Here is a 112,906-nt window from a genome sequence, read left to right as displayed (position 1 = left end):
GCACCGCCGAGATCGTCAGCCGCAGGGTGACCGCCCCGGCCACTCCGGTACGCGGAAAGAGCAGCGCGGCCAGGGCGGAGCCGAACTGCACCGACAGCGCCCCACCGAGCACGAGCCCCACGGCGACGACGCCACCACGCCGCTCCGGTGGCGCGGCAGCGGGGCGTGAGCTGGGCACCAGCGTCTCCGTCACGCGCAAGACGCTAGGCGGTCGCCTCAGGCAACTCTCCGGCGGTGCCCACCCAAGCTGCCCACCACGCACGCGGCCCGCCGCCGCAAGTCCTTGCAATCTTGGACAGTTTCCGTTAGGCCGAACGGAACCTGTCCAAGATTGCGAGAGGCCGGCCCGCGAGCGGCGCGACGCGCCGCCGCGGGGGAGACCCGTTCGGGACGTGTTGATCTTTTTGTCCGTGCGGACGTCGGAGCGCCGACATGGGCGTACGTGTTCGCCATCGCGGTGCTACCGGCGTACGGTCTCGGGTATGACCAGCGCCATGCGGAAACTGTCGATCTCCGTGCCACCCGACGTGGCGGAGCGCTTGGAGCACGAGTCCAACGCCAGCGCGTACATCACCCAGGCTGTCCGGGACCGGATGCGCCTGGACGCACTGGACGCCGAGCTGGCCCACCAGGGCATCCAGATCACCGACCAGGGCGTGGCCGAGGCGCGTGCCCGCCGTGCCGCCGTCGAGGCCGAGTGGTCGCCGGAGCGCCGGGAGGCCCTTCGCGAGCGGGCACGTCGCCAGGCGCTGAACGCCGCCACCGGCACCGTCGAGCAGCCGGCCGCGTGACCCCGGAGGACGACCGGCCGATCCGGCTCGTGCTGGACCGCTCGGCGCTGCTGGCGTACCTGGCGGGATCGGTGCATGTCGGGGAGCCGCTGCACGAGGTCATCCAGGACCGCAACCGGTTCGGCGTCACCGCCGTGACCGCAGCGGAGACGCTGGCGATCGTCAGCGATCCGAAGGAGCGGGCGACCCTGCACCGACTGCTGAACCTGGACGCCTGCGAGGTGCTCCCGACCGAGGGGCACTCCTGGCACGAACTCAGCTTCTGGCGTACGGTGACCGGCCGTGCCGATCTGGCCACCACGGCGCTGGCCGTCCTCGAACACGACGCCTCCATCCTCACGGGGGAGGACAGGTACGGCGACGGTGACCTGCCGGTGATTCACATCCCCGACTGACGGCACGGGAGCCCGGAAGTCAGGTCGGCAGCGCCAGGTCCAGGACGGCGCCGAGGCCGTTCTCCCGGCCCGGGTCGGCGGCCGGGAGCACCAGCACCGCGCAGCCGGCCGCGACGGCGCCCGCGTCGGCAGGTGTGTCGCCGACCATCAGCGTCTGCTCGGGGTCGACGCCGAGCATCCCGCAGGCCCGCCAGAAGATCGCCGGGTCGGGCTTGCAGCGTCCCACCTCGTACGAGAGCACGAACGCGTCGACGAGGTCGGTCAACCCCCAGGCGTCGAAGTGCGGTCGCAGGTCGAAGCCGATGTTGCTGACCACCGCCACCCGCACCCCGGCGTCGCGCAGCGCGGCGAGGGTGGGGGCGGTGTCCGGGTACGGCAGCCAGCCCTCGGCGACGAGCAGCCGCTCGTAGAGCGCGTCGGCGAAGCCCTCGATGCCCGCGTCCACGGTCTCGGCGAGCCCCGTGTACGCCCCCCGGTGCGCGTGCGCGTAGAGGTCCCGGTCGGCCCACAGCTCGGCCAGCCGGGGCGGCACCCGGGCCGGCAGCGGGCCGCCTGCGCGCCCGGCGGTCAGCAGCCGGTCGGCCAGCGAGGTCGCCCGGACCCGATCGAGGGTGACCCCGCAGGCGGCGGCCGCTTCCATGACCCACTGCCGGGGCTCCTCCACCTGGGCCAGGGTGCCGTGGAAGTCGAAGAGCACCGCCTTGACGGGCCGTCGGGACGCCCGGGGTGCGCTGGCATCGGCGACGCTGCCCGGCGGACTGGTCTGGGGCGGTTCGGCATGGTCCGGCACGCCGTGCACCCTACCGACCGCCCCCGACGGCCCCTCCGCACGGCCTTGTCGGGTGTCCTGTCCCGGCACGCACTAATCTTGGTGCCATGTCGAGCCCCGCCGAGCGGTTTGCAGCGGCGCGCCGCCGGGCCGCGCAGGCCGCACAGTTTCCGGCGCTGGACGAGTTCGCCCTTGACCTGGGGTTCGATCTCGACGACTTCCAGCGGGAGGCGTGTCAGTCGCTGGAGCGGGGCAGTGGTGTGCTGGTCTGCGCCCCCACCGGCGCCGGCAAGACAGCGGTCGGCGAGTTCGCCGTACACCTGGCGCTGCGAGGGCGGCCGGACGACCCGGCGGCGGCCGACGACGCCGCGACGCCACCGACCCGGCGCAAGTGCTTCTACACCACGCCGATCAAGGCGCTGTCCAACCAGAAGTACCACGATCTGGTCGCCCGGTACGGCGCCGAGCAGGTCGGCCTGCTCACCGGCGACAACGCGATAAACGGCGACGCGCCCGTGGTGGTGATGACCACCGAGGTGCTGCGCAACATGCTGTACGCGGGCTCCAGCACCCTGAACGGGCTGGCGTACGTGGTGATGGACGAGGTGCACTACCTCGCCGACCGGTTCCGCGGTGGTGTGTGGGAAGAGGTGATCATCCACCTGCCCGCCTCGGTCACCCTGGTCTCGCTGTCGGCGACCGTGTCCAACGCCGAGGAGTTCGCCGACTGGCTGGTCACCGTGCGCGGCGAGACCGCGGTGGTGGTCAGCGAGCACCGGCCGGTGCCGCTGTGGCAGCACATGCTTGTCGGCAAGCGGATGTTCGACCTGTTCCACGACGCCGACGCGGCCCGCAAGCACGATGTGCACCCGGAGCTGCTGCGCTACACCCGCGACCAGATGCGCCGCCTGGAGCTGGGGGAGGGGCGCAGCGCCGGGCCGGGCTCCGGTCGGCGCGGCCCCCGTTGGCGTGGGCCGATGCGTCCGGACATCGTCGACCGGCTGGACCGCGAGGGGCTGCTGCCGGCGATCCTGTTCATCTTCAGCCGGGCGGGCTGCGCCGCCGCCGTGCAGCAGTGCCTGGCCGCCGGGCTGCGGCTCACCTCGCCGGAGGAGCGGGCCGAGATCCGCCGCGTCGTCGAGTCCCGGGTCACCGCCATCCCCGGCGAGGACCTGACGGTGCTCGGCTACTGGGAGTGGCTCGACGGCCTCGAACGGGGCCTCGCGGCCCACCACGCAGGCATGCTGCCGGTGTTCAAGGAGATCGTCGAGGAGCTGTTCGTCAGGGGTCTGGTCAAGGCGGTCTTCGCCACCGAGACCCTGGCGTTGGGCATCAACATGCCGGCCCGCTGCGTGGTCCTGGAACGCCTGGTCAAGTACAACGGCGAGGCGCACGTCGACCTGACCCCGGGGGAGTACACCCAGCTCACCGGGCGGGCCGGCCGGCGCGGCATCGACGTCGAGGGGCACGCCGTCGTGGTGTGGTCCCCGGAGACCGACCCGCGGCACGTGGCCGGGCTGGCCTCCACCCGCACCTATCCGCTGCGGTCCAGCTTCCGGCCCTCGTACAACATGGCGGTGAACCTCGTCGGCACGGTCGGCGCGGAGCCCGCCCGGGCGTTGCTGGAGTCCTCGTTCGCCCAGTTCCAGGCCGACCGGTCGGTGGTCGGCCTGGCACGGCAGGTGCAGCGCAACACCGAAACCATCGAGGCGTACGGCGCGGAGGCAGCCTGCCACCACGGCGACTTCGACGAGTACTTCGCGCTGCGGGTGGCGATCGCCGACCGGGAGAAGGCCATCGCCCGGCAGGGGCAGACCCAGCGCAAGGCCGCCGCCGTGGCGTCGCTGGAGCGCCTGCGGATCGGTGACGTGATCCGCGTGCCGTCGGGCCGGCGGGCCGGCCTGGCGGTCGTGCTCGATCCGGCGACAGGCGGTTTCGGCGAACCCCGTCCGCTGGTGCTCACGCAGGACCGCTGGGCGGGGCGGGTCAGCCCCGGCGACTTCACCACCCCGGCCGAGGTGCTGGCCCGCATCCGGGTGCCCAAGCACTTCAACCACCGCTCGCCGGGTGCCCGGCGGGATCTGGCCGCCGAGGTCAGCGGCACCGGCCTGGACCGGCACGGCGGCCGCCGCGGTGGCCGTTCCCGGCAGACGCCCGGCGAGGACCACCAGCTCTCCCAGCTCCGCACCGAGCTGCGCAACCACCCCTGCCACGCCTGCCCGGAGCGCGAGGAGCACGCCCGCTGGGCGGAGCGGCGTCGACGGCTGGAGCGGGACACCGAGGAACTGCGCGAGCGGGTGTCCGGACGCACCGGGTCCCTCGCGCGGACCTTCGACCGGATCGTCGCCCTGCTGACCGACCGTGGCTACCTCGCCCGCGACGGCGCGGTCACCGACGCCGGTCGGATGCTCGGCCGGATCTGGACCGAGGCGGACCTGCTGGTCGCCGAGTGTCTGCGCCGACGCGTGTGGGACGGGCTGTCCCCGGCCGAGCTGGCCGCCGCGGTGTCCGTGGTGGTCTTCGAGGCGCGTCGCGACGTCGACGAGCGGGCGTCGCTGCCACGTGGCCCGGTGGCCGACGCGGTGGACGAGACGCTGAAGCTGTGGGGTGAGATCGAGGCCGACGAGGCGGCGCGCGGTCTGACCGCGACCCGGGAGCCGGATCTGGGCTTCGCCTGGCCGGTCTTCCGGTGGGCGCGGGGCGAGGCCCTGGCCAAGGTGCTCGGCAGCGGGCACGAGATCGACGGGGAGATGCCCGCCGGTGACTTCGTCCGCTGGGCGCGGCAGGTGGTCGACCTGCTCGGTCAACTTGCCGACTCCGGCGGCGCCTCGCCGGAGCTGCGCTCCACAGCCCGACAGGCGATAGCGGCCATCAACCGGGGCGTCCTGGCGTACCACACCTCCGCCTGATCATCATTTTCGGTCAGCGCTGCCCCCACACCGACGCAGCGGACGGTCACCGCCACGCCACCCGCCGCATCGCCCGGGGGGCGCTGTTGCGCCTGTTCGGGGCAGCCCTGATCATTGCCCGAGCGCCGTGTATACGCGCCGGTAACGAATGGGGAGAGAACCGCCGTGGCGGACATCAATCACTTTGAGTACGGGTGGATCACACCCGCGCTGAGCTACGCGCTGTCCGTGCTCGGCTCGGTTCTCGGGCTCGTCTGCGCCGGCCGCATCCGGACGGCCCGCACCGCCGGTCAGCGCGCCTGGTGGGGCCTGCTGGCCGCCTGGGCGTTGGGCGCCACCGCCATCTGGGCGATGCACTTCATGGCCATGCTCGGCTTCGCCGTCGACGGCGCCCGCATCCGCTACGACGTGCCCCTCACTGCCGCCAGCACCGCCATCGCGGTGGTCGCGGTCGGCATCGGCCTGGCCATCGTGGGCACCGGTCGGCTGAATCCGGTACGCCTCGTCGCCGGCGGCGTCTTCACCGGCCTCGGCGTCGCCGCCATGCACTACACAGGCATGGCGGCGATGCGCCTCAACGGCAGCCTCGCCTACGACAGCACCCGCGTCATCCTCTCGGTGGTCATCGCGGTCGTCGCCGCGACCGTCGCGCTGTGGCTCGCGATGACCGTCCGGCGCGGCCTGGCGATCTTCGCGTCCGCGCTGGTGATGGGCGTCGCCGTGAACGGCATGCACTTCACCGGCATGAGCGCGCTGTCGGTGCACCTGCACGAACGCGCCGGCGGGGTGAGTGGCGCCGGGGTGAGTGCCCTGCTCGTGCCGATCGTCGTGGCGGTGATCTTCGGGGTGGTGGGCCTGCTCTACGCGCTGCTCGCCGCGCCCACCGACGACGACGTGGCCGCCGCCGCGTACCTGGACGCGCGCCGGGCACCGGAGCCGGCCCCGGCCGCGCCGGTGGCCGCTCCGGACCCGGTCGGGCTGCGCGCCCGGTCCACCCTCGGGCAGCCCGGAACCCCGTTCCCGTCCCGCCGGGACACCCCTACCCGTCGGGACACCCCGTCGCGCTGACGCCGCGCAGCCGGGGGCCGATCAGGCCCCCGGAACCCGGTCCAGCCAGCCGAGCACCTGGCTCAACCGCCCGTCGCCGTCCACCACGGCGACGTCGAAGCCCACGATCGGCGCCTCGACGCCGTCGGGCCCCAACTCCCAGGTGAACCGGACCTGATCGTGGTGGCCGTCGACGGGTCCGGCCAGCCGGAACGTCATGCCGGGAAAGAATCGGTCCTGTACGGCCGCGATCATCGCGTCGATCGCCTCCCGACCCTCGGCGACGCTCAGCGGGTCGACGTAGCGGGCGTCGGCAGCCCACACGTCGGCGATCTCCGTACGGCGACGGGCCGGGTCGGTCTCGTTCCAGATCGCGATGTACCGCTCGGCCAGCGTGTCGAAGCTGGTAGCCATGGCTCTCTCCTCATCGTCGGACGACGGCGGCGGTGGTCGCCGCTCTGGAGAGAGATGCTCGCGGCCGGCGCGGGGCGCTGTCGATTACGTCGGAGGTAATGGCCGCTGCGCCGCCGCGGTCACTAGGGTCGGTCGCGTGACGACGACGACCAGGCCGGTGCGACGGGTCGGCGAGCTGCTGCGCGACTGGCGGCAGAGCCGGCGGATGAGCCAACTGGACCTGTCGATCGAGACGGGAATCTCCGCCCGACATCTGAGCTTCGTGGAGACCGGGCGGTCCCGGCCGAGTCCCGAGCTGATCCTGCGGCTGGCCGAGCAGCTCGACGTGCCGCTGGCGGACCGCAACACGATCCTGCTCGCCGGCGGGTACGCGCCCGCCTACCCCCGCCACGAGCTGGACGACCCGGAGTTGGCGCCGGTGCGTGCCGCCGTCCGACGGATCCTCGACGGCCACGGCCCGTACCCGGCGGTGCTCATCGACAGGCACTGGCAGCTCGTCGAGGCCAACCCCGCGGTGGCGTTGTTCACCGACGGCGCGGCGGCGCACCTGCTCGCCCCTCCGGTAAACGTGCTGCGGCTCAGTCTGCACCCCGACGGCATGGCCCCGCGGATCGGCAACCTGCCCGAGTGGCGTACGCACCTGCTCGCCCGGCTGCGCCAGACGGCAGTCGGCACCGGCGACGCGGCCCTGCACGACCTGCACGAGGAACTGCGCGGCTATCCCGGCGACAACTGCCACTCCCCGGCAACGGACGACCCCGTCTCGCGGATCGCCGTCGGGCTCCGTTACCGCCACCAGGGCCGGGAACTGTCCTTTCTCAGCACCACCACCGTGTTCGGCACCCCTCTCGACGTCACAGTCGCCGGGCTGGCCGTCGAGTCGTTCTTCCCCGCCGACGCGGCGACGCTGCGCGCCCTCGGCGTACCGGGCGGCGACGAGGTCCCAGGGAGCTGACCGAGGTGATCCCGCCGTGCCGGGCGCGGGGCGTGTCGGTGTTGAATGCGGGGGTGTCCGCCACCGCCCGGTCAGCCCGGACACGGAGGAGAGTGAGATGAACTTCCAGCGCCTCGGCCCGAGCGGCCAGGAGATCCCTGTCGTCCAGCGCGACGGTACGACCTTCGACCTGCGGCCGCTCACCGCCGACCTGGACGGGGCGTTCTGGGCGTCGGACGGGATCGCGCGGACACGGGTCGCGCTCGAGCGTGGCGAGCTGACCGAGCTGCCCGACGCGGACAGCCTGCGGGTGGGCGCCCCCATCGCCCGACCCCACAAGATTGTCTGCATCGGACTCAACTACCGCGACCACGCGGCGGAGACGGGTGCGGCGCTGCCCGCCGAGCCGGTGGTCTTCATGAAGGACCCGATGACAATCGTCGGCCCGTACGACGACGTTCTCGTCCCGCGTGGCTCGACGCAGACCGACTGGGAGGTCGAACTCGCGGTCGTCGTCGGCACGACCGTCCGCTACGCCGACTCCCCGGAGGAGGCCATGCGGCACATCGCGGGGTACGCGGTGTCGCACGACGTCTCCGAGCGCGGGTTCCAGTTGGAGCGCGGAGGGCAGTGGGACAAGGGCAAGAGCTGCGAGACCTTCAACCCGCTGGGACCGAGCCTCGTGCCGGCCGACGAGGTCGACGACCCGCAGTCGCTGGCGCTGCGGTTGTGGGTCAACGGGGTCCTGCGCCAGGACGGGTCCACCAAGGACATGATCTTCCCGGTCGCCCACGTCGTCTGGTACCTCAGCCAGTTCATGGTCCTGTACCCCGGTGACGTCATCAACACCGGCACCCCGGCCGGGGTGGCGCTCGGCCTTCCGGACCACCCGTACCTGCGCGCGGGCGACGTCGTGGAGTTGGAGGTCGCCGGCCTGGGCCGGGCACGCCAGACGTTGGTGGCGGCGTGAGCGCGGAGTTCGCCGGCCTGGCCGCCCTCGTCACCGGCGGCTCCTCCGGGATCGGCCGCGCCACCGCCGTGGAGCTGCGCGAGCGCGGCGCGCGGGTGGCAGTCCTCGACCTCGACCCGAGCGACCTGCCGGAGGGCGTCGCCGGCTTCGCCACCGACGTGTCGAGCCGCCCGTCGGTGCAGAAGTCGGTCGCCGCAGCAGCCGACACGCTCGGCGGCATCGACGTGGTGGTGAACAACGCCGGAATCGGCGCGACCGGGACCGTCGCCGACCAGAGCGACGACGAGTGGCACCGCGTGCTCGACGTCAACGTGGTCGGCATGGCGCGCGTCGTCAGCGCGGCCCTGCCCTGGCTGCGCCGCTCGGCGCACGCGTCGGTCGTCAACATCTCGTCCATCGCCGCCCTCAACGGCCTGCCCGGCCGGGCGCTCTACTCGGCCAGCAAGGGCGCGGTGCTGTCGCTGACCCTCGCCATGGCCACCGACCACGTCCGCGAGGGCATCCGGTTCAACTGCGTCTGCCCCGGCACGGCCGACACGCCCTGGGTGGGACGGCTGCTGGCGCAGGCCGACGACCCGGCCGCCGAACGCGTGGCGTTGCAGGCCCGCCAGCCCATCGGACGACTTGTCACCCCGAAGGAGGTCGCGAACGCGATCGTCTACCTCGCGTCGCCGCTCTCGGCGTCGACCACCGGTACGGTGTTGGACGTCGACGGTGGGGTCACCCATCTGCGGGTCCGGCCGTGACGGCGGCCCGCCGGCGACGGTCGGTGGGGGGAGGCGGGCCGTGCGGATCGCGCTGTTCGTGACCTGCCTGGCCGACACCATGTTCCCGCAGGCGGCCACGGCGACCGTGCGGCTGTTGGAGCGGCTCGGCCACGAGGTGGTCTTCCCGCAGGAGCAGACCTGCTGCGGGCAGATGCACGTCAACACCGGCTACCAGCGCGAGGCCGTCCCCCTGGTCCGCCGGCACGTGCGGGTCTTCGACCCGTACGACGTGATCGTCGCGCCGTCGGGCTCCTGCGTCGGGTCGGTGCGGCACCAGCACGCGACGGTGGCCCGACGGGCGGGCGACGTGCGGCTGGCCAGCCGGGCCGAGTCGGTGGCGCAGCGCACGTACGAGCTGTCCGAGCTGCTTGTCGACGTGCTCGGGGTGACAGACGTGGGCGCGTACTACCCGCACCGGGTCACCTACCACCCGACCTGCCACTCGCTGCGGATGCTGCGGGTGGGGGACCGGCCGCGACAGTTGCTGGACGCGGTGCGTGGGCTCGACCTGGTCGAGTTGCCGGCGGCGGAGCAGTGCTGCGGGTTCGGCGGCACGTTCGCCGTGAAGAACCCGGAGACGTCCACGGCGATGCTTGCGGACAAGATGCGTCACGTGCTCTCCACCGGCGCCGACGTGTGCGCCGCCGGGGACGTCTCGTGTCTCATGCACATCGGCGGTGGGCTGTCGCGGCTGCGGACCGGGGTACGCACCGTGCACCTGGCCGAGATCCTGGCCTCGACCGAGCAGAGCGGCGCGGTAGGCGTCGGGTCGGCGGTGCGGCCGTGACCCGCCGGACGTTCCTCGGCATGCCGGCGGCCACGCCACCGGTGACCGCGCCGGCAGGCGTGGGGCACCTGCGCGGCGACGAGTCGTTTCCGACCGCCGCGCGGCGCAGCCTGGCCGACCCGCAACTGCGGCGCAACCTCCGCCACGCCACGACGACGATCCGGGCCAAGTCGGCGAGTGTGATCGCCGAACAGTCGGACTGGGAGCAGTTGCGCGCGGCGGGCGCGGCCATCAAGGCCGACACCCTGCGTCGTCTGCCCGACCTGCTGGAACAGCTCGAAGAGAGGGTCACCGGAACCGGCGGCGTGGTGCACTGGGCGGCGGACGCCGTCGAGGCCAACCGCATCGTCACCGACCTCGTCCGGGCGACCGGCGCGGACCGGGTCATCAAGGTCAAGTCCATGGCGACCCAGGAGATCGGCCTCAACGAGGCCCTCGAGGCGGCCGGGATCACCGCCGTCGAGACCGACCTCGCGGAGCTGATCGTGCAGCTCGGCGACGACCGGCCGAGCCACATCCTGGTGCCCGCGATCCACCGCAACCGGGCCGAGATCCGGGAGATCTTCCTCCGCGAGATGCCCGGCGTCGACCCCGCGCTCACCGACGACCCGACGGCCCTCGCGGCCGCCGCGCGCCGGTTCCTGCGCGAAACCTTCCTGAGTACGCCGGTGGCGGTGTCCGGCGCGAACTTCGCCGTCGCCGAGACGGGCACCCTGGCCGTGGTGGAGTCCGAGGGCAACGGCCGGATGTGCCTGACCCTGCCGGAGACCCTCATCACCGTCATGGGCGTGGAGAAGGTGGTGCCGACCTGGCGTGATCTGGAGGTCTTCCTCCAACTGCTGCCGCGGGCGTCGACCGGGGAACGGATGAACCCGTACACCTCGATGTGGACGGGCGTGACCCCGGGCGACGGGCCGCAGACGTTCCACCTCGTGCTGCTCGACAACGGGCGCAGCGCGGTGCTCGCCGACGAGGTCGGCCGGCAGGCGCTGCGGTGCATCCGCTGCTCGGCGTGCCTCAACGTGTGCCCGGTCTACGAGCGCGCCGGCGGCCACGCCTACGGCTCGGTGTACCCGGGGCCCATCGGGGCGGTGCTGTCGCCCCAGCTCACCGGCATCGAGGACAACGCGTCCCTGCCGTACGCGTCGACGCTCTGCGGCGCCTGCTACGACGCCTGCCCCGTCAAAATCAACATCCCGGAGCTGCTCGTGTACCTGCGTGCCGAGGCCGTCGAGTCGCGACAGCGGCCCACCGCCGAGTCGATCGCGATGGCCGCGGCCGCGTACACGATGGACCGACCCCGGCTGTACGCGGCCGGACAGCGCGCCGCCCGGCTGAGCCGGCTCGCCGGCCGGCGTGGTCGAGGGCTGCCCCCACCGCTGAACGGCTGGACCGCCAGCCGGGACCTGCCGGACCCGCCGGCGCAGACGTTCCGCGAATGGTGGGCCGGGCGGTGAGCTCCCGGGACCTCGTCCTCGGCCGGCTGCGTGCCGCGCTCGCCGCCGACACCGCCGCGCCTGTCGACGTGCCCCGCGACTACCGGCAGGCCGCCGCCGTGGACCTCGACCAGTTGGCGCAGCGGCTCACCGACTACCGGGCACACGTGCACCGGATCGCCGAGGCCGCCGTCGCCGACACGATCGCCGACCTCCTGCCGGCGGGCGGCACCGTCGTCGTACCGCCGGGTCTGCCGCGCGCCTGGCTGCCGCCGACGGTGACCGCGCTGCCCGACGACGGCCTCGACCACGCGCGGATCGGCGCCGCCGACGCCGTCGTCACCGCCGCCGCCGTCGCCATCGCCCAGACCGGAACCGTCGTCCTCGACGCCTCGCCCGACCAGGGACGCCGGGTGCTCAGCCTCCTGCCGGACCGGCACGTGTGCGTCGTCCGCGCCGACCAGGTGGTGGCCACCGTGCCGGAGGCCCTCGCCCGCCTGACGCCACACCGCCCACTGACCTGGATCAGCGGCCCGTCGGCGACAAGCGACATCGAGCTGATCCGCGTCGAGGGGGTGCACGGCCCGCGCCAGTTGTACGTCATCCTGCTGCCCTGACGATTCGGTCCACAAGCGACCTTTACGCGCGCTGCCCTAGCCGGACCCCATGATCATGTGATGAAAAGTAGGCCAGGAACGCCCCCGGCACCTACTTTCCATTACATGATCAAGCTTGCCCCGTCGCTCCACCGCGCCGCAACTGGGCGAGCACCGTGGTGTCGGTGATCTTGTCGTCGGCGGCGAGCATGATCGCCTTGGACAGGATCGTGGACAGCAGGGGGTCGTCGTCGAACGGCAGGTGCAGGCGGCCGGTCCGTTCACGCGCCGCGACGATGCACAGGTACGCGTCGTCGGGCTCCATCATGACGTTGCCCGAACCGAGGTGGATCCGGTACGCGCGCAGGTTTCCGCATACCCGCAGATGCCGGTCCGACAGGTCCACCCGGTCGGCGATGGCCATCCGGGGCAGCAGCCGGGCGAGGGCGTCCCGGCGTACCTGCGCCGACGGGGTCAGCTCCGCGACGACGGCACGTCGCCAGTAGGCGGAGAACCGGTCCTCGCCGCGATCGGCCCACTCCGGGTCGGTGGCGATCGAGGTGACGCCGACGAACAGGTCCACGTCACGCATGGCCTCGCTGAACACCAGCGGTGGCACGTCGACGATCGGCGCGGGCTGCCAGGCCGTGCCGTCGCGGCGGGCGAAGCGCACCTGGTCGGTGGAGCAGTGCTCGACGTCGTAGCGGTCGGGATCCGGGTTGTCGACAAGCGCGTGGTCGAAGGACGCCCGCCACTCGCCGCCGCCGAAAGCCTTGGTGGCCTCGCTCTCGTACCCGCCGTCCCAGGTGCCGAGGTAACCGGCCTGCCAGCCGCGGCCACGCAGCAGGGCGTTGGCCTGCCGGTAGCGCAGGATGTGCCCGGCGAACCGGTTGGAGTAGGTGTGCGTCTTCTCCTCGGCAGGCGTGCGCAGGTAGATCTCCCGGAAGACCTGCTTGAACGGCTGCGTCAGGCCGGCGGCGAGGAGGTGCTCGCGCCAGGCCAGCACCTCGGCCGTGTCCGCGCGGACGGGATGCCACAGTCTGACCTGACCGTGCGGAAGGGCCCGGCCGGCCCGGTCCACGAGCGTCCACCCGTCCGGGTCCCGTCGCGGTAGGCCGGCCGTCCAGCGTTGGCCGTCGCCGCTGGTCTCCCACAGCAGCCGCCGCCCGAAGGTCGCGGTGACCGGGTGGTCGAGGAACCTCGACGACCAGTCCGGGTACGACCAGGTGCGCTCCTCCGACAGCAGCCCCTCCACCCGCTGGCGCTCGCTCACCAGCGTCGCGCCGACCCGTTTGACCGCGTCCCGTAGCCAGGCGAGCTCGTCGCCATGAGCCTGCTTCACCTGAGCCGGAACGCCCTTGAGCGGGACGCCGTCGCGGGCGAAGATCAGGCGCGCCCGGTCGCCCGCGATCTCGACAGTCGCCTCGTACGAGCCGACAGGTGTGGGCAGGCGCCCATCCGGCCCGAGCCCGTGGTCGTCGACGGCCAGCTCCATGACCTCGCTGAGCGACCACCCGCGGCGCGCGCCGAGGCTGGTCAACGCGGCCTCCACCCGGCTCCGCACGGCCCTGTTCCGGACCGTCCCGGCCAGCCGCGCCAGCGTGCGCACGGGCGCGTCGCCGTCGCGGTCGGCCAGCAGCCGTACCGCCGTGATCGCCGTGCGCTGCGCGTGGGGAAAGCCGGACGCCTGCCGTGGCGCCGCCGCCGCGGTGGCGGTGACCCGCGCCAGCAGGTCGGTCGCCTCCTCGTCGCGCTCCCGCGACAACGCCCAGACCAGCCCGCGCAGAAGGCGGTCGGAGTCGTCGTGGACGGACCGGCCGTGGGCCGCGAACGCGTCGAGGAGCCGGCGTACCACCTGCGGACCGCCGTTCGCGGCGGCGAGCAGGTCGTCGAGGTGGCGCAGCCAGGTCTTGGACGCCGCCGGTTTGTCCAACGTGGCGCAGTGTTCCAGCAGCTCCGGCACGCCCGGCGCGACGAGGGCGTCGCCGAGTTCGGCACGCACGGCCGGCCCGAAGGTGTCCCCGTCGTGCAGGAGCGACGACGGCAGAGGGCTGCCGGTGGCGCGGTCGATGGCCCGGCCGAACAGCATGACGGTCCGCCGCCGGGTCGCTGCCGCGATGAAGTAGTCGTCGACCACCTCGCTGCTCAGGGCGGACAGCGCCGGCACCAGATCGGCCAGCTCGGCGGCCGTCAGGCGGGGCGCGATCAGGGCGGGCAGCTCCAATTCAGTGCCGTTGTCGACGCCGCCCCTGCAAGCGACGACGTCCAGGCACCACACCAGGTCCGCCCGCGTGAAGGTGACGTCTGCGGTGGCGAGGTTGCGTACCACGTCGCTCATCGCGGACGCCGACTCCCGGTGCATGGCCAGGGCCGCGCGGCGGCGCTCCTCGACCGGCCACGACCGCACGGTGGCCCACTCCGGCACGCTGGTCACCGAGGACTCCCAGTGGTACGTGCTCGCCGTCCGCAGCACCGCCCGGATCCGTTCGTCGGCCTCGGCGAGACCAACCTCCACCTGCCGCCGGTCCGTCTCGCTCAGGCGGGGGAGCAGCGCCGCCCAGTCACCCATGTCAGCCACCCACCAGCGCGACGAGCCGGACGAACGCCACGGCCGGGTCGGTGCGCAGGTCGATCTCCTCGTCGAGGTCCTCGATCTGGCGGTCGCCGACCAGCAGCAGGAAGCCGTTGCGGGCGAACGCGGCGCAGGCCCGATCCGCCTGCGCCTCCCAGTCGAGCCGCCGACCCGGGGCGACCCGGTAGCCGTTCAGCGTGGCCTCCGTGTCGGTCGGCTGCACCAGGCCCCGGAAGTGCCGTGGCTGGTCGGCGTTGAACCGGGCTACCTCCTCGCGCACCCGCAGCCGCACCAGCTCCCGCGCCGAGATGCGCTCCGGCAGCCCCGCCAACGGCCAGCTCTCGAGGGCCCTGCCCGTCGCTGTCTCATCCCGAACGATCACCGAGACCATGCCCTGTGCTCCTTGCCCTGAGGTGAGCGGCAGCATGGCACGACCGTCCGACGAAACGGGGCCCGAGAACGGCGCCCCCGACGCGGAGTTGCGTGTGCTGCCCAAGAGCCTCGCCCGGCTCCCCATTGGCCCCCGGACCCGGGTCAGCGACGCGTCGGACGCCTGTGGTGGATGGTGAGGGTGGCCAGCAGCGCGGGGTGGTCGGTCGCGCCGCGCATGCCCACCGACCTGGTGCAGCAGAGCGTGATGTCGGCGGTCGCCAGGACGTGTTGCAGCGCCCCGTCGCCGACCCGCTGGTAACCGGGTCGTTGGCAGGACCGCACGGCCGGGTCGTCGTGGCGCAGGTTGAGATCGCCGCTGAGCACTGTGGGTGCGTACCCGGTGCTCCTGCGGATGGCCGGCACGATCTCGTCGAACAGGTCGTGGCACTGGGTGAGCGCGACGCGGTAGCTGGTGGCCGCGAGGTGGGTGGTGCAGGCCAGCAGCAGGCCGTCGACGTGGACGCACAGCCAGGGTCGTTCCTCGGGATCGGTGAGATCCTGCGTCGGGTGCAGGCCACTGTGCACGGTGTGGCCGCCGGCGGGCTCGTGCAGGCGGGTCAGCAACCCGATGCCGTACGGCTGGCCGTCGCGGCAGCGCGTGTCGGCACCGCTGGGACGATCACCGGCGGCCTGGAAGGCGGATACGACGCCAGCGCCATCGTGGACGGCGGCGAGCGTGCGTTGCAGAGCGGGTATGTCGTCCCGGCAGATCTCGTTGAGGGTGACCAGGTCGGGCCGCTCGGCGCTGATCACCTCGGCGGCCCTGGTCATCGATCGGCCGGTGTAGCAGTCGGCGCGGCCGCTGTTGCACAGGTTCATCTGCAGCACCCGCAGGGTCGTGGGTGCGGGAGCGTCGGCCACCGACGAGCCGGCGGACAGCCCGGCGGCGGCGATTAGGAAGCCGACGGCGAGGGCCTTGCGGAGCCACCGGTACGACTGACCGGTCGCGCGGCGACCGCAGGGCTCGGCCGCAGCGCGGGTGACGCCGCTGGGCCGTCGTCGCCGTCCTATTCCGGCTCCCAGGCGATCAGCTGGTCGAAGACGCGCCGGTCGCCGTCGAGTTCCAGCGAGTCCATCGCGATGCGGCCGTAGCAGAACATGACCAGCTCGTTGGCCGTGCCCCGGGCGGAGACATAGGCCGTCTCCGGGCGCTCGCCGGCGACCGGCGTCGGGAGGCGGGCGGCCCGGGCGCCGTCGGCGGAGAACCAGAGCCGCCAGGTTCGGCCCTCGGTGGCGTGGTAGTCGACGACCGCGGGCTCGTGCGGCCACGCGCTCGTCGTCGCGACGCAGGTGGTCACGAACTCGTCGACACCGTCGAGGGCCACCTCGTCCGGCAGCGGCTGCGGGGCGCCCACGGCGACCTGGGCGTCGTAGGTGTGCACGGCAACCTGCTGGAGCTGGTGCCGGGCGACGGCCTCGGCCGTCTGCGGCGACTGCGAATCACCCCACCACGTCCAGCAACCACGATCCGGGCCGGCCTCCCGCAGCGCGTCCAGCAGCTCCCTCGTCGCCGCGGCGAACCAGGCCAGCAGGGCCTCGCGCTCCCGGGGGACCTCCGGGGCGGTCATCTCCGGCGGAGCGTCGGCGGGCCCCGCGGCCACGATGGCGGCCCACCTGCGGCGCCCCTCGCCCAGGTGCTGCACCAGGTCGAACAACGTCCACTCGGGACAGGTCGGCACCCGCACGTCGAGGCTGGGTGCCGTGGCGACCGCCGCCCGGAAAGCGGTCGATCGTTCGTCCATCAGCCGCAACAGGTCGGCGAACTCCAGAGTCTTGTCCACCGCGGCTTTGTACCACCTTCCCTTCGACAACCGACAGCGCAATTCCCCACCGCCGGTGGCGGGGCCACCGAGCACACGCGCCACGCTGAACACGGGCCGTGCGAGGGAGGGTGGACCCCGCACGACCCGTGCCCGTTCAGCGGTGCGGCCTGGGTGCGACGCGCGGCAGGACGTACGGCGGGCCAGCGAAGATCAGGTCGGACTTCAACTCCTGGTACGCCCGCTTGGGCTGGTAGTTCTCGTCGTAGATGGTGGCCAGGCCCTCGGGCGGGTCGTTGAACCACTCCGGCACCCACGAGTACTTGTCGCTGAAACCCCACACGGTGTACGACAGGCAGGTCCGCACGGCGAGGCACGCCTTCATCAGCACGCTGAAGTTGGCTGCCGACGCCTGCAACCGGGGGTTGATCTCGGCGGAGTTGCCGGCCCGGACCGCCTCGGTCATCTCGCTGCGCACGTCGACCTCGGTGAACGCGGTGGCCAGACCGAGCCCGGCGAACCGCTTGAGGGCGGCGGTCACCTGGAGGGTGTCGAAGTTGCCGTACTGGGTGCCCAGGTGACCCTGCGAGCCGACGCCGTCGATCGGGACCCCCTGCGCGCGCAGCCCCTTGGCCATGTCGTAGACGAACTGCGTCTTGTCGTCGGCCGGGTTGCCGGAGCCGAACGCCTCGATGTTGTAGTCGTTGTAGAACAGCAGCGCCTTGGGATCGGCGGCGCGGGCCCAGCGGAACGCGTCGGCGATGTAGTCGGGGCCGAGGTTCTGCGCCCAGAACCCCTTGTAGTGCAGCGTCGACGGGGTGTCCCAGGGGTCGCTCACCGCCTCGTTGACCACGTCCCACTGCCAGATCCTGCCCTGGTAGCGCTTGACGACTGTGGTGATGTGCTTGCGCAGCAGCTCGCGCAGCTCCTGCTTGCTGATGCTGCCGTCGGCGACGCCGCTGGTCAGCCAGGCGGGGAGTTGGCTGTGCCAGACGAGCACGTGGCCGCGGACGGCCTGGCGGTTGCGCTTGGCGAACTCGACGAGCTGGTCGGCGGCCGCCCAGTCGTAGGTGCCGCGGGTGGGTTCCAGGCTCTCCCACTTCATCGCGTTCTCCGCGGTGACCGAGGAGAACTCGGAGGCGGCCAGCCGGCGGTACTGCGGGTCGCTGGCGTCGTTGAGGGCTGTCGCGTTCACCGCAGTGCCGATCTTCAGCCCGTGGCGCTGGCCGAGAGCGGCGAGGGTCTGCGCGGTCGGGTCGTACGGCCGGCTCGCGGTGGCCGGCATCGCGTTCAACGCCGCAGCGGTCGCGACGGCGACGACGCCGGCGCTGATCCACCGTCGTGGCTTCATCTGCCTTCCTTTCGGAATTGATCGACAAATGTCGATCTTCAAAGGGAGGGTGCGGGGCGGGGCGAGGACCGGAACTCGCTCGAAACATTATGGCCGTCGATGGGCCCCGTCAACTCCGAAAACTTCCGGAAAAGAGTCGGGTGAGCTGCCCGGCTGTGGCTAGTCATCGGATGAAAGTTTCGGTGCGGCAGCTTACGACAGTGGGGACGGCACCGACCGTGTTGAGTCGGTGCCGTCCCCACTGCTGGGAAGAAGCGCCCTACCGCAGACGCGCCTCGATGGCCTCGATGACGCGTGGACGCAGCTCGGCGGCGCGGATGACGGCGTCCACGGAACCGACCTCGACGGCACGTTGGATGTTGTGCACCCGGTCGAACTCCGTGGCCACCTCACCGAGCTTCTCCGCCCGCACCGACGAGCGCAGCTCGTCGAGCTCGGCGGCCAGCGCGGCGCGCTCGGTGCCGGCAGCGGCGGCGACACGGGCCTCCAGGGCGCGCACCCGCTCGTCGGCGGCCGTACGAGCGTTGACGTCGGCGGAGAACACCACCGCCGCGGCCGGAGCGCCGCCGAGCACCGAGGCGAACGACCCCTCCAGCGCGAGGACGGTCATGCTCGGGTTCAGCGCCTTCGAGAACACCACGAACGCGCCGCCGTGGTAGCGGGAGATCACACAGAAGACGATCGGGCCACGGAAGTTCACGATCGCCCGGCCGATCTCCGCGCCGTACTCCAGTTGCAGCTTGCGCATCGACTCGGGCGAGCCGTCGAAGCCGGACAGGTTCGCCAGCACGACCAGGGGCCGGTTGCCGCTGGCCGCGTTGATGGCCCGCGCGGCCTTCTTCGACGAGCGGGGGAACAACGTGCCCGCCGTGTACGTGTCCGGACCGTCGGTGGGCGGGAAGCCCCGCCGCGGCACCGACCGGGACTCGATGCCGAGCAGGCACACCGGGATGCCGCCGAGGTGGGCGTCCTGCACGACGGCGGTGTCGGCGTCGGCCATGCCCGCCCACCGCTCCAGCACCGGGTGGTCCTGGTCGGCGAGGGCCCGCAGCACCGTCCGGATGTCGAACGGCTTCTTGCGGTCCGGGTTGGCCTCGGCGGAGAAGATCTCACCGACCGTCCGGAAGGGGCTGCCCGCCACGTCGTGCGGGAACTCCGAGACGTCGCGGTCCACCGGGTCGGTGGTGGTCGCCCGCCGCGGCGCGTCCTCGCCGGGCGCGACGTACGTGTGCTCGTAGTGGGCCATCAGCACGTCCCGCGCGGCGGTCAGGTTCGGCGCCCAGTACTGCGCCTGCCCGTTGGGCCCCATCACCCGGTCGTAGCCGCCGATGCCGAAGTTGTCCTCGGCGGACACCCCGCCGGAGAAGTCCAGCGACTGCTTGCCGGTCAGCACCATCGCCGAGTCCGGAGTCATCACCAGGACGCCCTTGGTGTGCATGAGCATCGTGGCCTCGGCGTTCCAGTACGGCTGCGCGCCCACGTTGATGCCCGCCACGACGATGTTGATCTCGCCGCCGGCCTGGGTGAACTCGACGATCCGCTTGAGCGCGGCGGCCACCCAGTCCATGTTCTCCGTACCGGAGGTCATCGAGATCCGAGCCCCGGCGGACAGCGCCCACCACTCCAGCGGCACCGCCATCCGCTCCGCCAGGTCCAGCGCGGCGATCACCCGCCGGCACTCCGGCTCGGACAGGGCGCCCAACGACTTCGTCGGGTCGCCGAGCAGCACGACCCGGGTGACACCCTCCGGGTGCAGGGTTGCCGGCGTGGTGACGACACCGGCGACGATCGCGGCCCGGTTGCGCCCCTTCGGCCGGTCCACCGGCACCAGCGCGTGGGCGTCGTCCAGGTCGTGCTCGACGAACTCACCGAGCCGGTTGGTCAACTCGTACGGGTACACCGTGTTGCGGCTGCTGGCCCGCAGCACCTTCAGCCGGTACTCGTCGAGCGGCTCGACGGGCTCGACCGGCGGCGTGCCGACGGCCAGTTCGGCGCCGCCCGCGGCGTCGAACGAGATCCGTACCGCGATCTTGGTCAGCTCGCCGGTGCGACGGTCGCGCTGCCGCGCGATGAACAGGATCTCCTCCAGGCCGGCGCCCACCGTCGTCGGGCGCACGCGCCCGGCGATCATCTCCATCTCCTCGCGGGTCAGCTCGCTCGGCGGCCAGACGTAGACCACGATCCGGTTGGTGGTGAAGCGCGTCTTCGACGGACGCCGCGACTGCGCCCGGCGGATCGAGTCGAGGCACGCCGCGACCGCGTCCTCGGCGGTCGGCAACGCCACCAGCCGGCCGTCCTGCTCGCGCAGTTCGGTCAGGTCACGCACCTGGGCGAACGCCACGAGACGCTCGTCGGCCGGGTTCTCCCGCGCCACGCACTGGAAGAGGTAGACCTCCTCGTCGGACGACGGCAGCCGGGTCAGGTCGAACTTGTGCAGCCGCTCCAACTGCATCCGCTGCGCGATGTACGGGTGCAGCCCGCGGATCAGCCGGTCCTCCACCATCGCGCCGTCGGACGGGCGGAAGGTGAAGTGGTGGTGCATGACCGCACCGCCGCGACCGGCGACGGTGGCGGTGAGCCGACGGACCTGCGCCGGCAGCGGATGTGCGGCGATCACCTGGAGCAGCGCGGCGGCCATGGCGTCGAAGTCCTCCGGCTGGTTCTCCCAGCCGAGGTAGATGTCGGCGTCGACGGAGTCCTCGTCGCCGGCCAGCTCGGCGAGCCCACGCAGCGCGCCACCCAGCGCGTCGAAGCTCACCGCCGCGGAGACCACACTGGAGTCCGCGCGTTCGGCGACCACGAAGGCGCAGTCGGCGACCTCGCGGGTTCGCACCCGGGTGAGGGCCTTGTTGCCGTAGTAGCGGCGGGTGAGCACCTCCAGCATGACCGTGTTGTCCAGGTGGTCACGGACGAGGCGCTGGCCGAGCAGACGCACCAGCGGCTCGGTGCTGCGGACCATCTCGGCGATGCGCTCGCCGCGGTCGGGGGCGTCCGGATGCGCGTCCAGGTGTCGCAGGTGCGCCCGGATCTGGGCGTAGACGCGGGCGCGGTTGCGGCGCAGCAGCGGCTGCGCGAACCACGCGAACACCACGCCCCGGGCCAGGTCGGCGATGGCGGGGAAGCGGACCTGCGTCGCGGCGATCAACCGCTCGAGCGCCAGACCGGCGGGCTCGCGCAGCGACTCGTCCGGCGGGGTCTCCCGCAGCCATTCGCGCAGCAGCGCCGCCACGACCGTGGCGTCGGCGGACGCGCGCTGCTGGGCCAGGAAGATCCGGAACACGGCGGCTTCCAGGCCGGGGGAGCGCTCCAGGTCGGTGACGCCGTAGTGGCCGAGCGCCTTGGCGAGCCTGGCCTGGAAGGCGTCGGGCAGGCCGGCCCGCTCGACGTCGAGGCTCTGCAGGTAGGTGTGGAAGTACTCCCGGGCGCTGCGGACGTGGGCGCCACCGTCCTCGCCGGTCGGCCGGTTGCGGCTCAGCTCGGCCAGGTCGGCGAACACGTCGACGAGGTCCACCTCGGCGGCCAGTTGCCGGTGCCCGTCCTCGGCGGCCAACCGTCGCACGACGAGGTAGTCGTCGAGCACGCGGCGGTCGTCGTGCGGGTCGACGTCGAAACCGAGCAGCAGGCCGCGCAGGTCCTCCTGACCGCGCCTGCTGCGCTCGTACGCCCCCGCGTTGTCGTCGGCGGCGGGCAGGTCCAGCTCGACGGTGGCGGCGCTCGGGGCGGCGGCGGCCTCGGTGGCCTCGTCGGCGAGCGGCTCCAGCCGCAGCAGCGGTGCGCCGGCCTCCACCTGGCTGCCCACCGCGACGGCGCACTCCTTGAGCCGGGCCCGGAACGGCGCGCGCAGCACCGTCTCCATCTTCATGGCCTCCAGCACCAGCACCGGGGCGCCCGCCTCGACCTCGGCGCCCACCTCCAGCGGCGTGGCGACGACAAGCGCGGGCATGGGGGAGCGCACGACGCCGCCCTCGTCGCGGCTGACCCGGTGCGTCACACCGTCGACCTCGACGAGGTGGGTCGGCCCGTGCGTGCCGGTGAGCAGGCGGTACCGGATGCCGTTGACGACGATCTGGCCGGTGTGCCTGTCGAAGCGGTCCAGCTCGACGTCGGCCGTGTGCACCGTGCCACCCGCCTCGATGCCGACGCGGAACCGGTGTGCCCCGATCCGCGCCACCCGCATCCGGTAGGTGGCGCCGCGCAGCTTGAGGTCCAGCGGCCGGCCGCTGGCGTGCTGCACCTGCGGGCGGCCACCGGCGGCGGTCGACAGCAGCCGCTGCCGCTCGGCGCGCTCCTCCTCCTCGTACGACTCGATGGCGGCGGCGGCCAGGGCGACCGCGGAGTGCCGGTGCGTCACGAGCCGGCCCTCGCCCCGGACCCGGTCGATCCAGCCGGTGTCGGCGCTGGCGTCGATGATCTCGGGCTGGTCGAGCAGGTCGAGCACGAAGCTCTTGTTCGTCGCGCCGCCCTCGATGATCACCGTGGTGTTGGCCATCGCCCGCCGCAGCTTGCCGAGCGCCTCGTCGCGGTCGCGCCCGTACGCGATGATCTTCGCGATCATCGAGTCGAAGTCGGCAGGGATGGTGTCGCCCTCGCTGACGCCGGTGTCCACCCGGATGCCCGGGCCGGCGGGCAGGTCCAGCCGCGCGATGCGTCCCGGCGACGGCGCGAAGTCGCGGTCCGGGTCCTCGGCGTTGAGCCGGGCCTCGATGGCGTGCCCGCGCTCCGCCGGCGGCGTGCCGACCAGCCGACCGCCGGAGGCGACGTGCAGCTGCGCCTTGACCAGGTCGAATCCGGTGGTCAGCTCGGTGATCGGGTGCTCGACCTGCAGGCGGGTGTTGACCTCCAGGAACGCGAACAGCCGATCGCCGGGGTGGTAGAGGAACTCGACAGTCGCCGCTCCCCGGTAGCCGACCGCCACGGCGAGCCGCTCCGCCGAGGTCTTCAGCTCGGCCGCCTGGGACGCGTCGAGCACCGGTGAGGCCGACTCCTCGATGACCTTCTGGTTGCGCCGCTGCACCGAGCAGTCGCGTACGCCGAGCGCCCACGCGGTGCCCTGGCCGTCGGCGATCACCTGGACCTCGACGTGCCGGGCGCCGGTGACCAGGCGCTCGAGGAACACGATCCCGCTGCCGAACGCCCGCGCCGCCTCCTGGCTGGTGCGCTCGTACGCGTCGGCGAGCTCGGTCTCGTTCGTGATCACGCGGATACCGCGTCCGCCGCCGCCGGCCGTCGCCTTGAGCATGAGCGGGTAGCCGATCTCGGCCGCCGCCGTGCGGGCGGCGTCCAGCGTCTCGACGGCGCCGCGGCTCCACGGCGCGACAGGCACGCCTACCTCCTCGGCGATCAGCTTCGCGCCGATCTTGTCGCCGAGCTGGCGCATGGCCTCGGGACTCGGCCCGACGAACGTGACGCCGATCTTCTCGCACAGCTCCGCGAACGCCGGATCCTCGGCGACGAAGCCCCAGCCGACCCACGCGGCGTCGGCGCCGGTCTCGATCAGGGCGCGCTCCAGCGCCGCCAGGTTCAGGTACGGGCGGGCGGACGCCGGACCGAGGTCGTACGCGATGTCCGCCTCGCGCACGAAGGTGGCCGTGCGGTCGACGTCGGTGTGGAGGGCGACCGTCTCGATCCGGCTGCCCGTCTCCGCGGCCAGCTCCCGGACCGCGTGGATGAGCCGCATGGCGGCTTCACCACGGTTGACGATGGCGACACGGTTGAACACCCGACTGACCCCTTTGGTAGACCATATGTGCGTGCCGGGAGTCGACGGCTCCCGGCAGTGGTCACTTTTCCGGCTCTCGGCGGACAGCGCCATGGTGCAACCGCCGAACCGACAGTCGCTCTGTTGTAGGAACCCCACAAAACTTTTTGGCTGTCGGGCCGTCGGTGTCGGATCTGCGCCCGATCCTCGCCACGGATGCCCAGACGTCGCTTTCCACCCCTTTTTCCCGGTGCCGGGTGAAGAGTGGCCCCGCCACCGGTATGAAGAGGTCAGCTCCGGTATGCGAGCTGTCCGTCAGGTATTCACATGTCTCGTACCGATCGTCCCTACGCTGTCGCATGCCCAGCTCAACGGGCCTGCGACGTCGAGAGGATGAGCGGTGGCTTTCAGAGGATCCAGATCCGTGTTCGTCGGGATGGTCGTGGCGACGGTGGTCGCGGCGGGGGGAGCGTTCGCCGCCGGTACGGCCAGCGCCGCCGAGCCCTCCCCGTTCACTGTCGTCGACGGCGCGATCCGCACGGCGACCGGCACCCCGACACCCCCCTCCGGCACGCACGCCTCGCTCTGGGGCAACTCCAGCTACGCGCAGACCAGCGTCACCGGCTCCGGGCGGGTGCTGATCGGCGCGATCGGTGACAACTGCCAGGGGTGGCCGACCGTACGGGTGACAGTCGACGGCGTCAGCGTCGGCCAGACCACAATCGTCAGCGCGACCGCCTACGGCACCTACCCCGTCGGCGCGGCGGTCGGCGCCGGTCAGCACACCGTACGGATCCAGTTCGTCAACGACTTCCGCGACGGGTCCTGCGACCGCAACGTCCACATCGGGTACGCGCGGATGGAGACCCCGGACGCCACCGACACGACGTTCAGCTTCGCGGTCCTGCCGGACACCCAGCAGGAGGTGCTCAACAGCAGCGACACGCGGTTCCGCAACCGCACCGACTGGCTGGCGCGCAACAGGTCCGCGTTGGACCTGCGCTTCGTGGCCTCGTCCGGTGACGTCGTCAACTGGGACACTCCCGACCACTCGCAGTACGTCATCGCCCGCGACGCGATGCGACCGGTCGAAACCGCCGGCATCCCGTACGCCCTGGCGATCGGCAACCACGACACCCAGGCGACAGGTGTCGGCGGCTCGGCCCGCGACCCCGCACACACCCGGGAACTCGTCCGGGACACGACCGTGTTCAACCAGTTCTTCACCGCCGGCCAGTACGGCGCGGTGCAGGGGCAGTTCGAGAGCGGCAAGGTCGACAACTCGTACTCGACCTTCGCGGCCGGCGGCACGCAGTGGCTGGTGCTGACCCTCGAACTCTGGCCCCGGGCCGAGGCCGTCGCCTGGGCCCGCAGCGTCGTCGCCGCCCATCCCCGGCACACCGTCATCGTCGTCACCCACGACTACATCGACGGCAACGGGGCCATCGAGCAGAGCGCCTCGTACGGGGCGACCAGCCCGCAGTACCTCTTCGACAACCTGGTCAAGCAGTACGCCAACATCCGGTTCGTCTTCTCCGGCCACGTCGGCGTCGCCGCCAACCGGGTCGACACAGGCGTCAACGGGAACAAGATCTACTCGTTCCTCCAGACGTTCCACTCGAACACCACGAACCCGGTACGCCTCGTCGAGATCGACACGGCCGCCAACTCGCTGCGTACCTGGATCCACGCGCCGTACACCAACCAGTCGTTCCCCGAGTACGACAGGTCGTTCACAGGCATCGGCGTGGTCCGCTGACCCGGACACCGCCCGCCCGGGGGTGGCCCGCGACAACTGTCGCGGGCCACTCCCGTCCTCGTCGTACGCCCGAACCGACAGTTGATCAAGAAGGTGCGGGCGGTTCACGTCGCACGTCTTCGGCGTTCACCCCCGGGTGATCGGCTGGCCCGGAAACCGCACACGACGAAAGGATCGGCGATGAGGGCAGCACACCTCGTACGCCCCAGTCTGGCGCTGCTGCTCGCCGCGGGGCTGAGCACGCTCGCGACCCCGGCCGGCGCCGCCCAGGCCGCCTCCGCGACGACGTCCGCGTCGACGGCGGACTCCGCGATCAAAGTCACCTCGACCGAGCAGCTCGCCCCCGGCGTCACGTACGACTCGTTTGAGGTGGGCACCCCACGCGGCGTCACCGTCGGCTACCTGCTCACCGCCGACCTGCGCAGGAACAAGGTCTCGCTGGACCTCCTGCACCCGGACTCCGTCGCACAGCGCCAGGTCGTCTCGACGATGACGAACGCGCAGGGCGCCATCGCCGGCGTCAACGGCGACTTCTTCAACATCAGCGAGACGCACGCCGGGGTCGCACCGACCGGCTCGTCCTCCGGCCCGGAGATCGCCGACGGCGAGCAGCTCAAGTTCGCCGTGCCCACCGCGCAGCGCTTCGGCCCCGGGCTCGCCCCCGGCACCTCGACCCGGGACGTGTTCGGCGTGGGCGCGAACGGCAGGGCCCGCGTCGACACCCTGAGCCTGGCCGGCGAGGTCCGCAGCCGCAAGGGCACGGTCACCCTCAGCGGCCTCAACCAGTACGCGCTTCCCCTCGACGGCGTCGGCCTGTTCACCTCCGCGTGGGGCGCGGCCTCCCGGGTACGTTCGACCTGCGGCAGCGACACCAACCGCAACGACCCGTGCAGCACCCACACCTACGAGGTGACCATTCGCCACGGTGTGGTGACCGCGGTGGGCCAGACGCCCGGCGCGGGCGCGATCCCCGCCGACACCGAGGTGCTCGTCGGCCGCGAGGGCGGCGCGGACGCGCTCGACGACCTGGCCGTCGGCGACCGGGTGCAGGTGCACGAGAAGCTCACCTCCGCCGGTGCGCCCAAGCTGACGTTCGCGGTCGGTGGCGCTCCGATCCTGCGTGACGGCGCGCCACTGGCCGGCCTCGACACCAGGACCGCCGCCGTGCGCAGCGCGGCCGGCGCCAGCCCGGACGGCCGGACCGTGTACCTCGTCGCGCTGGCCGGCCGTGCTCCCGCCAGCGCCGGCCTCACCATCGCCGAACTCGCCGATCTGATGCGGACGCTCGGCGCGCACGCCGCCGTCAACCTCGACGGCGGTGGCTCGACGACGGTCGCCGTCCGTGAGCCGGGCCAGGCCGCGGCCACCGCCCGCAACAGCCCCTCCGACGGTACGGAACGCGCGGTCGCCAACGGCATAGGCATCTTCGTCGGCCGCCACTGACGGCCCCCCACCTCCCCGTCGATCATGAAGTTATCGCCGCGACACGCCGAGGAGGCGCACAATAACTTCATGATCGACGCGGGACGGTGGGGGCGGGGCGGCGGCCCCGCGTCGACACGAAGTGGTACGACATGACGGCGAACGAAGGGTCACGCAGCAGTCGGCGGAAGGCGGTGAGCTGCTGGGGCGACAGCCCCGCCGCCAGCAGGTCCGGTTCCAGCTGACGGGAGTTGGTCTCGTAGAGCGACGCTCCGGTCGACCCGCCGGCCCAGCTCTGCGAGTGGGTGCTGGTGTCCACCTCGGTCAGGCCGGCGAGGATCATCTCGGTGTGCACGTCCTGCGCCCACCCCAGGTCGGCGCCGTGCTCCTGCAACACCTCCATCATGGCGTCCATCACCTGCGTGAACAGCTTCGCCGCGTCGTCGCTCGGCGCGTTCAGCACCCGCACCGGCGTGGTGCAGTCGAACTCCTCCACGAGCAGCCAGCCACCGGGCGTCAGCGCACCGGCGAGGGTACGCAGGACCCGTCGGCGCTCGGGTAGGTGCAGCAGCACGAGACGGGCGTGGACCAGGTCGAACGCGTCCCCGGGTGGAAGGTCCATGCGAACGTCGTGCCGCCGTACGGTCAGGTTGCCGTCGGCACGCAGGTGCGTGGGGTCGATGTCGGTGGCCAGCACGCCGCCGTCCGGGCCGACCGCGCGGGCGATCCGCCGGGCCATCGAGCCGCCACCGGCCCCGACCTCCCAGCAGTGCGACCCGAGGCGCAGCACCGGGCGGGCCAGGCGACGCATCGTGATCGGGTCCAGGAAGGACTCCAGCGCCCGCATCTGCGGGACCGCGTCCGGTGCGCCGTTGTCGAAGGTGTACGCGCCATCGCTGGTGGGAGTCGCCATCGTCTTCTGCCTCTCCGAGAGGAAACGGGTGACCTACGGGGTGTCGGCCCAGAGTCGTGGGGTCGATCGGTTGGTCGGGGGCGGCGGCGGGGTGGCGGCGACGCTCACGAGCGCCTCCAGGGGGCCCGGGTCGCTGCGCGCCTCGACTGTCGGCCGGTCGTAGACGACCCGGCCGTACTCCAGCACCGCCACCCGGTCGGCGACCTCGATCGCGTGGCGGAGCTGCTGTTCGACGAGCAGCACTGTCAACCCGCCGGCGGCCAGGTGGCCGATGAGGTCGCGGACCCGTGCTGCCAGGTCGGGGGAGAGCCCCTCACAGGGCTCGTCGAGCAGCAGCACCCGTGGTTGACCGAGCAGCGCGCGGGCGATGGCGAGCATCTGCTGCTCACCGCCGGAGAGCTCGCAGCCGCGGTGGCGCAGCCGTGCCGCGAGCCGGGGCAGCAGTTCGAGGATCCGGGGCACCGTCCAGCCCTCACCGCCGGGTGTCGCGGCACGCCACGGCGACGCCGCCAGGACGAGGTGCTCGGCCACCGTCAACCGGGAGAAGACCCGCCGGCCCTGCGGGACGAGGCCGACGCCGGACTGGGCGACCCGGTGGGGTTGCCGCCCGGCCACATGGACGCCGCCGATCTCGATGCGGCCGCTGGAGGCGCGTACCAGCCCGGCGATGGTGTGCACGAGGGTGCTCTTGCCGGCCCCGTTGCGGCCCACCACGGCCTGGATGCTGCCCGGGTGCACCCGCAGGTCCACCTCGTGCAGCACGATCCCTCCGGCGTAGCCGGCGCAGAGCCGCTCCACGTACAGCATCAGGACACCCCGTCGGCGTAGGCCTGCCGCACCGGCGGCGAGGTACGGATCTCGTCAGGTGTGCCGGCGGCCACTGTCCGGCCGTCGCGCAGCACGGTGACGGTGTCGCAGAGGGCGTACACCAGGTCCAGGTGGTGCTCGACAAGCAGCACGGCTACCTGCCGGGGCAGCGCCACCAGCAGCTCGGCCAGCCGGGCCACCTCGGTGGCCGACAGGCCGGCCGCCGGTTCGTCGAGCAGCAGCAGGCGGGGACGGCCGGCGAGGGCCATCGCGATCTCCAACTGCCGACGCTGCCCGTGGGCGAGGTGACCGGCCGGCACCGCCGCGTGGTCGGCCAGGCCCAGTTGGTCGAGCAGCCCGGCAGCGACCAGGCGGGCCGCGCTCCGGGTCCCACCGGGTGACCACCTGTGGCGTCGCATCGTTCGGGGCAGGGCGGCGACCTCGACGTTCTCGATCGCGGTGAGGGTCGCGAAGACCGCGGGTCGCTGGTGGGTCCGGTTGATGCCACGCCGCGCCCGCGCCGCCGGGCCGAGCCGGCTGACGTCGCGTCCGGCGAAGCGCACCGTGCCGCGCTGCGGCCGTGTCGTCGCGCCGAGCACATTGAGCAGTGTCGTCTTGCCGGCCCCGTTGGGCCCGATCACGGCGTGCCGCTGACCGTCGTGCACGCACAGGTCGACGTCGGTGAGCGCGGCGAGCGAGCCGTACCGCACGCTGATCCTCTCGGCGCTCAGTAGGCAGGTCATACGCGCAGCTCCGGCGTCATGTCGCGGTCGCGGGTCGGGGCGGCGTCCGGTGGGCGCGGCGCGGGGACCGGACGCGGGCGGCGGGCTCGGGTGACGCCGGTGGGCAGCAGGTAGACAGTCGCCACGAACAGGACGCCCAGCACCAGCGGCGCGTGCCCGGGCAGCACCCCGAACAACCAGTCGCGGACGGCGATGACGAGGACCGCCCCGACCAGCGCGCCGCCGACCGACGCGGTGCCGCCGATGACGACGCCGAGCAGGAGCAGGGCGGAGGTGTCGAAGCCGAAGTCGGCGGGGGAGACGTACTGCTGGGCGACGACGAGCAGCGAGCCGGCGGCGCCGGCGATCGCCCCGGCGGCGACGTGCGCGCCGGACAGGTACAGCGGCACGCGGTGTCCGCTGGCCCGCAGCCGCATCTCGTCGTCCCGGCCGGCGCGCAGCAGCACCCCCGCGCGGGTCCGTAGCAGCAGCAGGACCGCGCCGACGAGTGCCGCCACGACGACGAGCGTGTAGAGGTAGCGGGCCCGGTCGGTGGCCAGGACCGGCAGTCCCCAGAAGGGACGGACCCCGGCGATGCCGGCCAGGCCGTCCGTGCCGCCGGTCACCGACCGCCAGCGCCCGAGGACCGTCACGACGAGTTCGCCGATCGCCAGGGTGATCATCAGGACGATGACGCCCCGGGCCGGGACGACCAGCGGCAGGGTCACGGCGGCGAGCGTCGCCCCGGCGAGCGCCGCCACGGCGACCTGCACGACGCCGACGTCGGAGACCTGGCTGCCGAGCACCGCGCTGGCGTACGCGCCGGCGGCGTACGGCGCGGTCTGGCCCAGGGTGGGCATGCCGGCGACACCGGTGAGCAGCGCCACGCTCACCCCGACCAGGCCCAGCGCCAGCGTGCGGGCGAGGATCGCCGAGGTGTAGTCGTCCACCACCCACGGCGCCACGAGCAGGCCGGCCAGGACGAGCGTCGCGACGGCGGCGCGTACCCGGCGCAGCACCTCGTCCCTCACGTCGCCGCCCACCGCAGGGCCAGGCCCCGCGCCCGCACGGCGAGCACGGCGGCCATGGCGGCGAACAGCAGGAACGGGGCGGCGGACGGCAGCAGCGCCACGCCCAGGGTCTGGATCTCGCCGATCGCCAGCGCCGCGAGCAGGGTGCCCACCATGGACCCGAGGCCGCCGAGGACGACGACCACAAGCGAGAGCAGCAGCACCGTGTCGGCGGTGTCCGCGCCGGGGCCGATGATGGGCGCGCCCAGAACGCCGGCCGCGCCGGCCAGCGCGCCACCGGCGGCGAGCACACCCACCCTGATCCGCGCCGGGCTCACGCCCAGGCAGGAGACCATCTCCGGGTCGTCCACGGCGGCACGGACCAGCATCCCGGCCCGCGTCCGCCGCACCGTCAGGTAGAGCCCGGCGGCGAGCGCCGCCGCCACCACGATGAACACCAGCCGGTACGCGGCGTAGCGGTGCCCGGCGACCTGTACCGACCCGTCGAGGGCGGCGGGCACCAGTACCTGCGGATCGTCGGGGCCGAAGCCGGCGACGAGCAGGCTGCCGCCGGCCAGCGCCACCCCGAAGGTCAGCAGCGCCTGGGTGAGGTGGTTGCCGCTGGCGACAGGTGTGAGCAGGCCGGCGAGCAGCGCACCCGCCGCGGCGGCGGCCAGCACGCCGACCCCCAGCGCCAGGGCCAGGCTCACCCAGCCGCCGTCGAACACCGCCGCCGCGGTGTAGCCGCCGATCGCGTAGAGCATGCCGTGCGCCAGGTTGAGGATGTTGGCGACGCCGAAACAGAAGACCAGGCCCGCCGCCGCCACGAAGACGAGCAGCCCGTAGGCGACACCGTCCAGCGCCGGGATGACGTACGGGTCGATCCGGTTCGGGCCGGCCGCCACCGCGATCACCGGCCGATGGTCGCGAGGTCACCCACGACGGTGTTGGACAGCGCCCGGCCGTCCTGGCGGACCTGACGCAGATACCACTTCTGCACGGGCGAGTGCGTGACTCCGGAGAACTGCCACGCGCCGCGCGGGCTGGCGATCTGCCCGAGCTTGCCGATCTGCGCGTTGATCGCCTCCGGCGTCGGGTCGTCCCCGGCGGCGCCGATGGCCCGGTCGAGCACCGCCGCCGCGTCGTACGACGCGAGGGCGTACGTGGTCGGCGACCCGTCGTGCTTGGCCTTCCACGCCGCGACGAAGCCCCGGTTCTCGGCGTTGTCGAGGTCGGGGGAGTAGTTGAGCACCGAGAAGATGTCCCGGGCCGCCTCGCCCTGCGCGTTGAGCACGCCGCCCTCGGTGAGGAACCCCGCCGCGTACAGGGGAATGTCCTTGATCTCGGACTGCGCGTACTGCTTGACGAAGTCGACGGCGGCGCTGCCGGCGTAGAAGGTGTACACCGCCTGCGCGCCGGACGCCTTGATCCGGGCGAAGTACGGCGTGAAGTTGGTGGTGGCCGGGAACGGGGTGAAGGTGGTCTTGCCGTCGGGGTTGGCGAGCGTCCCGCCGGCCTTGGCGAACGCCTCGGTGAAGCCGCGCAGCTCGTCCCAGCCGCCCTGGTAGTCGGGGCCGATGGCGTACACCGAGCCCTTGACGTTGTCGCGGACGTGCTGGGCGATCGCGGCGCCCGGCTCGTCGGAGAGGTACGAGGTGTGCCAGACCCGGGAGACGTCCTTGATCTCCGGCCGGCCGTTGGAGCCGACGAGCGGGACCTTGGTCTCCTGCAGCAGGGGGTAGACGCCGGCGACCGACCCGCCGCCGACGATGCCGGTGAGCGCGGCCACCCGGTCCTGCTTGAGCAGCTTGGTCGCCGCCGGCACGGCGGTCGCGGCGCCGTTGCCCTCGTCGGCGACGACCAGGTCGACCTGCCGGCCGCCGAGCTTGCCGTCGTGCGTGTCCAGGTACAGCTCGAAGCCGTCGCGGATCTCCTTGCCGACGGACTGGTACGTCCCGGACAGCGAGGCGAGCAGACCGATCTTGATGGATCCGCCGCCGGTCGTGCCGGGGTCGTCGGCGGCGCAGGCGGTGCTCGCGGTCAACACGAGGGCGAGCAGCCCGGCGGCGAGAACCCGGCCGCGCGCGGGGGTGGTGAGGGACATGTCGTCTCCAGGGGAAGGGGAGGGGTCGGTCGGTGGGGTCAGCGGCTGCGGGCGAGCGCCGCACGGGCCGCGGGGGTCAACGCGTCGCCGATCCGGTTGGCCAGCTCCGTCATCTCGTAGGAGACCTTGCCCACGTCGCACTCGGGCGCGGCGAGCACCAGCAGCGACGCCCCGTCGTTGAAGGCCATGGAGAACATGAAGCCGCCTTCGAGCTGGGTGACGTTGGAGATCACCGCCCCGGCGTCGAAGAACGCCGCAGCGCCGCGCAGCAGGCTGACCAGGCCGCTGCCGGTCGCGGCGAGCTGATCGGCCCGGTCCGGCGGGAGGTCGCGGGTGGCGGCCACCATCAGGCCGTCACTGGAGATGGCGATCGCATGGCTGACCTCGGTCGCGCGCTCGGCGAAGCTGTCCAGCAGCCAGCCGAGGTCCTGGTGGTCGGTCACGTGCTCTCCCTGTCGGTCATGAGTTGCCGAGGTTGATCGGGGTCCGCCGGCGGGCCGCCACGCCGCGCGCGTACGCGGCCATCGCGGTGGCGACCTGGGCCGGGTCCCGGTATTCGGAGCGTTGCTGCGGCGGGGGCGCGGTGACGCCGCCGGGCACCAGGTGCCGCTGCGGCTGTCGTTTGGGCAGGCCGGCGTTGGTGGTCGCGGCCACGTCGGGGGTGTGCGCCGCAGCGGCGGTACGCCAGGCGTCGTCGGCGGGGCTGGACCACTGCCTGTCGTCGGAGGCGTCGACGCCATCGGCGTGGAACCAGTGGTTGACCTCTTCGAAGATGAGCAGCTCCTCGGTCGGCGCGTCACCGGTGCTGGCGCGGGGCGTCGGGCGGAACACGGGCGCCGCCGGCAGGGGCCTGGCCGCGGGGGCGTGCCCGGCGGTCGGCCCCGGCCGGTACGGCGGGGGTGCGGACGTGCGGGCGGCCCGCCGCGACAGCCGACCGGGCGCGAGCAGGTACTCCTCCGGCGGCAACGACCGGATGATCGCCGCGGGCAGCGTCGCCTCGGCGAGGGTGCCGCGGCGGGGGCCGCGGCGCAGTTGGACGCTGGCGCCCAGGCGGGCCGCGAGCTGACCCACGACGACCAGCCCCATGGCCCGCACGGCGGCGACGTCGATGGCGGGTGGCCGGGCCAGCAGGTCGTTGAGCTGCTGCAGCCGCTGTGCGGGCAGACCCACGCCCTCGTCGCTGATCTGGATGATGACCCGGTCGCCGAGGCTGCGGCCGCTCACCCAGGTCTCGCTGCCCGGCGGCGAGTACGCGGTCGCGTTGTCCATGAGTTCGGCGAGCAGGTGCACGACCTCGTCGACGGACTTGGCGGCCACGGCGACGTCGCCGTCGACCATGCCGAGCCGGATCCGCGCGTAGTGCTCGATCTGGGACAGGGCCGCCTGGAGCACCTGTTGCAGCGGTACGTCGTGTTGGCGTACCCGGCCCACGCCGACGCCGCCGAGCACGAGCAGGCTGGCGTTGATCCGGCCCATCCGGGTCGCCAGGTTGTCCAGGGTGTAGAGCTGGTGCAGGCGGTCGGGGTCGGTCTCGTCGCGTTCGACCCGGTCGACCTGCGCGAGAACGGCGTCGACCAGTCGCTGTTCACGCCGGCTGAGGTGGATGAAGATGTCGGCGGTGTTGGCGCGCATGACCGCCTGTTCGGCGGCGGTCCGCACGGCGGCCTGGTGCACGGCGCTGAACGCCTGGCCCAGCTCGCCGATCTCGTCGTCGCTGGAGGGTTCGAGGGCGGCGGTGGACTGTTGGCGGGCCAGCTCGTCGGGGTCGACGCTCGCGCTGTCGGGGCGTTGCAGCCGAGCCACCACGGCGGGGAGTTGTTCGAACGCGACGGCGTTGGCGGCGTCGCGCAGGCGTCGCAGCCGGCGGGTGATCTGCCGGGCGACGGCCCAGGTCACCAGAGCGGTCAGCAGCAGCGCCAGCAGCACACCTACCGCCTCAGCCACGGCCCTGCGGCGCTGGTCGGCGTGGGCGGCCCGGACGTCGTCGAGCACCGCGACGTCGACGCGGCCCCGCAGGTCGGCGAGGCGGGCGACGCGTTGCTGTGTGGTGGACACCCAGTCGACGGTCGCCAGGCGCAGCGGCGTGCCCGGCTGGGCGCGGGACACCTCGTCCTGCATTCGTTGCAGGGCGAGCGCCTCCTTGCCGGTGCCGGCCTGCTCCCACCAGATGCTCCACTCGACCGGGGCGAGGGCCAGGAACGACAGGCTCGACTCGGTGTAGCTGGTGCGGGCCGCGGTGATGTCCTGCTGCGTGGCGGGGGTCAACTCGCCGGCCGCGGTGGCGCGCAGCACGGCGACCTGCTGCTGGCCGATCGCCTCGGCGGTCTTCGACAGCGCGGCCGAGGCCCGGATCCCGTCGGCGAGCCGGGCGTTGACGACGCCGTGCGAGACGTTCTCCCGGAAGGTGATCAGGTCGGCGATCGCGATGCGGTAGCTGAAGGTCATCGCGGACACCGAGGCGTGCTCGGCCGTACGGACCTGGGTGCGCAGCGGGGACAGGCCGGCCAACGCCGCGTCGATGCGGCGCAGGAGCGCCGCGTTGGCGTCGGTGGGCACCCGGTCGCGCTGTCGGCGGTATCGCACGACGGCGGCATCGGTGGCGGCCAACTCGACTCCGAAGGCGTCCTGCTGCTGCCCGTCGGGGTGGGTGAGCAGGTCGGCGGCGGCGACGCGTTCGCGTTGCAGCCGGTACGCCAGGTCGCCGGCCTCGGCGCCGAGGCGTGCCACCACCTCCAGGTCGCTGGCACGGGTCGTCTGGCGCGCGCTCTCGGTCAGCGCGAGGCCGGCGAACACGATGACGGCCACCAGGGGCGCCGCCACGATGAGGCGCATCCGCCCGGCGATCTTCCAGGCGCGACGACCCCTCGGGTAGGGTCGGGCCGCGTGGGACCTCGTGCTCGACGCCAAGATTGACTCCCACGACTCGTCGATGACGGTCTATACGCACCTTGCCGAATGCAAGTCCCATTCCGCCGGAACCCGCGCTCGGAGGCCAGACCTGACGGTGGTACAAACTGGCCGTACCAGCATCTGTACCCACAGTCAGCGGCCGGTGGCGCCCCGGCGGCCGGTCGCGGGCGCTCCCGCTCAGCGCTTGTCGTCGAGGTGCTCGGGCGCGCGATGCGGCCCCGGGTCGTCCGCCTCCGGCTGGCTGCTGAGCACCTGGCCGATCAGCTCGCGCAGCTCGTCGATGGCGTCCACCACGGCGCCCGGGTCACGCGCGTCGCGTCGACCCCGCTGGCGCGGCACGGGCGGATCGAGTCGTGCCTGCTCCGCCGATCGTGGACCCCGCCGGCCGTCGGCCGCCAACTGCTCGGCCGCGACCTGCGGCCACAGCGACGCCAGCACGCCGCCGGTGTCGAGCACGTCGTCGCAGCGCACCGCGAACTCGTGGCTGCCGAAGCGGCGGCCCGACTCCACCGCCGCGACCGTCTCCCGGCTGAACCGCACCAGGTCCGCCAGGGCCCGCTGGGTCAGTCCCCGTCGGACCCGGCAGTCGCGCAGCGCCCAGCGGAACTGTTGGCTGGCCGCGGAGTGAGCGGCGCTCGGCGGGGGAGTGTGCTCCATGCGCTCACCTTCGTGGCACCCGCGAATCAGCAGCAGGTTCCAGATCGAGATTGGCCGATGGGCTGAACATTCATAGGGGGCAATTCTTAACCCTGGACACGATGGGTGTGAAGACGTGCGCCGAGACGAATCGCCGCGCAAAGCGCACGAGGCCACCTGCCCGACGCGTCCGACGGCACCGGGGGGCGCGTCGCGCCGAGCCCAACCGGCCGCGTCGGTTGGCCCGCAGGTCAGCGCCGCTGGCGTCCTCGTCGTCAGGCGGCCCGCGCCTCGGTGGCGGCGGCCGGGGCCGCCGTCGGGCCGTCGGCGGGCGCGAGAATATCGATTGTCGCGACGAGTGTGTGATGTGCGCGAAACGAAACATTGGGCTGAAACGAACGGCGGTGCTCGGGTGTCAGACGGAGGCCGGGAATGGCCTCGGCGAGTCGGGTGAGAGCCACACCGGCCTCCAGTCGCGCCAATGCGGCGCCGATGCAGAAATGCGGGCCGTGGCCGAACGACAGGTGGTCGGTGGCGTCGAGGCGGTGCGGGTCGAACCGGTCCGGGTGAGCGAACACCGCAGGGTCCCGGTTCGCCGCACCGATCATCAACAGACAGCGCGCGCCCGCCGGAATGGTGACCCCACCCACTGTGGCGTCGCGTCGCGTGACCCGTAGCCAACCGTCGATGGCGGGCGCGAACCGGAGGGTCTCGGTCACGAAGTCGGGCACGGATCGCGGGTCGGCGACGAGCGCGCGCCACCGCTGCGGTCGGGACAGGGCCTCGTCGAGCGCGTGGGCGAGCAGGCCGGCGGTCGTCTCGTGCCCGGCGACCAGGAGGTTGAAGGCGAGGCTCGCCACCTCCGGCACGGTCAGCACCGCGTCGTCGTCGTCGCGGTAGGCCAGCGCCCGGCTGATGAAGTCGGCCTCGTCGTGTGCGCCGTCGAGCCGCTGCCGCACCAGGTCCTGGCAGTAGTGCCAGAACTCCAGCAGACCCCGGGCCAGGCGTACCTGCTCGTTCGGGTCGGGCTGCCCCCAGATCAGGGCGACCTGACCGTCCGCCCACCGGCGGATCTGGCCGACGTCGGCGTCGGGCACCCCGAGGATGTCCAGGATGACCAGCAGCGGAAGCTCGGTGGTGAACTCGCCGACGAGATCCACCCGCCGGCCCGCTCGGGCGACGAGCCGGGACACCAGGTCGTCGACGCGGCGGCGGACGATCGCGCCGTACTCGGCCTCGGCCCGGTCCGCCGTGTTGGCGAAGGTCGCGCGCAGCGCGCGCCGGGTGCGGGGGTGTGTCGGCGGATCGGCGGCGGCCGTCGTGGGTGGCGCGTCGATCTGGGTTATGACGCTCATCGCCTCCGCGCAGACCTCGTAGATCGGGGCGAGGGTGAGGGCGTTGCCGAACGTCGCGGCGTCGGCGAGGGCGTGCCGGACGTCCGCGTGCCGACTGATCAACCACAGGCCCAGATCCTCGGCGTAGGTCACCCGGTCGGGATCGTCGAGAATGCGTCGCCAGGCGCTGGCGGGATCGGTGAGATAGACCCCGGAGAACGGATTCAACTGCATAGAACGCCTCCTGTAACACCGCGCGAAACCAGCGGCGCTCGCATTCCGTACGTCGCCGAAGGCGGGCCGACAATGGCGCACATCTGCCGGGTTCTCCTCACGGTGCGCCGCCCCGATGCTCAAGTCAAGATTGGTGGGTGTCTATTTGCTGGCCGCGCCAATTGTCTATTGCAGACCCGTTCCGGCCCTGGCCGGCTGCACCTTGCACCCGGGTGCTTGCCGGATCCGTCGCACTCGGGCAAGGCCGATCGCCTGACTCGCGATCCCGGTCGGACGGTGGGATTGCCCGATTGCGCACTTCTCATTCCTGGGCAACGATTCCGTGGAACGCAGGTGATGCCGCAGCACCAGTCACGCCGCCGGCGCCGGCTCAGGCGCCGGCGCGGCGGCCTCCGTTGCTACGGTGACCACATGGGACCGGAGGCACAGCTGACCCTCGACGCGATGGCCGCTGATTTCGTGGTCGACCTGTCCAACGTCATGCGCGACGACCGACTCTGTGGTTCCCGCCCGGTGGATCTGCGTCGATTTCTCGACCTGCTCGCCGCGCTCGTCGCGTACACGGGCGACGAGGCGGTCCAGGTGTACGCCGTGGCGGACCGGTCGCTGCTGCGCCAGCCGGGTCTGACCGCGGACGAGAAGGCGACGCTGCGCAGGTGGTACGAGCGCGGCCGGATCGAGGTCAGACCGGGCGCCGACGACCGGCTCATCGAGCTGGCCGAGACCGCCGAACTGCGGGTGATCAGCCGGGACAACTTCGAGGACGCCTACCGCGAACACCCGTGGATTCCCGGCAACCGCGACCGTTTCCTGCGTTTCGAGCCCGGTCCGGGCGGCGCGGGCGTCGTGGTCGTGCCCCGCATCATGCCGACCCCGCCGGAGTGGCACATCTCCCGCAAGGAGGAGGAGAGTCGCCTGCTGCGGGCGGGGATGTACGACAGGCGTCACGCCACGGGCGCGCGGCGCGACCTGCTGACCCGGCAGTGGCGCTGCCCGCGGCACGACTGCCCGATGTTCGGCGGCGACGCCGCCGTCGACCAGCCGGTTCCCGTCTACCGTCAGGGAGTCGTGCGCTGTCCCACTCATCACGAGCCGATGGCCGACATCGGGCCAAGCACTCCCCGGGTCCAGCTGAAGGTGCGCATCGACGGCGTGTCGCTGGCCCGCTTCATGGTCCGCGCGGACGCGGCGGTCGTGGTGGGTCGGGCCCCGGTCGAGCCGGGTGGGGTGGCTCTCGCCCCCTGGCTGACGCCGTCGGCGCGCAACTGGATCAGCCGCAGACACGTGGAGTTGAGCTGGGACGGGACCGCGCTCGCGGTCCGCGATCTGAGCGCCAACGGCACCCGGATCCGTCGTGAGGACACCTCGGAGACGGGTCGGCGGATCGGGGCGGGGCGTCCGTGGCGCCTGCGCAAGGGCGAGGTCATCGTGTTGCACGAGGGCGTGGAGTTGGTGCTCAGCGGGCGCGCATTCGTGTTCGAGAACCCGGCGCAGCCGCCCGTACCGCGCGGGGCGCTGGCCGAGGAGGCGGCGACACCCACCATGATCCGGCGGCCGAGACCGCGATGAGCATCGAGGGAACCAGGCTCGCCGGCCGATATCGGGTCACCGCACGGCTCGGCGCGGGCGGCCACGGGACGGTGTACGCGGCCCAGGACGAACGGTTGCGCCGGCTGGTCGCGGTCAAGCTGCTGATCGAGGACGCCGATCCCGAGTTGCTGGCCCGGTTCCAGCGTGAGGCCGAGATCCTCGCCATGATCAAACACCCGAACGTCGTGGCGATCTTCGACGTGGGGCGGCACGACGACGGCGCGGCGTTCGTGGTCATGGAACACCTGGCCGGGCCGAACCTCGCACACGTCCAGTACGACGCCGGCTGCCTGAGCGTCGCACAGACACTGCGATACGCCGTCCCGGTCGCCGACGCGCTGGTCTGTCTGCACGAGCATCCGACGCCGGTCATCCACCGTGACCTCAAACCGCAGAACCTCGTGCTCGACGCCGACGGGACGATCAAAATCTGCGACTTCGGTGTCTCCACAGTGCCGGAGGCGATGCTGACCCGGCTCACCCGACCGGGCATGGTGCTGGGCACCGCCGCGTACATGTCGCCTGAGCAGTGGCGGGGCGACGCTCCGGACCGCGCCACGGACATCTACTCCCTCGGCGCCGTGCTGTACGCGCTGCTCGCCGGCGGGCCACCGCTGCGCATGCAGGGCGGCCACGTCACCTGCGCGCGGCGCGTCGAGCGGGAGACCCCGGAATCCATCGTCGACCGTTGCCCCTCGGTGCCGCCGGCACTGGCCGACCTGATCCACGCGATGCTCGCCAAGTCAGCCGCCGCTCGGCCCACCGCGCGAGCCGTGCGCGACGCCCTGCGTGCGACCGCGACCGCCGACGCGGCCCGGTCTCCGGCCGGCGACGTCGACCCCGCCGTGCAGGAGGGTGACCTGCTGCTCGCCGAGGGCCGGTACGCGGAGGCCGCCCGGCACTTCACCGACCTGGCCCACCGGCTGCGCGACGTCGGCGACGTCGATCCGGTGGCGCGTGTCGCCGCCGAGTTCGGTCGGGTACGCAGCAGGTTCGGCCTCGGCGAGGAGGCCGTCGCGTCGCTGCGGCTGGTCCGGCTCGAGGCCCGCGCCCGGGCCGCGCTGGGCGACGACCATCCGTTGGTCCGGCAGATCCACGCCTACCTGGACGTCAAGAGTCGCTAGCGCGGTCCCACACGGTCGCCGTGGCCCCGATCCCGACCGCTCCGTCGCTGGTGATCGAGTCGATGACGAGCAGCACCATCCGGGCCTGGTCGGTCTTGAGGCAGACGACGTCCTTCCTGGCCACTCGCAGCTCGGTCGTGCCCTGGGTCGAGACCAGCTCCCGGCACTGCTGGAAGGTGGGCGTCGCCCCGCCGGTCCACATCGCCATGGTGCTCGCGTCGCCGTAGCGGATCACCGGACCGGGCAGCGGCATCCCGGCGTCCATCTCGGCCACTTCCGGATCGACCGCCGGCGGCACCGGATCCAGGTCGATACCACGTCCACCGATCCGGATGGGGCCCGTCCACTGGACCGCAGGCGTTCGCGGTGTGGCGGCCACCGAGGCGGTCGGTGTCGGCGAGGCCGGGGCGCTGGCCGACGGACCAGCGGCCGCGGCGGTGCTGGACCCGCCGGTGTCCGCCGAGCCGGTGCGGTCCCCGGTCGAGTCGGGCCGCATCGCGATGCCGATCCCCACTCCGCCGGCGAGCAGGACGACGCCGAGCGTCGCGGCGAGCAGGACGCGCCGTGCGTTTCGTGGCCGGGACGGGCCGGGCACGGCGGCCGACGGCGGGGCGGTGGTCACCTCCGGGCGGCTGCCCGCGGGCTCGGCGATGATCGAGGCCAGCGCCGCGCCGTGGGCCGCGACCGTCGCGGCGACAGGCTTCGGCAGCCAGTCCGCGCCGAAACGGGGGACACCGCCGCACGCCTCGATGATGTGGGCCGTGGTCGGCCGGGCCGCGGCGTCTCGCACCAGGCAGGCCTCGAACAGCGCCCGCAGCTCCGGCGGGCAGCCGGTCAGGTCCGCCTCGGCCTCGGCGACGCGCCGTAGCACGCTGAGATAGTTGCCGTCGCCGAAGGCGGTCCGCCCGGTGGCGGCGAAGAAGCCGACCGCGGCGAGCGTGAAGACGTCGGAGGCCGGCGTCACCGGCGTGCCGTTCGCCTGCTCGGGTGACATGAAGGAGGGCGTGCCGATGGGCGTCTGACTCACCGTGAGGTGGGTCGCGTCGACGGCGCGGGCGATACCGAAATCGATGACCCGTGGCCCGTCGGCGGCGAGCAGGATGTTGCGGGGGGACAGGTCCCGGTGCACCACGTCGGCGGCGTGGATCGCCTGCAGTGACTGCGCCACGCCGGCGAGCATCACCCGCACCGTGCCGACCGGCAGCGGACCGTCGTCCCGGACGGCCGCGAGCAGCGTGGGCCCGGGCACGTACGCGGTGGCCAGCCAGGGTGTCCCGGCGTCGGTGCCGGCATCGACCACCTGGGCGGTGTGGACACCGTGAACACGCTGCGCGGCCTGGACCTCCTGGGCGAAGCGCTGCCGGAAGGCGGCGTCCTCGGCGTATTCCCGACGCACGACCTTCAGCGCGACGGCCCGGCCTCCGGGGGTGAACGACAGGTACACCTGGCCCATCCCGCCGGCGCCCAGTCGCGCGCGCAGCGGATAGCCACTGATCTGGCGGGGATCGTCGCTGGTCAGAGGTGTGAACACGGACGATCCCCTCCTCGCGTGGGTGCGGCGGGGTCACCGCTATGAGCGCCGCACCGAGCGGGCCCATGGTAGCGCCGACGGGGCGCCGCGAGGGGGCGCGACCCTGGGGGCGTTCATCCGTCGGCGCGCTGGCCCGCCGGCGTGGTCAGGTGGGCCACCCAGTCGCATAGGCGGCCCAGCGTGCCCGCCGATTCGAGCAACGACAGCCCGCCGCCCACCATCGCCACGCCGGCCGTGGCGGCGACCATTCCGATCGGGTACTCCCGCGCCCGGAACGCCAGCAGGCCCAGCACGGTGACCGCCGCCCCGCTGAGCGCCAGCAGCGCCCCGGCGAGGGCGTCCCGCCGCTCGGCGAACACGAAGACGAGCGTCACACCCGACCAGCACAGGCCGGCCACCGCGACCACGACGGCGGTCACCACGGACCCCTCGCGGGCCAGGCTGACGCTGGCCGGAACGCTGAGCACGCCCAGCACGCCGGCCCGGGACCACGACACGCGGGCCTGGCGCAGCAGCTCGAGGCCGGCGCTGTCCGCGCCGAAGAGCTGCCGGCGGTGAAGCAGGACGAGGAGGCCCACCAGCACGGCGAAGGTCCCCAGGGTCACCCCGACGAAGCGGGCGCCGGCCCGCTCGACGTGCCCGGCGTCGGCGACGACGAACAGCCCGGCGGTGCAGACGCTGATGCCCGCCAGCGAGGTCAGGGCTGTTGCCCGCTCTCGGGCGACAAGCGCGGCGCAGGCGATCGCCACGACCGCCACCACTGTGAGCGGTCCGGCCCACGACGCCGGCGTCGTCACGGCCAGCGCGACACCGGCGACCGCGACGGCGAGCAGGATCCGGGGCAGCGCCTCGGCCAGCGGGGCGCGCTCGTCGAGTCGATGGTGGCCGTACACCACCGCCACCACGAGCAGCACCGCGCCGACGGCGACCGGTGGGAGGACGGTGGCCAGCTGGTTCAGGGCCACGGCCGAGCCCGCCGGGCCCAGCCACCCGACCAGCCGCAGCCGCCACCGCCCGGTTCCGCCCCGCGGCGGGGAGGGCTGCGGTTCGCGTACGGACGACATGCCGCCAGCCTCGCACCCGCGCACCAGTCCGTACGAGTGCTCGCCGCCGGCCGAGGTGCGGCCGGCGGCGAGCGAGGGGGTACGGATCAGGAGTACGGCAGGCGCAGCACGGACTGGTTGCCCACGCCCACTGTGGTGGGGTTGTTGCCGATGGCCGACCAGACCTCCACCCGTACCGTGCCGTTGCTCAGCGTGCCCAACGAACCGGTCGCCGAGGCCAGGCCGGCGGCCTGCGTGTAGTGCTCGTAGCCGGCGACCGGATCGGTGGCGAAGTAGCGCCACGTCTCCGTCCGGTCCCAGCTGCCGTTGCCGGTCAGGTCGTAGGACACGCGCACCTGCACGCCGTTTCCGACGGCCGTGCCGGCGTCGAGGAACAGGTCGAACGCGGTCTGTGCCCCGGAGTAGGCGAGGTTGAGGCCTGTCGCCGTGAAGACCTGCGGGTTGGTCGGCGTACCGTCGTGATTTCCGTTGGCGGCCGCGACGGTGGTCGTGGCCGCGCTGCCGGCGGCGCCCAGCCCGCCACCGGGCAGCAGATAGCGCGTCGGCGAGCCCGAGCTCGGTGGCGGCGTGGTCGGTGCGGCCGTGGTGGGTGGCGCGGTCGTCGGCGGGGCGGTGGTGGGCGGCGCGGTCGTCGGCGGGGTCGTGCTCGGCGGCACGCCGCCGGAGGCGTTGCCACCGCTCCAGGTGTACGCCCCGGTGGTGGCCGTCCGTCCGGCCGCCACGGTGAGCCGGGTGCCGGTGGAGAACGTGACGGTGATCGGGTTCGCCGTCGGGTTCGACGCCACGTAGGTGCGTGCCCCGTTGCGGGAGAAGACCGCGCTCAGCGGGTGGTTGGCGGTGACAGTCGTGTCGACGGTGCCCAGCGCCGCCAGGTTGCGGATCCAGTGGAAGGTGTGCGCGCGGCTCTCCCCCTCCTCGGGCGTGTAGCCGGGGTTGGCACGCAGGTTCGCCAGGGCCGCGTCCGGGTCGCCGAGGGCCTGGAACTGCCAGAGGATGTCCTGCCACACGGTCGGCGGCCCGCCGTTGTTGCGGACCAGTTCGGCGTAGTTGGTGCGTACGTACGCCGGGTTGTTGCCCAGGTAGAGGTGCCCGCCGGTGACCGGCAGCAGGTTGATGCCCTGGATCATCTCCGGCTCGCCACTGAACCAGGTGGCGTACGCGCCGCCGTCGCCCCAGACCATGCCGACGGTCGAGTGCCCGAAGCCGGCGGGGAAGTTCTGGTCGCTGGCGTCGAACCAGTACTCCTGAATGGCGGCGGCCTGCGTCGTGTAGAGGAAGACGCCGGCGTCGCGCACTGCGGTGTCGCCGGTGACCTGCCCCCACTGGATGAGGGCGTTGGCGAAGTTCATCCCCTCCGACGACGACTCCTGGTTGTTGCCGGAGCCGAACGAGCCGTGCCCGGACGCCCAGTCGTGGCCGGCGTAGATGTCGAAGTCCCGCAGGTACGGAAAGCGGGTGTCGTCGCGGCGGTAGTTGTTGGCGTCGCGGATCAGCAGGTCCACCATGCCGCCGTAGCGGCTGGTCGCGGCCCACGCCCTGTCGAACTTGGCGAGCGTCGCGGCGGCGGCGATGAAGTAGCCGTAGTGGAAGTGGTGGTCGTTGAGTTCCTGGTCGGAGCCGTACGACGCCGGGTAGCCGATCAGGGTGCCCCAGTTCGCGTCGTAGTAGAACAGCCTCTGGGTCTTGCCGCTGGACGCGGTGAACCAGTCGGTGAGGGTGCTGCGGATCGCGTTCAGCGCGCTGTCGCGGGTGGCCGTGTCGTTGACCAGGTCGGCGACCTCGGCGAGCCGGGCGGCCAGGCCCAGCCCCTTGCCGGTCCAGTACGTGTCGTTGCCCCGCTGGTCCATCGGGTTGCCCTGGGCGGCGGCCAGCTGGCCGGTGAGCGTGGCCAGGTCCGCGCCGCTGCCGTCGCCGACGGCAGGCAGTTCGGGCAGGACCCCCTGGAACGCCATGGAGGTCCGGAACTGGGTGACGCCGGTGAGGACCTTCATCCGGCCCCGCGCCGACGGGTAGGTGGGCGTGATCGGCGTCGAGCCGGCCAGCGACTTCCACTGGTGCGGGTAGAGGCTGACCACCGTCTGCGTGGCGGTCCCCTCCCGGGCGGTGGTGGTGAACGCGTACGTCGTGCTCAGGCCGTTTGTCGTCGGGTCGTAGGTGTAGGAGACCCGGGTGCCGGTGACGTGGGCGTGCGCGTACCGGCCGTAGGTGGTGGCCAGGTCGGCGCGCTCGGTGGCGTTCGCCGTCGGGGGCAGCAGGGCGACGGAGAAGTAGCCGCGACCGGCGAGGGTGGAGGAGATGCGGCCGCCGCTGACCGTCCAGGTCGCGCCGCTGGGCGCGTACGCCGCGTAGTCGTGGCCGTTGACCCGGAAGCCGACGGTGGCGCCGCTGGTGGACCAGACGTCGGCGGTACCGGACGTGTTGATCACCGCGTCGCCGCCGCTGGCCTGGAAGTACGCGAACGGCAGGCCGTGGCCGATGGTGGCGCGAAGGGTGCGGGTCCCGTCGCTCCAGTACGGGCTGACCGTCCAGTCGGTCCAGCCGTCCACAGTGACCCGGGGCGCGGCCAGCCCGGCCACGCCGACGCGGATGTCCTGCACGTACGGGTAGTGGTACTCGCCGACGCCTGTCGCCGTGCCGCTGATGGCGGGCGTCGAGTTGGCCGAGAAACCGAGACCGTCGGTGAACGTGTCGTACGAGGTCGGGTGGGCGTGCAGGGGCTCGCTGAAGGCGCAGTCGGTGCGCTTCCACAGCAGCGAGGACCACCAGTCGTTGGTGGGCACGGCACCGGTGGGCGCGTTGGCGGTGGCGTACTGCCGGGGGTTGGCCGACATCGCGCCGCAGCCGGTGGGGAGCGCGCCGACTCCGGTGGTGGTGTAGCTGCCGGCGCCCACGGGCGCGGCCTCGGCGGCGCGGGTGACGGGGATCGTGAGGCCACCGACGACCAGGGCCAGGGCGGTGGCGGCTGCCAGGGCCCAGCGGCGGTGGGGGACGGGAGGTTTCATGGTGCCTCCATCGCGCGTCCCGGTACGGACCGTGTCGACCCGGGCGCTTAGCGTCTGAATTGCGGAAAACGTCGATCGAGAGAGCGCTCTCTCAGTCGGCACGGTAATCGATCGTCGAGATGCCCGTCAATGTGTCGGTCCGGTTGCGTGCTGATGTCGCAAACTGATCGCCCGCCGTGCGGCTAACTTTCCGCCGCGCCGGCCCCGTCCAGCTCGGTGTGCAGCGCGTCCGGCGCGCGCATCCGCCACGCGTCGGTCACGAGCTCGTTCAGGCGGTCGACGTCGACGGCCGCCAGGCGCAGCATCACCAGCGGCAGTCCGTCGTACCCGGAGGTCGTGAAGAAGACCTCGGGCTCGCCGAGCAGGAGGGCCTGCTTCTCGGCCTCGTCCCCGACGAACAGCACCGCGATGTCACGCCGGATCACCCGCGGCCTGCCCGGCCGGCGCTCCGGATAGGACCAGACGAAACCCTTGTCGGCCACCCGGAAGTCGAAGCCGTCGCTGTCGATCTCGACCGTGTGGGGCAGGGCCAGGGCCAGGCGGCGTACGTCGTCGGCGTCAGCCACCCAGACCCCGCACCGCGCGTGCCATCAGCATGTGCCGAGGTTACGCACCGGGACCGACAGCCGGCGGGCGGGCCGCCGACGGCGGTGTCAGCCGGCCGCTACGGCCAGGTCGACGGCCGTCGCGCCGAGGACCGCCTGGTCGCCCTCGCGCTGGACGTAGCCGATCACCGTGGCCCGGCGAGGGTCGAGATCCGGCGGTGTGGCCAGCTCCACCCGGCCCTGCTCGGCGTCCAGGGGCAGCGACGCGAAGGCGCGCACCACGTTGTCCTGCCGCAGCGTCCGGCCGGCGTTCTCGCCGCGGGCGATCTCGCTGTCCAGCCCGCGCTGCACGACCGCCACGTTCACCACGGCACGCTGCGGCGGCCTTTGCACGCGATAGTCCAGCGTCATCGGCTGTCCGCCGTCCGCGACGTCCGACACGGACAGCGCGAGGGGCGCGGTGACGGCCGACGTCAGGGCGGACGCGATGGCGCTCGCCGCCCGGCGACGGTCGGAGCCGACGAACTCCACGGTGCCGTTGACGATCATCTGCGGGGTGTAGAGCCCGCCGGTGCCGAAGCCGCGCGCGTACGCCTCCTGCCGCGCGGTGTACGCCGCGTCCGCGAACTGGTCGGGCCAGCCCAGGTCGTCCCAGTAGTCGACGTGGAAGCCGAGGGCGAAGACCTGGTCACCCCGCGTCCGGGCGTCGTGGTCGATCTCGGTCAGCAGCTCCTCGGCCGGAGGGCAGCTGTTGCAGCCCTGCGAGGTGAACAGCTCCACGACGGCGACGCCTCCCGTCGCCGGGGACGGCGGATCCGACGAACGGGCGGGGTCCGACCCGTGGGGCGACGGGTTCGTCATGGCGTCTCCTCCCAGAGCTGCTGGCGACCCCTGCGATTCCCGTTACCGCACCGACAACGCCTGGTCACCGGGGCCGCGAGGGCCGATGGGTGCGTCCATGGCCGGCGGGTGCCGCACTACCACGAATCCGCCGTTGCACCCAGCAGTGCCACTTACGGGTAAACACCGTCGAAGCGGCGTCATCCTCCGATAGCTTGCTAATGAGAGGAAACCTCGTATTTCCTTCCCAAAGCGGCTAAGGAGTCAGTAATGAAGCGCAGCGTAGCGCTAGCGGCGGCCCTCCTGGTGGGTCTGACCAGTGCCGGAACGCTCCCCGGAGCTGCCTTCGCCGACGGCGGCGGCCCGGCGGGCAACCACGACGAGCGCGGGGGAGGTGGAAACCACCACGACAGCGAGGGCGCGGTCTTCGTCCAGACCAACAAGGCCGAGGGCAACACCATCAAGGTGTACGACCGGGACGAGGACGGTCGCCTCAGCAAGGCGGGCGAGTACGAGACCGGCGGGCTGGGCGGCTTCACCATCGGCGCGCCGCTGGACGCGCTGGCCTCGCAGGGCTCCCTCGTCTACCACAGGGGGCTGCTCTTCGCCGTCAACGCCGGCAGCAACACCGTGACCGTCTTCCGCGTCGACGGCACCCGGCTGCACAAGCTCCAGGTCATCTGGTCCGGCGGCCTGCTGCCGGTCAGCATCGCGGCCCGCGGTGACCTCGTCTACGTCCTCAACGCCGGCGGCGAGGGCTCGGTGCAGGGCTTCGAGCTGCACAAGGGTCGCCTGTCGCGGGTCGAGGACGCCAACCGGTCGCTCGGCCTGCACAACGGCAACCCGCCCGCGTTCGGGACCGCCCCGGCCCAGGTCAAGATCGACCCGGACAGCGAGTTCGTCCTGGTGTCGACGAAGATGGCCAACGTCATGTTCAGCTTCGAGATCGGTCGCGACGGCGAGTTGGCCCGCCACCCCGTCGTCAGCGACGCGGGCAACACGCCGTTCGGCTTCACCTTCGACACCGAGGACTCGGTGCTGGTCACCGAGTCGGGTGCGAACGCGGTCAGTCGGTTCGAGCTCGACGACGACGGCGCGCTCGACCAGGTCGGGCCGTCGGTGCCCAACGGCCAGCAGGCGCCCTGCTGGATCCAGCGCGTCGGCGACTACTTCTTCGTCGCCAACGCCGGCAGCTCCACCATCAGCTCCTACCGTGTCGACGACGACGGCAAACTGCAACTCGTCAAGGAGGTGGCCGCCGACACCGGTGGCGGGTCGATCGACATGACCACCAGCGACGGCTTCCTCTACGTGCAGAACGCCACCGCCGGCAACGTGCAGGGCTACGAGGTGCACGACGACGGCTCCCTGAGCCTCGTCACCACCGTCGAGGGACTGCCGAAGTTCACCGACGGCATCGGCATGGAGGGCATCGCCGCCTCCTGACGGTCGACACACCGCTGGTCCCGGTCGCCTCCGACCGGGACCAGCGCGCGTCCCAGCCGGTGATTTCGGCGGTGTCCGCCGCGGGGCAGAAGAGCATCGCCTGCAGGTCGTGTTCGCCGCGATCGGCGTGGCCGTCACCGCCGCCGCGTACGGCCGCCGACGCCTCTGACGTCCCCGGGCCGGTCCGCTCCGCCCGGCGCGCGGGCGGACCCGCCCGCGCACCGTGGCGACGACCGCAGGTGGTCGCCACGGGCGCTGTGCTTGGATGGTCCGGTGCAGTTCACCGTGACAGAGGCGCCGACGCGGGAGCGGTTCGAGGCGCGCGACGAGACGGGCGCGGTCGCCGGGGTGGTCACCTACCAGCTGACCGGCGCCATCATCGCCTACACCCACACCGAGGTCGATCCCGCGTACGAGGGCCACGGCGTCGGATCGACCCTGGCCCGCGCGGTCATGGACGACGCCCGGGCCAGGGGACGCACAGTGGTGCCGATCTGCCCGTTCCTCGCCGAGTGGCTGGTCAAGCACCCGGAGTACGAGAACATCGTCGTGCGGTCCACCCGAAAGGTGAAGTAGCGCCGGGCTCAGTCCCCCGCAACTCCTTGCGGCTCAGTTGTCGGTGCGGTGGCGTTCGATCGTCTCGGCGATCCGCTTGATCCGGCGGAGTCGGGCGTCCCAGGCGTCGCCGACGGCGGCCAGTTGGGCGACCGCGCGGGCGAGCTGCGCCTCGTCGACCCGGAAGTGACGCTCACGGCCGACCGGCGCGGAGTGGATCAGGCCGACCCGGTCCAGGACGGCCAGGTGCTTCGAGACGGCCTGGCGGGTGACGGGCAGCCGCTCGCTCAGCGACGTGGCGGTGCCGGGCCCGCCGGCGAGCAGCAGGTCGATCATGCTGCGCCGGATCGGGTCGCCGATCGCCGACCACAGGGCGTCGTCGACTGCCGTGGTCATGACGCGGCGACCAGCTTCGCGACGTACACGCCGAGGGCGGGGACGTAGTGGTCCCACCCGCTGACATGGTCCTGGTACTGCTTCTCCAGGACGGCGACCTCCCAGCCCATCTCGCGGAAACCGGTCTCCGTCATGCGGATGCGGGTCCCCGCTCCGACCGGGACCAGGTCGAACGTGACGAACAGCGACTGCCCGCCCCGGTCGGGCCCGGTGAAGCACCACCGGAAGGAGAACCGCTTCGGCGGGTCGACGTCCACGACGGCGAGGTCGACCGTCGTCGTCTCGCCGGTCCGCGCGTCGCGCCACACCAACTCGCCGGGTGCGCCCTCGACCGGTTCGAACCGTGCGTCGTCGGGCCACCACTCCCGCACGTGCTCGGGCTGGCTGATCACCTCGAAGACCACCTCGGGTGACGCGTCCACGTCGATGTCGCGTTCGATGACTCCGTACTCCATGGGTACCACCCTTTCGCAACCTTTGGTTGCGTAAGGCTATGGCACCCCGGCCGCTCGCGCAACCCTTTGTTGCGCTTCGGGGAACGGCGCACAGGGAGTGCGATCACGGTACGGTCCATGCTGGGTAGCCTGTCCGGCCCACCATTTCCCCGGGAGATTCGAACGATGACAGCCTCCTCCTTCCGCGCCCTGCACCACGACCGCACCCCCGGTGACCCGCTCGTCCTGCCGGGGCCCTGGGACGCGGGCAGCGCCCAGGTCTTCGCCGACGCCGGCTTCCCGGCGCTCGCCACGCCGAGCGCCGGCATCGCCGCCTCCCTCGGCTACCAGGACGGCGCCACCCCGCCCGCCGAGATGTTCGCCGCGGTGGCACGGATCGTCCGGGCCGTCTCCGTGCCGGTGTCCGCCGACGTGGAGGACGGCTACGGGCTCGCACCCAGCGAGCTGGTCGAACGGCTCCTGGAAGCCGGCGTCGTCGGCTGCAACCTGGAGGACTCCGAGGGGCAGGCCACGCTCAAGGACCCGCAGCGGCACGCGGACTGGCTGGCCGAGGTGCGAGCGGCGGCGGGTGACGCGCTGGTCATCAACGCGCGCGTCGACACCTTCCTGTTCGGGTCGGGTGACCCGGCCGACGCCATCGCCCGGGCGACGCTGTACGTCGCGGCGGGCGCCGACTGCGTGTACCCACTCCGAGCGCCGGCCGAGGTCCTCCCGACGCTGCGCGAGGGCATCACCGGCCCCCTCAACATGGCCGCCGGCCCGAGCCGGGAGTCCGTGGCCGACCTGGCCCGCCACGGCGCCACCCGCATCACGTTCGGTCCGGGCATGCAGCGGTACGCGATGGGCGCGATCGGCGACCTCGCGGCCAACCTGCGCGCCTGACCTCGCGGCCAACCTGCGTGTCTGAGGCTGCGGTCGACCTGCGCGTCTGCCCTCGCGGTCGCCGCTCCCGAGGTGTTGTCGGCCGCGCCTGAGGCGTGCGTGCCGCGCCGCGCGCGCGTTACACGCCCGCGCTGCGGTCCACGCCGGTGCGCCGCGCGCCGGCGGTCAGGCGTCGGCGCGGGCGGCAAGGGCGTCGACGAGGCGGCGGGCCGAGCCGGCCAGGTTCCACCTGCCGGCCAGCTCGAGCAGCCGTTCCGGGTCGGCGGGGGCGGTCGGCAGGGCGGTGGGCAGCTCCGGCAGCGCCACGTCCAGGGCGACCCGGACCACCGTCGGCGCGACGGCCAGGTAGTCGCGAGCGCCGGCCAGCTTGGTGCGCAGCCCCGGCGCGAAGGACGAGTCGGAGTCGTCAAGCGCGGCGAGGATGCCGTCGATGCTGCCGTACCGCTCGATGAGCCGCGCGGCGGTCTTCTCGCCGACCCCCGGCACTCCGGGCAGGCCGTCGCTGGGGTCGCCGCGCAGCGCGGCGAAGTCGGCGTACCGGTCGGCCGGCACGCCGTAGCGGGCGCGCACCGCCGCGTCGTCGCAGTCGTCGAGCTTGGCCACGCCGCGCCCGACGTAGAGCAGCCGGACGTCCCGGGTGTCGTCGATGAGCTGGAACAGGTCCCGGTCGCCGGAGACCACCTCGACCGGGCCGGGCTGGGTCACCGAGAGCGTGCCGAGCACGTCGTCGGCCTCGTAACCGGTCGCGCCGACGGCGGGGATGCCGACGGCGTCGAGAACCTCCAGGATCATCGGCACCTGCGGGGAGAGCGTGTCGGGCACGACCTCGCCCCCCTGCGGGGCGACCCGGTGTGCCTTGTACGACGGCAGCAGGTCGACGCGCCACGCCGGCCGCCAGTCGTAGTCCAGAGCGCACACCATCCGGTCGGCGCCGCGACCGCGGATCAGCGTGGCGAGCATGTCGAGGAAGCCACGCACCGCGTTGACGGGCTGGCCGTCCTCGGTGCGCGCGGCGGACTCGGGGATGCCGAAGTAGGCCCGGAAGTAGAGGCTGGGTGCGTCGATCAGCAGGATCGGGGATCGGTGTGCCACGCCCGACAGCCTGGCACAGCCCCCCGACGATCAGTGGTACGCCCGGCCGTCCGGCGGCGTCAGCGCCGCTCGTCGTGGCGGTATACGGTGGCCCGTCGGGCGAGGTGCTGTACGACGTAACTGGTCACCAGCAGAAGGATCGCCACCAGCACCTCGACCCAGGCCGCGACGCCGTCGGCGACGGTGAGCCCGATGACCAGCAGGACCAGGCCGACGAGCGCGAGGACCCCGGCCCACAGTTGCCGACGGCGGCGCGTCGCCGCCCGGTTCGCGTCGTTCGCTGTCACGTAGGTCCTCCCGGTCGGACACCCGCGCGGGCGGCCCGATCCCAGGTTATGACCCCGGCGGGGGTGGCACTCGGAGATCTTGGACAGTTTCCGTCAGCCGATGACGGAAACTGTCCAAGATCTGCATGGCGACCGGCGTCGGGCGACCGGCGTCCGCGGTCGAGGTCAGGCGGGGAGGGTCCAGCGCTGGTTGGCGCCGGCGAAGCAGTCCCAGATCTGGAGTCGGGCGCCGTCGGCCGAGCTGTTGTCGGTGACGTCCAGGCACTTGTTGGACTGCGGGTTGCGCAGCGTGCCGTTGGACTGCGCCTGCCAGACCTGGGCGCCGCTGCCGTTGCAGTCGTACAGCTGCACCTTGGCGCCGTTTGCGGTGGAACCGCTGGCGATGTCGGCGCACTTGCCGAGGGCGCGCAGCGTGCCGTCGCTGGCGACGGTCCAGGTCTGCGCGTTGGTGCCGTTGCAGCCCCAGAGCTGGATGGCGGCGCCGTTGGCGCTGCTCGCGGAGGCCACGTCGACGCACTTGCCGCCGAGGCCGGTGATCCGGCCGGTACGACCGGACGGCGGCGGGGTGGTGCCGCCCATGATGGTGTCGTACATGGCGCTGACCAGCGAGGTGGAGCCGGTGGTGTCCTGCGACAGCTCCCAGTTCATGACGCCGCCGGCGTTTGCCAGCGCCCACTGCGTCTTGCGCTTGACGGTCGGGACGCCGTTGTAGCACTGCTGCACGCCGCTGACCGTGGTGCAGTCGCGGTTGGCGTTGGCCGCGTCCAGCGCGACGAGCGCCGAATACGTGTAGTAGCCGGGGCGGCTGTAGAAGGGGATGCCGAGGACGGCCTTGCTGGCCGGCAGGCCGCGGGACTTCCACAGGTTGATGCTGGTGATCGACCAGTCGTAGTTGGAGTGTGGGCTGCCGCCGTCGTACGCCATGATGTTGAGCCAGTCGACCTGGCCGAACACGGCCGTCGGCACGCCGTCGAGGTAGTAGCCCTCGGAGACGACCGCCGCGGTGAGGAGCTTGCCGCGGCTGTGCAGGGCGCTGCCGAGCTGCGTCATGAGCTGGCTGTAGTTGTTCGCCGAGGCGCCCGGGTCCGGGTACTCCCAGTCGATGTCGACGCCGTCGAGGTTGTACTGGTTGACGAAGTTGACCAGGTTGTTGACGAAGGCGCTCCGGCTGCCGGAGTTGCCGGCGAGGGCCTCGAAGGCCGAGTCGTTGCCGTCGTTCCAGCCGCCGACGGCGATCGAGACCTTCACGTTGTTGGCGTGCGCCTGGGAGACCAGCGAGGAGAGCTTGCTCGGGTTTTCCACCGCGCGCAGGCTGCCGTCGTTGTTGGGTAGTACGAAGGCGTAGTTGATGTGGGTGAGCTTGTTGTACTGGATGGTGTTGACGTTGCCAGCCCACGAGGGCATGTAGCCGACGCTCTTGAAGTTGTTGGGCAGCACCACGGCCTGCGCGGCGGTGGGGACGAGGGTGACGGTGGCGGCGGCGGTGGCCAGGGCGAGCAGGCCGGCGGCGAGGGCGCGGCGCAGTGGTGAGGACATCGGGGGCCTTCCCGTGGGCGGGGGACGACGCCCGCCCGCGCAGGGTTGTCGCGGGCGGGAAATGGGGGACGCAGGTACGGGTGGGCCTCGAGGCAGCCAAATCTTAAAGAGTGTTAACTGTCGGCGTCAATCAACGCCCGTAGATTTCCTCCCCGGGGTGGATGCGGGCTTCTGGGGACGCCCAAACGACCGTTAAGCTGACGGGGTGGGAACCGATGAGTTGTACCCGCCGGACCGGCTGATCGCCGCGCAGCGCGCCACCGCCGCCGCCGGCCTGGACGCGCTGCTGCTCACGCCCGGCTCCGACCTGCGCTACCTGACCGGGTACGACGCCCACGTGGGGGAGCGGCTGACCTGTCTGGTGCTGCCCGCCGAGGGTTCGCCCACGCTCATCGTGCCCAGGCTGGAGCGTCCCGCCGCGGAGGCGGCGCCGAACACCGGCGTGCGCATCGTCGACCACCCCGACGGCGTCGATCCGTACCCCCTGGTCGTGGCCGCCCTCGACGGCCCGCCGGCGGCGGTCGGGCTCGCCGACCGGATGTGGGCCGAGCAGGTCCTCGCCCTGCGCGCGGCGCTGCCCGGCGCCGCGCAGCGGCTCGCCGGCGAGGTGCTGCGCGAGCTGCGGATCCGCAAGTCGCCGGCGGAGGTGGCGGCGCTGGCCGAGGCCGGCGCGGCCATCGACGAGGTGCACCGGCGGATGGGCCGGTGGCTGCGTCCCGGCCGCACCGAGGCCGAGGTGGCCGCCGACATCGCGGCGGCGATCCGCGACGCCGGACACGTCAGCGTCGACTTCGTCATCGTGGCCGCCGGCCCCAACGGCGCCAGCCCGCACCACGGCACCTCGGACCGGCCGATCGGCGCCGGCGAGCCGGTGGTCGTCGACATCGGCGGCACGATGCCGTCGGGCTACCGCTCGGACTGCACCCGCACCTACGTGGCGGGCGGGCCGGCGCCTGCCGACTTCGTCGACTACTACGCGGTGCTGCACGCCGCCCAGGGCGCGGCGGTGGCGGCGGTACGCCCCGGGATCACCGGCGCGGCGGCCGACGCGGCAGCCCGGGAGCCGATCGCCGCCGCCGGCTACGGCGACGCGTTCCTGCACCGCACCGGGCACGGCATCGGCCTGGACGGTCACGAGGAGCCCTACCTGGTGGCCGGCAACGACCGGCCCCTGGAGGCCGGCATGGCGTTCTCCATCGAACCGGGCATCTACCTGGCGGGCCGGCACGGCGCCCGCATCGAGGACATCGTCGTCTGCACGACGGACGGCGTGCAGCGGCTCAACACCACCCCCACGGAGCTCATCGCGCTATGACTGTCGACCGGATCCTCCCCACCGACGAGGCCCACGACCTGCTGGACCTCGCCACCGAGCTGGCCGACCGCGAACTCGCGCCGAAGGCCGCCGGCTTCGAGGAACGCGCCGAGTTCCCCCGCGAGGTGCTGCGCACCATCGGCCGCGCCGGCCTGCTCGGCCTGCCCTACCCCGAGGAACACGGCGGCGCGGCGCAGCCGTACGAGGTGTACCTGCAGGTGCTGGAGATCCTGGCCAGCCGGTGGCTCGCGGTCGCCGAGGCGGTAAGCGTGCACACCCTGAGCTGCTATCCGGTCGCCGCGTTCGGCACCGCCGAGCAGCGCAAGCTCCTGCCGGACATGCTCGGCGGGGAGCTGCTCGGCGCGTACTGCCTCTCCGAGCCGCAGGGCGGCTCCGACGCGGCGGCGCTGAGCACCCGCGCGGTCCGCGACGGCGACGCGTACGTGGTCTCCGGCACCAAGGCGTGGATCACCCACGCCCAGGTGGCGGACTTCTACAACGTCTTCTGTCGTACCGGCGGGCCCGGCCCGAAGGGCATCTCCTGCCTGGTCGCGGACGCGGGCACCCCCGGCGTCGCGCCGCAGGCCGCCGAGCGGACCATGGGGCTGCGGTCCTCGCCGGTGGCGCAGATCGCCTTCGAGGAGGCGCGGGTGTCGGCCGACCGCCTGGTCGGCGGCGAGGGGGCGGGTTTCACCATCGCGATGTCCGCGCTGGACTCGGGTCGACTGGGCATCGCGGCGTGCGCGGTCGGGCTCGCCCAGGCCGCGCTCGACTACGCGGTCGGCTACGCCCGGGAGCGACAGCAGTTCGGTCGGTCCATCATCGACTTCCAGGGCCTCGGTTTCCTCCTCGCCGACGCCGCCACCCAGATCTCCGCCGCCCGCGCGCTGACGCTCGCGGCGGCCCGGCTGCGCGACGCCGGGCGGCCGTACTCCATCGAGGCGGCGAAGGCGAAGCTCTTCGCCACCGACATGGCGATGCGGGTGACCACCGACGCCGTGCAGGTGCTCGGCGGCGCGGGCTACGTCAGCGACCACCCGGTCGAGCGGTACATGCGGGAGGCGAAGGTGCTGCAGATCGTGGAGGGCACCAACCAGATCCAGCGGTTGGTGATCTCCCGGGCGCTCACCGGAAGCTGAGACGGCGGGCCAGCGCGGCGTTCGTCGTCGCCGTCGCGCCGATTTCCCGGTAGGTTGCACGCCGTGGAGGAGATCGACCGCGCCATCGTCGCCGCGCTGACCGCTGACGGCCGTCTGTCGTACACCGACCTGGCCGAGAAGGTGGGGCTGTCGGTGTCCGCCGTGCACCAGCGGGTGCGCCGGCTGGAGCAACGCGGAGTGCTCAAGGGGTACGCCGCCCGGGTGTCGTTCGAGGCGCTGGACCTGCCGTTGACGGCGTTCGTGGCGATCCGGCCGTTCGACCCGTCCCAGCCGGACGACGCGCCGGAGCGGCTGGCCCACCTACCGGAGATCGACTCGTGCTACTCGGTGGCGGGGGAGGACTTCTACCTGCTGCTGGTGCGGGTGGCCAGCCCGGCGGACCTGGAGCGGGTGCTGCAGGAGATCCGTACCTCGGCGAACGTGACGACCCGGACGACTGTGGTGCTGTCCACGCCGTACGAGAACCGTCCGCCGAAGATCAGTGCCGGGGCGCCGAGTCGGTCGCGGTCCCGGGCGCCGGAGGAGCCGGCTGGTTCCACCGCAGGATGACCTGTCGGCCGTGCTCGTGACCGAGCGCGCTGACCGTGGCGGTGTCCAGGCGCAGCCGTCCACCGGTGGACGGGGGCAGCCCGATCCAGCGGGCGCCGAGCACCCGCAGGCTGTGCGCGTGGCCGACAAGCGCCACGCTGCCCCGGTCGAGCAGCGGGGTGACGCGGGCCAGCACGCGGTCGAGCCGGTCGCCCACCTGCGCCGGTGACTCCCCGCCGGGGCAGCCGTCGGTCCAGATGTTCCAGTGCGGGTCGTCGTCGTGGATGTCGACTGTGGTGCGGCCCTCGTACTCGCCGTAGTTCCACTCGCTGAGGTCCTCGTCGACCGCGTCGACGGTGAGCCCGGCGAGCTGCGCGGTGCGCAGCGCCCGGGAGCGGGGGCTGGCCAGCACGGTGGCGAAGCGCCGGCCGGCCAGGAACGCGGCGAGGGTGCGGGCCTGTCGCTCGCCGTCGGGGGTCAGCTCCAGGTCGGTGTACGAGGTGTGCCGCAGGCTGGCGCTCCAGGTGGTCTCGCCGTGCCGGATCAGCAGGAGCTCTCCCATGCGGTCAGTTAACCACCGTGGCGGGGCCGTTCGTGCCACCCTCCCTCAACCTATCTTCCTAGGATGCTTTAGCGGGTGTGGGCCACCCGGCACCACCGGTTTCAGCACCGGGACAGCGGGCAAGCGAGCGGCGACAACCGCCAGACCGAGGAGGCGCGATGAGCTTCACCGAGAAGGCAAAGAACAAGGTCGAGCAGATGGCCGGCGCCGCGAAGGAGCGGGTCGGTGACGTGACCGACAACGAGCGGATGCGTGGCGAGGGCGCCAGCGAGCAGGGTGACGCGCGCGCCAAGCAGGCCGGTCAGAACATGAAGGACGCGGGCCGCAACGTGAAGGACTCCTTCACGAAGTGACCCGAGCGGTCCGCGGGTCCCCGGGTGGATGCTCACCCGGGGATCCGTCCTGTGCGGCGGCTAGGGTCACGGCGTGACGGTGCTTCGTTCCCTGGTGTTGTTCGTGCTTGCCGCTCTGGCCGAGATCGGTGGCGCGTGGCTGGTCTGGCAGGGGTGGCGGGAGCAGCGTGGCCTGTGGTGGATCGCCGCCGGAGTGGTCGCGTTGGGCTGTTACGGCTTCGTGGCGACGTTCCAGCCGGACGCGAACTTCGGCCGGATCCTGGCCGCGTACGGCGGGGTGTTCGTGGCGGGCTCGTTGGGCTGGGCGATGGTGGTGGACGGGTTCCGCCCGGACCGCTGGGACCTGACCGGTGCCGGGCTGTGCCTGCTCGGCGTCGCGGTCATCATGTACGCCCCGCGCGGTGGTTCTGCCTGACCCGGCCCCTGCTCCGATCTTGCACGTGCGCCCCCGACGGCCGCCGCAATCGCGGGGCAGTGAGCGTTCTTCGCGTCTGCGATGATTCGCGGCGTGATCCGACCCCGGCTTCGTCCGTTGTGGTGTGGCGTACTGGTCGCGGCGGCCGTTCTCAGCGGTGTCGGGTGCACGGCGTCCCGGGTGCCACCGCCCGATCAGCCGATCTTCGTCGGCTCGTCGGCCACGCCATCGGGCAGCGCCACCGCCTCGCCGCCGACGCCGAGCGTTTCCGGCCGGCCGCAGGGCGCTCCGACGTCGACGGGTCCGAGTGCGCCGCCGGTTGTCCCGACGCCTGTGGTGTCGACCGTTCCCGGTGCGTCGCGGGTGGGGACCAGGGCGCCGGTGGTGGATCACGGGCCGCGTACGGGTGAGAAGGTCGCGTTGACGTTCGACGCGGACATGACCGACGGAATGCTGGCCAACCTGCGCGCCGGCCGGGTGACGTCGTACGCGAACCTGCGCATCCTGGACCTGCTGGAGCGGGAGCGGGTGCCGGCGACGTTCTTCCTGACCGGCAAGTGGGTGCAGCGGTACCCGGACGTGACCCGACGGATCGCCGGTAATCCGCGCTTCGAGTTGGCCAACCACACGTACGGGCACGCGGCGTTCACCGCCAACTGCTACGACCTGCCGCGGTTGCCTGTCGACGAGTTGGCCGGCGATGTGGCGAAGACGTTCGAGGTGATCGCGCCGTACGGGGGTCGGCAGACCCGGTACTTCCGCTTTCCGGGGCTCTGCCACGACGCGGCGGCGCTGGACGCGCTGGCGCCGCTGGGTGTGACTGTCGTCGACGGTGACGTGGTGAGCGGTGATCCGTTCGCGAAGGCGTGGAAGCCCCTGGTGCGCGCGGTGCTGGACCACGCACACCCGGGGTCGGTGGTGATCATGCACGTGACCGAGGCGAACGCGGCGATGACCGATGAGGCGTTGCCGCACATCCTGGCCGGGTTGCGCGCGCGGGGGTTGGTGCCGGCGCCGTTGTCCGAGGTTTTGGCCGGGAGCTGAGGTTCAGCTTTCCCGTACGTCGTCGACGGTCAGGACGATCTTGCCGCGGCGGGATCCGTGCTCGGATGTCCGGTGTGCGTCGGCCGCCTTCGCAAGGGGGAAGGCGGCGTCGATCGGCACCCTGAACCGGCCCTCGGTGAACAGTTCGGCGGCGGCGGGCAGTCCGTGGCGGCCGTCGGGTTCGCCGGCCAGTTGTCCCATGGAGAGGCGGACGCCGTGGGTGGGGGCGGTGAAGTCGGCCAGGGTGAGCACCGCTGTCGGGTCGCCGGTGAGGTGGAGCAGTTCGGCCAGGGACCCGGCGCCGGCGACGTCGAGGGCGCGGTCGATCCGGGTCGCCCCCACGGTGTCGAGGCGGTTCGTGAGGTCGGGGCCGTAGGTGACGGGTGTCGCCCCGAGCTGGCGGAGGAGGTCGTGGTTGTCGGCGCGGGCGGTGCCGATGACGTGGACGCCACGGGCGGCGGCGAGTTGGACGGCGATGCTGCCGACACCGCCGGCGGCGCCGTCGACAAGCAGTGTCATGCCGGGCCGTAGGTCCAGCAGGTCGAGGGCCCGGGTGGCGGTTTCGATGCTGGTGCCGGCGGCGCCCGCCTGGGTCCACGGCATGGTGGTGGGCTTGTGCGTCCAGAGCTGTAGGACCGCGAACTGTGCGCTTGCGCCGCCGAGTCTGGCCAGCTCGACGATGCCGAAGACGTGGTCGCCGAGGGTCACGCCGTCGACGTCGTCGCCGATCTCGTCGACGGTGCCGGCGGCGTCGACGCCGGGGATGTGGGGCAACGGCAGTCGGGCGCTCATCGGGGTGCGGCCGGAGCGGAGGCCGATGTCGACGGGGGAGACGCCGGCGGCGTGGACGCGGATGCGGATCTGGCCGGCCCGGGGGTGTGGCGCGTCGGTGGTGCCGAGGTGGAGTACCTCGGGGCCACCGAACCGGTCGTACTGCACGGCGAACATCAGGGGCTCCTCTGCCTGGGTGACGGGGTGGTGGTCGTACCGTAGGCAGGAAATGGAGCAGCTGTTCCGCTGTGGGGGTCAAGTGAGAGGGAGGCCGGCCAAAGATGTCTCAGATGCGGCGTGCCGATGCCCGATCCAACCGTGATCGGGTGGTGGTGGCGGCGCGGGAGGCGTTTGCGGCAGCGGGGCTTGAGGTGCCCATGCGGGAGGTGGCGCGACGGGCGGGGGTTGGTGTGGCGACCCTGTACCGGCATTTCCCGACGCGTACGGAGTTGGTGGCGACGGTCCTGGCCGAGCGGGTCAACGATTGCGGTGTGCAGATGCGTCGCGCGCTCGATGACCCGGACCCGTGGCGGGCGCTGTCCGGGGTGGTGCGCGAGTTCGCCGAGCGGCAGATTCATGACCGGGCGCTCAACGAGGCGTTGTTGGGGCCGGGTGAGGTGAGTGCGGCGTTTCAGCGGGAGCGGCGGGAGCACACGCAGGCGTTGAACGTGCTTGTCGTGCGGGCGCGGGCCGCTGGTGTGCTGCGTGACGGCGTCGACGCGGACGATGTGCGGGCGGGCCTGCTGGCGATCGCGTCGCTGCGGCGGTTGCCGACGGAGACGAGCGCCCGGGTGATCGGTAGGGTCGCCGGTCTGGTGCTCGCCGGTCTCCGCGCCTGACTGCGCGCGGGGCTGTCACGGTTGTCGTCGCGCTGGACATGGACTGGACGTGAGCTCAGGGACAGAGCATGACGAGGACCGCTTCAGGCGGGTCTACGCCGGGGACTTCGAGTCGTTGTTGGCGTACGCGTTGCGTCGTGTCGCGCATCCGGAGGACGCGGCCGACGTCGTCGCGGAGACCTTCTTGGTGGCGTGGCGTCGCCGGCAGGACATTCCGGACGGCGGTGAGGCTCGGCTGTGGCTGTACGGGGTGGCCCGGCGGGTGTTGGCCAACCAGCAGCGCGGTGGCGTTCGCCGGCAGCGTCTCGGTGAGCGCTTACGCCAGCAGCTCGTCGTCTCGGTCGCCGATCCGGGGAGCGAGGTGCCGGAGCGGCTTGCCGTTCGGGCGGCGTTGGCTGGCCTGGCCGAGGTGGACCGGGAGGTGCTGATGCTCACCGTGTGGGAGGGTCTGCGGCCGCACGAGGTGGCTGCGGTGCTGGGGGTGACTCCTGCCGCGGTCCGGACCCGGCTGTCGCGGGCGAGGGCGAGGTTGCGGGGGCTGGTCGGTGACGACCCGGGGCCGCCCGGACATGTGCTGGATGTGTTGACCGCGCCTACCCGTACGGAGGACTGATGAGCGGCGATGAGCGTGTTGACCGGCTGGTTCGGGATGCCGACCCGGGTGCGCTCGATGGCGTCGGGGACCTCGCAGGGGTGAAGCGAACCCTCTTGGAGGAGATCGTGTCGGAGTCGGGGGTCGAGGGCGGTGCCGGTATTGCGCGGCGGCGGTTGCGGGTGCGTCGCTTCGCGGGCGTGGTGACGGCGGCAGCGGTGCTCATGAGCGTCGTGCCGGCCTCCATGGTGTTGCGGGGGCAGGCCGAGGGCGGTGGGGTCTCTCCGATTGTCACCCCGGCCGAGGGGGTCGTCTTTTCGCCGTTGGCGCTGGCGGCGGCGGAGCGGAACCCGCGGCTGCTGATCGATCGGTCTGGCTGGAGGGTGACTGATCTGTCGGGGTTCACCGGGGAGCTGGGCATGATCCGTTTTCGCCGGGGTGAGCGGGAGTTGGAGATGAACTGGTATCCGGCGTCCGGTTATGCGGGTCGTTATGCCGATCGGCTCCAGGTGAATCGGCCTAAGTCGGTGCGGGTCGATGGCTGGCCGGGTGACCTGTTCGAGTATTCCGGCAGTGATTTTGCGGTACTGACGCGTCCCCGCGAGGACGTGTTCGTGGAGATGAGGACGGAGGGGGACTGGTCGCGTAAGGAATTCGCTCGGGTTCTCGCGGACATCGTCCGGGTGGACGCGCGGACGTGGTTGGCCGCGCTTCCGGCGGAGATGGTCATGCCGGTGGGGGAGAGGGCGGCGAAGGTGCTCGTCGATGTGCCGCTGCCGCCCGGGTTCGACGTCGCGGCGCTGGAGGACATCGGCGTGAGTGACTCGTACCATTTCGGGGTGGATGTGACGTCCCGGGTCGGCTGCGGGTGGATCGCGGAGTGGCAGCGGGCGCGGGCGAGCGGCGACGAGGCCGCGGTGCGGCGGGCCGCGGACGCGTTGCGGGGCAGCCACGGGTGGCGGGTGCTGCGGGATCTGGACCGGGCCGGTGACTGGGCGGAGGTGTTCTGGGAGTACGCCGACGAGGTCGCGGCGGGGTCGGTGCGGGCCGGGTACGTGGGGGCCCTGGGCTGCCGGTGACGGGGGACGGTGGCACCCCGGGGGATCCGGGGTGCCACCGTCGGTGGGTCAGTCGTCGCGGTGGTCGTTCCACCACTGCTGGCCGTCGGCGGGCAGGGTGTCGATCGGGTCGTAGTAGGCGTAGCGCTTGTTGAGCGCCTCCAGGTCGGCGGACTCGATGGAGGTGCGGTAGTTCTTGGTCCAGTAGGAGATGCCGCGGTCACGGTCGTAGTCGGTGAGCATGTGCACCCAGCGCTTGCCGACGAAGGGCACGTCGCAGACGATCCGTGGGGTGGCGTAGCCGGGTAGGTAGCCCATGATGTCGTGCTGGAGCTGTTGGGCGTGCCAGACGGGGACGCGCCAGTGTTCGGCGTTGGGGATCATGTCGCACATGTAGAAGTAGTACGGCAGGATCCCGGCTTCGCCCTGCAGGGCGAAGCAGAGGTCGAGCAGTTCCGGGGTGGTGGCGTTGACGCCGCGCATGAGGACGCCCTGGTTGCGGACGTCGCGGACGCCGACGTCGAGGGCGGTCTGGGCGGCCTTGGCGACCAGTGGGGTGAGCGACTGGGCGTGGTTGACGTGGGTGTGGATGGCGAGGTTGACGCCTCGGCGTCCGGCGGTGCGGGCGACGCGTTCCAGGCCCTCGACGACGTCGGGTTGCAGCCAGTGCTGGGGGAGGCCCATGAGGGCCTTGGTGGCGAGGCGGATGTCGCGGACCGTCTCCAGTTCCAGCAGGCGCATGAGGTACGACTCGAGGTTGCGCCACGGGACGTTTGCCACGTCGCCGCCGGAGACGACGACGTCGCGGACGCCGGGGTGGGCCTTGAGGTAGGCGATGTGGGCGTCGTAGCGGTCGACGGGCTTGAGGGTGAGCTTGAGCTTGTCGACGGCGGGGGTGGAGTTGCCGACCAGGTCCATGCGGGTGCAGTGGCCGCAGTACTGGGGGCAGGTGGAGAGCAGTTCGGCGAGGACCTTTGTGGGGTAGCGGTGGGTGAGTCCTTCGGCGACCCACATGTCGTGCTCGTGGAGGCTGTCGCGGCTGGCGTAGGGGTGTGAGGGCCAGTCGGTGCGTCGGTCGGAGGCGACCGGGATCATGTAGCGGCGGATGGGGTCGGCGAGCAGCGCCTCGGTGGTGAGGGTCGCGAACGGCACCATCGTGTTGATCATTTGTGGTGGCACCAGCATGGACATGGTGGCCAGGGCCGCCTGGTCGGCCTCGAGGTCGGCGTAGAAGGTGTCGTCGACGAGGTCGCCGAAGACGGCGCGGAGCTGCTTGGTGTTCTTGACGCAGTTGACGCGCTGCCACTGGGCGGATTCCCACTGGTCGCGGGTGACGTGGCGCCAGCCGGGGAAGCGGGTCCAGTCGGGTTCGACCAGGGGGCGGCGGTGGTATTCGTAGGGCTGCCCGGCGGTCGGGGCGTGACGGGGTGGAGGCATGGTCTCCACCGGTTGGGTCTGGGTCACGGCCCCTCCTCGGTGCTGCTGCTGATCATCGAAGCCCGAAGGCTACTGGAAAATATTCGGTACAGAAACTAGTCTGCCGTAAGTTTTCCCGTTACGCGAGCCCTGGCCGGGGCTTCGAGCGGCTGGACAGGGGAGGTCGGCGTGACGTCACCGGTGGGGCTGCATCGCGTCGTGCAACCGGCGGGGGTGCTGCCGCAGGCGGCGTGGCGGCTGGACGCGTCCGCCGCGATCGCGCCGAACGAGGTGCGGATCCGGGTGCAGCGGCTGAACCTGGACGCGGCGAGTTTCCGGCAGTTGTCGGAGAAGCACGGCGGCGACGGGGACGCCGTACGCGCCGAGGTGCTGGAGATCATCTCCACGCGGGGGAAGATGCAGAACCCGGTGACCGGCTCCGGCGGGATGCTGATCGGCACTGTCGAGGAGGCTGGTCGGCGGTCCCCGCTCGGGCTCAGGGCGGGGGAGCGGGTCGCCACCCTTGTGTCGTTGACGCTGACGCCGCTGGTGATCACCGACGGGTTGGCCCGGTGGGACGGGCGCAGCGAGCAGGTGCCGTGCGACGGGTGGGCGATCCTGTTCGCGCGGTCCATCGCCGCGGTGCTGCCCGACGACGAGGATCCGCAGTTGTCCCTCGCCGTGCTGGACGTGTGCGGGGCGCCGGCGCTGACGACGCGGGTGGTGTCGCGCTACGTCGAGGAGCGCCGGCGTACCGGTGATCCGACGCCGGTGCGGGTCGCGGTGATCGGCGGGGCCGGCAAGAGCGGGTCGCTGTCCCTCGCCGCGGCGCGGCGGGCGGGCGCCGCGCGTACCGTCGGGGTGGTTCCGGTGGCGGCGGAGCGCGACGCGCTGACGGCCGCCGGCCTGGCGTCGGTGGTGGCGTTGGCCGACGCCCGTGACCCGGTCGGGTTGTCCACGGCGGTGACCACCGCGCTGGGCGCCCCGGCGGACGTGACTGTGGTGTGCGTCGACGTGCCGGGGTGTGAGCACGGCGCGGTGCTGGCCACCGCGGACGGCGGCACGGTGATCTTCTTCTCGATGGCGACGAGCTTCTCCGCGGCGGCGTTGGGCGCGGAGGGGTTGGCAGCGGACGTGACGATGCTGGTCGGAAACGGGTACGTGCCGGGGCACGCGGAGTTGGCGTTGGCGCTGCTGCGGGCCGAACCGGGAGTGCGTCAGCTGTTCGCGGCGCGGGTCGCGGCAGACTGAGAGTCATGACGAACCCCTCGACGTTGTACCGCGGCGGCGTGCTGCACTGCCCCGCCGACCCGAGCGCCACCGCGCTGCTGGTGTCCGGTGGGCGGATCACCTGGTTGGGCGTCGACGGTGACGCGCCGCCGGCAGACCGGGTGGTGGACCTGGGCGGGGCGCTGGTGACGCCGGCGTTCGTCGACGCGCACGTGCACGTCACCGACACCGGGTTGGCGTTGTCCGGGCTGGACCTGTCCGGGGTGCGCTCGGCGGGGCAGTTGCTCGACGCGGTGGCCGGGTTCGCGGCGGGGCTGCCGGCGGACGCGGTGGTGCTGGGGCACGGCTGGGACGAGTCGGGTTGGTCGGATGCGACGTTGCCGGACGCGGCGGCGTTGGACCGGGCCGCCGGTGGCCGGCGGGTGTACCTGTCGCAGGCGTCGATCCACTCGGCGTTGGTGTCGTCGGCGTTGCTGGCGGCGTCCCCGCAGGTGGCGCGGGCCGCCGGGTACGACGCGTCGGGCTGGTTGCGGCGCGACGCGCACCACGTGGTGCGGGCGGCGGCGCAGGGGTCGGTGACGCGGGCGCAGCGGGTCGCCGCGCAGCGGGTCGCTCTCGCGCACGCGGCGTCGTTGGGTATCGCGGCGGTGCACGAGTGCGGCGGCCCGGAGATCTCCGACGAGGAGGACTTCACCGGCCTGCTGGGCATCTCCGGGGCGGGGTTGCCGGAGGTGTACGGGTACTGGGGTGAGCTCGGTGGCGCGGCGCGTGCCCGGGAGTTGGGCGCGGTGGGCGCCGGCGGGGACCTGTTCGCCGACGGGGCGTTGGGGTCGCGTACGGCGCACGTGTCGCAGCCGTACGGCGACGGTGACGGCGACGGCTGCGGGCACGGGTACCTGTCGGCGGAGCAGGTGCGCGATCACCTGCTGGACTGCGCGACGCACGGCCTGCAGGGCGGGTTCCACGCCATCGGGGACGCGGCGATCGGCACCGTGCTGGACGGGTTCGCGGCGGCGGCGGCGACGCTGGGCGTGGAGCGGCTGCGCGCGGCACGGCACCGCATCGAGCACGCGGAGATCATGAATAAGTTGATGATCGCGCGGTTCGTGGAGTACGGGATCGTGGCGAGCATGCAGCCGGCGTTCGACAGGTTGTGGGGCGGCGCGGGCCGGATGTACGAGGCGCGGCTGGGGTTGCAGCGGTCGTTGGAGTCGAATCCGATGGGCGCGATGCACTCGGTGGGTGTGGCGTTGGCGTTCGGGTCGGATTCGCCGGTGACGCCGCTGGACCCGTGGGGGTCGGTACGGGCGGCGGCGTCGCACCACAACCCGACGCAGCGGATGGGTGTGCGTTCGGCGTTCGCCGCGCACACCCGGGGTGGGTGGCGGGCGGTGCACCTGGACGTCGAGGGCGTCCTGGCGCTGGGTGCGCCGGCGACGTTCGCGGTGTGGTCCACGCCGGCCGGGGTGGAACGGGGCCTGCCGGTGCTGCTGGCCGAGGACCCGGAGCTGCGCGGTCCGCAGGACCCGACGCCGCTGCCTGTGTGCCGGCGGTTGGTGCTGCGCGGTGAGGTCATCTACGAGGAGGGGTCGCCGTGAGCGAGCGTGTGAACGATGTGGCGGAGGCGACGGCGTGACCGGCAAGCTTGATCTTGATCCGGTGTTGGTGGCACGGGCGCGGGAGTTGGCGCGCCGCGCCGGGCAGCCGGTTGTCGACCTGGCGCGCAGCCACACGACGGTGTCGGTGGAGCGGGCGGTGCTGCGGCTGGCCGGGGTGAGCGGCGCCGACCCGGACGGTATTCCGTGGGTGAACCGGCTCGTGGACGCGGTCGTCGCGGACGTGGGGTTGGGGCACGGGGTGGCGGTGCCGGTGTTCGACGCCCTGGCCCGCGAGGGGATCACCGATGTGACGTTGCTGGCGCAGAAGGCCGCCGCCGGGTCGGTGCGGTTCGCGCTGCCCAGCGGCCGGGCCGCGACGGCCGCCCGGTCGGCGGCGCGCAAGGCGGTCGGCGCGGGGATCCGGCGCATCGACAGGCGGCGCGCGGAACGCGACCGGCTCGTCAAACGGCACGGTGACCCGTCGCAGCGGCCGTGGATCTACCTGATCGTGGCGACGGGTGACATCTACGAGGACATCCCGCAGGCGCAGGCCGCCGCCCGCGCCGGCGCGGACGTCATCGCGGTGATCCGCTCCACCGGGCAGTCGCTGCTGGACTACGTGCCCGAGGGCGCGACCCGCGAGGGGTTCGCCGGCACGTACGCCACGCAGGAGAACTTCCGCCTGATGCGGGCGGCCCTCGACGACTCGTCGAAGGAGTTGGGCCGCTACGTGCGGTTGACGAACTACGCGTCGGGCCTGTGCATGCCGGAGATGGCGACCCTGGCCGGGCTGGAACGGCTCGACATGATGCTCAACGACTCGATGTACGGGATCCTGTTCCGCGACATCAACCCGATCCGTACGTTCGTCGACCAGCGGTTCTCGCGGCAGGTCCACGCCCGCGCGGGGATCATCATCAACACCGGTGAGGACAACTACCTGACCACCGCCGACGCGGTCGACGAGGCGCACACGGTGACGGTGTCGCAGCTGCTCAACGAGTTCTTCGCGCACGAGGCGGGCCTCGCGGACTGGCAGCTGGGCCTGGGGCACGCGTTCGAGATCAACCCGGAGGTGCCGGAGTCGTTCCGGCTGGAGTTGGCCCACGCGCTGCTGGCCCGGGAGCTGTTCCCCGACGCGCCACTGAAGTGGATGCCGCCGACGAAACATATGACCGGTGACGTGTTCCGGGGCAACCTGCTCGACGGGTTCTTCAACCTGGCGGGCGCGCTGACCGGTCAGGGCATCCTGCTGGTGGGGATGATGACCGAGGCGGTGGTGACGCCGTGGCTGTCCGACCGCGACATCGCGCTGCAGAACGTGCGCTACGTCCTCGGCGCGGCCGGTGGGCTGCACGAGGACTTCGTGCCCGCGCCGGGCGGGCTCATCCGCCGCCGCGCCAACCAGGTCCTCGGTGAGGCCCTGGACCTGTTGGAGCGCATCGGCGAGCAGACGCTGCTCACGGCCATCGCGCAGGGCACGTTCGGGATCATGAAGCGGCCCGCGGACCGCGGCAAGGGCCTGTCCGGGGTCGCCGCGCACGAGGCCGACTACTGCAACCCGGCCACCGACATCCTGGAAGGGCCGGCCGCATGAGCGCCGTCGAGACCGGCGCCACCGGCGCCGAGAAGAAGATCGTGCGGCCGTACGGGGACACCACCGGCGACGGGATGGTGCAGGTGTCGTTCACCCTGCCGGTGGCGCACGACAAGCGGGCCGAGGGCGCGGCGGTGCAGTTGGCCAACAAGATGGGCATCGACCCGGCGATGGTGGTGCACGCCAAGGGCATGGGCGACGGGTTCACGTTCTTCGTCGTCTACGGGCGGGTCAACCACCTGGTCGACGTGGGCGCGGTGCAGGTGGTGGAACGTGACTTCGCGCTGCTGAGCGCCAAGGAGGTCAACACGGTGGTCAAGCAGCGGCTGCGGCGCAAACTGTCAGTGGTCGGGGCGTGCATCGGCACCGACGCGCACACCGTGGGCATCGACGCGATCCTCAACGTCAAGGGCATCGCGGGGGAGAAGGGCCTGGAGTACTACCGGGAGTTGAAGGTCACCAACCTGGGCGCGCAGGTGAGCGTGCCCGAGCTGGTGGAGGCGGCGAGGGTGGAGAAGGCCGACGCGGTGCTCGTGTCGCAGGTCGTCACCCAACGTGACGCGCACCTGCACAACACGCGGGAGATGTCCGCGGCGTTCCGGGAGGCGATGCCGGCGGGCCGCCGGCCCCTGTTGATCGTCGGCGGTCCCCGCTTCGACGAGTCGATGACCGACGAGTTGGGCGTGGACCGGATCTTCGGTCGCGGGACCACGCCCGGCGAGGTGGCCAGCTACCTCGTGCACGCCCTGATCACGCAGCGGAAGGCGAACGCATGACCGACACCAGGCTCGGGTTGACGGTGACGCACCGGCGGTACGTGCCGTACTCGCACGCCCACTACGCCGGCAACCTCGTCGACGGGGCGTACGCCCTGGGACTGTTCGGCGACGTCGCCACCGAGGTGTGCATCCGCACCGACGGCGACGAGGGCCTGTTCGCCGGCTACTCCGACGTGCGGTTCACCGCGCCGATCCACGCCGGCGACGTGGTGGAGGTGACCGCCCAGGTGTCGCGGGTCGGCAGTCGCAGCCGCACCCTGGAGTTGAGCTGCGCGGTCGTGTGCCGGGGCCGCCCGGACCGCTCCGCTTCCGCCGCCGAGGTCCTCGACCCGCCGATCGTGGCGGTCACCGCGACCGGCACCGTGGTCGTCCCCGCCGCGTCGTGACCCTGGCGGTCTGCGCGGACGTCGGCTCCACGTACACCAAGGCGGCAGTGGTGGACCTGGCCGCCGGTGTGCTGGTCGGCGCGGCGGCCGCGCCCACCACGGTGGGCAGCGACGTGCTGCACGGCCTGGACGCCGCCGTCGCGGCGGCCACCGCCGGGCTCGGGGTCCGCGACGTGCCGTGGTACGTCTGCTCGTCGGCCGGTGGTGGGCTGCGACTGGCGGTGCTCGGCTACGAGGCCCTCGTCACCGCGCAGGCGGGCCGGCGGGTCGGGTTGTCCGCCGGCGCGCACGTGGTGCACGTCGCGGCCGGGCGGCTCGGCGCGGCCGACCTGACGGCGTTGCGGGCGGCCCGGCCGGACGTGGTGCTGCTCGTCGGCGGCACCGACGGCGGCGACGCCGACACGATCACCCACAACGCGACACGCCTGGCCCGCGCCCGCTGGCGGGTGCCTGTGGTGTACGCGGGCAACGCCGACGTGCGCGCGGACCTGACCGGGCTGCTGGAGGCCGCCGGGGTGCCGGTCACCGGGGCGGACAACGTGCTGCCGCGCATCGGGGTGCTCGCCCCGGCGTCGGCGCGCGCGGCCATCCGCGCGGTGTTCCTGCGCCATGTCATCGGCGGCAAACGACTGTCGAAGGGCACCCGGTTCGCGCGGCTGGTGCGAGCCGCCACGCCCGACGCGGTCCTCACCGGCGTCGAGGTGCTCGCCGACACCCTCGGCGGGGACCTCGCCGTCGTCGACGTGGGCGGGGCCACCACCGACGTGTACTCCGTGCTCACGCCCGACGAGCGGGCCACCGGGCCGGGTCGGGAGGTCGCCGGCAGCCTGTGGCGGGCCCGCACCGTCGAGGGCGACCTGGGCATGCGGTGGAGCGCCCCCGGCGTGGTGCGCGCCGCCGTCGAGGAGCGGCTGCTCACCGCCGGCGAGGCCGACGACCTGAGCGCCGCCGCCGACCGGCGCGCCGCCGACCCGGCGTTCCTGGCCGGCGACGACGCCGAGCGGGCCGTGGACCGGCGCATCGCCACCCTCGCCGCGACTGTCGCGCTGCGCCGGCACGCCCGGGGCGCCGCCACCGGCGAGCGGGCCGGACGGGACCTGCGCGACGTACGGCTGCTGGTGGGCTCCGGTGGGGTGTTGCGGCACGCCCCACGCCCCGCGTCCGGGCAGGTCCTGGCGGCGGTCCTGGCCGATCATGCGGGCGGGTGGGCGCTGCCGCGCGCCGCCCGCGCGGTCGTCGACGCCGACTACGTGCTGGCCGCCGGTGGGTTGCTCGCCGACGAGCACCGCACGGCCGCGGGGGCGCTGCTGCGCCACCACCTGGGCACGCAGTGAGACACGCCGACCCGACACGCCGTGGCGCAACACACGACAGGCCGGGGGTGGGTTGACAGGAGACGGGGTGCAGCACGTACCGTCTTTGAGTCCTACCACGGGAAGCGGCTGTTGTTCGCTTCGTCCCTTCGTCCGCTGGCCGAGCGACATTTTTGAGCGTCATCGTCGCGGCGGCCAGGTCCAGCGGGCGGGGGTCGGCGGGGCGGCGCGAACCGGTCGCGGTTACCGGTGTACGGGCAGGGTGAGGTGCACGGCCAGTAGACAACGGCCCGGCGGGGGCAGCCAGTCCACCGCCTGGTCGGTCCGAAGGTCGGCGTGCCGCATCCTCGCCGCACCGGCCGGGGAGGGCCTGGGAGCATCGGGGCGCGGCGCGAGCCGCGCCCCGATTTCATGCCCCCCGGGCGGTGCGTCCCCGGCAGCCCGACACGGTCGACGTGCCCGCCGGCCAGGTAGCCTTCGCCAGGTGATCGAGGAAACACTGCGGTGACGACGCTGGACCGGGACGAGACCCACGCGCCGGCGGCTTCACCGAACCCGGTGCCCGTGGGCCGTCCGCTGCCGCTGAAACTCGCCGCGCCGATGGCCGTCGCCGCCGGGCTGGCCCTGCTGCTGGCGTTCCCGCCGTACGGGGTGTGGCCGCTCGCGCCCGTCGGCGTGGCGCTGCTGGCCGCCGCCGCGCACCGGCGACGGTTACGCGCCGGCGCCGGCGTGGGCTTCCTCACCGGGGTGGCCCTGTTCGCGCCGCTGCTGGCCTGGACGAACCTGCACACCGGCTACCTGCCGTGGGTGCTGCTGTCGCTGCTGCAGGCCGGCTACCTGGCGCTGCTCGGTGTCGCCACCGCCTGGGTGTCCCCGCTGGCCGACCGTGGCCGCTGGCAGTGGCCGGCGCTGACCGGCCTGCTGTGGGTCGGGCAGGAGGCGCTGCGCGACCGCACCCCCTTCGGCGGGTTCCCGTGGGGTCGGCTCGCGTTCACCCAGGACGACTCGCCGCTGCTGCGCCTGGCCTCGCTCGGCGGCGCGCCGCTCGTCACCTTCGCCGTGGCCCTCGCCGGTGGCCTGCTCGTCACCGCCGCCTGGCGGGGCTGGACGGCCCGCCGCGACGCCCGGCCGGACTGGTGGCTGGCGGCGGCCGCGCCGGCCGCCGTGGTCGTGGCGGTGGGCGCGGTGAGCGTCCTGACGCCCGTGGCCACCGCCGGCGGCGGCGACGCCGTCACCGTCGCGATCGTGCAGGGCAACGTGCCGCGCCTCGGGCTGGACTTCAACGCCCAACGCCAGGCGGTGCTCAACAACCACGTCGACGCCACCCTGGAGCTGGCCGCGCGGGTCGCCTCCGGCGCGCAACGCCAACCCGACCTGGTGGTGTGGCCGGAGAACTCCAGCGACATCGACCCGCTGCGCAACCCCACCGCCGGCGCCCGCATCTCGCAGGCCGCCGACGCGATCCGCGCGCCGATCCTGGTCGGCGCGGTGCTGCTCGGCCCCGGCCCCGGGCAGGTCCGCAACGCGGGCATCCTGTGGCGACCCGACACGGGCGCGGACATGGCGCAGCTCTACACCAAACGCCACCCGGTGCCGTTCGCCGAGTACGTGCCGCTGCGCGACATCGCCCGCCAGGTCAGCGACCAGGTCGACCTGATCCGCAACGACTTCGTGCCCGGCAGCACCCCGGGCGTGGTACGCGCCGGCCCGGCCGTGCTCGGCGACGTCATCTGCTTCGAGGTCGCCTACGACGAGGTGGTCCGCGACACCGTCACCGGCGGCGCGCAACTGCTCGTGGTGCAGACCAACAACGCGACCTTCAACGCGGCCGAGGCCCGCCAGCAGTTGGCGATGGTGCGGCTGCGGGCCGTGGAGCACGGCCGACCGGCGTTGATGGCCTCCACGGTCGGGGTGTCCGGGTTCGTCGCCCCCGACGGGCGGGTAAGCGACGCCACCGGGTTCAACACCCGGGAGGTCGTGGTGCGGCAGCTCCGGCTCGACAGCGGGCGCACCCTCGCCACCCGCCTCGGTTGGTGGCCGGAGGTCGCTCTCGCCGGGCTGGCCGTGGCCGCCCTGGCCGGCGCCGGCGTGCTGCGCCGTCGCCAGCGGGTGGTGCCCGGATAGCAGCAGCCGGTACGCCGGCGGGAGCGGAGGAACCGTGATCCAGGCGACCGATACGATCCGGCGTCCGGACGAGGTGCCCGGCGTGGGCCGGGTGCTGGTGGTGATCCCCACCTACAACGAGGCCGACAACATCGCGGCGATCGTCGGCCGGGTCCGCCGGGCCGCCCCCGCCGTGCGGATCCTCGTCGCCGACGACAACAGCCCCGACGGCACCGGCGCGATCGCCGACGCCCTCGCCGACGGCGACGCGCACGTGCGGGTGCTGCACCGCGAGGGCAAACAGGGCCTGGGGGCTGCGTACCTGGCCGGGTTCGGGTGGGCACGTGAGCGTGGCTACCACGCGGTGGTGGAGATGGACGCCGACGGCTCACACGCCCCGGAGGACCTGCCGGCGCTGCTGAGCGCCGCCCGCGACGCCGACGTGGTGATCGGATCGCGGTGGACCAGCGGCGCGCGGGTGGTGAACTGGCCGCTGCGGCGGCTGCTGCTGTCGCGCTGCGGCAACCTGTACGCGCGTCTGGCGCTGGGGATGCCCGTGTCGGACGCCACCGGCGGGTACCGGGTGTACCGGATCAGCGCCCTGGACGCCATCGACCTGGGCTCGGTGTGCTCGCAGGGCTACTCGTTCCAGGTGGAGCTGTCGCGTCTCGCCCACCGGGCGGGGGTGCGGATCGTGGAGGTGCCGATCACGTTCGCCGAGCGGGAACACGGCGACAGCAAGATGAGCCCGCGCATCGTCGCCGAGGCGCTGTGGCGGATCACCCGCTGGGGTGTGCAGGATCGGCGCCAGGCCGTACGCCGGGGTCTGCACGGCACCCCCACGGGTCAGGTGCGGTGGCCGTGAGCGCGGCCGTGTCATGCTGGATGCGCGGTACGTGTCGGTGTGCCGCGGGATTGGCGATGAGGTGAGATGCGCCGAGGACTGAGGTTCGTGCCGGTCGCCCTGCTGCTGGCGGTGCTGCTGGAGTTGGCGGTGTTCGTCGCTGTGGGGCGGGCCGTGGGGTTCGGCGCGGCGGTGCTGCTGGTGTTCGCCGCGTCCCTGCTGGGGCTGGTGCTGCTGCGCCGCGAGGGAATGCGGGCCTGGCGGGGGTTCCGCACCGCCGCGCGGGCCGGGCAGCCACCGGGGCGGCAGGTGACCGACGGGCTCGTCGGGTTGGCCGGTGCCATGTTGCTGGCGGCACCCGGTCTGGTCAGCGGCCTGGTCGGGTTGTCGCTGATGGTGCCGCCGGTGCGTCGACTGGCCCGCTCCGGGGTGCAACGCGCCGCCGAGCGGCGGGTGTCGTCGATGGTCGCCGGTGACCTGTTCGGCCCACGTACGGTGCGGGTGCGCCAGGGCGCGCCGCAGCCGCCGCCGCGTCCGGAGCCGGAGCAGCCGGTGGTCGTCGACGGTGGCCGGGCCATCGAGGGTGAGATCGTGGAGCCCGGCCGCAACTGACGCCACGCACACACGACGGCGCCCCCGGGTCTTCCCGGGGGCGCCGTCGTGTGTGCGGGTGCGGCTCAGGCGCGGCCGCGGCGGGTCCGAACCTCCTGGAGGCGTTCGGCGAGGATGTCCTCGAGCTCGGCGATCGAGCGCCGCTCCAGCAGCATGTCCCAGTGGGTACGCGGCGGCTTGGCCTTCTTCTGCTCCGGCTCGCTGCCGTCGACGAGTCGGGCGACGCTGCCGTCGAACTTGCATTCCCAGGTCGTCGGGACCTCGGCGTCGACGGCGAACGGCACCTCGAACTGGTGGCCCTTGGCGCAGAGGTACTCGCGGGTCTGACGCGGCGCGAGCTCCGTGTTGCGGTCGGATTCGTAGCTGACCGCGCCGAGTCGGCTTCCGCGCAGCATACGCTCGCCCATGATCGACTTCCCCTCGTTCGTGGTGCTGGTCTTCTGGGTGTAACGGTGGGTTCCCGTCGCCCCATTCCCGCCCGAGGGCGTGAGGCGTCCACGGGTGAGCCGGCCCCAAGGGTAGCCGGCCGAAACGATGACGCCACGTCGGTGGCGTGTTGCGACTGCCACCGGGGATGTTAACCGCCCCGGCGCGGTCAAGGTTGCGCCGGCGTCGCACCCGGTTCGGAGGCGCCCGCCGCAGCAGGGGCAGCGGCGCCCAGCCGCGCCAGCGCCAACGCCAGGTCGCTGACCTGGTCGCCGAGCTGCGCCACCCGCCGCTGCGCCAGGTCACGGTCGGTCTCGGCGGCGTCGAGACGTACCGTCAGGGCGGTGAGCCGGCCCTCGGCGGTGGCCGCGGCCTGCCGAGCGGTGGTCAGGTCGGCGGCGAGGGCGTCGCGCTGTGCGGCCGTGGCGGTCAGCTCGGCGCGCAGCCGGACGGCCAGCTCGGCGACCTCCTGCCGCGCGTCGTCGGCTTCGGCGGCGGCGACCTGGGCGCGGTCGCGGGCCCGATCGGCCTGTTCCCGGGCCCGGGCCGCGTCGGCGGCCTCGGTGCGGGCCCGCGCGGCGTCGGCGCGGGCCTGGTCGATCTGGCGGCGCACGTCCTGCACCTCGGCCTGCCACCGGCCGGCCCGCTCGGTCGCCTCGGCGGCGGCCCGGGTGGCCCGCGCGGCGTCGGCGCGCGCCGCGTCCCGCTCGACGCTCAGGTCGACCGCGCGCTGCCGCTCGGTGTCGCGCTCCGAGCGCAGGTCACGCACCTCGGCGCGGGCCTGGTCCCGGTCGCGTTCGGCCTGGGCGCGCAGTGCCTCGGCGGCGCTGACGTCGTGGCGGGCCTGATCGCGGGCGGTCTCGGCGCGCTGCGCCCGCTCGTCGGCCGCCGTGGCCTGCCGTGCCGCCTGCTCGGCGCGCTGGCGGGCGTCGTCGGCCTCGACGCGCGCGCCGCGCGCCTGCTCACGGGCGCGCGTCGCCTCGGCGACCGCGGTCTCGGCGTCGTCGCGGGCCTCGTCGCGTTCGGTCTGCGCCGCCGCGATCTCGGCGGCGGTCTCCGCGCGAACCTGGGCGACCTGCCGCTGCACACCCACCGGCGACAGTTCGGCGTGCAACGCCTCGGTCAACGTCTCGACGATCTGGTCGAGACGGTCCACCGCCTCCCAGGTGCGGGCCACCTGACCGGGCAGGCCGGGAGCGTTGCGGTGGCGCATCCGACTGTTGCGCGAGGCGCGCTGGCAGGCACCGTCGTTGTCGCGGCAGTAGCGGAAGGGGCGGCCCGCGCCGACACGCTGCGGCACCGGTGATCCACAGTGGGCGCACGGGCGGGTTTCGGTGGGGGTGAGCGGGGCGTCCATCGAGGGCGAAGTCTAGTGCCGGCCGCTCAGCTCGCCGCCCGGGCGGTCGTGTCCAGGGTGTAGCGGCGCTGCAGCAGCAGCGCCGCGAGCATCGCCGCCGCCGGCAGCAGCCCGAAGCCGTAGCGGACCGCCGCGAGCGCCGCGTCGGGCTGCGTCGGCGACTCACCCGCCGTCGACGCCACGAAACCGCCCACGGCCAGGCACAGGGCGTACACGTACGGGCCCAGGGCCGCGCCGAGGGCCTCGGTGGCCGTCCACACCCCGGTGTAGGTGCCGGCGCCGGTCGCGGCGGACGCGCGGATGACGTCGGGCAGCATCGAGAACGGCAACAGCTGCATGCCGGCGAACGCCACCCCGAGCACCGCCACCGCGGCCACCAGCACCGGCAGACCGGCCGGGCGGCCCACCGCCAGCACCAGCGACCCGAGCGCGAACGCGCCCTGCGCGCCGAGCAGCGCCCGTTGCTTGCCGACGCGGCGGGCCAGCAGCAACCACCCGGGCGTGACCAGCAGCGCCGGAGCGACGAACGCGGCCACCAGCACCGTGGTCAGGCCGGGGGCGCGCAGCTCGTACTCGGCGTAGTAGGGCACCCCGGCGAGGACCAGGTGGGTGGTCGTGGACATGGCCAGGTACGCGGCGACCAGCCAGCGGAACTGCCTGTCACGCAGGGCGGTGCGCAGCGTCCGCCACCCGCCGTGCCCCGCCGTCGTGGCGCCCGCCGCGGCGCCGCGCAGCCGGGCGGTGCCGGCGACGCCGACGAGCATGGCGGCCAGCATCCCGACGGCCAGGACCGCACCCATCCGCTGGTAGCCGCCGCGGCTCGCCGCGTCGCCGCCGGTCAGCAGCGGGGCCACCAGCCCGGAGGCCAGGATGCCGAGGGTCAGCACGACCATCCGGAACGCCATCAGCCGGGTGCGTTCGTCGTAGCCGATGCGCAGGTCGGCCGGGGTGGCCAGGTAGGGGACCTGGTAGGCGGCGAACAGCAGGTTGCCGGCGACGAAGAACACCGCCACCCACGCGGCGGCAGGCGCGCCGGTCAGAGAACCGGGCACCGCGAAGAGCGCGGCGAACGCCACCGGCAGGGCGCAGCCCAGCAGCAGCAGCCGACGCCTGTCGCCCCGGCGGGCCTGCTCGACGTCGGCGCGGTGCCCCACCCACGGGTGCAGCAGCACGTCGGCGACCTTCGGCAGCAGCAGGGCGAGGCCGGCCAGCCACGGCCCGACCGCCAGCACGTCGGTGAGGAAGTAGAGCAGCAGCAGGCCGGGCACTGTCACCCAGACACCCATGCCGAGCGAGCCGGCCGCGAAGCCGGCCAGAGGACCGCGGGGCAGTGTCGCGTCGGTGGCGGCCGCGGGCCGCCGGTCGAGCCCGGTCATCGCCCCATCCTCTCCGCAATCCAACAGTTGCTGGATTCTAGGGGCACAATGGCGGCCATGACCATGCCCCGACGCCGTCCGGGTCGGCCCCGCCGCGACGAGACCCGACCGACACGCGAGGTGGTGCTCACCGCCGCCACCGCGCTGTTCGCCGAGCGCGGTTTCGACGCCGTCGGGCTGCGGGAGGTCGCCGCCGCCGCCGGGGTGGACGTCGCCACGGTCGCCCACCACACGGGTACGAAGGCGGCGCTCTACGAGGCGTGCTTCGCGCGGGTGTTCGCCGTCGAGCGGGAGGTCCTCACCGCCGCCGCCGAGCGGGCCCGTACCGCCCTCGACGCCGGCCCGGACGCGGCGCGGCGGGCCCTGCACGACCTGGTCGACGTGTTCGTCGACTTCCTGCAGGACCACCCCGAGACCACCGCGCTGTGGCTGCGCCGCTGGTTGGAGCCGCAGCGGCACGCCGAGCTGGACCAGCGCTACGCCGAGCCGCTCTACCGGCTGGTGGCGGATCTGCTGACCACCGCGGCCGCGGCCGGCGCCCTCGCCGAGCCGTCCCCGCACATCACCGTGCGCAGCCTGGTCTGGGCGACACACGGGCACGTCGTGGCCTTGGCAGCGGGCGCGCCGGGCGCCCGGGAGCGGCGCGAGTTCCGGGCGTTCGTGCACCGCCTCCTCGACGGGCTGTACGGACCAGCGGCCCCTTGACGGGCCGCCCTCACCCGACGATTATCCATCGGACGTTGGATTAGGTGGGGGGCGGCGATGCGGGCACGACCCAGGGTGGCGGTGATCGGCGCCGGCGCGGCCGGACTCGCCGCCGTCAAGGCACTGCGCGACGCCGCCGTCGCGGTGGTCTGCTTCGAGGCAGCCGACCAGGTCGGCGGCCTCTGGGTGTACGGGGCGCCCGACTCGCCCGCGTACCGCACGCTGCACCTGAACACCAGCCGGGGCCGCACCGAGTTCGCCGACCACCCGATGCCCGCCGACTGGCCGGACTACCCGGACCACACGCGCGTCGCCGGCTACCTGGCCGACTACGCCGACCGGTTCGGGCTGCGCGACGACATCCGCCTGCGGCACACGGTCGAGCGGGTCACCCGCAAACCCGACGGCACCTGGACGGTCGCCGCCACCGGGCCGGACGGGCCGGTCGAGGTCACCGTCGAGGCAGTGGTCGTCGCCAACGGCCACAACCGGGTGCCCCGGCTGCCCAGCCCGCCGTACCCGGGCGCCAGCACCGCCGAGCAGCTGCACAGCCACGACTACCGGGGTCCCGAGCAGTTGGCCGGCAAACGCGTCCTGGTCGTCGGCGGCGGGAACTCCGCGATGGACATCGCCGTGGACGCCTCGTACACCGCCGAGCGCACCCTGCTGTCGCTGCGCCGGGGCGTGTGGGTGGTGCCCAAGTATCTGCTGGGCCGCCCGTCGGACACGCTCAACGGCGCGCTGGCCCGCCGGCTGCCGTGGCGGCTGCGCCAGCGCATCAGCCAGACGATGCTCACCGCCACCGTCGGCAGCCCCGCCCGCTACGGGCTCCCCGCGCCGACGCACGGCTTTCTCCAGGACCATCCGACGCTCTCCGACGGGCTGCTGTCCCGACTGACCCACGGCGACATCGAGGCGCGCCCCGGCGTCGCCGCCCTCGACGGCGACCGCGTCGAGTTCACCGACGGTCGCGCCGAGCACGTCGACCTGATCGTCTGGTGCACCGGGTACCGGGTGGAGATCTCCTTCCTCGACCCCGAGCTGCTCGGCGGCGGCGCCGACACCCTCCCGCTGTACCGGCACGTGTTCCACCCCGAGGCCCCCGGCCTGACGTTCGTCGGGCTGATGCAGTCCACCGGATCCGCGTTCCCCCTGGTCGAGGCGCAGGCCAAGCTGATCGCCGCGCAGCTCGTCGGCCGGTACACGCTGCCCGAGCCGGACCGGCAGCGGGCAGTCTGCCGCGCCGAACTGCGGGCGGCGACGGCCCGCTGGGGTCAACGCCGACCGGCGATGCGTGTGGACTTCGACGCCTACCTGGCCGAGCTGACCCGGGAACTGACCTCGGGCGCCCGCCGCGCCACGGCGGCCGGAGCGGGCCGATGACGCACCTGATCGGCCGGCGGGTCCTCGTCACGGGCGCCAGCGGCACGTTCGGCCGGCATCTCGGCGCCGCGCTGCACGCCGCGGGCGCCCGGGTGGTGGGGCTGGACCTGCACGCGCGAGGAGACGTCGACAGGCCGGTGCTCGCCTGCGACCTGACCGATCCCGCGGCCGTACCCACGGCGGTACGCGCCGCCGTCGACCACCTCGGCGGCCTCGACCTGCTGATCAACAACGCCGGCGTCGGTGGCCCCGCCCCGGCCGAGCTGCCGCCCGACGAGGTGGTCCGCCAGCAGTTGGAGGTCAACCTGCTCGCCGCGTGGCGGACCACCGCCGCCGCGCTGCCCCCACTGCTCGCCACGCGCGGCCGGGTGATCTTCGTGGCCAGCCGGATGGCGGTGCTGCCGCTGCCGCTCGCCGCCGCGTACGGGGTCAGCAAGCGGGCCCTCGTCGCGTACGCCGACGCGCTGCGCCACGAGGTGGGCACCCACGTCGGGGTGAGCGTCGTCTACCCGAGCATGGTGGCCTCGCCGATCCACGACAGCACCGCCGAGGCCGGCCTGTCCCTGCGCGGGGTGTCCCGCCCGGAGCCCGTCGAGGGTGTCGTCGCCGCGATCCTGCGCGCCGCCACCGCCCGGCGGGCGCCCCGGGATGTGGCGACCACCCGACGTGGCCGGCTGGAGATGGCCGTCGGCCGGCACGCGCCCGCGCTGGCCGACCGGCTGGTACGCCGTACCCTCGCCGCCCGGCTCGCCGCCGGTGACCTGGACGCCGCGCCGCTGGCCGCGGCGATGCTCCGCCGCCACCGGGGACGGTGACCGGCCGGGTCAGGGCGCGGCGACCGCCGCGCGGGACCGGTCGGTGGCGATGCGGACGGCAAGCGCCGCCAGGGCCGTCCCGGTCACCCAGCGCTGTACCCGCAGCCATACCGGCCGGCGGGCGAAGAACCCGGCCAGCGCCCCCGCGCTGAGCACGATAAGCGTGTTGACGCTCAGCGCGACGGCGATCTGGGTCAGGCCGAGCAGGAGGCTCTGCGTGGCGACATGCCCCCGCGTCGGGTCGACGAACTGCGGCAGCAGCGACACGTACAGGACGGCGATCTTCGGGTTGAGCAGGTTGGTGACCAGGCCCATCGTGAACAGCCGCCGTGGCGGGTCAGGTGGCAGCGGCGCGGGCGTGAACGGTGACCCGCCGCCCGGGCGCAACGTGCGCCACGCCAACCACAGCAGGTAACCGGCGCCGGCCAGCTTCACCACCGCGTACAGCGTCGGGACCAGGACGAACACGGCGGCCAGGCCGGCGACCGCCGTGGCCAGGTAGACGCCGAACCCGGCGGCCACCCCGAGCAGCGAGATCAGCCCGGCGCGGCGGCCCTGCGCCACCGAGCGGGAGACCAGGTAGACCATGTTCGGGCCGGGCGTGAGCACCAGCCCCAACGCCACCAGCGCGACACCCAGCAGCGCACCCGTGCCGATCATGACGTTGCCCCCGTTCGCCGTCGCCTGGATCGAACCTAGGCGGACCGACCGCCCCGACCCAGGACCACTCGATAGATGGTGGCCTGGAATTCGGCCACGCGGGCGGAAACCACCTCGGCGGGAATGGTCAGCGGCGTGCGGGCGCTGACCCGGGGCGAGCGCGTGTCGCCGGCCGGAGGCGGCGCGTTACGGTGGCCAGGGGAGGTGCCGCAGGGTGACCGAGGCGTGGGACGCGGCCGTGGAGGCGCAGATCCGGGGAGCCGTGCAACGCGGCGAGTTCGACAACCTGCCCGGCATGGGCAAGCCGATCCCCGGGCGCGGAATGCCGTACGACGAGTCGTGGTGGATCAAGAGTTTCCTGGAGCGCGAGAAGCTGCCCAGCGACCTGATGTTGCCCACCCCGCTGCAACTGCGCCGGCGCATCGAGCAGGTCCCCGACGAGGTCCGCGACCTTCCCACCGAGCAGTCCGTGCGGGACTTCGTGGGGCAGCTCAACACGCAGATCGTCGCCTGGCTGCGTAACCCCGAGGGGCCCCGGGTGGCCGTCCGGCCGGTGAACGCCGACGAGGTCGTCCGTCGCTGGCGTGCCGAGCGGGCCCCCGCCGCAGCCGCGCCACCCGCGGCCGAGCCGGCTACCGTCGTCGCCGCGGCCCCACGGGCCCGACGTGGCTGGTGGCCGCGGTGGCTGCGCCGACGCTGATCCGCGCCCGCCGGGGCACCACGGTCGGCTACCGCGACGGCACACTTGACGGATGTTGATCGTGGCACGCACGTCGGAAACCGTCCCCGGACTCGTCCTGCGCCAGTGGTGCGGGGACGACCTCGACGCGCTGCTGGCCGCGTACCGGGATCCGGTGCTGCGCCGCTGGACCCGCATCCCGGTGACCGACGCCGCCGAGGGCCGGCGGTGGCTGGACCAGGCGCGACAGGACTGGGACGACGGCCGGCGATATAGCCTCGCCGTCGTCGAGGACGACGTGGACGGCCCGCGGCTGGTGGCGAACGTGGCGCTCAAGGGTGTCGCGCCCGGGCAGCCGACAGCCGAGGTGGGCTACTGGACGGCGGCGTGGGCGCGCGGTCGAGGGGTCGCCCCACGGGCTGTCACCGCGCTCGGCGAGTGGGCGTTCGACCGGTTTCCCGGACTGACCCGGCTCGACCTGCTGCACCAGGTGGACAATGTGGCGTCCTGCCGGGTGGCGCAGAAGAGCGGTTACGTCTTCCAGGAGGTGCTGCCGGCCCGGCCGCCCTTTCCGCTCGACGGTCACCGGCACTCCCGCGCCGCCGCCTAGCGGTCAGTCGACTGCGGCGCGCCAATGCCAGGACGTGCGCCGCTCCCGGCCGGGCAGGTCGCCGCGACCGGTCATCCACCGCAGCACGTCGGGTGCGGGGCCGGAGGGGGCGTCCGGGAAGAGACGCCGCAGCACCAACGCGCTCAGCCGGACCGGCGGCTGCCACGGCACGCCGAGCCCCCGGGTGATGTCGTCGGTGTGCAGCAGCGTCTCGGCCACCCCCATGGCGGCGAAGCCGGCCGGGTCGCAGGGCCCGAAGTGCCATGCCCGCGCGTCCGGCGCGGCCGCGTCGACCGCGACGGCGAGCAGCCCGGCGCAGGCCCGCACCACGGTGAGGGCCTGCGCCGGACTCGCGGTGGGGGAGACCCGCAGGTCGTACGGCAGGTAGCCGTCCCCCGGAAGGCCACTGACCTGACCGGCGTACGCGAGCAGGTCGTGCGCGATGTGCGCGGCGGTCGTCCAGCAGCTCCAGGTGAGCGTGCCGGCGGGCACCGACCAGTCACGCTCGCGGTGCGGATGGAGCACCCGTGTCGTCTCGTCGGCCGCCTCGAGCAGGTCGGTGCCGGTCACCGTTGACATCGCTCGACCCTCGCAGTGCCGATCGGCCGGCGCAACCGAGATCGCCGTCCGGCCGCCGCCACTCTCCGCGACCCACTACGGCCGCGAGCCGGTCGGGTCGTCGGCGTCGAAGTCGCGTACGGCGGCGCGGATGGCCTCGCCGTACGCGTCGTCCGGCAGGTGCGTCAGGTACTGGCGGGCTTCGGCCAGGTGCTTGCGGGCCTGGGCGGCGTTGCCCAGGCGCCGGTGACAGTCGGCCAGATTGAGATGCAGCGACGGCAGGAAAGCCTGGACCTGGAGCGAGGCCAGGTACCGCTGGGCGCGGTCGTCGGTCAGATCGGACACGGCGGCCAGGGCGCGCTCGTCCCACCGCAGCTCCGCGTCGAGAGTGTCCTGCAGATCGGCGAGGTAGTGGGCGAGAGCGCAGCGGTGGAAGGCGTCGCCGCCCGCGCCGATCTCGTCCCACAGGGCGGTGAGAGCGGTGCGGGCGTGGACCTTCTGCCCCGATCGGCCGAGCTGCACCGCCTCACCGATGCGGATCATGGTCGGGTCGGGTGCCGGCTGGTCTTTCATGGCGCAGATGCTCGGGCCTCGACCCGGTCGAGGGTCAACCCGCCGTGGAGGGTGCTCGCCGGCCGCGCGCCACAGTCGACACTCGTCCGCGTCCGCGTCCGCGTCCGGGACGAGGGCTCGCTGCCCCGACACTGGTCCGGCACGAGGATCTCGCCTTCTGGCGCGTCACCGGCGGGCGACGATGGCCTCGAGCACCGAGCGGGCGGACGTCGGGGGGTGACCGAGGAGGGCCTCCAGGGTCGGGTCGGTGACGTCGAACTCTCCCCGTCGCGCCGCGCGGTACAGGCCGAGGGTGAAGTCGGCGGCCGCGGCCGGCATGCCTCCCTCGATGGCGCCCGCCCGCCACTCCTCGTCGGCGGCGACGACGCGTCTGATGCCGCGGCCCGTGATGTCGGTCAGCAGGGCGGCCACCGCCTCGAGGTCGAGGGCCTCGGACGCGGTCAGGGCAGGCGTGATGCCGTCGAGGACGCCATGGTCGGTCAGGGCGATCGCCGCCGCCTCGGCCAGGTCGACGTGTGCGGTCCACGACACGGGGCCGTCCGCGGGCGCGACGAGCTGGCCGGTCTCGAGCGCCGCGCCGATGGAGTAGCTGAGTGTGCTCGCGTAGAAGCCGTTGCGCAGGGCGGTGAAGGGGACGCCCAGCCCGGCCAGGTGCTCCTCGGTCTCGGCGTGCGTGAGCTGGGCGGGGAACAGCGAATGCCGGGAGGCGGCCTGGTGGCTGGTGTAGAGGATGCGCGTGGCCCCGGCGGCGTGGGCGGCGTCGATGGCGGCGCGGTTGGCGACGACCGCGCCGGGGCCGCGGATGGCGGCGGAGACGATGAGGATCGTGTCGGCGCCCTCGAAGGCGTGCGCCAACGTCGCGGCGTCGGTGAAGTCGCCGGCGCGGACGCGGACGCCACGGTGGGCGAGGCTGGTGGCCTTGTCGACGTCGCGCACACTCACGGCCACTCCGCTGGCGGGGACCCGCTCGAGCAGCCGGTCGACGATCAGGGAGCCGAGCTGGCCGGTGGCCCCGGTTACGACGATCATGAAAACTCCCTCGTTAGCAACGATATCGCTGGGACGTTAGCAGTGATAATACGAAGATAACAAGATGCTGTTAGCATCGGTTCATGGTGGGGGCGCAGGAATCGGCATCCCGGGACGACGTCCGGGCCGGCATCATCGCGGCAGCCGCACGGGTGCTGCGCGAGAGCGGGGCGGACGCGGTGACCACGCGCGCCGTCGCCCAGGCGGCCAGCGTGCAGGCGCCCACCATCTACCGCCTGTTCGGTGACAAGGACGGCCTCATCGACGCCGTCGCCGAACACGTCATGGCCACCTACGTCAGCGACAAGTCGGCAAGCGCGCGCGAGGCGACGGATGATCCCATCGCCGACCTGCGCTCCGGATGGCGGACGCACATCGGGTTCGGCCTGGCGAACCCCGAGCTGTACGCGCTCATGGCCACGCGTGGGCGCGGCAGGCCCTCACCGGCGACGCTCGCGGGGATCGAGGTGCTGCGTGCCCGGGTGCGGCGGCTCGCCACGGCCGGCCTGCTGCGTGTCGACGAGCAGCGGGCGCTCATGATGATTCACGCCGCGGGCAACGGAACCATTCTCGCCCTGCTGGGGACACCCGACGACGAGCGCGACAACGGTCTGGCCGACGCCATGTTCGACGCCGTCCTCGGCGGCATCGTCGCGGATGCTCCGGCGACACCCGACACGGCCACGAACGCGGTGACGGTGACCTTCACGACGGTCCTTCCCGAACTTCCCGGGCTCACCGACGCCGAACGCACGCTGATGGGCGAATGGCTGCACCGCTCGTTGACCCACTCCCCGCACCGGGGCGAATAAAGCAGTGGACGGGTCGCCGAGCGGGCTTGTAGCGTCCTGCTGACCGTGACACCGCCCGAGGAGGTGAGACCCATGACCGTCGTATCGAAGTGGGTGCTCCCCCCTGCCGTCACGGCCGGGCGACTGACGTAGGTGTCGCCGGGAGCGCCTCGCCACCGTGGCACTCCCGAAGGGCAACACCTGTGCACTCTCCACGACACACCACCGCGCAGCCGTCGAACGACGTCGCCGAACTCCCGTCCCCGGCCACCGGCATCGCCGACGGGCCCCCCGCGTTCGACGTGATCATTGCCGGCTGCGGGCCGACCGGCGCGATGCTGGCCGCCGAACTGCGGTTACACGACGTACGGGTCCTCGTGCTGGAGAGGGAGACCGAGCCCGTCTCGTTCGTCCGGATCGTCGGCCTGCACATCCGCAGCCTCGAGCTCCTGGCGATGCGCGGGCTGCTGGATCGCGTCCTTGCGCACGGTCGGCGACGTCCGGCCGCCGGATTCTTCGCCGCCATCGCCAAACCCGCACCCAAGGGCCTGGACTCCGCGTACGCCTATCTGCTGGGCATCCCGCAGCCGGTCATCGTCCGCCTGCTCGAAGACCACGCGATCGAGCGGGGCGCGCAGGTCCGCCGCGGTTGCGCGGTCGTCGGCGTCGAGCAGGCCGCGGAGGGGGTGACCGTCGAGCTGGCCGACGGGGAACGGCTGCGGTCGCGTTACCTCGTCGGCTGTGACGGCGGGCGCAGCACGGTACGCAAGCTCCTGGGCGTCGGCTTCCCCGGCGAGCCCACGCGCAGGCAGACGCTGATGGGCGAGATGAAAGTGGGTGTGCCCTCCGAGGAGGTCGCCGCCCGGGTGGCCGAGATCCGCGAAACCCAGCACCCGTTCTGGATGCGGCCGTTCGGCAGTGACGTCTACAGCGTCGTGGTCCCGGCGGCGGGAGTCAGCGACCGCGCGGAACCGCCCACCCTCGACGATTTCCGGCAGCAGTTGCGGGCCGTCGCGGGGACCGACTTCGGCGTGCACTCCCCGCGCTGGATGTCCCGCTTCGGCGACGCCACCCGGCTGGCGGAACGCTATCGGGTCGGGCGGGTGCTGCTGGCCGGCGACGCGGCGCACATCCATCCACCCATCGGCGGGCAGGGCCTCAACCTGGGTGTGCAGGACGCGTTCAACCTCGGCTGGAAACTGGCCGCGCAGGTCCGCGGTTGGGCGCCGGAGACACTGCTGGACACCTACCAGGCCGAACGTCATCCGGTCGCCGCGGACGTGCTGGACAACACCCGCGCCCAGACCGTACTGCTGTCCGACGAGCCGGGCGCGCGGGCGCTGCGCCTGCTGTTCGCCGAACTGATGGACTTCGACGAGGTGAACCGCCATCTGATCGAGAAGATCGCCGGGACCGGCATCCGCTACGACCTGGGCGCGGGCCCCGACCTGCTCGGCCGCCGCCTGCGCGACATCGAGGTGCGACAGGGCCACCTCTACGGCCTGCTGCATCGCGGACGCGGCCTGCTGCTGGACCGCACCGGACGCCTGACCGTCGGTGGCTGGTCGGATCGGGTCGACCACCTCGCGGATCACACGGCGGCACTTGACGTTCCGGGCGTCCTGGTACGCCCCGACGGCCATGTCGCCTGGATCGGCGACGACCAGCGGGACCTGGACGACCACCTCTCCCGCTGGTTCGGCGAGCCCGCTCGGTGAGGGCGGGGGAGCGGACCGGGAAGGCGTACGAGCCCCGGTCCGCTCCCCTGTCCGGCCGATGCTGGCAGACTGCCGGCGTGACAGGTCTGAGCGCCGAGCACGTGGTCGATGGTCGTGATCCGCGGTCCCCGGTGCTCGCCCCGAACGGCCGCCTGGTCTGCCACGTCCTGGCGCCCCTCAGCCGCACCGGTGACCACCTCGACACCGAACTGTGGCTCGTCGACCCCGATGGCGCCCTCGCGTCGCGCCGGGCGACAGGTGACACCGCGACCGAGTCCCGTCCACGCTGGTCGGCCGACTCGCGGACGCTGTTCTTCCTGTCCGACCGCGCCGATCGCGGTGTCCCACAGCTGCACGGGCTCACCCTCGCCGACGGCACGATCACCGCGTTGACCCACTGGCGCGTCGGCGTCCTCGATCACCTGCCGCTCACCGACCCCACCCGGGTCGCCCTGCTCGCCGAGGACGAACCCAGCGAGCGGGATGCGCGCCGCGCCCGGGACCGCGACGACGCCATTGTCGTCGGCGCGCGCGAACCGCGGGTCCGGCTGCGCCTGCTCGACCTGCGCACCGGCCGGGTCACCACCCCGACGGTGTTCGGCGACCGGCACGTCGTGGAACTACGGCAACGTCCCGACGGCGGCCCGGTTGCCGTGCTCACCTGGGCCAGCGCCGACAACGACCACGGTCCGCGTACCGGCCAACTGCACCTGTTCGACCTCGGGACCGAGACTGTGGAGAATCTCGGACCGGTCGAGGTCGACGCGCGATCACTGGCCTGGTGGCGGGGCGAGGACGGCTGGCACCTCGGTTACCTCGCGCTCACCCCGCCGGTCCTGCACGCCGGCACTGCGGTGTTCGACCTGGCCGTGGAGAGCCGCGTCCTGCGCAACCGCACCGCTGGTCTACCGATGTGCCCCACCGAACTCTGCCAGACCGACGCCGCCCCGCTGGTGGTGTTCGCCGACGGACTGAACACGACGCTGGCCCGGCTCGGTCCCACCGACCTCACCGCCCTGGCGCAGCACCCGGGACGCCTCGACAATCTCACCACCACCCCCGCCGGCGACCAGGTGGCCGTCCTCACCGGCACCCGCCATGAACCCTCGAATGTTCACGTCGGGCCGCCGGCCGGGCCGCTACGCAGAATCACCAACACCCGCCCGGAACTGGACGGCGTCGCCCTCGGCACGCAACGACCGCTGGCCTACCGGGCCACCGACGGCCTCGACCTGGACGGCCTGCTCGTGCTGCCGGTCGGACGAACCGCGTCGGAAGGCCCGTTCCCGCTGGTCACGATCGTGCACGGCGGCCCGTATGAGCGCTACGCCGATCGTTGCCAGTTGTTCTGGTTCCCCAGCGCGCAGTGGCTGGCCGCCGCCGGATACGCGGTGTTGCTGCCCAACCCGCGCGGCGGCCAGGGCCATGGCCACCAGTTCGCCGCCAGTGTCGCCGGCCGGGTCGGACAGGAGGAGTGGACCGACATCCTGACCGGTATCGACCTGCTCGTGGCCGACGGCATCGCCGACCCCGACCGGCTGGGCATCGCTGGCTGGAGCCACGGCGGTTTCATGTCCGCCTGGGCCGTCGGGCAGACCGATCGCTTCCGTGCCGCGCTGGTCGGCGCCGGCGTCATCGACTGGGGCATGCTCGCCGCGACCGGGGAGAACGGCCAGTTCGAAGCCGCGCTCGGCGGCAGCACCGGCTGGTCCGGCATCGGTCCACACCCGCATGACGCGGTCAGCCCGATCTCCTTCGCCAGCCAGATCCGCACTCCGGTGCTCATCCTGCACGGCGCCGAGGACACCAACGTCCCCCTCGGGCAGGCCGTGTACCTGCACCGGGCGCTGCGTCACTTCGACGTCGAGCACGAGTTCGTGATCTACCCGAGAGAGGGTCACACGATCCGGGAACGTCACCACCAACTCGACGTCCTGCGCCGGACCCGCGCCTGGTTCGATCGCTGGCTCCAACCCTGACCGCGTGAGCCAGACGTACGCGGCGGCGATTGGCAGGGCGCAGCGCGCGGACGACTCGACGCGGTCCACGATGGCCGGGATCGCCGCCTCGTGCGGCCCAAGCGTGGGTTCTACCGGGATCGGACCGCTGCGGTGACTTCCACCTCCAGTACCGCTCCGGGTAGGAACAGTCGGCTGACCTCTACGGTGGTGCTGGCCGGCGGGTTGGTGGCGGGCTGTGCGGGGAACAGGCCTCGGCGTACCGCGGCGTAGGCGGGCAGGTCCTGCAAGCTGGTCATGAAGGTGCGGATGTGCAGCACGTCGGCGAAGGTGGCGCCGTGCGCCGCCAGGAGCCCGTGGATGATCTCGAAGATGCGTTCTGCCTGGGCGGCCGCGTCGCCTGGTGCGACGACCTCGCCGGCGTCGTCCACGGCGACCTGCCCGGCGAGCATGAGCAGGGCGCCGCCGTCGAGGTCCAGGCGAGCGACGTGGGCGAACCGGTCACCGAACGGTGCGGCGACTGTCTCCGGGTTGTCCAGGTTCAGGTTCATCCGTTCTCCAGGTTGAGAAGCGACGCGATGTCCGCCGTGGGGTCGGCGGCGGAGTCGAGCAGGTGCAGTGCGGCGGCCGCGACGGGGGCGGTCTGCACCTCGCGCAGGGCGAACCGCGTGTCCTTGGCGGCCAGGGAGATCGCGAACGACGCACCAGTCGCGGTCGCCCGCTGGATCGCACCGCTCAGCGGCCCCGCCGCGAGGGCGTCGAGCGCGGTCGCCGCATCGACGCCTACCGCGTCGGCGACGGCGAGGGTGTCGTGCAGCGCGCCGAGCGCGGTGACAAGCGCCGTGTTGACCACGAGCTTCAAGGCCGCACCGGCGCCGACGGGGCCGCAGCGGCGGACCCTGCCGAGGTGGCGCAGCACGGGTTCAGCGAGATCCAGGGAGGCGGGTGAACCGGCGGCGAAGATGGTGAGGGTGCCCGCCTCCGCCGCGCCCACGCTGCCGCCGACGGGAGCGTCGAGCAACGACAGCGTCCGCGGCAGGCGGGCGGCGATGCCGCGTACCTCGTCAGGCCCGATCGTCGACATCTGTACGACCACGACCCCCGGGGACATGGCCGTCACCGCGGAGTCGGAGTCGCCGGGTCCGGTGCCGAACAGCGTGGCTTCGACCGCGGCGGCGTCGGTCAGCATCGTCATCACCAGGTCAGCCCCGGCCACGGCCTCGGCAGGCGTCTCCGCGATCTCGACGCCGAGCGCGGTCAGCGGTGTGGCGTGCGCCGGACTGCGATTCCAGACCGTGACTCGGTGACCGGTCGCCACCAGTCGCCGTGTGATTGCCGTACCCATGTGCCCTGTTCCCAGGATCGCGATGCTCGTCACGGCCACCACGGTAGAGATCGCTGAAACATGCGACCAACGAATGTCCGGCATGGGTGCCATGCAAAATTAAGATGTCAGGGTGGAGACCGTGCTGTTGGAGGTGTTCCGGACGGTCGCGCGTCACGGCTCGATCACGGCCGCCGCCCACCATCTGCAGTTCACCCAGTCGTCGGTCTCGCGGCAGATCGCGGCGTTGGAGGCGCAGTTCGGGGTCCAGGTGTTCGATCGGCTGCCGCGCGGCGTGGCACTGACCGAGGAAGGGCGCGTCCTGTTGCCGCACGCGGAGGCGATCCTGGATCGGCTCGCCGCCGCTCGGCGAGATCTCGACGATCTCCACCGCCTCGACAGCGGCCGGCTACGTGTCGGCGCGTTCCCGACCGCCGTCGCGGCACTCGTGCCCCGGGCGATGGCAGCGTTTCGCGCCGCGCATCCCGACGTGGCGCTGTCACTGATCGAGGGACTGACACCCGAGCTGCTGGAACGCCTCGCCGCCGGAGACGCCGACGTGGTGGTGGTCAGCTCGTCACCGACGGGACCGGCCGACACCGTCCATGTCGATTTGCATCATCTTCTCGACGAACAGCTGCTCGTGGCGGTGCCGCACGAGCACCGACTGGCCCGCCGACGCGTGGTGCGACTAGCTGACCTGGCCGACGACGCGTTCATCGTCGGCTCCGCGAACGCCGAAGACACCCTGCTGCGCGCCAGCCTGCCGAGCGGCTTCCAACCGCGGATCGACATCGTCGCCGCGGAGTGGATCGGCAAGCTCGGCTGCGTCGCGGCCGGGCTCGGCGTCGCGCTCGTGCCCGCCCTGGCCGTGCGTGGCACGCCGGCCGATATCGTCCTGCTGCGCCTGCATCCCGAGGACGAGTCGGTCCGGCGCATCTTCGCCGCCACCAGCACGGGACGGGCCAGGCCGCCCGCGGTGACCCGGTTCCTCGCTCACCTGGACGACGCCGCCCGCGGGTTCGCCCGAAGCCGTTGACCGGGCGCAGCGCAACAACGTACGTCGATTCACTTCGCTGCGGCGGGCCCCTCAACCCTGAATGGCGCGCGAGCCGGTAACGCCGTCGGGTTCGTGTCTGGCGCAGCCGAGCTCAGGTGGGATCACCGCAGGTCATGCCCGATCGTGGCGTCGACGTGATCGGGAACGGGGTCATGGTGGTCGCCGACGCTGAGGGTGCCGGTGCGTTCGAACATCAGGATCGCGGCGTCGCCTGCGGAGAAGGGCTTGTGGTCGGTGCCACGCGGTACGACGAACACCGACCCCTGCGGCAGCACCACTGTCCGTTCCTGCTCGTCCGCCGGGCGCAGGGCGATGCTCAACTGCCCGGAGAGGACGAGGAAGAACTCGTCGGTGTCGTCGTGGCGGTGCCACACGTGCTCGCCAGCGACCTTCGCGATGCGTACGTCATAGTCGTTGACCCGCGTCACGATGCGCGGGCTCCACAACGCCTCGAAGGTGGCCAGTGCCGTGGACAGCTCGACCGGTTCACTGATCATGGCTCTCATCGTGGCCGATACCGCCAGCCCAGCGTGAGTGCTAGAAATCGCGTATGCCGCAACAATCCTCGCAGCCCGGGGGCGGCCGGCACCGCGTGGTGATGCTCGTCGACGACGGGTCGAACCCGTTCGAGCTGGGCGTGGCCACCGAACTGTTCGGCCTGCGCCGCCCGGAGATCGACCGCCGCTGGTACGACTTCACGCTGTGCGCCGCCGCCCCGGACACCGTGTTGCACGCCGGGCTGTTCACCCTCACCGGAGTACCCGACCTGCACGCCGCCGAAGGCGCTGACACCCTCATCGTGCCGAACCGACCCGACCCGCACATCCCGCCCGCGCCCGCCGTCGTCGAGGTCGTGCGACGGGCTGCCGCCCGCGGTGCGCGGCTGGTCAGCTTCTGCACCGGCACGTTCACCCTCGCCGCCGCCGGCGTGCTCGACGGCCGCCCCGCCACCACCCACTGGCGCTGGAGCGAACTGTTCGCCGCCCGCCACCCCCGCGTGCTGCTGCGTCCCGACGTGCTGTTCGTCGACGACGGCGACGTCCTCACTGCCGCCGGCAGCGCCGCCGCCCTCGATCTCGGCCTCCACCTGATCCGTCGCGACCACGGCGCCGAGATCGCCAATACGGTCAGCCGTCGGCTGGTGTTCGCCGCGCACCGCGACGGCGGGCAACGTCAGTTCATCCCCCAGCCACTGCCGGCCGTACTCGACACGTCTCTGGGACCGCTGCTCGACTGGGCCCGAGGACGGCTGCACCAACCCCTGAGCGTGACGGACCTGGCCACCCACGCCGCCGTCAGCCCGGCCACCCTGCATCGCCGCTTCCACACCGAGCTGGGCACCACCCCGCTGGCCTGGCTGACCGGCGAACGCATCAACCTGGCCTGCCGCCTGCTCGAAGCAGGTGAACCTCGCCTGGACACCGTCGCCCGCGCCAGCGGCCTGGGCACCAGCGCCAACCTGCGCACCCAGATCCGCCGCCACACCGGACTGACCCCCAGCGCCTATCGCGGTCGCTTCGCCACCACCCCACCCCGCACCGGTGGCAACGTGCTGAGAGCCGACCTCGAGAGATCCCCTGCGCCAAGCCGAGGCGACCTGGACACCGCCGGGCCTGCCGCCTGAGGGCCTGGCGGGCCCAACGGGGGCGTGCGGGTGTGCTTCGGCCCGGCAACCTCCTCGAAGACCGTCGAAGGGATTAATGGATTACCAGTAACGATAATCAGTTAAACACCTACCACGAAAGGGGCATACCGTACACACATCATAATGACAGTTATTGTGCGTAAGAGTTCAGGCTGGTGTACTCGCGTCATCGGCAGCGTGAAGTACGGGCACGCCACCGCCGCCCTGGTGGTCGGGCAACTGTGCTCGTGCAAGCGGCAGCAGAACGCGCTGACCAGCGCGATCTAGGAGTACGGGGCGTTGCGCCGCACGGTGTACGCGGCCCGGTATCTGGCCGACGAGTCGTACCGCAGGGCGTCGCCCGCCAGGGTGGTCACCAACGCGATCGTCACCTGGACTACCGAGTACTACGGCTCCGCCGTCGCTGCGCTACGCCGGCCGGCTCATCGGCGACGACCTGCTCGCGCACGTCTGGCCCCGCCACCACGCCAACGTCAACGTCTACGGCACACACTCGGTCGACATCGATGGCGAGCTGGCCCAGCTCGACGCCGACGGCTACCGGCCGCTGCGCCTGCCCTCCGCGACCTTCTCTGTTCGGGCTTGACCTACCCGCGGGACTCAGCCGCCCTGTGTCTCATCGAGTGAAGCCGGCTTCCTGGTCCGCCGCGGCCACCTGGTCGTGGAAACGCCTGTGGACCCAACCACGCTCGCCGAGGATCGTCACCTGTGCCCACCGCTTCGAGACCGGGCCGAGCTGGGTGTGACGGGGCAACGTTCCCAGAAGTCGCTGCGGCTTGCCCCCACCCGAGAGCTTGGCACTCTCCAGCACATAGATGGCGTCCTCAGCGACCGCCACACACCGGTACTTGACCCAGAAGATCGAAAGGCCGGTGATATAGACAATGATGAAAAAAAGAAAGTGGGGCGCGGTCTGGTAGATGAACGCCTGGCGGATCGCGCTGCCCGGGGGCAGGAAAGGTGCTGACCGCTGTACCAGCCCATCCCGCGGCTCCGGGCTTGTCCGGGGGACTCGAATGGGTCTCCTCGTCACCTGCAAGTTCGTACCACCTACACGTCGCGCCCCGCAGCCCGGAACCTCCTCGATCCGTGGGGCGTGCTGCGCTTCCGGTCCGCCGCGTTGCTGAGCGGCCGCGGACGTCCTGTCGTGCACGTGTGGCGTCGGCGTCAGGCCGGGACGTACGCCGAACGGGCCTGCGCCACCTCGGCGGCCTGGCGCTCGCGCCACCGGCGCTGGCTGTCCCGGTTGCAGGCGCGACACGTCCGGCGATAACGGCCCGTCGACTCGTCGATCTCGCGGTCGTGCCCGTTGCGGCAGGTCGACCCCTGCGTCCGGGAGCGGCAGTTCTCGGCGTGGCTGACCTGTCGTAGGTGGGTGGGCTCCACGCAGTCCTTCGCCGGGCAGAGGTGGTCGACCTCCAGGTCGGGGTCGTACCCGCCGACGAAGACGGCATACGCCACGATGTGCGCCCACGCCCTGCCCGCGACCTTCTGGTAGGTGCCGCGACGGGTGCCGTAGCCACGGATGATCAGGCAGCCGTCGTCCCGCCGGACCGAACGACGCAGGAGATAGTCGCGCAGGCTGTCCTCTGTGAAGTGTCGGGACAGCCCGGTGACCCTGCTCAGCACGACGTCACCCTAGCCCGGCAGGCGGGCCGCCTGTTCGGGAAGGTCGACGTCCGTGTCGTCGGCGACGTCGGCGCAGGGGACCAGCCGGACGGCATCGCCCTGGGCCCGCAGGTAGTCGCGTGCGCCCCGGTCTCCGACCGCCGCCTCGCTCACGCCGGCCCAGTGGTCCCGGCCGAGCAGCACCGGGTGTCCACGTCGGCCGTCCGCGTACGTGGCCACGGCGAGGGCGTCGGCGGTGGCGTCGCGGGCGACCCGGCGTACCGCAGCGGGGGTGAGGCCGGGCATGTCGACAAGGGTGACCACGGCGGCCACGGCCGCACCGGACGTCAGGGCGGCCAGGCCGGCCCGCAGGGAGGAGCCCATCCCCGTCGCCCAGTCGTCGTTGACCACCACGTCGGACAACCGCGTACGGTCGCGGACCTCGTCGGCCTGGGCGCCGAGCACCACCACGACCGGCTGGCAGCCGGCAGCCGTGAGGATCCCCGCCGCGTGCTCCACCAGCAGTTGTCCCCGGTAGGGCAGGAGCGCCTTCGGCCTGCCGAGCCGGCGGCCGGCGCCGGCCGCGAGCAGCAGTCCGGCCGTCACCATGGGCCGAGCCTAACCGGTCGCGCTTTCGGTTCCGGGCTTCTCGGCGCAGGCCGGGCGCTTCCGGGCGCCGATCGGACGTGCTTCGGGGGTGAACCGGCCGGCCGCGACCGCTAACATGCATCTCGTATCTGCTGTCACGTATTCACGGTGAGGTGCGGATGACACCGGACGAGACGTCGGCGTGGCAACGACTCTGCCCCCGGCCGATGGCCCAGGTCGACCCGCTGCCGGCCATCGCCCGGCACCTGCAGCGCCCCGACACCGCGCGCCGGCTCGCGGCCGCCGACGCGGACCGCACCCCACCGGACGACGTCCTGGCCGACCTGCGCGAGCTCGGCGTGGCCGCCGTGTACGACCCGGACAGCGCCACCGCCGTGCACGTCAACGCTCTCAACGCGGTGGCCGCACGGCACAGTGGCAGCCTCGCCATCACCCTCGGCGTCAACGCGCTGGCCCTGCTGCCGCTGTGCATCACCGGCACCCCCGAACAGCGCGAGCGGGCCGGCGCGGTGCTGCGCGGCGGAGGCGCGGCCGCCATGCTGCTCACCGAGCTGGAACACGGCAGCAACCTGGCCCGCACCGACACCCGCGTCGACCCCGACGGTGACGGTTACCGGCTGACCGGGGAGAAGCAACTGATCAACGGCGGCAGCCGGCACGACCTGCTGGTCACCCTGGCCCGACTCGGCGACACCGACCGCTTCGGCCTGTTCCTCGCCGAACGGGACGACACGGTGACCGCCCTGCCCCGGTGGCGGACGCTGCCCGCCACCGCCGCCGACATCTCCGGCGTACGGTTCGCCGGCACGCCGGCCCAGCCGATCGGGGCACCCGGTGACGGGCTCACCATCCTGCAGCTGACCCTGGCGCTGTCGCGGGGTGGCATCGGCTCGCTCGCCTCCGGCGCCGCCAGCGGCGCGCTGGCCCAGGCCGTGCGGTACGCCCGCGAGCGCGACGTCTACGGCCAGCCGATCGTCCATCTCGGTGCGATAGCCGAACACCTCGCGCGGGCGGCGGCTCTCGACGTGCTGGTCGCGGCGACCGCGGTGAAGGCCACCTTCCTCATCAACGCGCTCGGGCCGGCCGCCGCGTACACCGCCGCCGTGGCCAAGTACGCCTGCTGCGAGCTGGCCGAGCAGGCCGTCAGCGAGGGCCGCGCGGTGCTGGGATCCCGGGCACTGGTCGAGGAGTTCGGCTACGCCGCGCGAGTCCGCGACGTGCTGCTCTACGGCGTGTTCGACGGCACCCGACACATCCTGCTCGACCAGTTGCAGTGGCGGTTGGAACGCTTCGCCGCAGGGGCCGACCGCTCCGGCGACGGCTATCCGATGCTGGCCGAGGCGTACTCCCGCCCACCGCAACCGCTGGCGCGCATCGCCCGGCTGCGGCTGCGGCCCTACGCCCCGACCCCGGCGGCCCGCGCCGCGACGCTCGCCTCCCGCACGGACCGCCCGGCGGTGGTCGCGCTCGGCACGCTCCTGACCCGCCTCGTCGACCTGGTCGCCGCTGCCCGCCGCTGCGGTCGATGGGCCGCCGACCAGGCCTGGCGGTTCGCCGCGGCCGCCGTCCTCGCCGAGGCCGAGGCGCTGCTCGCCGCCGTCGAGCTGATCGATCCCGGCTGCCGTGCCGTCGCCGGTCTGCCCGGACGGGCGAGCGCAGAGGACGAGGCGGCGCTCGGCTACGCGCTGGGCTGGCGCGGCGCCGAGCTCGCCAACCGGGTCGAGATGCTCGCCGCCGACCTGCGCGCCGACGGCGGGCCCGCCCCGACGCCGGACCGGCCCGGCCCCGATGACCTGGTCGCCGCCTTCGCGGGCGAGCTGGCACCGGCCCGCGCCGCACTACGCCACTGGCTGACGACACCACCGAGCGACGGTCCGAGCCGCGACGGTCCGGACCGAGACAGCTCGGACCGCGACGGCTCGGACCGCGACCGGCCGGGCCGCGAAGGGCTGGACAGCGACGGTGTGGTCACGGACGCCACCACCCGGCCATCCGCGGCGGGGGACCGGCTCGGCGCGGGGATGCGGCGATGACGCGTCGGGGTGAGTCACCCGATCGGCGGCTGCGGGTGGCTGTCGACGTCGCCGGCGCGGACCTCGGGCCGGAACCCGTCGTCGCCGGTGCGCTGGCCGCCGCCGCCACTGTGGACATCGCGCTTGTCGGCCCGCAGGCACTCATCCGACCGCTGCTGCCCGGCGGCGTCGCGCCGACGGGCGTACGGCTGGTGCACGCCCCGGACGTGGTCGGGATGGGCGAGGATCCGGTGGCCGCGACGTACGCCAAGCGGCGTTCCTCGCTCCTGGTCGCCGCCGGGGAGGTGGCGGCCGGCCGGGCCGATGCCATGGTGACACCGGGCAACACCGGCGCGGCGGTGCTCGCGGCAGCCGTCCGGCTGGGTCGGGTGCCGGGGGTGAGCAACCCGGCCCTGGCCACGGTGCTGCCGGTGCCCGGAGCCGGCCCGACCGTGCTGCTGGACATCGGCGCGACGGCGGCTGCCGTACCGGAGTGGCTTGTCGAGTTCGCGGTGCTGGGGGCGGAGTACGCGCGCGGGCGGCTGGGGCTGCTCCGACCGCGGATCGGCCTGCTGTCCAACGGGCACGAGGCGGTCAAGGGCGGGCCGGTACGCCGGGACGCGCACCTCCTGCTGGCCACGATGCCCGGCTACGCCGGTCAGATCGAGGCGTACGACGTGCTCGGAGGCGGGATCGACGTGGCGGTGACCGACGGGTTCACCGGTGACGTGGCGTTGAAGATGTACGAGCGGACGTTGGACGCCACAGTCGGCCTGGCGCTGGACGCGGTGCGTGAGTTCTCGCCCGTCGGCGCGTTGGCGCGGGAGCGGCGGCGGCGGGTGACGCGGGCGGTGCGCGACGGGCTCGCGGCCGAGCCGGGGGGAGCGCTGCTCGGGGTACGCGGGGTGTGCGTGATCTGCCACGGTACGGCCACGGCGGCCGACATCGAGGCGGGCGTGCGGATCGCCGGGGAGTGCGTCGGATCGGGTGTGGTCGGCCGGATCGCCGCTGCCTTCGCGGCGTCGTCGCGGCAGCGAGCGCGTAGCCGGCGCAGCCCTGTCGAAGGGTGAGATATCCGTTCTCGTATCTGGCTTTACCAAGACAAGCGTTGATATGGTTCCGGGATTCCTGGCATGAGGGTGGTGCGATGTCACAAGAGTTGATCCAGGTCAGCGACCTGCGCCGGTCGTTCGGCGCGACGGCGGCGGTCGACGGGGTGAGCTTCGAGGTGGCCGCCGGTGAGGTGGTCGGCCTGCTCGGACCCAATGGCGCGGGCAAGACCACCACTATCCACTGTCTCACCACGCTGCTGAAGCCCGATTCCGGCACCGCCCGCGTCGCCGGCTTCGACGTCGTCGCGCAGGGCGCCGAGGTGCGCCGCAGCATCGCGGTCACCGGGCAGTTCGCGGCCCTCGACGAGTTGCTGACCGGCCGGGAGAACCTGGTGCTGTTCGGTCGGCTGCTCGGGCTGGGTCGGCAGCCGGCCACCGCCCGCGCGGACGAGCTGATCGACCGCTTCGACCTGGGTGAGGTGGCGGGCAAGGCGGTACGCACGTACTCCGGTGGGTTGCGCCGCCGCCTCGACCTGGCCGCGAGCCTGGTGGTCGACAGGCCCGTGCTGATCCTCGACGAGCCGACCACCGGCCTGGATCCGCGCAGCCGGCGGGCCCTGTGGGAGGTCGTCCGGGAGTTGCGCGACGGCGGCACGGCCGTGCTGCTCACCACGCAGTATCTGGAAGAAGCCGACCAGTTGGCCGGGCGGGTGCTGCTCATCGACCACGGCCGGGTCGCCGCCGAGGGCACCCCGGACGAGCTCAAGCGTCAGCTCGGTGGCGCGGTCTGCGAGGTGCGCATCGAGGACCCGCGGGCGCGGGCGGTCGCCGCGGAGCAACTCGGCGCGGTGTTCGAGGGGCTGACCGAGGACGAGGACGTGCTGCGGCTGGCCGCCGGCTCCGGCACGCTTACCGAGGTGGTGCGGCGGTTGGAGTCGGCGGGTGTGGAGGCCGACGACGTCACCGTGCGGCGGCCCACCCTGGACGAGGTGTTCCTCTCCCTGACCGGGTCCGTCGACGCCGAGAAGGCTGTCGACGTGGACGCGGCGGGGGCCGGCCGGTGAGCACCACGACGGCGGTGGCGGCCAGCGGGCTGCGGCAGTTCGCGGTCCTGGCCGCCCGCAATCTGCGGCAGGCGCGCGCGGGCCGCTCGGTCGGCCTGACAGTCGTCTTCCCGCTGACGTTCTTCGCGGGCTTCATGGTGGTCTTCCAGCGGCTGATGTCCGACTACGGGATCGCCTACGAGCAGTTCCTCCCGCCCGCGATCGTCGTGCAGACCACCGCCCTCGTCGCCATGTCGGCCTGCTACATGATCGCCGGCGACGCCCGCAGCGGCCTGATCTCCCGGTACCGGACGTTGCCGATGAGCGCGGTCGTGGTGCCGCTGGCCCGGCTCGTGGTGGACGCGGCCCGCGCCGCCGTCGCGGTGGCGGTGATCCTCATCGCCGCGGTGCTCGTCGGTTTCCGGTTCACCGCCGGGGCGGCAGGCGCCGCGGGCTTCGTCGTGCTGGCGGTTGGCTTCGCGGTGGTGCTCGCGGCCGGCTGCGCGGCTCTGGGGCTGGGCGCCCGCGACCCCGAGCAGGTGTACTCGGCGCTGACCCTGCCGTACCTGGTGCTCACCACGGTCTCCACCGCCTTCGTGCCCGTCGACGCGTTTCCGGGCTGGCTGCAACCGGTGGTCGAGGTGTCGCCGTTCTCCGCCCAGGTCGACGCGTTGCGGGCGCTGTCCACCGAGGGCGCCGACGAGAGGGTGTGGCCGGCCCTCGTCTGGCTGGTGGTCCTGGGGCTGCTGTTCGGGTTGGCCGCGGCACGTTCGTTTCGGAGGAGCCGATGAGTACCGTCACGCAGGCCTCGCTGTTCGCCGGGCGTAACCTTCGCCGGTTCTTCCGGGCGCCGCCCGCGTTGATCTACGCGTTCGCGTTCCCGGTGCTGCTCCTGCTCACCCAGTACGCGGTGTTCGGTCGGATCGTCGGCGACGGCGATCGCCAGCACTACCTGGAGCGGTTGGCCCCGCTCGTGGTGCTGTCCACCGCCGCGTTCGGGTCGCCGTCGAGCGCCGTCGGTTTCCTGCGCGACCTGCGCGGTGGGCTTGTCGACCGGCTGCGCACCATGCCGGTGGCGCCGGGGGCGCTGCTGGCCGGTCGGGTCGCCGGTGACGTGCTGCGCATCGTCGCGATCGGAGCCCTCACCACCGGCGTGGCCATGCTGCTGGGTTTCCGGTTCCGGGAGGGGCCCCTTGCCGTCGTCGGTTTCTTCGCGGTGATCGCGCTGTTCGGCCTGCTGTGGGCGGCGATCGCGTTGTGGCGGGGCTCCGGTCCCGGTGACGAGGAGTCGCTGCCGCCGTCTCTGACCGGCCCGGCGACCCTGCTGTTCATCTTCTCCTCGGGGTTCGTGCCGGTGTCGGCGTTCCCCTCGGTGGTGCAGCCGGTGGTGCGGGCCAACCCGTTCTCGGTCGCCACCGAGGCGCTCGTCGGCCTGTCCAGCGGCGGGCCGGTGCTGTGGCCGGTGCTGCAGACCCTCGCGTGGGTGCTCGGATTGGGCACGGTCTGCCTGCTGGTGGCGGTGCGGCGGTTCGGCCGCCGCGCGGACCGCTGAAGAACCGCGCGGATCGCTGAGGGGCCGCGCGGGTCGTTGACGGGCCGCGCGGCCCCTCACGGGCCGGTCAGACCGGGCTGGCCATCCGGTACAGCATCTGCTGCCCGCCGGTGGCCAGCAACAGCCCGCTGTCGGACCAGACGCGGGCGCGGGCGCCGAGCACCCCACCGGTGGCGGCGGCCGCCTCGCCCTCCACCAGCAGCCAGCCGGTGCCGTCGTCGCCGCCCTGGAAACCCACGTACAGATCCATGCTCGGCGCCATGAACGTGGTCCGCTCGAACGCCTGCACCACCGCCGGGAACTGCACCACGTCGACGGCGAAGACCAGTCGGGCCGCCGCCAGCCACGGGTCCGCGCCGGCGGGCAGCTCCTCGTGCAGCCGCAGCCAGCCCCGGATGGTCGGCACGCCGTCGCGTTGCGGCTGCCAGCCGCCCGCCGGCCAGCCGGCCAGCCGTACCTCGTAGCACCGTTCCCAGATCGGCAGCACCGGCAGGCCGTCGCGGCGCATCAACTCGACAAGGGTGGGCAGCTCGTCGGGCTTGGGCAGGTCCGGTGGTGGCATCCAGCGCCGCTCGGGGCCGAGCAGGCCGGCGGCGATGGTCCAGACGTGCGCGGTGAGCAGGATCCGGCCGCGCTGGCGCAGGGTGACGTGCAGGGCGGCGGCACGGCGGGTGCCGTGCACCCGGGCGACCTCGACGTCGACGTCGCCGTAGCGCGGCGGCGCGAGGAACTGGCAGCTCAGGCTCACCGGCAACATGCCACCGGCCTCCTCGCCCGCCGCGCGCAGCGCGATCGCGGCCAGGTAACCGCCGTTGGGCCCCCACACCGACCAGTCCTCGCAGAGGTGGGCCCGGTACTGGCCGGACGCGGTCTGTCGTACCGCGGCGTCGTCCGCGAGACTGGCCATCGAGGACCCCTTCCGGCGTTGGGACGCGTGAAAACAAGATACTGCAGATCAAAAGCAGATACGAGTACGATGCGGCGCATGGATCTGCGTGACAGCGCCGAGGAGGCCGAGTTCCGGGCGGGCCTGCGTGCCTGGTTGGCGGGCGCGGTGCCGGTGGCCACCGGCCCGGACGGAGCGCCGCCGCAGGGCCGGTGGGGCGACATCGAGGCGGTGCGGTCGTACACCCGCGCGCTGCACGACGCCGGGTACGCGGGCCTGACCTGGCCGGCCGAGCACGGCGGACGCGGGTTGTCCCCGGCGTGCCAGGCGATCTACCTGGAGGAGACGGCCCGGGCCGAGGCCACCGAGCACATCGGAGTCATCGGCCTGGGCATGGTCGGGCCGACCATCATCGCCTGCGGGTCGCCCGAGCAGCGCGCCTGGTACCTGCCCCGCATTCTCACCGGGGAGATCATCTTCTGTCAGGGTTTCTCCGAGCCGGAGGCCGGCAGCGACCTGTCCGCCGTGCGGACCGTCGCGCGCCGCGACGGCGACGAGCTGGTGGTGACCGGGCGCAAGGTGTGGTCGTCGTACGCCCACCTCGCCGACCACTGCCTGCTCCTGGCGCGCACCGACCCCGAACAGCGCCGCCACCGAGGGCTGTCCTGCCTGCTGGTGGACCTGCGCTCGGCCGGCGTCACGGTCCGACCGATCCGTCAGCTGACCGGCGAGGCCGAGTTCGCCGAGATCGAGTTCGACGAGGTGCGGGTGCCGCTCGACGCGGTGGTCGGCGCCCTCGACGACGGGTGGCGGGTCGCGATGACCACCCTCGCCCACGAGCGCGGCACCTTCGGGTTCACCCTGACCGCCCGGCTGGACGTGGCGTTCCGCCGCCTCGTCGCGACAGCGAAGGCCCGGGGCCGGGACACCGACCCTCTGGTACGCGACCAGATCGCCGCCCGCTACGTCGAGTTGGAGGGTCTGCGCTGGACCAACCGGCGGGGGCTGGCCGCGTTGGCGCGTACCGGGGTGCCCGGTCCGGAGACGTCGGTGATCAAACTGCGCTGGTCGGAGGCGCACCAGCGGCTCACCACCCTCGCGGTGCACCTGCTCGGCGGCGACGCCGAACCCGACGGGTGGGACCGCTACTGGCGACACCAGATGCTGCGCAGCCGGGCCAACACCATCGAGGGCGGCACCTCCGAGGTGCTGCGCAACCTGGTCGCCGAGCGCGTACTGGGCCTGCCCCGGTCGTACTGACCGCCGACTCGCCCACGACGAGGGGAGATCCGATGGACTTCGCACTGACAGGTGAGCAGGAGGCGCTGCGGGACACCGCGGCGAAGTACCTCGCCGACGACAGGCCCACCGCCGACGGGCGGGTTGCCTGGGCCGAGATCGCCGACCTGGGCTGGCTCGACGCCGAGCTGGGCACCGTCGAGCTGGCGCTGCTCGCCGAACAGTTCGGCTGGGCGCGTGGCCAGTCACCCTGGTGGGCCACAGTGGGCCTGGCCGGCCCGGCGCTGCGGGCGGCCGGCCGGCCGGTCTCCGCCCCCGCCACCCTGGCCTGGGCGTGGGAGAACGGCCCCGGCACCCTCGCCGAGGCGGTGGCCGCCGCCCGCCGACCGACGGGCACCGACCCCGCCGCGACGGCAGCCCGCTCGACGGGCACCGACCCCGCCGCGACGGCCGCCCGTCCGTCAGTGGGCACCGTCGCCCGCGCCGGGACGTCGTCGACGGACAACCCGGGTGTCGGCTGCGCCGTCGCCGGCGACGGGACGCTTACCGGGCGCGCGATCCGTGTGCCGCACGCGGTCGACGCGGTGGACCTGGTCGTGGCCGTGACCGGGGCGTACGGAGTGGAGCTGCGCCTGGTCGACGCGTCCGCCGTGCGGGTGACACCGGCCGGTGCCGGCGGACAGGCGCTCGACCCGAGCCGCCCCGTCTCGACAGTGGAGCTGACCGGCGTACCCTCGACGCTCCTCGTGGCCGCGGACGCCGCCGCCGACGTGCTCGCGCTCACCCGGCGGCGGGCCCTGGCGCTGCTCGCCGCCGAGGCCGTCGGCGTGGCGGCGAGGGCCCTCGTCTGGGCCGGCGCATACGCCGCCACCCGCACCCAGTTCGGCGCGCCGATCGGCGCCAACCAGGCGGTCGCACACCCCCTCGCCGAGTGCTACGGACAGGTCGAGACGGCCCGCTCGCTTGCCTACCGGGCGGCGTGGACGGTCGACGAGGAGACGGGCCGGGTCGCCGACCAGGCGGTGCTCACGGCCAACGTGGCCGCCCGGGAGGCCGCGCTCAACGCCTGCGAGGTCGCCATCCAGACCTACGGGGGCAGCGGCTTCACCTGGGAGCAGCCGCTGCACCACTGGTACCGCAGGGCGTGGTGGCTGGCGACCTTCGACGGCACGGTCGCCGACGCGCGGGCCGAGCTGGCCGGGCTGTTGCTGGACGGCTGACCCGCCGCCCTGGCGGCTCAACCGTCGGCGGTCAGGACGAGCCGGGGCGGTAGGAGCCGAAGCTCCACAGGTTGCCCTCGGCGTCGCGGACCGAGTAGCCCTGGCCGCCGTAGTCCTCGTCGCGCAGCTTCTGCACGACCTCGGCGCCCGCCGCGATGACCCGTTCGTAGTGCGCCGCCACGTCGTCGAGCACCACATAGGTCGACGCGGGCCCGCTGTCCAGAACGAGCCGGCCGTCGCTGCCGTCCGTCTGGGAGGCGAGCATGACCATGCCGTTTCCCCAGGTCAGCTGCGCGTGACTGATGGAGTCGTCCGGGCCGGGGACGACCAGCTCGGCGCGAAAACCGACGACGTCGACAAGCCACCCGATGGCGGCCGGCGCGTCGCGGTAGCGCAGGGTGGGGATGACTTCCGGGCCTCTGCTCATACACGAGAGTCTAATGAAGAATCGCGGATAGCACATGTGATGCGTCCTGGCATGTCGCGTATTCGGCTACGCTGAGCCCATGCTTCGCTACGATTTCGTGGTCGTCGGCGCGGGCGCGGCCGGCGCGGTGCTCGCGGCCCGCCTGAGCGAGGAGCCGGGCCGTTCCGTGTTGCTGCTGGAGGCCGGCCCGGACCTCGTCGGGGCCGCGGTGCCCGAGGCGTTGCGGACGGGCTCGGTGGAGGCCGAGGACGGCTTCGACTGGGATCTGCGGGCGACAGTCGTCGACGGTCGGGATGCGCCGCTGCGACGCGGCCGGGTGGTCGGCGGCTCGACGCAGATCAACGACCGCGGCGCGATGCGGGCCCCGGCAGCCGACTTCGTCTCGTGGGGCGCGCGCGGCCTGCCCGAGTGGGACTGGCCGGCGGTGCTCCCGGCGTTTCGCCGGTTGGAGGCCGACCAGCAGTTCGGCGACCGTGACCACCACGGCGCCGACGGGCCCGTCCCGATCACCAGGTGGCCGCGCGGTGAGCTGACGCCGGCGATGGACGGCTTCCTGCAGGCCACGCTCGGCCTGGGCCACGACTACCAGGAGGACATGAACGCCCCCGACGCCGTCGGCATCGGGATGTATCCGCAGAACCGGCGCGACCGGCTGCGGATGTCCACAGCCCTCACCCACCTCGATCCGGCCCGGTCGCGGTCCAATCTGGTCGTCCGCGGCGACGCCGAGGTCGAGCGCGTGCTGCTCGACGGCGGGCGGGCGGTGGGTGTGCAGGTCGCGGGGGAGCGGATCGACGCCGGCGAGGTGATCCTCTGCGCCGGCTCGCCGTACAGCCCGGCTCTGCTGCTGCGCTCGGGGATCGGCCCCGCCGACGAGCTGCGCGCGGCCGGCGTCACGCCGCTCGTCGACCTGCCCGGTGTGGGCGCGGACGTGATCGACCAGCCCGGCGCGATCATCCTGGTCGTGCCCGAGCCGGAGACGATCGGCGGCGACTGGCCGCGTACGCAGCTCATCGCGCGGCTCGCCGGCATCCCGGGTCACGAGGTCGACCACGCGTTCTACCTGAGCCTGTTCACAGGCATGAGCACGTCGCGGGGCCCCGGCGCGGGACTGGACCGGATCATCGGCGTCGACCAGGTCAACACCGTGATGATCGGCGACATGGCGATGGCCTCGCGCGGACGGATCTCGGTACGGGACGCCGACGGGGCGAGCGCACCCGTGGTCGACCTCGGGTTCTACACCGCCGAGGGTGACCTCGCCCGGATGCGCGACGCGTACCGGCACGCGTGGGAGATCGCCAACCAGGCCGCGTTCACCAAGACGGTCTCCCGGTTCGCGCTCGTCGACGACGCGGTCATGGGCGACGACGAGCAGCTCGACCACCTGTTGCGCGCCACCACGTACAGCCGGTTGAACCTGGTCGGCGGCGCGCGGATGGGCGCGACCGGCGACCCGGGCGCGGTCGTCGACGGGCGGTGCCGGGTGCGCGGGGTGGCCAACCTGCGGGTCGTCGACGCCAGCATCGTGCCGGTGCCGCTGCGCGCGCCGGCCGCGTTGACCAGCATCATGATCGGCGAACGCGGGGCCGAGCTGGTCGCGGGCTAGCGCCTGGGGAAAGCCGCTCGGCCGGTGCCGTAGGCCCTAGCGGCGCAGCAGCGTCGACAGCGACGCGGACGGGTTACCCACGACCGCCCGTGCCACGGCGACATAGCCGTCGAGCAGGCGTACGGCGTCGGCCGGGGCCAGCCGTGGCGTGTGGAACAGGACCACCCGCAGGCCGTCGCCGCGCGGGGCGATCGCCAGCTCGGTGCCGAAGCGGCTGCCGATCGCCTCGGGGACGAGCAACTCGAACTCGGTGTCGCCGACGCGTACGCGGTGGGACAGCTCGGCCATCATCTGGAACACCACGTCGTCGACCCGGCCGCCCAGGTTGGCGCTGCCCGTGGCGACGGCCTGGTAGGGCTGCTCCTGGTTGGCGAAGGCGGCGGCTGTCGTCGCGTGCGTCGCCTGGAGCAGGGCCGCGAAGGTGGCGAACGGTGGCAGCCGGGTGCGCAGCACCACCATGTTGGCGCAGAACCCGACGGTGCGTTGACTCTCCGGCCGGGCGCGGTTGGCGAACAGCGAGGCGACGGCGAGGTCGCCCTGGCCGGTGACGCGGTGCAGGACGGCGTAGTAGACGGCCAGGGCCACTGTGAACAGCGTCGTGCGGTGTCGCCGGGCCAGGGCGCGCAGCCCGTCGGCGACCTCGGCGTCCAGGTCGCGGGCCAGCACGCCCGGGGTGGCGTCCGGGGGTGGCTCGCGGTACGGCAGACGCGGCAACCGCAGCCCGGTCAGCTGACCGCGCCAGAACTCGCGGTGCCGGTCCAGCTCCGTGCCGGCCAGCCGGCCCTCCTGCCAGGCCACGAACTGCGGGTACTGCCAGCGCACCGGGGGCAGCTCGGCCGACGCGTCGGCGTAGAGGGCGTGCAGCTCCTCGAAGAGCAGCCCGCACGACCACGCGTCGGTGACCAGGTGGTGCATCGTGAAGCACGCGATCACCTCGTGGTCGTCGACCCGCCAGGCGGTGGCCCGGGTCGGCCACTGTGTGACGTCCACCCGGGTGGCCAGCTCGGTGGTGACGGCGGCGTCGGCGGCGGCACGCGGACCCGGCTCGTCGCGCAGGTCGACCACCCGCAGCTCGACGGGTCGCGGATCGTGCACGAGCTGGGACACCCGTGGTCCGCGTCCCACGACAGTGGTCCGCAGCGCCTCGTGCCGCGCGGTCAACGCGGTGAGCGCCCGCTCCAGCGCGCCCAGGTCGACAGTGCCGGTGAGGCGGCACAGCAGCGGGCAGGTCAACGCCCCGTGGTCCGCCCGGTAGTGCTCGATGATGCCGAGCAGCCGCTGTCCCACGGAGGCCGGTACGGGTCGGGGGGCCACGCCACGACGGTACCGCTCGTCTTTGTATCTGTCATCAAGGGTCTGGCATCTTGTGTTCTCTCTCGGTACCTTGGGCGCATGTCTGGTCTGTCGGTGACCACCCCCGTGCACGCGCAGCTGACGTGGCACTACGAGTCCGAGATGCCCCGGGTGCTCTCCCTCTACGAACGGGCCAAGAGCGCGCAGTGGAACGCCAGCACCGATGTCGACTGGTCGATCGAGGTGCCGTTCGGTGAGCCGTTGCCCGACGACTCCGCGTTCGCCATGGCGTCGTTCGAGGCGTCCCCGCTGGCGCGGCGCGGCCGCCCCATGTGGGACACGTTCCGCTGGGAGCTGCAGTCGTGGATGGTGAGCCAGTTCCTGCACGGTGAGCAGGGCGCCCTGGTGGTCGCCGCGCGCCTGGTCGAGGTCGTGCCCGACATCGACAGCAAGTACTACGCCGCGAGTCAGGCCGCCGACGAGGCCCGGCACGTCGAGGCGTTCTCCCGCTACCTGCGCGAGAAGGTGCCACACCCGTACCCGATCAACCCGGCGCTGTCCGAGCTGATCGAGGACCTGCTCTCCGACTCCCGCTGGGACATCACCGCGCTGGGCATGCAGATCGTGGTCGAGGCCCTGGCGATGGCCGCGTTCCGGCTGGCCAACAGCACCTTCCACGACCGCCTCATCTGCGACATCACCCGCCTCGTGGCCCGCGACGAGGCCCGGCACGTGTCGTTCGGGGTGCTGTCGTTGGAGGGCATCTACCGGGAGATGACAAGCGCCGAGCTGGCCGACCGCGAGGACATGGTGCTCGACTCCGCGAGCCTGATGCGCCGCCGGTTCCTGCTGGAGGACGTCTGGGAACGCATCGAGGTGGACCGCGGCGAGGGCGTCGACTTCGCCGCCCACAACGAGCTGATGATCAAGTATCGGCAGGCCATCTTCGCCCGCGTGGTCACCGCGTTGTCCAACATCGGCCTACTGACTCCCCGGGTCCGCGAGGGCCTGGAGCGGCTGGACCTCATCGGGTTCGCCGACCGCTCGATCCGCGTTCCCCGCGCCTGAGGAGTCGGGAGGAGACATGCCAGTGCTCACCACGCTGACCCTCGACGGCATGTGCGACGACGTCGCGTCGCTGCTCGACGAGCCGGTGTCACCCGACGAGGATCTGCTGGAGCGCGGCCTCGACTCGATCGGGCTGATGCGACTCGCCGCCCGCTGGGCCGGCGCGGGTCTCACCTTCGCCCAACTCATCGAGCTGCGCACCGTCCGGCAGTGGCACGCGCTGGCCCACCCTTCGTCGACGCCCGCAACGGCACCGGCTGCCGCCGACGACGAGCCCACGGTCGATCCGGACGAGCCGTTCGCCCTGGCGACCATGCAGCACGCGTACTGGGTCGGGCGGGCCGGTGAGCAGGCCCTCGGCGGTGTGGGGGCGCACTTCTACAACGAGTTCGACGGCCGGCAGGTGGACCCCGACCGGCTGGAGGGGGCCATCCGAGCCCTGGTGCGCCGCCACGACATGCTGCGGGCCCGCTTCCTCGACGACGGTCGGCAGCAGATCACCCCGGACGGCGCCTGGCCCGGCCTGACCGTGCACGACCTGCGGGACCTGCCCGCGTACGAGCGGGACCGACGGCTCGCCGACCTGCGCGCCACCCTGTCGCACCGCACCCTGCGGGTGGACCGGGGCGAGGTGTTCGACATCCAGCTCTGCCTGCTGCCCGACGGGGCGAGCCGGGTGCACGTGGAGATCGAGATGCTGGTCGCCGACGCGCACAGCTTCCGGGTGCTCCTCGCCGACCTTGCAAGCCTCTACCGCCGGCCCGACGAGCCGCTGCCGCCCATCGACTACAGCTATCCCCGCTACCTGGCCACCCACGAGCGACGGCGGGCCGACGCCCGCGAGGCCGCCGCCGACTACTGGCGTCAGCGGGTGCCCGACCTGCCCGGCGGGCCCGACCTGCCGGTGGCCGTGGCCCCGGAACGGGTCAGCGGGCACCGGGTCGTCCGCCATCACCACTGGCTCTCCGGCGCCGACCGGGACCGGCTCGCCGTCCGCGCCCGCGAGCACGGCGTCACCCTGTCGATGGTGTTCCTGACGGCCTTCGCCGAGGTCCTGGCCGCCTTCAGCAGCCGGCAACGCTTCCTGCTCAACCTGCCGCTGTACGACCGGACGCCGTACCACCCGGATGTGCCGTTGCTCAGCGGGGACTTCACCAACCTGCTGCTGCTGGAGGTCGACGCCACCGACGAGGTGCCGTTCGTCGACCGCGCCCGCCGTCTGGGCGAGCAGTTCGCCCGGGACGTGGCGCACAGCGCGTACTCCGGGGTGGACGTGCTGCGCGACCTGGCCCGCGCCCGCTCCGACCGGGCCGTGCTCGCGCCCGTGGTGTTCACCAGCGCGCTCAGCCTCGGCGACCTCTTCGGCGCCGACGTGCGGGAGTGCTTCGGCGACCCGGTGTGGACGTCGTCGCAGACCCCGCAGGTGTGGCTGGACAACCAGGTCACCGAGCGCGAGGGCGGCCTGTACCTCAACTGGGACGTGGTGGCGGAGCTGTTCCCGCCGGGTGTGTCGGAGGCGATGTTCGCCGCGTACGTCCGGCTGCTCACCGGGCTGGTGGACGGCGACTGGGCCGCGCCGCCGGGCGACCTGCTGCCGGGGGAGCAGCGGGCGGTGCGCGAGCGGGTCAACGCGACAGCCGCGCCGATCACGCCCGGCCTGCTGCACGACGGGTTCTTCGACCGGGCGGCGCGCGAGCCGGCGCGGGTGGCGCTGCTCGGCGATGGTGTGTCGGTGTCCTATGGCGACCTGGCCGGGCGGGCGTTGACGCTGGCCGGGACGCTGGCGCGGGCCGGCGTCGCGTCGGGGGACGCGGTGGGTGTGTGTCTGCCCAAGGGCGTCGACCAGGTCGTCGCCGTGCTGGGCGTGCTCGCCGCCGGCGGGGTGTACGTGCCTGTCGGCGTGGACCAGCCGACCGCCCGGCGGGACCGGATCTGGCAGCGGGCCGGCGTGGAGACGGTCATCGGCGCGGGCGGGCTCGACCCGGCCGGTGACGGCGGCCCGGCCCTGCCCGGCCGCCTGCCCGGTGACCCGACGTCGGTCGCGTACGTCATCTTCACCTCCGGCTCCACGGGCGAACCCAAGGGCGTCGAGGTGCCGCACTCGGCCGCGGGCACCACCATCGAGGCCATCCGCCAACGGTTCGACATCGACGCGGACGACCGGGTCCTCGCCGTGTCGGCGCTGGACTTCGACCTGTCGGTGTTCGACATCTTCGCGCTCCTCGGCGTCGGCGGGGCGGTGGTGCTGATCGGCGAGGAGCAGCGCCGCGACGCGAGCGCCTGGCGGCGGCTCGTCGACACGCACCGGGTCACCGTCTGGCAGTCGGTTCCCGCGCTGCTGGACATGCTGCTGACCGCCGCCGAGACCGAGGGTGGGCTGGACCACCTGCGGCTGGCGCTGCTCGGCGGCGACTGGGTCGGCCTGGACCTGCGCGACCGCCTGGTGGCGCTGCGCCCCGACGCCCGGCTCGTCGCCCTGGGCGGCACCACCGAGACCGCCATCCACTCGACGGTCTTCGAGGTGGGCGACGTGCCGGCGCACTGGCGGTCCATCCCGTACGGGGTTCCGCTGCCGAACCAGCGCTGTCGCGTGGTGGACGGGCGGGGACGGGACTGCCCGGACTGGGTGGTCGGCGAGTTGTGGATCGGCGGATCGGGGGTGGCGGCCGGCTACCGGGGGGACCCGGAGCGCACCGCGCAGCGGTTCGTGACACACGACGGGACGCGCTGGTACCGCACCGGTGACCTGGGCCGCTACTGGCCGGACGGCACCCTGGAGTTCCTCGGGCGGGCCGACTTCCAGGTCAAGATCCGCGGGCACCGCATCGAGTTGGGCGAGGTCGAGGCCGCCCTGACCGACTGCCCCGGCGTACGCGAGGCAGTCGTGGTGGCCGTGGGTGCCAGCACCCGCCGGCTCGCCGCCGCCGTCGTACCGTCCGCGTCCGAGGTGGACCCGGAGACCGTACGGGCGTTCGTCGTCGACCGGTTGCCCGCGTACATGGTGCCCGATTACGTCGCCGTGCTCGACGCGCTGCCGCTGAGCGGCAACGGCAAGATCGACCGGCCCGCGCTGGCACGACGGCTCGCCGAGGGCGCCGGCCGCTCCACGACTGTCGAGCCGCCCGCCGGGCCGGTCGAGACGGCGCTGGCCACCCTCTGGGCCGACCTGCTCGGCGTGCCGACAGTCGGCCGCACCGACAGCTTCTTCACCCTCGGCGGGGACAGCCTGCTCGCCACCCGCCTGCTCGGGCGGATGCGCTCGGCCGGGCTGGCCGGCGGGCAACTGCGCCGCCTCTTCGCCGAGCCGACCCTCGCCGGGTTCGCCGCCGGCGTACGCCTCGACAGCGGCGCCGCGCTGAGCGGGACCTTCGTCGCCGACCCGGCGAACCGCCACGAGCCGTTCCCCGCGACCGACGTGCAGCGGGCGTACTGGATGGGCCGCAACGGCGACTTCGCCCTCGGTGAGGTCGGCTCCCACTGGTACTGGGAATTCGACGGCGAGGACGTGGACCTCGACCGGCTCACCACGGCCTGGAACCGACTGGTCCGCCGGCACGAGATGCTGCGAGCCGTCTTCGACGCCGACGGACGCCAACGCGTCCAACCCGAGGTGCCCGAGGTGACCATTCCGGTCGACGAGGGCGAGGCAGCGCTCACCGACCTGCGCGACCGGCTGTCACACCGGGTCGCCGACCCGACCCGCTGGCCGCTGGTCGCCATCGAGGCCGTTCGGTACGGCGAACGTCGCGTCCGGCTGGCGTTCAGCTTCGACTACATCGTGCTCGACGCGCTCAGCATCGTGACAGTCTTCGCCGAACTCTCCGCCCTCTACGTCGACCTCGACGCGCCGCTGCGCCCGATCGGCGTGTCGTTTCGCGACTACGTCCTCACCGCCCGGCCGGACGAGGCGACAGTCGAGGCCGATCAGCGCTACTGGTCGGCGCAGGCCGCGGAGATGCCCCCGGCACCGCAACTGCCGCTCGCCGTCGACCCCGATCGGGTGCGCGCGCCCCGCTTCGTCCGTCACGCGGCGCGGCTCGACCCCACCGAGTGGGCCGCCCTGGTCGACGCCGCCCGCGCCCACGGGGTGAGCCCGGCCGCGGTGCTCGCCACCGCGTACGCCGAGGTGCTCTCCGCCTTCAGCGCGCGGCCGGACCTCACCCTCAACCTGACCCTCTTCGACCGCCGCGAGGTGCACCCCGACATCGACCACGTGCTCGGTGACTTCACCTCGCTGCTGCTCGTCGGCCACCGCCCCGGCGCGGCCGACGACTTCCTGACC

The 112,906-nt window shown here is 72.8% G+C and carries 103 protein-coding genes and 1 pseudogene (2 of these 104 cut by a window edge); 56 read left to right on the top strand and 48 right to left on the bottom strand.

The features are described 5' to 3' along the window. On the bottom strand, positions 1-199 hold the start of the coding sequence (locus ACGFIE_RS09360) for a DMT family transporter (protein WP_393292779.1). 719 nt of this gene lie to the left of the window's left edge; the window shows 199 of its 918 coding nt (coding positions 1-199); it begins with the start codon at positions 197-199; its stop codon lies beyond the left edge, outside the window. A gap of 283 nt (positions 200-482) precedes the next feature. On the opposite strand from ACGFIE_RS09360, the gene ACGFIE_RS09355 reads away from it, so the two are divergent. After that, the gene (locus tag ACGFIE_RS09355; protein WP_393292777.1) at positions 483-791 is read left to right on the top strand and encodes a hypothetical protein; all 309 of its coding nucleotides are present in this window, start codon (positions 483-485) and stop codon (positions 789-791) included. Next, the gene (locus ACGFIE_RS09350; protein WP_393292775.1) at positions 788-1,186 is read left to right on the top strand and encodes a PIN domain-containing protein; all 399 of its coding nucleotides are present in this window, start codon (positions 788-790) and stop codon (positions 1,184-1,186) included. The genes ACGFIE_RS09355 and ACGFIE_RS09350 overlap by 4 nt, the downstream gene beginning before the upstream one ends. 19 nt (positions 1,187-1,205) lie before the next feature. On the opposite strand, the gene ACGFIE_RS09345 is transcribed toward ACGFIE_RS09350, so the two are convergent. Continuing rightward, positions 1,206-1,976, bottom strand: coding sequence for an HAD family hydrolase (locus ACGFIE_RS09345; RefSeq protein WP_393292773.1), 771 nt, complete (start codon positions 1,974-1,976; stop codon positions 1,206-1,208). An 86-nt stretch (positions 1,977-2,062) separates the two neighbouring features. Here ACGFIE_RS09345 and ACGFIE_RS09340 point away from each other — a divergent pair, with 86 nt between their 5' ends. Further along, entirely contained in the window at positions 2,063-4,864 is a 2,802-nt protein-coding gene (locus ACGFIE_RS09340; RefSeq protein WP_393292771.1) for a DEAD/DEAH box helicase, read from the top strand. A gap of 165 nt (positions 4,865-5,029) precedes the next feature. Next, positions 5,030-5,932, top strand: coding sequence for an MHYT domain-containing protein (locus ACGFIE_RS09335; RefSeq protein WP_393292769.1), 903 nt, complete (start codon positions 5,030-5,032; stop codon positions 5,930-5,932). 21 nt (positions 5,933-5,953) lie between these two features. Here ACGFIE_RS09335 and ACGFIE_RS09330 read toward each other — a convergent pair whose 3' ends face one another. Next, positions 5,954-6,325 carry a nuclear transport factor 2 family protein gene (locus tag ACGFIE_RS09330; protein WP_393292767.1) on the bottom strand — a complete coding sequence of 124 codons (372 nt, stop codon included), beginning with the start codon at positions 6,323-6,325 and terminating at the stop codon, positions 5,954-5,956. 136 nt (positions 6,326-6,461) lie between these two features. Here ACGFIE_RS09330 and ACGFIE_RS09325 point away from each other — a divergent pair, with 136 nt between their 5' ends. The 6 genes from ACGFIE_RS09325 (at position 6,462) to ACGFIE_RS09300 (ending at position 11,836) form a co-directional block, all read left to right on the top strand. Then, positions 6,462-7,280, top strand: coding sequence for a helix-turn-helix domain-containing protein (locus tag ACGFIE_RS09325; protein WP_393292765.1), 819 nt, complete (start codon positions 6,462-6,464; stop codon positions 7,278-7,280). A 97-nt stretch (positions 7,281-7,377) separates the two neighbouring features. Continuing rightward, a complete protein-coding gene (locus tag ACGFIE_RS09320; protein ID WP_393292763.1) occupies positions 7,378-8,229 on the top strand; it encodes a fumarylacetoacetate hydrolase family protein in 852 nt (283 codons plus the stop codon). After that, complete coding sequence (locus ACGFIE_RS09315; protein WP_393292760.1) at positions 8,226-8,975, top strand: SDR family NAD(P)-dependent oxidoreductase; 750 nt, start codon at positions 8,226-8,228, stop codon at positions 8,973-8,975. Before ACGFIE_RS09320 ends, ACGFIE_RS09315 begins: the two co-directional genes overlap by 4 nt. A gap of 40 nt (positions 8,976-9,015) precedes the next feature. Then, entirely contained in the window at positions 9,016-9,783 is a 768-nt protein-coding gene (locus ACGFIE_RS09310) for a (Fe-S)-binding protein (RefSeq protein ID WP_393292758.1), read from the top strand. A 20-nt stretch (positions 9,784-9,803) separates the two neighbouring features. Further along, the gene (locus tag ACGFIE_RS09305) at positions 9,804-11,240 is read left to right on the top strand and encodes a LutB/LldF family L-lactate oxidation iron-sulfur protein (protein WP_393293208.1); all 1,437 of its coding nucleotides are present in this window, start codon (positions 9,804-9,806) and stop codon (positions 11,238-11,240) included. Beyond that, entirely contained in the window at positions 11,222-11,836 is a 615-nt protein-coding gene (locus tag ACGFIE_RS09300; protein ID WP_393292756.1) for a lactate utilization protein C, read from the top strand. The genes ACGFIE_RS09305 and ACGFIE_RS09300 overlap by 19 nt, the downstream gene beginning before the upstream one ends. 109 nt (positions 11,837-11,945) lie before the next feature. On the opposite strand, the gene ACGFIE_RS09295 is transcribed toward ACGFIE_RS09300, so the two are convergent. The 6 genes from ACGFIE_RS09295 to ACGFIE_RS09270 all read right to left on the bottom strand — a co-directional run bounded on the left by ACGFIE_RS09295 (position 11,946) and on the right by ACGFIE_RS09270 (position 23,649). Beyond that, complete coding sequence (locus ACGFIE_RS09295) at positions 11,946-14,384, bottom strand: DUF4132 domain-containing protein (protein WP_393292754.1); 2,439 nt, start codon at positions 14,382-14,384, stop codon at positions 11,946-11,948. 1 nt (position 14,385) lies between these two features. Then, on the bottom strand, positions 14,386-14,778 hold the full coding sequence (locus ACGFIE_RS09290; RefSeq protein ID WP_393292752.1) for a hypothetical protein: 393 nt from the start codon (positions 14,776-14,778) through the stop codon (positions 14,386-14,388). A 143-nt stretch (positions 14,779-14,921) separates the two neighbouring features. Next, entirely contained in the window at positions 14,922-15,680 is a 759-nt protein-coding gene (locus ACGFIE_RS09285; protein WP_393292749.1) for an endonuclease/exonuclease/phosphatase family protein, read from the bottom strand. A 146-nt stretch (positions 15,681-15,826) separates the two neighbouring features. Then, positions 15,827-16,600 (bottom strand): maleylpyruvate isomerase family mycothiol-dependent enzyme, encoded by a 774-nt coding sequence (locus ACGFIE_RS09280; RefSeq protein WP_393292746.1) that lies wholly within the window; start codon positions 16,598-16,600, stop codon positions 15,827-15,829. A 136-nt stretch (positions 16,601-16,736) separates the two neighbouring features. Continuing rightward, positions 16,737-17,930, bottom strand: a complete 1,194-nt coding sequence (locus ACGFIE_RS09275; protein ID WP_393292744.1) for an endo-1,4-beta-xylanase — start codon at positions 17,928-17,930, stop codon at positions 16,737-16,739. A gap of 259 nt (positions 17,931-18,189) precedes the next feature. Beyond that, positions 18,190-23,649 (bottom strand): carboxyl transferase domain-containing protein, encoded by a 5,460-nt coding sequence (locus ACGFIE_RS09270; RefSeq protein WP_393292742.1) that lies wholly within the window; start codon positions 23,647-23,649, stop codon positions 18,190-18,192. Between the two features lie 403 nt (positions 23,650-24,052). Between ACGFIE_RS09270 and ACGFIE_RS09265 the strand changes: the two genes are divergently transcribed. Together ACGFIE_RS09265 and ACGFIE_RS09260 are read left to right on the top strand one after the other, a co-directional pair. Next, the gene (locus ACGFIE_RS09265; RefSeq protein WP_393292740.1) at positions 24,053-25,387 is read left to right on the top strand and encodes a carbohydrate-binding domain-containing protein; all 1,335 of its coding nucleotides are present in this window, start codon (positions 24,053-24,055) and stop codon (positions 25,385-25,387) included. A 180-nt stretch (positions 25,388-25,567) separates the two neighbouring features. After that, complete coding sequence (locus tag ACGFIE_RS09260) at positions 25,568-26,830, top strand: phosphodiester glycosidase family protein (RefSeq protein ID WP_393292738.1); 1,263 nt, start codon at positions 25,568-25,570, stop codon at positions 26,828-26,830. Positions 26,831-26,897: 67 nt separating this feature from the next. Here ACGFIE_RS09260 and ACGFIE_RS09255 read toward each other — a convergent pair whose 3' ends face one another. The 10 genes from ACGFIE_RS09255 to ACGFIE_RS09210 all read right to left on the bottom strand — a co-directional run bounded on the left by ACGFIE_RS09255 (position 26,898) and on the right by ACGFIE_RS09210 (position 37,479). After that, on the bottom strand, positions 26,898-27,722 hold the full coding sequence (locus ACGFIE_RS09255; RefSeq protein ID WP_393292736.1) for a class I SAM-dependent methyltransferase: 825 nt from the start codon (positions 27,720-27,722) through the stop codon (positions 26,898-26,900). Between the two features lie 33 nt (positions 27,723-27,755). Beyond that, a complete protein-coding gene (locus tag ACGFIE_RS09250; RefSeq protein WP_393292733.1) occupies positions 27,756-28,529 on the bottom strand; it encodes an ABC transporter ATP-binding protein in 774 nt (257 codons plus the stop codon). Next, positions 28,529-29,272, bottom strand: a complete 744-nt coding sequence (locus ACGFIE_RS09245) for an ABC transporter ATP-binding protein (RefSeq protein ID WP_393292731.1) — start codon at positions 29,270-29,272, stop codon at positions 28,529-28,531. The genes ACGFIE_RS09250 and ACGFIE_RS09245 overlap by 1 nt, the downstream gene beginning before the upstream one ends. After that, entirely contained in the window at positions 29,269-30,282 is a 1,014-nt protein-coding gene (locus tag ACGFIE_RS09240) for a branched-chain amino acid ABC transporter permease (RefSeq protein ID WP_393292729.1), read from the bottom strand. The genes ACGFIE_RS09245 and ACGFIE_RS09240 overlap by 4 nt, the downstream gene beginning before the upstream one ends. Next, positions 30,279-31,175, bottom strand: coding sequence for a branched-chain amino acid ABC transporter permease (locus tag ACGFIE_RS09235; protein ID WP_393292727.1), 897 nt, complete (start codon positions 31,173-31,175; stop codon positions 30,279-30,281). Before ACGFIE_RS09235 ends, ACGFIE_RS09240 begins: the two co-directional genes overlap by 4 nt. Beyond that, the gene (locus ACGFIE_RS09230) at positions 31,172-32,365 is read right to left on the bottom strand and encodes an ABC transporter substrate-binding protein (RefSeq protein ID WP_393292725.1); all 1,194 of its coding nucleotides are present in this window, start codon (positions 32,363-32,365) and stop codon (positions 31,172-31,174) included. The genes ACGFIE_RS09235 and ACGFIE_RS09230 overlap by 4 nt, the downstream gene beginning before the upstream one ends. 38 nt (positions 32,366-32,403) lie before the next feature. Next, a complete protein-coding gene (locus ACGFIE_RS09225; protein WP_007460021.1) occupies positions 32,404-32,808 on the bottom strand; it encodes a roadblock/LC7 domain-containing protein in 405 nt (134 codons plus the stop codon). Between the two features lie 16 nt (positions 32,809-32,824). Further along, positions 32,825-35,197, bottom strand: coding sequence for a nitrate- and nitrite sensing domain-containing protein (locus ACGFIE_RS09220; protein ID WP_393292722.1), 2,373 nt, complete (start codon positions 35,195-35,197; stop codon positions 32,825-32,827). A gap of 255 nt (positions 35,198-35,452) precedes the next feature. Continuing rightward, positions 35,453-35,932 carry a helix-turn-helix transcriptional regulator gene (locus ACGFIE_RS09215; RefSeq protein WP_393292720.1) on the bottom strand — a complete coding sequence of 160 codons (480 nt, stop codon included), beginning with the start codon at positions 35,930-35,932 and terminating at the stop codon, positions 35,453-35,455. 254 nt (positions 35,933-36,186) lie between these two features. Next, positions 36,187-37,479 carry a cytochrome P450 gene (locus ACGFIE_RS09210; RefSeq protein ID WP_393292718.1) on the bottom strand — a complete coding sequence of 431 codons (1,293 nt, stop codon included), beginning with the start codon at positions 37,477-37,479 and terminating at the stop codon, positions 36,187-36,189. A 411-nt stretch (positions 37,480-37,890) separates the two neighbouring features. Between ACGFIE_RS09210 and ACGFIE_RS09205 the strand changes: the two genes are divergently transcribed. Together ACGFIE_RS09205 and ACGFIE_RS09200 are read left to right on the top strand one after the other, a co-directional pair. Beyond that, positions 37,891-39,048: an FHA domain-containing protein gene (locus ACGFIE_RS09205; RefSeq protein WP_393292716.1), complete on the top strand. Its 1,158-nt coding sequence runs from the start codon at positions 37,891-37,893 to the stop codon at positions 39,046-39,048. Then, positions 39,045-40,193: a serine/threonine-protein kinase gene (locus ACGFIE_RS09200; protein WP_393292714.1), complete on the top strand. Its 1,149-nt coding sequence runs from the start codon at positions 39,045-39,047 to the stop codon at positions 40,191-40,193. Before ACGFIE_RS09205 ends, ACGFIE_RS09200 begins: the two co-directional genes overlap by 4 nt. On the opposite strand, the gene ACGFIE_RS09195 is transcribed toward ACGFIE_RS09200, so the two are convergent. From ACGFIE_RS09195 to ACGFIE_RS09175, 5 genes are all read right to left on the bottom strand, one after another. Then, positions 40,180-41,724, bottom strand: coding sequence for a serine/threonine-protein kinase (locus tag ACGFIE_RS09195; protein WP_393292712.1), 1,545 nt, complete (start codon positions 41,722-41,724; stop codon positions 40,180-40,182). The two genes, ACGFIE_RS09200 and ACGFIE_RS09195, sit on opposite strands and share 14 nt — an antisense overlap. 113 nt (positions 41,725-41,837) lie before the next feature. Then, entirely contained in the window at positions 41,838-42,788 is a 951-nt protein-coding gene (locus ACGFIE_RS09190) for a hypothetical protein (RefSeq protein WP_393292710.1), read from the bottom strand. 86 nt (positions 42,789-42,874) lie between these two features. Then, complete coding sequence (locus tag ACGFIE_RS09185) at positions 42,875-45,790, bottom strand: glycosyl hydrolase (protein ID WP_393292708.1); 2,916 nt, start codon at positions 45,788-45,790, stop codon at positions 42,875-42,877. Positions 45,791-45,972: 182 nt separating this feature from the next. After that, positions 45,973-46,356: an MmcQ/YjbR family DNA-binding protein gene (locus tag ACGFIE_RS09180; RefSeq protein ID WP_393292706.1), complete on the bottom strand. Its 384-nt coding sequence runs from the start codon at positions 46,354-46,356 to the stop codon at positions 45,973-45,975. An 87-nt stretch (positions 46,357-46,443) separates the two neighbouring features. Continuing rightward, the gene (locus ACGFIE_RS09175) at positions 46,444-47,196 is read right to left on the bottom strand and encodes a DUF1223 domain-containing protein (protein ID WP_393292704.1); all 753 of its coding nucleotides are present in this window, start codon (positions 47,194-47,196) and stop codon (positions 46,444-46,446) included. A gap of 249 nt (positions 47,197-47,445) precedes the next feature. Here ACGFIE_RS09175 and ACGFIE_RS09170 point away from each other — a divergent pair, with 249 nt between their 5' ends. Continuing rightward, entirely contained in the window at positions 47,446-48,621 is a 1,176-nt protein-coding gene (locus ACGFIE_RS09170; RefSeq protein ID WP_393292703.1) for a lactonase family protein, read from the top strand. Between the two features lie 273 nt (positions 48,622-48,894). Continuing rightward, the gene (locus ACGFIE_RS09165; protein WP_393292701.1) at positions 48,895-49,197 is read left to right on the top strand and encodes a GNAT family N-acetyltransferase; all 303 of its coding nucleotides are present in this window, start codon (positions 48,895-48,897) and stop codon (positions 49,195-49,197) included. Positions 49,198-49,230: 33 nt separating this feature from the next. On the opposite strand, the gene ACGFIE_RS09160 is transcribed toward ACGFIE_RS09165, so the two are convergent. Both ACGFIE_RS09160 and ACGFIE_RS09155 read right to left on the bottom strand, forming a co-directional pair. After that, the gene (locus tag ACGFIE_RS09160; RefSeq protein WP_393292699.1) at positions 49,231-49,572 is read right to left on the bottom strand and encodes an ArsR/SmtB family transcription factor; all 342 of its coding nucleotides are present in this window, start codon (positions 49,570-49,572) and stop codon (positions 49,231-49,233) included. After that, positions 49,569-50,027 (bottom strand): SRPBCC domain-containing protein, encoded by a 459-nt coding sequence (locus ACGFIE_RS09155; RefSeq protein WP_393292697.1) that lies wholly within the window; start codon positions 50,025-50,027, stop codon positions 49,569-49,571. Before ACGFIE_RS09155 ends, ACGFIE_RS09160 begins: the two co-directional genes overlap by 4 nt. 165 nt (positions 50,028-50,192) lie before the next feature. Here ACGFIE_RS09155 and ACGFIE_RS09150 point away from each other — a divergent pair, with 165 nt between their 5' ends. Next, on the top strand, positions 50,193-50,909 hold the full coding sequence (locus ACGFIE_RS09150; RefSeq protein ID WP_393292695.1) for an isocitrate lyase/phosphoenolpyruvate mutase family protein: 717 nt from the start codon (positions 50,193-50,195) through the stop codon (positions 50,907-50,909). A gap of 165 nt (positions 50,910-51,074) precedes the next feature. Here the strand turns inward: ACGFIE_RS09150 and ACGFIE_RS09145 are convergent, their stop codons facing one another. From ACGFIE_RS09145 to ACGFIE_RS09135, 3 genes are all read right to left on the bottom strand, one after another. Continuing rightward, positions 51,075-52,001, bottom strand: coding sequence for a 5'-3' exonuclease H3TH domain-containing protein (locus tag ACGFIE_RS09145; protein ID WP_393292693.1), 927 nt, complete (start codon positions 51,999-52,001; stop codon positions 51,075-51,077). A 59-nt stretch (positions 52,002-52,060) separates the two neighbouring features. Beyond that, positions 52,061-52,288, bottom strand: coding sequence for a hypothetical protein (locus ACGFIE_RS09140; protein ID WP_393292691.1), 228 nt, complete (start codon positions 52,286-52,288; stop codon positions 52,061-52,063). Positions 52,289-52,453: 165 nt separating this feature from the next. Then, positions 52,454-53,824, bottom strand: coding sequence for a glycosyl hydrolase family 18 protein (locus ACGFIE_RS09135; RefSeq protein ID WP_393292689.1), 1,371 nt, complete (start codon positions 53,822-53,824; stop codon positions 52,454-52,456). Between the two features lie 205 nt (positions 53,825-54,029). Here ACGFIE_RS09135 and ACGFIE_RS09130 point away from each other — a divergent pair, with 205 nt between their 5' ends. The 3 genes from ACGFIE_RS09130 to ACGFIE_RS09120 all read left to right on the top strand — a co-directional run bounded on the left by ACGFIE_RS09130 (position 54,030) and on the right by ACGFIE_RS09120 (position 56,848). Next, entirely contained in the window at positions 54,030-55,139 is a 1,110-nt protein-coding gene (locus ACGFIE_RS09130; protein WP_393292686.1) for a M24 family metallopeptidase, read from the top strand. Beyond that, positions 55,136-56,278, top strand: a complete 1,143-nt coding sequence (locus ACGFIE_RS09125; protein WP_393292683.1) for an acyl-CoA dehydrogenase family protein — start codon at positions 55,136-55,138, stop codon at positions 56,276-56,278. The genes ACGFIE_RS09130 and ACGFIE_RS09125 overlap by 4 nt, the downstream gene beginning before the upstream one ends. A gap of 63 nt (positions 56,279-56,341) precedes the next feature. Continuing rightward, positions 56,342-56,848, top strand: a complete 507-nt coding sequence (locus ACGFIE_RS09120) for an Lrp/AsnC family transcriptional regulator (RefSeq protein WP_007460055.1) — start codon at positions 56,342-56,344, stop codon at positions 56,846-56,848. Here the strand turns inward: ACGFIE_RS09120 and ACGFIE_RS09115 are convergent. Next, positions 56,778-57,389, bottom strand: a complete 612-nt coding sequence (locus ACGFIE_RS09115; protein ID WP_393292680.1) for a histidine phosphatase family protein — start codon at positions 57,387-57,389, stop codon at positions 56,778-56,780. The two genes, ACGFIE_RS09120 and ACGFIE_RS09115, sit on opposite strands and share 71 nt — an antisense overlap. A gap of 158 nt (positions 57,390-57,547) precedes the next feature. On the opposite strand from ACGFIE_RS09115, the gene ACGFIE_RS09110 reads away from it, so the two are divergent. The 3 genes from ACGFIE_RS09110 (at position 57,548) to ACGFIE_RS09100 (ending at position 59,201) form a co-directional block, all read left to right on the top strand. Next, positions 57,548-57,742, top strand: coding sequence for a CsbD family protein (locus ACGFIE_RS09110; protein ID WP_363686110.1), 195 nt, complete (start codon positions 57,548-57,550; stop codon positions 57,740-57,742). A gap of 73 nt (positions 57,743-57,815) precedes the next feature. Continuing rightward, positions 57,816-58,157 (top strand): YnfA family protein, encoded by a 342-nt coding sequence (locus ACGFIE_RS09105; RefSeq protein WP_363686108.1) that lies wholly within the window; start codon positions 57,816-57,818, stop codon positions 58,155-58,157. Between the two features lie 384 nt (positions 58,158-58,541). Continuing rightward, a complete protein-coding gene (locus ACGFIE_RS09100; protein ID WP_393292677.1) occupies positions 58,542-59,201 on the top strand; it encodes a polysaccharide deacetylase family protein in 660 nt (219 codons plus the stop codon). A 3-nt stretch (positions 59,202-59,204) separates the two neighbouring features. Here the strand turns inward: ACGFIE_RS09100 and ACGFIE_RS09095 are convergent, their stop codons facing one another. Next, positions 59,205-60,149 (bottom strand): NADP-dependent oxidoreductase, encoded by a 945-nt coding sequence (locus ACGFIE_RS09095; protein ID WP_393292675.1) that lies wholly within the window; start codon positions 60,147-60,149, stop codon positions 59,205-59,207. A 113-nt stretch (positions 60,150-60,262) separates the two neighbouring features. On the opposite strand from ACGFIE_RS09095, the gene ACGFIE_RS09090 reads away from it, so the two are divergent. Genes ACGFIE_RS09090 through ACGFIE_RS09080 form a run of 3 tightly spaced genes read left to right on the top strand, consistent with a single transcriptional unit; the run spans position 60,263 to position 62,482 of the window. Continuing rightward, on the top strand, positions 60,263-60,811 hold the full coding sequence (locus ACGFIE_RS09090) for a TetR/AcrR family transcriptional regulator (protein ID WP_393292673.1): 549 nt from the start codon (positions 60,263-60,265) through the stop codon (positions 60,809-60,811). Between the two features lie 49 nt (positions 60,812-60,860). Beyond that, a complete protein-coding gene (locus ACGFIE_RS09085; RefSeq protein ID WP_393292671.1) occupies positions 60,861-61,424 on the top strand; it encodes an RNA polymerase sigma factor in 564 nt (187 codons plus the stop codon). After that, positions 61,424-62,482: a hypothetical protein gene (locus ACGFIE_RS09080; protein WP_393292668.1), complete on the top strand. Its 1,059-nt coding sequence runs from the start codon at positions 61,424-61,426 to the stop codon at positions 62,480-62,482. Before ACGFIE_RS09085 ends, ACGFIE_RS09080 begins: the two co-directional genes overlap by 1 nt. Positions 62,483-62,530: 48 nt before the next feature. On the opposite strand, the gene ACGFIE_RS09075 is transcribed toward ACGFIE_RS09080, so the two are convergent. Further along, on the bottom strand, positions 62,531-63,925 hold the full coding sequence (locus ACGFIE_RS09075) for a KamA family radical SAM protein (protein WP_393292665.1): 1,395 nt from the start codon (positions 63,923-63,925) through the stop codon (positions 62,531-62,533). Positions 63,926-64,078: 153 nt separating this feature from the next. Between ACGFIE_RS09075 and ACGFIE_RS09070 the strand changes: the two genes are divergently transcribed. The 9 genes from ACGFIE_RS09070 (at position 64,079) to ACGFIE_RS09030 (ending at position 74,339) form a co-directional block, all read left to right on the top strand. Further along, positions 64,079-65,128, top strand: a complete 1,050-nt coding sequence (locus tag ACGFIE_RS09070; RefSeq protein WP_393293206.1) for a zinc-binding alcohol dehydrogenase — start codon at positions 64,079-64,081, stop codon at positions 65,126-65,128. A 5-nt stretch (positions 65,129-65,133) separates the two neighbouring features. Further along, on the top strand, positions 65,134-66,705 hold the full coding sequence (locus ACGFIE_RS09065) for an amidohydrolase (protein WP_393292663.1): 1,572 nt from the start codon (positions 65,134-65,136) through the stop codon (positions 66,703-66,705). A gap of 34 nt (positions 66,706-66,739) precedes the next feature. Next, a complete protein-coding gene (locus ACGFIE_RS09060) occupies positions 66,740-68,302 on the top strand; it encodes a lysine 5,6-aminomutase subunit alpha (RefSeq protein ID WP_393292660.1) in 1,563 nt (520 codons plus the stop codon). Continuing rightward, positions 68,299-69,078 (top strand): OAM dimerization domain-containing protein, encoded by a 780-nt coding sequence (locus ACGFIE_RS09055; RefSeq protein WP_393292657.1) that lies wholly within the window; start codon positions 68,299-68,301, stop codon positions 69,076-69,078. The genes ACGFIE_RS09060 and ACGFIE_RS09055 overlap by 4 nt, the downstream gene beginning before the upstream one ends. Further along, the gene (locus ACGFIE_RS09050; RefSeq protein ID WP_393292654.1) at positions 69,075-69,467 is read left to right on the top strand and encodes a hotdog domain-containing protein; all 393 of its coding nucleotides are present in this window, start codon (positions 69,075-69,077) and stop codon (positions 69,465-69,467) included. The genes ACGFIE_RS09055 and ACGFIE_RS09050 overlap by 4 nt, the downstream gene beginning before the upstream one ends. Further along, positions 69,464-70,801: a glutamate mutase L gene (locus tag ACGFIE_RS09045; RefSeq protein WP_393292652.1), complete on the top strand. Its 1,338-nt coding sequence runs from the start codon at positions 69,464-69,466 to the stop codon at positions 70,799-70,801. Before ACGFIE_RS09050 ends, ACGFIE_RS09045 begins: the two co-directional genes overlap by 4 nt. Positions 70,802-71,293: 492 nt before the next feature. Then, the gene (gene lnt / locus ACGFIE_RS09040; RefSeq protein ID WP_393293205.1) at positions 71,294-72,904 is read left to right on the top strand and encodes an apolipoprotein N-acyltransferase; all 1,611 of its coding nucleotides are present in this window, start codon (positions 71,294-71,296) and stop codon (positions 72,902-72,904) included. Between the two features lie 34 nt (positions 72,905-72,938). After that, complete coding sequence (locus ACGFIE_RS09035) at positions 72,939-73,748, top strand: polyprenol monophosphomannose synthase (protein ID WP_363686082.1); 810 nt, start codon at positions 72,939-72,941, stop codon at positions 73,746-73,748. 66 nt (positions 73,749-73,814) lie between these two features. Beyond that, positions 73,815-74,339 carry an FxsA family protein gene (locus ACGFIE_RS09030; RefSeq protein ID WP_393292650.1) on the top strand — a complete coding sequence of 175 codons (525 nt, stop codon included), beginning with the start codon at positions 73,815-73,817 and terminating at the stop codon, positions 74,337-74,339. Positions 74,340-74,404: 65 nt separating this feature from the next. Here ACGFIE_RS09030 and ACGFIE_RS09025 read toward each other — a convergent pair whose 3' ends face one another. The 3 genes from ACGFIE_RS09025 to ACGFIE_RS09015 form a co-directional block, all read right to left on the bottom strand. After that, on the bottom strand, positions 74,405-74,746 hold the full coding sequence (locus tag ACGFIE_RS09025) for an RNA polymerase-binding protein RbpA (protein ID WP_046564157.1): 342 nt from the start codon (positions 74,744-74,746) through the stop codon (positions 74,405-74,407). A gap of 188 nt (positions 74,747-74,934) precedes the next feature. Continuing rightward, positions 74,935-76,122, bottom strand: a complete 1,188-nt coding sequence (locus ACGFIE_RS09020) for a hypothetical protein (RefSeq protein ID WP_393292647.1) — start codon at positions 76,120-76,122, stop codon at positions 74,935-74,937. A gap of 26 nt (positions 76,123-76,148) precedes the next feature. Then, positions 76,149-77,498, bottom strand: a complete 1,350-nt coding sequence (locus ACGFIE_RS09015) for an MFS transporter (RefSeq protein WP_393292645.1) — start codon at positions 77,496-77,498, stop codon at positions 76,149-76,151. Positions 77,499-77,555: 57 nt separating this feature from the next. Here ACGFIE_RS09015 and ACGFIE_RS09010 point away from each other — a divergent pair, with 57 nt between their 5' ends. From ACGFIE_RS09010 to ACGFIE_RS09000, 3 genes are read left to right on the top strand one after another with little or no spacing between them, the layout of a single operon-like run. Beyond that, positions 77,556-78,203, top strand: a complete 648-nt coding sequence (locus tag ACGFIE_RS09010; protein WP_393292643.1) for a TetR/AcrR family transcriptional regulator — start codon at positions 77,556-77,558, stop codon at positions 78,201-78,203. Positions 78,204-78,260: 57 nt separating this feature from the next. Next, positions 78,261-79,586 (top strand): flavin-containing monooxygenase, encoded by a 1,326-nt coding sequence (locus tag ACGFIE_RS09005; RefSeq protein WP_393292641.1) that lies wholly within the window; start codon positions 78,261-78,263, stop codon positions 79,584-79,586. Next, a complete protein-coding gene (locus ACGFIE_RS09000) occupies positions 79,583-80,401 on the top strand; it encodes an SDR family NAD(P)-dependent oxidoreductase (RefSeq protein ID WP_393292639.1) in 819 nt (272 codons plus the stop codon). Before ACGFIE_RS09005 ends, ACGFIE_RS09000 begins: the two co-directional genes overlap by 4 nt. 9 nt (positions 80,402-80,410) lie before the next feature. On the opposite strand, the gene ACGFIE_RS08995 is transcribed toward ACGFIE_RS09000, so the two are convergent. Next, positions 80,411-81,061 (bottom strand): LysE family translocator, encoded by a 651-nt coding sequence (locus ACGFIE_RS08995; RefSeq protein ID WP_393292637.1) that lies wholly within the window; start codon positions 81,059-81,061, stop codon positions 80,411-80,413. 214 nt (positions 81,062-81,275) lie between these two features. Between ACGFIE_RS08995 and ACGFIE_RS08990 the strand changes: the two genes are divergently transcribed. Continuing rightward, complete coding sequence (locus tag ACGFIE_RS08990; RefSeq protein ID WP_393292635.1) at positions 81,276-81,761, top strand: DUF1992 domain-containing protein; 486 nt, start codon at positions 81,276-81,278, stop codon at positions 81,759-81,761. A gap of 52 nt (positions 81,762-81,813) precedes the next feature. Beyond that, a complete protein-coding gene (locus ACGFIE_RS08985; protein WP_393292633.1) occupies positions 81,814-82,350 on the top strand; it encodes a GNAT family N-acetyltransferase in 537 nt (178 codons plus the stop codon). A 3-nt stretch (positions 82,351-82,353) separates the two neighbouring features. On the opposite strand, the gene ACGFIE_RS08980 is transcribed toward ACGFIE_RS08985, so the two are convergent. The 3 genes from ACGFIE_RS08980 to ACGFIE_RS08970 form a co-directional block, all read right to left on the bottom strand. Further along, positions 82,354-82,929, bottom strand: coding sequence for a maleylpyruvate isomerase N-terminal domain-containing protein (locus ACGFIE_RS08980; protein WP_393292631.1), 576 nt, complete (start codon positions 82,927-82,929; stop codon positions 82,354-82,356). 75 nt (positions 82,930-83,004) lie between these two features. Next, positions 83,005-83,481 carry a hypothetical protein gene (locus ACGFIE_RS08975; protein ID WP_393292629.1) on the bottom strand — a complete coding sequence of 159 codons (477 nt, stop codon included), beginning with the start codon at positions 83,479-83,481 and terminating at the stop codon, positions 83,005-83,007. Positions 83,482-83,646: 165 nt separating this feature from the next. Beyond that, a complete protein-coding gene (locus ACGFIE_RS08970) occupies positions 83,647-84,510 on the bottom strand; it encodes an NmrA family NAD(P)-binding protein (protein WP_393292627.1) in 864 nt (287 codons plus the stop codon). 83 nt (positions 84,511-84,593) lie between these two features. Here ACGFIE_RS08970 and ACGFIE_RS08965 point away from each other — a divergent pair, with 83 nt between their 5' ends. From ACGFIE_RS08965 to ACGFIE_RS08955, 3 genes are all read left to right on the top strand, one after another. Then, entirely contained in the window at positions 84,594-85,322 is a 729-nt protein-coding gene (locus tag ACGFIE_RS08965) for a TetR/AcrR family transcriptional regulator (protein ID WP_393292625.1), read from the top strand. 254 nt (positions 85,323-85,576) lie between these two features. Next, positions 85,577-87,019, top strand: a complete 1,443-nt coding sequence (rox, locus tag ACGFIE_RS08960; RefSeq protein WP_393293204.1) for a rifampin monooxygenase — start codon at positions 85,577-85,579, stop codon at positions 87,017-87,019. 77 nt (positions 87,020-87,096) lie between these two features. Continuing rightward, positions 87,097-88,998, top strand: a complete 1,902-nt coding sequence (locus ACGFIE_RS08955; protein WP_393292623.1) for a S9 family peptidase — start codon at positions 87,097-87,099, stop codon at positions 88,996-88,998. Positions 88,999-89,108: 110 nt separating this feature from the next. Here the strand turns inward: ACGFIE_RS08955 and ACGFIE_RS08950 are convergent, their stop codons facing one another. Together ACGFIE_RS08950 and ACGFIE_RS08945 are read right to left on the bottom strand one after the other, a co-directional pair. Beyond that, on the bottom strand, positions 89,109-89,528 hold the full coding sequence (locus ACGFIE_RS08950) for a RidA family protein (protein WP_393292621.1): 420 nt from the start codon (positions 89,526-89,528) through the stop codon (positions 89,109-89,111). After that, the gene (locus tag ACGFIE_RS08945) at positions 89,525-90,355 is read right to left on the bottom strand and encodes an NAD(P)-dependent oxidoreductase (RefSeq protein WP_393292619.1); all 831 of its coding nucleotides are present in this window, start codon (positions 90,353-90,355) and stop codon (positions 89,525-89,527) included. Before ACGFIE_RS08945 ends, ACGFIE_RS08950 begins: the two co-directional genes overlap by 4 nt. A gap of 79 nt (positions 90,356-90,434) precedes the next feature. Between ACGFIE_RS08945 and ACGFIE_RS08940 the strand changes: the two genes are divergently transcribed. Further along, positions 90,435-91,340: a LysR family transcriptional regulator gene (locus ACGFIE_RS08940; protein WP_393292617.1), complete on the top strand. Its 906-nt coding sequence runs from the start codon at positions 90,435-90,437 to the stop codon at positions 91,338-91,340. A gap of 122 nt (positions 91,341-91,462) precedes the next feature. On the opposite strand, the gene ACGFIE_RS08935 is transcribed toward ACGFIE_RS08940, so the two are convergent. Beyond that, on the bottom strand, positions 91,463-91,858 hold the full coding sequence (locus ACGFIE_RS08935; RefSeq protein WP_393292614.1) for a cupin domain-containing protein: 396 nt from the start codon (positions 91,856-91,858) through the stop codon (positions 91,463-91,465). 53 nt (positions 91,859-91,911) lie between these two features. Between ACGFIE_RS08935 and ACGFIE_RS08930 the strand changes: the two genes are divergently transcribed. Then, entirely contained in the window at positions 91,912-92,985 is a 1,074-nt protein-coding gene (locus ACGFIE_RS08930; protein ID WP_393292612.1) for a helix-turn-helix domain-containing protein, read from the top strand. A gap of 120 nt (positions 92,986-93,105) precedes the next feature. Next, positions 93,106-93,423: pseudogene (locus tag ACGFIE_RS08925) on the top strand (Tn3 family transposase); the annotation flags it as partial. 199 nt (positions 93,424-93,622) lie between these two features. Here ACGFIE_RS08925 and ACGFIE_RS08920 read toward each other — a convergent pair. The 3 genes from ACGFIE_RS08920 to ACGFIE_RS08910 all read right to left on the bottom strand — a co-directional run bounded on the left by ACGFIE_RS08920 (position 93,623) and on the right by ACGFIE_RS08910 (position 95,223). After that, entirely contained in the window at positions 93,623-94,039 is a 417-nt protein-coding gene (locus tag ACGFIE_RS08920; RefSeq protein ID WP_393292610.1) for a hypothetical protein, read from the bottom strand. 134 nt (positions 94,040-94,173) lie between these two features. Then, the gene (locus ACGFIE_RS08915) at positions 94,174-94,635 is read right to left on the bottom strand and encodes an HNH endonuclease (RefSeq protein ID WP_363686036.1); all 462 of its coding nucleotides are present in this window, start codon (positions 94,633-94,635) and stop codon (positions 94,174-94,176) included. A gap of 9 nt (positions 94,636-94,644) precedes the next feature. Beyond that, positions 94,645-95,223, bottom strand: a complete 579-nt coding sequence (locus ACGFIE_RS08910; RefSeq protein ID WP_393292608.1) for an NTP transferase domain-containing protein — start codon at positions 95,221-95,223, stop codon at positions 94,645-94,647. A 158-nt stretch (positions 95,224-95,381) separates the two neighbouring features. Here ACGFIE_RS08910 and ACGFIE_RS08905 point away from each other — a divergent pair, with 158 nt between their 5' ends. The 5 genes from ACGFIE_RS08905 (at position 95,382) to ACGFIE_RS08885 (ending at position 100,882) form a co-directional block, all read left to right on the top strand. Next, positions 95,382-97,256, top strand: coding sequence for an acyl-CoA dehydrogenase family protein (locus ACGFIE_RS08905; RefSeq protein ID WP_393292606.1), 1,875 nt, complete (start codon positions 95,382-95,384; stop codon positions 97,254-97,256). After that, positions 97,253-98,305, top strand: coding sequence for a phosphate acyltransferase PlsX (locus ACGFIE_RS08900; RefSeq protein ID WP_393292604.1), 1,053 nt, complete (start codon positions 97,253-97,255; stop codon positions 98,303-98,305). Before ACGFIE_RS08905 ends, ACGFIE_RS08900 begins: the two co-directional genes overlap by 4 nt. A 77-nt stretch (positions 98,306-98,382) precedes the next feature. Further along, complete coding sequence (locus ACGFIE_RS08895; RefSeq protein WP_393292603.1) at positions 98,383-99,351, top strand: ATP-binding cassette domain-containing protein; 969 nt, start codon at positions 98,383-98,385, stop codon at positions 99,349-99,351. Further along, entirely contained in the window at positions 99,348-100,121 is a 774-nt protein-coding gene (locus ACGFIE_RS08890; RefSeq protein ID WP_363686026.1) for an ABC transporter permease, read from the top strand. The genes ACGFIE_RS08895 and ACGFIE_RS08890 overlap by 4 nt, the downstream gene beginning before the upstream one ends. Further along, positions 100,118-100,882 carry an ABC transporter permease gene (locus ACGFIE_RS08885; protein ID WP_393292602.1) on the top strand — a complete coding sequence of 255 codons (765 nt, stop codon included), beginning with the start codon at positions 100,118-100,120 and terminating at the stop codon, positions 100,880-100,882. The genes ACGFIE_RS08890 and ACGFIE_RS08885 overlap by 4 nt, the downstream gene beginning before the upstream one ends. Positions 100,883-100,949: 67 nt before the next feature. Here the strand turns inward: ACGFIE_RS08885 and ACGFIE_RS08880 are convergent, their stop codons facing one another. After that, a complete protein-coding gene (locus ACGFIE_RS08880; RefSeq protein ID WP_393292600.1) occupies positions 100,950-101,789 on the bottom strand; it encodes an acyl-CoA thioesterase in 840 nt (279 codons plus the stop codon). A gap of 78 nt (positions 101,790-101,867) precedes the next feature. Between ACGFIE_RS08880 and ACGFIE_RS08875 the strand changes: the two genes are divergently transcribed. Further along, complete coding sequence (locus ACGFIE_RS08875; protein ID WP_393292598.1) at positions 101,868-103,028, top strand: acyl-CoA dehydrogenase family protein; 1,161 nt, start codon at positions 101,868-101,870, stop codon at positions 103,026-103,028. 32 nt (positions 103,029-103,060) lie between these two features. After that, positions 103,061-104,227 (top strand): acyl-CoA dehydrogenase family protein, encoded by a 1,167-nt coding sequence (locus ACGFIE_RS08870; protein WP_393292596.1) that lies wholly within the window; start codon positions 103,061-103,063, stop codon positions 104,225-104,227. 31 nt (positions 104,228-104,258) lie between these two features. Here ACGFIE_RS08870 and ACGFIE_RS08865 read toward each other — a convergent pair whose 3' ends face one another. Further along, the gene (locus ACGFIE_RS08865; RefSeq protein WP_393292594.1) at positions 104,259-104,654 is read right to left on the bottom strand and encodes a VOC family protein; all 396 of its coding nucleotides are present in this window, start codon (positions 104,652-104,654) and stop codon (positions 104,259-104,261) included. Positions 104,655-104,733: 79 nt separating this feature from the next. Here ACGFIE_RS08865 and ACGFIE_RS08860 point away from each other — a divergent pair, with 79 nt between their 5' ends. Continuing rightward, positions 104,734-106,263, top strand: a complete 1,530-nt coding sequence (locus ACGFIE_RS08860; RefSeq protein ID WP_393292592.1) for a GMC family oxidoreductase — start codon at positions 104,734-104,736, stop codon at positions 106,261-106,263. A 36-nt stretch (positions 106,264-106,299) separates the two neighbouring features. Here the strand turns inward: ACGFIE_RS08860 and ACGFIE_RS08855 are convergent, their stop codons facing one another. After that, positions 106,300-107,577, bottom strand: a complete 1,278-nt coding sequence (locus tag ACGFIE_RS08855) for a condensation domain-containing protein (RefSeq protein ID WP_393292590.1) — start codon at positions 107,575-107,577, stop codon at positions 106,300-106,302. Positions 107,578-107,655: 78 nt separating this feature from the next. Here ACGFIE_RS08855 and ACGFIE_RS08850 point away from each other — a divergent pair, with 78 nt between their 5' ends. Together ACGFIE_RS08850 and ACGFIE_RS08845 are read left to right on the top strand one after the other, a co-directional pair. Continuing rightward, the gene (locus ACGFIE_RS08850; RefSeq protein WP_344360584.1) at positions 107,656-108,624 is read left to right on the top strand and encodes a ferritin-like domain-containing protein; all 969 of its coding nucleotides are present in this window, start codon (positions 107,656-107,658) and stop codon (positions 108,622-108,624) included. Between the two features lie 16 nt (positions 108,625-108,640). Continuing rightward, positions 108,641-112,906 carry the 5' portion of an amino acid adenylation domain-containing protein gene (locus tag ACGFIE_RS08845; protein WP_393292588.1) on the top strand. Its footprint extends 2,160 nt past the window's final position, so only the first 4,266 of its 6,426 coding nucleotides appear in the window; its start codon is at positions 108,641-108,643; its stop codon lies beyond the right edge, outside the window.

Origin of the sequence: Micromonospora sp. NPDC049275 (assembly GCF_043197115.1) — a bacterium.
Taxonomy (GTDB): domain Bacteria; phylum Actinomycetota; class Actinomycetes; order Mycobacteriales; family Micromonosporaceae; genus Micromonospora.
This window is presented reverse-complemented; position numbering and strand designations above follow the sequence as displayed.

Bases quoted from the DNA above. Each gene is read 5' to 3' on its own strand.
- ACGFIE_RS09355 (WP_393292777.1), top strand. From the start codon at position 483: ATGACCAGCGCCATGCGGAAACTGTCGATCTCCGTGCCACCCGACGTG.
- ACGFIE_RS09340 (WP_393292771.1), top strand. From the start codon at position 2,063: ATGTCGAGCCCCGCCGAGCGGTTTGCAGCGGCGCGCCGCCGGGCCGCG.
- ACGFIE_RS09330 (WP_393292767.1), bottom strand. From the start codon at position 6,325: ATGGCTACCAGCTTCGACACGCTGGCCGAGCGGTACATCGCGATCTGG.
- ACGFIE_RS09320 (WP_393292763.1), top strand. From the start codon at position 7,378: ATGAACTTCCAGCGCCTCGGCCCGAGCGGCCAGGAGATCCCTGTCGTC.
- ACGFIE_RS09305 (WP_393293208.1), top strand. From the start codon at position 9,804: ATGCCGGCGGCCACGCCACCGGTGACCGCGCCGGCAGGCGTGGGGCAC.
- ACGFIE_RS09300 (WP_393292756.1), top strand. From the start codon at position 11,222: ATGGTGGGCCGGGCGGTGAGCTCCCGGGACCTCGTCCTCGGCCGGCTG.
- ACGFIE_RS09295 (WP_393292754.1), bottom strand. From the start codon at position 14,384: ATGGGTGACTGGGCGGCGCTGCTCCCCCGCCTGAGCGAGACGGACCGG.
- ACGFIE_RS09290 (WP_393292752.1), bottom strand. From the start codon at position 14,778: ATGGTCTCGGTGATCGTTCGGGATGAGACAGCGACGGGCAGGGCCCTC.
- ACGFIE_RS09275 (WP_393292744.1), bottom strand. From the start codon at position 17,930: ATGAAGCCACGACGGTGGATCAGCGCCGGCGTCGTCGCCGTCGCGACC.
- ACGFIE_RS09260 (WP_393292738.1), top strand. From the start codon at position 25,568: ATGAGGGCAGCACACCTCGTACGCCCCAGTCTGGCGCTGCTGCTCGCC.
- ACGFIE_RS09255 (WP_393292736.1), bottom strand. From the start codon at position 27,722: ATGGCGACTCCCACCAGCGATGGCGCGTACACCTTCGACAACGGCGCA.
- ACGFIE_RS09250 (WP_393292733.1), bottom strand. From the start codon at position 28,529: ATGCTGTACGTGGAGCGGCTCTGCGCCGGCTACGCCGGAGGGATCGTG.
- ACGFIE_RS09245 (WP_393292731.1), bottom strand. From the start codon at position 29,272: ATGACCTGCCTACTGAGCGCCGAGAGGATCAGCGTGCGGTACGGCTCG.
- ACGFIE_RS09230 (WP_393292725.1), bottom strand. From the start codon at position 32,365: ATGTCCCTCACCACCCCCGCGCGCGGCCGGGTTCTCGCCGCCGGGCTG.
- ACGFIE_RS09220 (WP_393292722.1), bottom strand. From the start codon at position 35,197: ATGCGCCTCATCGTGGCGGCGCCCCTGGTGGCCGTCATCGTGTTCGCC.
- ACGFIE_RS09215 (WP_393292720.1), bottom strand. From the start codon at position 35,932: ATGGAGCACACTCCCCCGCCGAGCGCCGCTCACTCCGCGGCCAGCCAA.
- ACGFIE_RS09210 (WP_393292718.1), bottom strand. From the start codon at position 37,479: ATGCAGTTGAATCCGTTCTCCGGGGTCTATCTCACCGATCCCGCCAGC.
- ACGFIE_RS09205 (WP_393292716.1), top strand. From the start codon at position 37,891: ATGGGACCGGAGGCACAGCTGACCCTCGACGCGATGGCCGCTGATTTC.
- ACGFIE_RS09200 (WP_393292714.1), top strand. From the start codon at position 39,045: ATGAGCATCGAGGGAACCAGGCTCGCCGGCCGATATCGGGTCACCGCA.
- ACGFIE_RS09190 (WP_393292710.1), bottom strand. From the start codon at position 42,788: ATGTCGTCCGTACGCGAACCGCAGCCCTCCCCGCCGCGGGGCGGAACC.
- ACGFIE_RS09185 (WP_393292708.1), bottom strand. From the start codon at position 45,790: ATGAAACCTCCCGTCCCCCACCGCCGCTGGGCCCTGGCAGCCGCCACC.
- ACGFIE_RS09175 (WP_393292704.1), bottom strand. From the start codon at position 47,196: ATGACGAACCCGTCGCCCCACGGGTCGGACCCCGCCCGTTCGTCGGAT.
- ACGFIE_RS09170 (WP_393292703.1), top strand. From the start codon at position 47,446: ATGAAGCGCAGCGTAGCGCTAGCGGCGGCCCTCCTGGTGGGTCTGACC.
- ACGFIE_RS09160 (WP_393292699.1), bottom strand. From the start codon at position 49,572: ATGACCACGGCAGTCGACGACGCCCTGTGGTCGGCGATCGGCGACCCG.
- ACGFIE_RS09155 (WP_393292697.1), bottom strand. From the start codon at position 50,027: ATGGAGTACGGAGTCATCGAACGCGACATCGACGTGGACGCGTCACCC.
- ACGFIE_RS09150 (WP_393292695.1), top strand. From the start codon at position 50,193: ATGACAGCCTCCTCCTTCCGCGCCCTGCACCACGACCGCACCCCCGGT.
- ACGFIE_RS09135 (WP_393292689.1), bottom strand. From the start codon at position 53,824: ATGTCCTCACCACTGCGCCGCGCCCTCGCCGCCGGCCTGCTCGCCCTG.
- ACGFIE_RS09125 (WP_393292683.1), top strand. From the start codon at position 55,136: ATGACTGTCGACCGGATCCTCCCCACCGACGAGGCCCACGACCTGCTG.
- ACGFIE_RS09115 (WP_393292680.1), bottom strand. From the start codon at position 57,389: ATGGGAGAGCTCCTGCTGATCCGGCACGGCGAGACCACCTGGAGCGCC.
- ACGFIE_RS09110 (WP_363686110.1), top strand. From the start codon at position 57,548: ATGAGCTTCACCGAGAAGGCAAAGAACAAGGTCGAGCAGATGGCCGGC.
- ACGFIE_RS09095 (WP_393292675.1), bottom strand. From the start codon at position 60,149: ATGTTCGCCGTGCAGTACGACCGGTTCGGTGGCCCCGAGGTACTCCAC.
- ACGFIE_RS09090 (WP_393292673.1), top strand. From the start codon at position 60,263: ATGCGGCGTGCCGATGCCCGATCCAACCGTGATCGGGTGGTGGTGGCG.
- ACGFIE_RS09080 (WP_393292668.1), top strand. From the start codon at position 61,424: ATGAGCGGCGATGAGCGTGTTGACCGGCTGGTTCGGGATGCCGACCCG.
- ACGFIE_RS09065 (WP_393292663.1), top strand. From the start codon at position 65,134: ATGACGAACCCCTCGACGTTGTACCGCGGCGGCGTGCTGCACTGCCCC.
- ACGFIE_RS09055 (WP_393292657.1), top strand. From the start codon at position 68,299: ATGAGCGCCGTCGAGACCGGCGCCACCGGCGCCGAGAAGAAGATCGTG.
- ACGFIE_RS09050 (WP_393292654.1), top strand. From the start codon at position 69,075: ATGACCGACACCAGGCTCGGGTTGACGGTGACGCACCGGCGGTACGTG.
- ACGFIE_RS09030 (WP_393292650.1), top strand. From the start codon at position 73,815: ATGCGCCGAGGACTGAGGTTCGTGCCGGTCGCCCTGCTGCTGGCGGTG.
- ACGFIE_RS09025 (WP_046564157.1), bottom strand. From the start codon at position 74,746: ATGGGCGAGCGTATGCTGCGCGGAAGCCGACTCGGCGCGGTCAGCTAC.
- ACGFIE_RS09020 (WP_393292647.1), bottom strand. From the start codon at position 76,122: ATGGACGCCCCGCTCACCCCCACCGAAACCCGCCCGTGCGCCCACTGT.
- ACGFIE_RS09015 (WP_393292645.1), bottom strand. From the start codon at position 77,498: ATGACCGGGCTCGACCGGCGGCCCGCGGCCGCCACCGACGCGACACTG.
- ACGFIE_RS09010 (WP_393292643.1), top strand. From the start codon at position 77,556: ATGACCATGCCCCGACGCCGTCCGGGTCGGCCCCGCCGCGACGAGACC.
- ACGFIE_RS09005 (WP_393292641.1), top strand. From the start codon at position 78,261: ATGCGGGCACGACCCAGGGTGGCGGTGATCGGCGCCGGCGCGGCCGGA.
- ACGFIE_RS09000 (WP_393292639.1), top strand. From the start codon at position 79,583: ATGACGCACCTGATCGGCCGGCGGGTCCTCGTCACGGGCGCCAGCGGC.
- ACGFIE_RS08995 (WP_393292637.1), bottom strand. From the start codon at position 81,061: ATGATCGGCACGGGTGCGCTGCTGGGTGTCGCGCTGGTGGCGTTGGGG.
- ACGFIE_RS08985 (WP_393292633.1), top strand. From the start codon at position 81,814: ATGTTGATCGTGGCACGCACGTCGGAAACCGTCCCCGGACTCGTCCTG.
- ACGFIE_RS08980 (WP_393292631.1), bottom strand. From the start codon at position 82,929: ATGTCAACGGTGACCGGCACCGACCTGCTCGAGGCGGCCGACGAGACG.
- ACGFIE_RS08975 (WP_393292629.1), bottom strand. From the start codon at position 83,481: ATGAAAGACCAGCCGGCACCCGACCCGACCATGATCCGCATCGGTGAG.
- ACGFIE_RS08970 (WP_393292627.1), bottom strand. From the start codon at position 84,510: ATGATCGTCGTAACCGGGGCCACCGGCCAGCTCGGCTCCCTGATCGTC.
- ACGFIE_RS08965 (WP_393292625.1), top strand. From the start codon at position 84,594: ATGGTGGGGGCGCAGGAATCGGCATCCCGGGACGACGTCCGGGCCGGC.
- ACGFIE_RS08950 (WP_393292621.1), bottom strand. From the start codon at position 89,528: ATGAACCTGAACCTGGACAACCCGGAGACAGTCGCCGCACCGTTCGGT.
- ACGFIE_RS08935 (WP_393292614.1), bottom strand. From the start codon at position 91,858: ATGATCAGTGAACCGGTCGAGCTGTCCACGGCACTGGCCACCTTCGAG.
- ACGFIE_RS08930 (WP_393292612.1), top strand. From the start codon at position 91,912: ATGCCGCAACAATCCTCGCAGCCCGGGGGCGGCCGGCACCGCGTGGTG.
- ACGFIE_RS08910 (WP_393292608.1), bottom strand. From the start codon at position 95,223: ATGGTGACGGCCGGACTGCTGCTCGCGGCCGGCGCCGGCCGCCGGCTC.
- ACGFIE_RS08905 (WP_393292606.1), top strand. From the start codon at position 95,382: ATGACACCGGACGAGACGTCGGCGTGGCAACGACTCTGCCCCCGGCCG.
- ACGFIE_RS08900 (WP_393292604.1), top strand. From the start codon at position 97,253: ATGACGCGTCGGGGTGAGTCACCCGATCGGCGGCTGCGGGTGGCTGTC.
- ACGFIE_RS08895 (WP_393292603.1), top strand. From the start codon at position 98,383: ATGTCACAAGAGTTGATCCAGGTCAGCGACCTGCGCCGGTCGTTCGGC.
- ACGFIE_RS08885 (WP_393292602.1), top strand. From the start codon at position 100,118: ATGAGTACCGTCACGCAGGCCTCGCTGTTCGCCGGGCGTAACCTTCGC.
- ACGFIE_RS08880 (WP_393292600.1), bottom strand. From the start codon at position 101,789: ATGGCCAGTCTCGCGGACGACGCCGCGGTACGACAGACCGCGTCCGGC.
- ACGFIE_RS08875 (WP_393292598.1), top strand. From the start codon at position 101,868: ATGGATCTGCGTGACAGCGCCGAGGAGGCCGAGTTCCGGGCGGGCCTG.
- ACGFIE_RS08870 (WP_393292596.1), top strand. From the start codon at position 103,061: ATGGACTTCGCACTGACAGGTGAGCAGGAGGCGCTGCGGGACACCGCG.
- ACGFIE_RS08865 (WP_393292594.1), bottom strand. From the start codon at position 104,654: ATGAGCAGAGGCCCGGAAGTCATCCCCACCCTGCGCTACCGCGACGCG.
- ACGFIE_RS08860 (WP_393292592.1), top strand. From the start codon at position 104,734: ATGCTTCGCTACGATTTCGTGGTCGTCGGCGCGGGCGCGGCCGGCGCG.
- ACGFIE_RS08850 (WP_344360584.1), top strand. From the start codon at position 107,656: ATGTCTGGTCTGTCGGTGACCACCCCCGTGCACGCGCAGCTGACGTGG.